Source organism: Martinezella dioscoreae, from assembly GCF_009176305.1.
In the GTDB taxonomy this organism is placed as follows: Bacteria; Pseudomonadota; Alphaproteobacteria; order Rhizobiales; family Rhizobiaceae; genus Rhizobium; species Rhizobium dioscoreae.
On the sequence record NZ_BLAJ01000001.1, the window covers coordinates 338616 to 452273 of the forward strand.

At 60.5% G+C, this 113658-nt stretch carries 106 protein-coding genes and 1 tRNA gene (2 of these 107 running past the window's edge); 50 read left to right on the top strand and 57 right to left on the bottom strand.

Annotated elements, in window-relative coordinates; genetic code table 11:
* On the bottom strand, positions 1-45 hold the 5' end (the start) of the coding sequence (locus GDN47_RS01625; RefSeq protein ID WP_233788676.1) for a glycosyltransferase family 25 protein. It extends 741 nt beyond the left edge of the window; 45 of the gene's 786 nt are visible here — the first part of the coding sequence; it begins with the start codon at positions 43-45; the stop codon falls past the left edge of the window.
* Between the two features lie 267 nt (positions 46-312).
* Between GDN47_RS01625 and GDN47_RS01635 the strand changes: the two genes are divergently transcribed.
* The 8 genes from GDN47_RS01635 (at position 313) to GDN47_RS01670 (ending at position 7804) form a co-directional block, all read left to right on the top strand.
* On the top strand, positions 313-1491 hold the full coding sequence (locus tag GDN47_RS01635; RefSeq protein ID WP_145632026.1) for a phosphoserine transaminase: 1179 nt from the start codon (positions 313-315) through the stop codon (positions 1489-1491).
* 139 nt (positions 1492-1630) lie between these two features.
* The gene (serA, locus tag GDN47_RS01640) at positions 1631-3226 is read left to right on the top strand and encodes a phosphoglycerate dehydrogenase (protein ID WP_145632028.1); all 1596 of its coding nucleotides are present in this window, start codon (positions 1631-1633) and stop codon (positions 3224-3226) included.
* 207 nt (positions 3227-3433) lie between these two features.
* Positions 3434-4081 (top strand): lysophospholipid acyltransferase family protein, encoded by a 648-nt coding sequence (locus tag GDN47_RS01645; RefSeq protein ID WP_145317519.1) that lies wholly within the window; start codon positions 3434-3436, stop codon positions 4079-4081.
* Positions 4082-4083: 2 nt separating this feature from the next.
* Positions 4084-5034 (top strand): phosphatidate cytidylyltransferase, encoded by a 951-nt coding sequence (locus tag GDN47_RS01650; RefSeq protein WP_145632030.1) that lies wholly within the window; start codon positions 4084-4086, stop codon positions 5032-5034.
* Positions 5031-5423: a hypothetical protein gene (locus GDN47_RS01655; RefSeq protein ID WP_145632032.1), complete on the top strand. Its 393-nt coding sequence runs from the start codon at positions 5031-5033 to the stop codon at positions 5421-5423. Before GDN47_RS01650 ends, GDN47_RS01655 begins: the two co-directional genes overlap by 4 nt.
* A 13-nt stretch (positions 5424-5436) precedes the next feature.
* The gene (locus GDN47_RS01660; protein ID WP_152092568.1) at positions 5437-6090 is read left to right on the top strand and encodes a CDP-alcohol phosphatidyltransferase family protein; all 654 of its coding nucleotides are present in this window, start codon (positions 5437-5439) and stop codon (positions 6088-6090) included.
* A 273-nt stretch (positions 6091-6363) separates the two neighbouring features.
* A complete protein-coding gene (gene mnmA / locus GDN47_RS01665; RefSeq protein ID WP_145632785.1) occupies positions 6364-7563 on the top strand; it encodes a tRNA 2-thiouridine(34) synthase MnmA in 1200 nt (399 codons plus the stop codon).
* Positions 7564-7727: 164 nt separating this feature from the next.
* Positions 7728-7804: transfer RNA gene (locus GDN47_RS01670), tRNA-Met, on the top strand.
* Between the two features lie 94 nt (positions 7805-7898).
* On the opposite strand, the gene GDN47_RS01675 is transcribed toward GDN47_RS01670, so the two are convergent.
* The 7 genes from GDN47_RS01675 to GDN47_RS01705 all read right to left on the bottom strand — a co-directional run bounded on the left by GDN47_RS01675 (position 7899) and on the right by GDN47_RS01705 (position 11034).
* Positions 7899-8108 (bottom strand): hypothetical protein, encoded by a 210-nt coding sequence (locus GDN47_RS01675; protein ID WP_145632037.1) that lies wholly within the window; start codon positions 8106-8108, stop codon positions 7899-7901.
* Positions 8109-8320: 212 nt separating this feature from the next.
* Positions 8321-8575 carry a PilZ domain-containing protein gene (locus GDN47_RS01680; protein ID WP_113355115.1) on the bottom strand — a complete coding sequence of 85 codons (255 nt, stop codon included), beginning with the start codon at positions 8573-8575 and terminating at the stop codon, positions 8321-8323.
* 288 nt (positions 8576-8863) lie between these two features.
* A complete protein-coding gene (locus tag GDN47_RS31890; RefSeq protein ID WP_156090738.1) occupies positions 8864-9283 on the bottom strand; it encodes a hypothetical protein in 420 nt (139 codons plus the stop codon).
* A 100-nt stretch (positions 9284-9383) separates the two neighbouring features.
* Positions 9384-9635: a DUF6074 family protein gene (locus GDN47_RS01690; RefSeq protein WP_069611806.1), complete on the bottom strand. Its 252-nt coding sequence runs from the start codon at positions 9633-9635 to the stop codon at positions 9384-9386.
* Between the two features lie 121 nt (positions 9636-9756).
* On the bottom strand, positions 9757-9966 hold the full coding sequence (locus GDN47_RS01695) for a DUF982 domain-containing protein (RefSeq protein ID WP_173002450.1): 210 nt from the start codon (positions 9964-9966) through the stop codon (positions 9757-9759).
* Between the two features lie 359 nt (positions 9967-10325).
* Positions 10326-10583 (bottom strand): DUF982 domain-containing protein, encoded by a 258-nt coding sequence (locus tag GDN47_RS01700; protein ID WP_113355111.1) that lies wholly within the window; start codon positions 10581-10583, stop codon positions 10326-10328.
* A gap of 190 nt (positions 10584-10773) precedes the next feature.
* On the bottom strand, positions 10774-11034 hold the full coding sequence (locus tag GDN47_RS01705) for a DUF982 domain-containing protein (RefSeq protein ID WP_092712227.1): 261 nt from the start codon (positions 11032-11034) through the stop codon (positions 10774-10776).
* A 259-nt stretch (positions 11035-11293) separates the two neighbouring features.
* Here GDN47_RS01705 and GDN47_RS01710 point away from each other — a divergent pair, with 259 nt between their 5' ends.
* The gene (locus tag GDN47_RS01710; RefSeq protein WP_145632042.1) at positions 11294-11989 is read left to right on the top strand and encodes a DNA-3-methyladenine glycosylase I; all 696 of its coding nucleotides are present in this window, start codon (positions 11294-11296) and stop codon (positions 11987-11989) included.
* A gap of 54 nt (positions 11990-12043) precedes the next feature.
* Positions 12044-13075 carry a hydroxyacid dehydrogenase gene (locus tag GDN47_RS01715; protein ID WP_152092569.1) on the top strand — a complete coding sequence of 344 codons (1032 nt, stop codon included), beginning with the start codon at positions 12044-12046 and terminating at the stop codon, positions 13073-13075.
* A 63-nt stretch (positions 13076-13138) separates the two neighbouring features.
* Here GDN47_RS01715 and GDN47_RS01720 read toward each other — a convergent pair whose 3' ends face one another.
* The 4 genes from GDN47_RS01720 to GDN47_RS01735 form a co-directional block, all read right to left on the bottom strand.
* On the bottom strand, positions 13139-13795 hold the full coding sequence (locus tag GDN47_RS01720; protein WP_069611800.1) for a methionine ABC transporter permease: 657 nt from the start codon (positions 13793-13795) through the stop codon (positions 13139-13141).
* Positions 13785-14867: a methionine ABC transporter ATP-binding protein gene (locus tag GDN47_RS01725; protein WP_113395215.1), complete on the bottom strand. Its 1083-nt coding sequence runs from the start codon at positions 14865-14867 to the stop codon at positions 13785-13787. The genes GDN47_RS01720 and GDN47_RS01725 overlap by 11 nt, the downstream gene beginning before the upstream one ends.
* 370 nt (positions 14868-15237) lie before the next feature.
* Complete coding sequence (locus tag GDN47_RS01730; RefSeq protein ID WP_113330324.1) at positions 15238-16086, bottom strand: MetQ/NlpA family lipoprotein; 849 nt, start codon at positions 16084-16086, stop codon at positions 15238-15240.
* A gap of 212 nt (positions 16087-16298) precedes the next feature.
* Positions 16299-16802: a cupin domain-containing protein gene (locus GDN47_RS01735; RefSeq protein WP_113330436.1), complete on the bottom strand. Its 504-nt coding sequence runs from the start codon at positions 16800-16802 to the stop codon at positions 16299-16301.
* 332 nt (positions 16803-17134) lie between these two features.
* Between GDN47_RS01735 and GDN47_RS01740 the strand changes: the two genes are divergently transcribed.
* The gene (locus tag GDN47_RS01740; protein WP_069611796.1) at positions 17135-17524 is read left to right on the top strand and encodes a BRA0787 family protein; all 390 of its coding nucleotides are present in this window, start codon (positions 17135-17137) and stop codon (positions 17522-17524) included.
* A 56-nt stretch (positions 17525-17580) separates the two neighbouring features.
* Here GDN47_RS01740 and GDN47_RS01745 read toward each other — a convergent pair whose 3' ends face one another.
* Positions 17581-17994: a carboxymuconolactone decarboxylase family protein gene (locus GDN47_RS01745; protein WP_113330323.1), complete on the bottom strand. Its 414-nt coding sequence runs from the start codon at positions 17992-17994 to the stop codon at positions 17581-17583.
* 236 nt (positions 17995-18230) lie between these two features.
* On the opposite strand from GDN47_RS01745, the gene GDN47_RS01750 reads away from it, so the two are divergent.
* Positions 18231-19391, top strand: a complete 1161-nt coding sequence (locus GDN47_RS01750; RefSeq protein WP_145632047.1) for a CaiB/BaiF CoA transferase family protein — start codon at positions 18231-18233, stop codon at positions 19389-19391.
* Between the two features lie 41 nt (positions 19392-19432).
* Positions 19433-20710 (top strand): L-fuconate dehydratase, encoded by a 1278-nt coding sequence (locus GDN47_RS01755; RefSeq protein ID WP_152092570.1) that lies wholly within the window; start codon positions 19433-19435, stop codon positions 20708-20710.
* A gap of 72 nt (positions 20711-20782) precedes the next feature.
* Here GDN47_RS01755 and GDN47_RS01760 read toward each other — a convergent pair whose 3' ends face one another.
* From GDN47_RS01760 to ggt, 3 genes are all read right to left on the bottom strand, one after another.
* On the bottom strand, positions 20783-22336 hold the full coding sequence (locus GDN47_RS01760; protein ID WP_113330320.1) for a VOC family protein: 1554 nt from the start codon (positions 22334-22336) through the stop codon (positions 20783-20785).
* Positions 22337-22463: 127 nt separating this feature from the next.
* The gene (locus GDN47_RS01765; RefSeq protein WP_152092571.1) at positions 22464-23918 is read right to left on the bottom strand and encodes an MFS transporter; all 1455 of its coding nucleotides are present in this window, start codon (positions 23916-23918) and stop codon (positions 22464-22466) included.
* A gap of 354 nt (positions 23919-24272) precedes the next feature.
* Positions 24273-26015: a gamma-glutamyltransferase gene (gene ggt / locus GDN47_RS01770; protein WP_152092572.1), complete on the bottom strand. Its 1743-nt coding sequence runs from the start codon at positions 26013-26015 to the stop codon at positions 24273-24275.
* A gap of 276 nt (positions 26016-26291) precedes the next feature.
* Between ggt and GDN47_RS01775 the strand changes: the two genes are divergently transcribed.
* Entirely contained in the window at positions 26292-26474 is a 183-nt protein-coding gene (locus GDN47_RS01775) for a hypothetical protein (RefSeq protein ID WP_113395526.1), read from the top strand.
* A 17-nt stretch (positions 26475-26491) separates the two neighbouring features.
* Here GDN47_RS01775 and GDN47_RS01780 read toward each other — a convergent pair whose 3' ends face one another.
* On the bottom strand, positions 26492-27757 hold the full coding sequence (locus GDN47_RS01780) for a glycerate kinase type-2 family protein (protein WP_145632051.1): 1266 nt from the start codon (positions 27755-27757) through the stop codon (positions 26492-26494).
* Between the two features lie 152 nt (positions 27758-27909).
* Here GDN47_RS01780 and GDN47_RS01785 point away from each other — a divergent pair, with 152 nt between their 5' ends.
* Complete coding sequence (locus tag GDN47_RS01785; RefSeq protein ID WP_145316198.1) at positions 27910-28338, top strand: OsmC family protein; 429 nt, start codon at positions 27910-27912, stop codon at positions 28336-28338.
* A 280-nt stretch (positions 28339-28618) separates the two neighbouring features.
* Here the strand turns inward: GDN47_RS01785 and GDN47_RS01790 are convergent, their stop codons facing one another.
* The 3 genes from GDN47_RS01790 to GDN47_RS01800 form a co-directional block, all read right to left on the bottom strand.
* Complete coding sequence (locus tag GDN47_RS01790; protein ID WP_152092573.1) at positions 28619-29161, bottom strand: carboxymuconolactone decarboxylase family protein; 543 nt, start codon at positions 29159-29161, stop codon at positions 28619-28621.
* A gap of 24 nt (positions 29162-29185) precedes the next feature.
* On the bottom strand, positions 29186-30532 hold the full coding sequence (locus GDN47_RS01795; RefSeq protein WP_113355854.1) for an LLM class flavin-dependent oxidoreductase: 1347 nt from the start codon (positions 30530-30532) through the stop codon (positions 29186-29188).
* Positions 30533-30669: 137 nt separating this feature from the next.
* The gene (locus GDN47_RS01800; protein WP_152092574.1) at positions 30670-31581 is read right to left on the bottom strand and encodes a LysR family transcriptional regulator; all 912 of its coding nucleotides are present in this window, start codon (positions 31579-31581) and stop codon (positions 30670-30672) included.
* A 122-nt stretch (positions 31582-31703) separates the two neighbouring features.
* Between GDN47_RS01800 and GDN47_RS01805 the strand changes: the two genes are divergently transcribed.
* From GDN47_RS01805 to GDN47_RS01815, 3 genes are all read left to right on the top strand, one after another.
* Entirely contained in the window at positions 31704-32444 is a 741-nt protein-coding gene (locus GDN47_RS01805; RefSeq protein WP_145632057.1) for an SDR family oxidoreductase, read from the top strand.
* 88 nt (positions 32445-32532) lie between these two features.
* Complete coding sequence (locus GDN47_RS01810) at positions 32533-33435, top strand: SDR family oxidoreductase (RefSeq protein WP_145632062.1); 903 nt, start codon at positions 32533-32535, stop codon at positions 33433-33435.
* 155 nt (positions 33436-33590) lie between these two features.
* Positions 33591-34802 carry an adenylate/guanylate cyclase domain-containing protein gene (locus GDN47_RS01815; protein WP_113330311.1) on the top strand — a complete coding sequence of 404 codons (1212 nt, stop codon included), beginning with the start codon at positions 33591-33593 and terminating at the stop codon, positions 34800-34802.
* 20 nt (positions 34803-34822) lie between these two features.
* Here the strand turns inward: GDN47_RS01815 and GDN47_RS01820 are convergent, their stop codons facing one another.
* From GDN47_RS01820 to GDN47_RS01855, 8 genes are read right to left on the bottom strand one after another with little or no spacing between them, the layout of a single operon-like run.
* On the bottom strand, positions 34823-36790 hold the full coding sequence (locus tag GDN47_RS01820) for a 3-hydroxyacyl-CoA dehydrogenase NAD-binding domain-containing protein (protein WP_145632064.1): 1968 nt from the start codon (positions 36788-36790) through the stop codon (positions 34823-34825).
* Between the two features lie 17 nt (positions 36791-36807).
* Positions 36808-37203, bottom strand: coding sequence for a RidA family protein (locus GDN47_RS01825; protein ID WP_069611780.1), 396 nt, complete (start codon positions 37201-37203; stop codon positions 36808-36810).
* Positions 37181-37612, bottom strand: coding sequence for an acyl-CoA thioesterase (locus GDN47_RS01830; RefSeq protein WP_145632066.1), 432 nt, complete (start codon positions 37610-37612; stop codon positions 37181-37183). The genes GDN47_RS01825 and GDN47_RS01830 overlap by 23 nt, the downstream gene beginning before the upstream one ends.
* Before the next feature lie 8 nt (positions 37613-37620).
* Entirely contained in the window at positions 37621-38802 is a 1182-nt protein-coding gene (locus GDN47_RS01835; RefSeq protein ID WP_113351660.1) for an acyl-CoA dehydrogenase, read from the bottom strand.
* Positions 38803-38816: 14 nt separating this feature from the next.
* A complete protein-coding gene (locus tag GDN47_RS01840; protein ID WP_145632068.1) occupies positions 38817-39998 on the bottom strand; it encodes an acyl-CoA dehydrogenase family protein in 1182 nt (393 codons plus the stop codon).
* A 4-nt stretch (positions 39999-40002) separates the two neighbouring features.
* Complete coding sequence (locus tag GDN47_RS01845) at positions 40003-40854, bottom strand: enoyl-CoA hydratase family protein (RefSeq protein ID WP_152092575.1); 852 nt, start codon at positions 40852-40854, stop codon at positions 40003-40005.
* A gap of 3 nt (positions 40855-40857) precedes the next feature.
* Positions 40858-41637, bottom strand: coding sequence for an SDR family NAD(P)-dependent oxidoreductase (locus tag GDN47_RS01850; RefSeq protein ID WP_145632073.1), 780 nt, complete (start codon positions 41635-41637; stop codon positions 40858-40860).
* A gap of 7 nt (positions 41638-41644) precedes the next feature.
* Entirely contained in the window at positions 41645-43963 is a 2319-nt protein-coding gene (locus GDN47_RS01855) for a bifunctional salicylyl-CoA 5-hydroxylase/oxidoreductase (protein WP_145632075.1), read from the bottom strand.
* A 297-nt stretch (positions 43964-44260) separates the two neighbouring features.
* Here GDN47_RS01855 and GDN47_RS01860 point away from each other — a divergent pair, with 297 nt between their 5' ends.
* On the top strand, positions 44261-45874 hold the full coding sequence (locus tag GDN47_RS01860) for an AMP-binding protein (protein ID WP_152092576.1): 1614 nt from the start codon (positions 44261-44263) through the stop codon (positions 45872-45874).
* A gap of 15 nt (positions 45875-45889) precedes the next feature.
* Here GDN47_RS01860 and GDN47_RS01865 read toward each other — a convergent pair whose 3' ends face one another.
* The 5 genes from GDN47_RS01865 to GDN47_RS01885 form a co-directional block, all read right to left on the bottom strand.
* Complete coding sequence (locus GDN47_RS01865) at positions 45890-46738, bottom strand: ATP-binding cassette domain-containing protein (RefSeq protein WP_145316222.1); 849 nt, start codon at positions 46736-46738, stop codon at positions 45890-45892.
* Positions 46735-47607, bottom strand: a complete 873-nt coding sequence (locus tag GDN47_RS01870) for an ABC transporter ATP-binding protein (protein WP_145316224.1) — start codon at positions 47605-47607, stop codon at positions 46735-46737. The genes GDN47_RS01865 and GDN47_RS01870 overlap by 4 nt, the downstream gene beginning before the upstream one ends.
* Positions 47604-48497, bottom strand: coding sequence for an ABC transporter permease (locus GDN47_RS01875; protein WP_145632079.1), 894 nt, complete (start codon positions 48495-48497; stop codon positions 47604-47606). The genes GDN47_RS01870 and GDN47_RS01875 overlap by 4 nt, the downstream gene beginning before the upstream one ends.
* On the bottom strand, positions 48490-49497 hold the full coding sequence (locus tag GDN47_RS01880) for an ABC transporter permease (RefSeq protein ID WP_145632081.1): 1008 nt from the start codon (positions 49495-49497) through the stop codon (positions 48490-48492). The genes GDN47_RS01875 and GDN47_RS01880 overlap by 8 nt, the downstream gene beginning before the upstream one ends.
* Positions 49498-49755: 258 nt before the next feature.
* Positions 49756-51291: an ABC transporter substrate-binding protein gene (locus tag GDN47_RS01885; RefSeq protein ID WP_152092577.1), complete on the bottom strand. Its 1536-nt coding sequence runs from the start codon at positions 51289-51291 to the stop codon at positions 49756-49758.
* Positions 51292-51669: 378 nt separating this feature from the next.
* Here GDN47_RS01885 and GDN47_RS01890 point away from each other — a divergent pair, with 378 nt between their 5' ends.
* The 3 genes from GDN47_RS01890 to GDN47_RS01900 all read left to right on the top strand — a co-directional run bounded on the left by GDN47_RS01890 (position 51670) and on the right by GDN47_RS01900 (position 56766).
* On the top strand, positions 51670-53823 hold the full coding sequence (locus tag GDN47_RS01890) for a thiamine pyrophosphate-dependent enzyme (RefSeq protein ID WP_152092578.1): 2154 nt from the start codon (positions 51670-51672) through the stop codon (positions 53821-53823).
* Between the two features lie 9 nt (positions 53824-53832).
* Positions 53833-55392 (top strand): indolepyruvate oxidoreductase subunit beta family protein, encoded by a 1560-nt coding sequence (locus GDN47_RS01895; RefSeq protein WP_145632087.1) that lies wholly within the window; start codon positions 53833-53835, stop codon positions 55390-55392.
* Between the two features lie 63 nt (positions 55393-55455).
* Entirely contained in the window at positions 55456-56766 is a 1311-nt protein-coding gene (locus GDN47_RS01900) for an MFS transporter (RefSeq protein WP_152092579.1), read from the top strand.
* Between the two features lie 30 nt (positions 56767-56796).
* On the opposite strand, the gene GDN47_RS01905 is transcribed toward GDN47_RS01900, so the two are convergent.
* From GDN47_RS01905 to GDN47_RS01915, 3 genes are all read right to left on the bottom strand, one after another.
* The gene (locus GDN47_RS01905) at positions 56797-57303 is read right to left on the bottom strand and encodes a MarR family winged helix-turn-helix transcriptional regulator (protein ID WP_113231756.1); all 507 of its coding nucleotides are present in this window, start codon (positions 57301-57303) and stop codon (positions 56797-56799) included.
* 27 nt (positions 57304-57330) lie between these two features.
* Positions 57331-58920, bottom strand: a complete 1590-nt coding sequence (locus GDN47_RS01910) for a phytoene desaturase family protein (RefSeq protein ID WP_145632091.1) — start codon at positions 58918-58920, stop codon at positions 57331-57333.
* 71 nt (positions 58921-58991) lie between these two features.
* Positions 58992-59774, bottom strand: coding sequence for a cyclase family protein (locus GDN47_RS01915; RefSeq protein WP_113330294.1), 783 nt, complete (start codon positions 59772-59774; stop codon positions 58992-58994).
* Between the two features lie 393 nt (positions 59775-60167).
* Between GDN47_RS01915 and GDN47_RS01920 the strand changes: the two genes are divergently transcribed.
* Positions 60168-61739, top strand: coding sequence for a phytoene desaturase family protein (locus GDN47_RS01920; protein ID WP_113330293.1), 1572 nt, complete (start codon positions 60168-60170; stop codon positions 61737-61739).
* Between the two features lie 97 nt (positions 61740-61836).
* Complete coding sequence (locus tag GDN47_RS01925) at positions 61837-62352, top strand: MarR family winged helix-turn-helix transcriptional regulator (protein ID WP_145632093.1); 516 nt, start codon at positions 61837-61839, stop codon at positions 62350-62352.
* 9 nt (positions 62353-62361) lie between these two features.
* Here GDN47_RS01925 and GDN47_RS01930 read toward each other — a convergent pair whose 3' ends face one another.
* The 7 genes from GDN47_RS01930 to GDN47_RS01960 all read right to left on the bottom strand — a co-directional run bounded on the left by GDN47_RS01930 (position 62362) and on the right by GDN47_RS01960 (position 69481).
* Positions 62362-63036, bottom strand: coding sequence for an amino acid ABC transporter permease (locus GDN47_RS01930; RefSeq protein WP_113330292.1), 675 nt, complete (start codon positions 63034-63036; stop codon positions 62362-62364).
* Between the two features lie 93 nt (positions 63037-63129).
* On the bottom strand, positions 63130-63927 hold the full coding sequence (locus GDN47_RS01935; RefSeq protein WP_145632095.1) for an ABC transporter substrate-binding protein: 798 nt from the start codon (positions 63925-63927) through the stop codon (positions 63130-63132).
* Between the two features lie 81 nt (positions 63928-64008).
* Positions 64009-65214 (bottom strand): pyridoxal phosphate-dependent aminotransferase, encoded by a 1206-nt coding sequence (locus GDN47_RS01940; protein ID WP_233788677.1) that lies wholly within the window; start codon positions 65212-65214, stop codon positions 64009-64011.
* A 188-nt stretch (positions 65215-65402) separates the two neighbouring features.
* On the bottom strand, positions 65403-66185 hold the full coding sequence (locus GDN47_RS01945; protein ID WP_152092842.1) for an HpcH/HpaI aldolase family protein: 783 nt from the start codon (positions 66183-66185) through the stop codon (positions 65403-65405).
* A 168-nt stretch (positions 66186-66353) separates the two neighbouring features.
* Complete coding sequence (locus GDN47_RS01950; RefSeq protein ID WP_145632097.1) at positions 66354-67634, bottom strand: cysteine desulfurase-like protein; 1281 nt, start codon at positions 67632-67634, stop codon at positions 66354-66356.
* Positions 67635-67735: 101 nt separating this feature from the next.
* The gene (locus tag GDN47_RS01955) at positions 67736-68452 is read right to left on the bottom strand and encodes a GntR family transcriptional regulator (protein WP_145632100.1); all 717 of its coding nucleotides are present in this window, start codon (positions 68450-68452) and stop codon (positions 67736-67738) included.
* An 81-nt stretch (positions 68453-68533) separates the two neighbouring features.
* Complete coding sequence (locus tag GDN47_RS01960) at positions 68534-69481, bottom strand: DMT family transporter (protein WP_145632102.1); 948 nt, start codon at positions 69479-69481, stop codon at positions 68534-68536.
* Positions 69482-69618: 137 nt separating this feature from the next.
* Between GDN47_RS01960 and GDN47_RS01965 the strand changes: the two genes are divergently transcribed.
* Positions 69619-70380, top strand: a complete 762-nt coding sequence (locus tag GDN47_RS01965; protein WP_152092580.1) for an AraC family transcriptional regulator — start codon at positions 69619-69621, stop codon at positions 70378-70380.
* Between the two features lie 2 nt (positions 70381-70382).
* Here GDN47_RS01965 and GDN47_RS01970 read toward each other — a convergent pair whose 3' ends face one another.
* Positions 70383-71267: a sigma-70 family RNA polymerase sigma factor gene (locus GDN47_RS01970; protein ID WP_152092581.1), complete on the bottom strand. Its 885-nt coding sequence runs from the start codon at positions 71265-71267 to the stop codon at positions 70383-70385.
* Positions 71268-71401: 134 nt separating this feature from the next.
* Between GDN47_RS01970 and GDN47_RS01975 the strand changes: the two genes are divergently transcribed.
* Positions 71402-71860, top strand: a complete 459-nt coding sequence (locus tag GDN47_RS01975) for a carboxymuconolactone decarboxylase family protein (RefSeq protein WP_113330284.1) — start codon at positions 71402-71404, stop codon at positions 71858-71860.
* A gap of 55 nt (positions 71861-71915) precedes the next feature.
* Here GDN47_RS01975 and GDN47_RS01980 read toward each other — a convergent pair whose 3' ends face one another.
* Positions 71916-72827: a LysR family transcriptional regulator gene (locus GDN47_RS01980; RefSeq protein WP_095435644.1), complete on the bottom strand. Its 912-nt coding sequence runs from the start codon at positions 72825-72827 to the stop codon at positions 71916-71918.
* Positions 72828-73061: 234 nt separating this feature from the next.
* Here GDN47_RS01980 and GDN47_RS01985 point away from each other — a divergent pair, with 234 nt between their 5' ends.
* The 6 genes from GDN47_RS01985 (at position 73062) to GDN47_RS02010 (ending at position 83483) form a co-directional block, all read left to right on the top strand.
* On the top strand, positions 73062-73874 hold the full coding sequence (locus GDN47_RS01985; RefSeq protein WP_069611753.1) for an alpha/beta hydrolase fold domain-containing protein: 813 nt from the start codon (positions 73062-73064) through the stop codon (positions 73872-73874).
* Between the two features lie 170 nt (positions 73875-74044).
* Entirely contained in the window at positions 74045-75235 is a 1191-nt protein-coding gene (locus GDN47_RS01990) for an efflux RND transporter periplasmic adaptor subunit (RefSeq protein ID WP_113330283.1), read from the top strand.
* A 120-nt stretch (positions 75236-75355) separates the two neighbouring features.
* The gene (locus tag GDN47_RS01995) at positions 75356-78553 is read left to right on the top strand and encodes an efflux RND transporter permease subunit (RefSeq protein WP_113330282.1); all 3198 of its coding nucleotides are present in this window, start codon (positions 75356-75358) and stop codon (positions 78551-78553) included.
* 275 nt (positions 78554-78828) lie between these two features.
* Positions 78829-79713: an NAD(P)-dependent oxidoreductase gene (locus tag GDN47_RS02000; protein WP_145632108.1), complete on the top strand. Its 885-nt coding sequence runs from the start codon at positions 78829-78831 to the stop codon at positions 79711-79713.
* A gap of 7 nt (positions 79714-79720) precedes the next feature.
* Positions 79721-81505 carry an IlvD/Edd family dehydratase gene (locus GDN47_RS02005; protein WP_152092843.1) on the top strand — a complete coding sequence of 595 codons (1785 nt, stop codon included), beginning with the start codon at positions 79721-79723 and terminating at the stop codon, positions 81503-81505.
* 145 nt (positions 81506-81650) lie between these two features.
* The gene (locus GDN47_RS02010; protein WP_145632110.1) at positions 81651-83483 is read left to right on the top strand and encodes a bifunctional diguanylate cyclase/phosphodiesterase; all 1833 of its coding nucleotides are present in this window, start codon (positions 81651-81653) and stop codon (positions 83481-83483) included.
* On the opposite strand, the gene GDN47_RS02015 is transcribed toward GDN47_RS02010, so the two are convergent.
* Positions 83446-84468 (bottom strand): YeiH family protein, encoded by a 1023-nt coding sequence (locus GDN47_RS02015; protein ID WP_145632112.1) that lies wholly within the window; start codon positions 84466-84468, stop codon positions 83446-83448. The two genes, GDN47_RS02010 and GDN47_RS02015, sit on opposite strands and share 38 nt — an antisense overlap.
* A 115-nt stretch (positions 84469-84583) precedes the next feature.
* Between GDN47_RS02015 and GDN47_RS02020 the strand changes: the two genes are divergently transcribed.
* Positions 84584-85465, top strand: a complete 882-nt coding sequence (locus tag GDN47_RS02020; RefSeq protein ID WP_145632115.1) for a LysR substrate-binding domain-containing protein — start codon at positions 84584-84586, stop codon at positions 85463-85465.
* Positions 85466-85575: 110 nt separating this feature from the next.
* Positions 85576-87201, top strand: a complete 1626-nt coding sequence (locus GDN47_RS02025) for a Hint domain-containing protein (protein ID WP_145632117.1) — start codon at positions 85576-85578, stop codon at positions 87199-87201.
* Positions 87202-87304: 103 nt separating this feature from the next.
* Here GDN47_RS02025 and GDN47_RS02030 read toward each other — a convergent pair whose 3' ends face one another.
* On the bottom strand, positions 87305-88114 hold the full coding sequence (locus GDN47_RS02030) for a DeoR/GlpR family DNA-binding transcription regulator (protein WP_152092582.1): 810 nt from the start codon (positions 88112-88114) through the stop codon (positions 87305-87307).
* 311 nt (positions 88115-88425) lie between these two features.
* On the opposite strand from GDN47_RS02030, the gene GDN47_RS02035 reads away from it, so the two are divergent.
* Both GDN47_RS02035 and GDN47_RS02040 read left to right on the top strand, forming a co-directional pair.
* Positions 88426-89304: a phosphotransferase gene (locus GDN47_RS02035; RefSeq protein ID WP_145632119.1), complete on the top strand. Its 879-nt coding sequence runs from the start codon at positions 88426-88428 to the stop codon at positions 89302-89304.
* A 9-nt stretch (positions 89305-89313) separates the two neighbouring features.
* A complete protein-coding gene (locus GDN47_RS02040; protein WP_145632121.1) occupies positions 89314-91761 on the top strand; it encodes a GcvT family protein in 2448 nt (815 codons plus the stop codon).
* Between the two features lie 12 nt (positions 91762-91773).
* Here the strand turns inward: GDN47_RS02040 and GDN47_RS02045 are convergent, their stop codons facing one another.
* A complete protein-coding gene (locus GDN47_RS02045; protein ID WP_113351625.1) occupies positions 91774-92313 on the bottom strand; it encodes a P-loop NTPase family protein in 540 nt (179 codons plus the stop codon).
* Positions 92314-92541: 228 nt separating this feature from the next.
* Here GDN47_RS02045 and ung point away from each other — a divergent pair, with 228 nt between their 5' ends.
* Complete coding sequence (gene ung, locus GDN47_RS02050; RefSeq protein WP_113351624.1) at positions 92542-93243, top strand: uracil-DNA glycosylase; 702 nt, start codon at positions 92542-92544, stop codon at positions 93241-93243.
* Here the strand turns inward: ung and GDN47_RS02055 are convergent.
* Complete coding sequence (locus GDN47_RS02055; protein WP_113351623.1) at positions 93237-93647, bottom strand: type II toxin-antitoxin system VapC family toxin; 411 nt, start codon at positions 93645-93647, stop codon at positions 93237-93239. The two genes, ung and GDN47_RS02055, sit on opposite strands and share 7 nt — an antisense overlap.
* Positions 93647-93901, bottom strand: coding sequence for a type II toxin-antitoxin system Phd/YefM family antitoxin (locus GDN47_RS02060; protein WP_113351622.1), 255 nt, complete (start codon positions 93899-93901; stop codon positions 93647-93649). Before GDN47_RS02060 ends, GDN47_RS02055 begins: the two co-directional genes overlap by 1 nt.
* 223 nt (positions 93902-94124) lie before the next feature.
* On the opposite strand from GDN47_RS02060, the gene GDN47_RS02065 reads away from it, so the two are divergent.
* Positions 94125-95057 (top strand): VOC family protein, encoded by a 933-nt coding sequence (locus GDN47_RS02065; RefSeq protein WP_145632123.1) that lies wholly within the window; start codon positions 94125-94127, stop codon positions 95055-95057.
* Between the two features lie 15 nt (positions 95058-95072).
* Positions 95073-95684: an alpha/beta hydrolase gene (locus tag GDN47_RS02070; protein ID WP_145632126.1), complete on the top strand. Its 612-nt coding sequence runs from the start codon at positions 95073-95075 to the stop codon at positions 95682-95684.
* A 50-nt stretch (positions 95685-95734) separates the two neighbouring features.
* Here the strand turns inward: GDN47_RS02070 and GDN47_RS02075 are convergent, their stop codons facing one another.
* Positions 95735-96298 carry a hypothetical protein gene (locus tag GDN47_RS02075; protein ID WP_233788678.1) on the bottom strand — a complete coding sequence of 188 codons (564 nt, stop codon included), beginning with the start codon at positions 96296-96298 and terminating at the stop codon, positions 95735-95737.
* A 106-nt stretch (positions 96299-96404) separates the two neighbouring features.
* Between GDN47_RS02075 and GDN47_RS02080 the strand changes: the two genes are divergently transcribed.
* The 5 genes from GDN47_RS02080 to rutF all read left to right on the top strand — a co-directional run bounded on the left by GDN47_RS02080 (position 96405) and on the right by rutF (position 99828).
* A complete protein-coding gene (locus GDN47_RS02080) occupies positions 96405-97301 on the top strand; it encodes a DMT family transporter (RefSeq protein WP_113330429.1) in 897 nt (298 codons plus the stop codon).
* Positions 97302-97362: 61 nt separating this feature from the next.
* A complete protein-coding gene (locus GDN47_RS02085; protein ID WP_113330270.1) occupies positions 97363-97752 on the top strand; it encodes a RidA family protein in 390 nt (129 codons plus the stop codon).
* Complete coding sequence (locus GDN47_RS02090) at positions 97752-98258, top strand: VOC family protein (RefSeq protein ID WP_113330269.1); 507 nt, start codon at positions 97752-97754, stop codon at positions 98256-98258. The genes GDN47_RS02085 and GDN47_RS02090 overlap by 1 nt, the downstream gene beginning before the upstream one ends.
* Before the next feature lie 120 nt (positions 98259-98378).
* Positions 98379-99107: a class I SAM-dependent methyltransferase gene (locus GDN47_RS02095; protein WP_152092583.1), complete on the top strand. Its 729-nt coding sequence runs from the start codon at positions 98379-98381 to the stop codon at positions 99105-99107.
* A gap of 181 nt (positions 99108-99288) precedes the next feature.
* A complete protein-coding gene (gene rutF / locus GDN47_RS02100; protein WP_113395480.1) occupies positions 99289-99828 on the top strand; it encodes an NADH-dependent FMN reductase RutF in 540 nt (179 codons plus the stop codon).
* 74 nt (positions 99829-99902) lie between these two features.
* Here the strand turns inward: rutF and GDN47_RS02105 are convergent, their stop codons facing one another.
* The 3 genes from GDN47_RS02105 to GDN47_RS02115 are packed head-to-tail and all read right to left on the bottom strand — an operon-like array spanning position 99903 to position 103022.
* Positions 99903-100676 carry an alpha/beta fold hydrolase gene (locus tag GDN47_RS02105; protein WP_145632128.1) on the bottom strand — a complete coding sequence of 258 codons (774 nt, stop codon included), beginning with the start codon at positions 100674-100676 and terminating at the stop codon, positions 99903-99905.
* 4 nt (positions 100677-100680) lie between these two features.
* The gene (locus tag GDN47_RS02110) at positions 100681-101685 is read right to left on the bottom strand and encodes an NAD-dependent epimerase (protein ID WP_113395478.1); all 1005 of its coding nucleotides are present in this window, start codon (positions 101683-101685) and stop codon (positions 100681-100683) included.
* A gap of 14 nt (positions 101686-101699) precedes the next feature.
* On the bottom strand, positions 101700-103022 hold the full coding sequence (locus GDN47_RS02115; protein WP_113395477.1) for a UDP-glucose dehydrogenase family protein: 1323 nt from the start codon (positions 103020-103022) through the stop codon (positions 101700-101702).
* 327 nt (positions 103023-103349) lie between these two features.
* On the opposite strand from GDN47_RS02115, the gene GDN47_RS02120 reads away from it, so the two are divergent.
* The 4 genes from GDN47_RS02120 to GDN47_RS02135 all read left to right on the top strand — a co-directional run bounded on the left by GDN47_RS02120 (position 103350) and on the right by GDN47_RS02135 (position 109120).
* Positions 103350-104207 carry a GNAT family N-acetyltransferase gene (locus GDN47_RS02120; protein WP_145632130.1) on the top strand — a complete coding sequence of 286 codons (858 nt, stop codon included), beginning with the start codon at positions 103350-103352 and terminating at the stop codon, positions 104205-104207.
* 190 nt (positions 104208-104397) lie between these two features.
* Positions 104398-105195, top strand: coding sequence for a class I SAM-dependent methyltransferase (locus tag GDN47_RS02125; RefSeq protein ID WP_233789745.1), 798 nt, complete (start codon positions 104398-104400; stop codon positions 105193-105195).
* Between the two features lie 204 nt (positions 105196-105399).
* A complete protein-coding gene (locus tag GDN47_RS02130; protein ID WP_069611728.1) occupies positions 105400-106695 on the top strand; it encodes an adenylosuccinate synthase in 1296 nt (431 codons plus the stop codon).
* 61 nt (positions 106696-106756) lie between these two features.
* Positions 106757-109120 carry a hypothetical protein gene (locus GDN47_RS02135; RefSeq protein ID WP_152092585.1) on the top strand — a complete coding sequence of 788 codons (2364 nt, stop codon included), beginning with the start codon at positions 106757-106759 and terminating at the stop codon, positions 109118-109120.
* Positions 109121-109201: 81 nt separating this feature from the next.
* Here the strand turns inward: GDN47_RS02135 and rpoH are convergent, their stop codons facing one another.
* Positions 109202-110110, bottom strand: a complete 909-nt coding sequence (gene rpoH / locus GDN47_RS02140) for an RNA polymerase sigma factor RpoH (RefSeq protein ID WP_069611726.1) — start codon at positions 110108-110110, stop codon at positions 109202-109204.
* Between the two features lie 366 nt (positions 110111-110476).
* Positions 110477-111502, bottom strand: a complete 1026-nt coding sequence (locus tag GDN47_RS02145; protein ID WP_145316287.1) for an RluA family pseudouridine synthase — start codon at positions 111500-111502, stop codon at positions 110477-110479.
* Positions 111503-111551: 49 nt separating this feature from the next.
* Here GDN47_RS02145 and GDN47_RS02150 point away from each other — a divergent pair, with 49 nt between their 5' ends.
* Together GDN47_RS02150 and GDN47_RS02155 are read left to right on the top strand one after the other, a co-directional pair.
* The gene (locus GDN47_RS02150; protein ID WP_069611724.1) at positions 111552-111929 is read left to right on the top strand and encodes a hypothetical protein; all 378 of its coding nucleotides are present in this window, start codon (positions 111552-111554) and stop codon (positions 111927-111929) included.
* A 10-nt stretch (positions 111930-111939) separates the two neighbouring features.
* Positions 111940-112770, top strand: a complete 831-nt coding sequence (locus GDN47_RS02155; protein ID WP_145632800.1) for a TrmH family RNA methyltransferase — start codon at positions 111940-111942, stop codon at positions 112768-112770.
* Positions 112771-112789: 19 nt separating this feature from the next.
* Here the strand turns inward: GDN47_RS02155 and GDN47_RS02160 are convergent, their stop codons facing one another.
* Positions 112790-113658, bottom strand: the 3' portion of a protein-coding gene (locus tag GDN47_RS02160) for a coiled-coil domain-containing protein (RefSeq protein ID WP_145632134.1). 343 nt of this gene lie beyond the right edge of the window; the window shows 869 of its 1212 coding nt (coding positions 344-1212); its start codon lies beyond the right edge, outside the window — the gene reads right to left on this strand; its stop codon occupies positions 112790-112792.

Sequence of the window (113658 nt, forward strand, 5' to 3'; positions counted from 1 at the left end):
CTGTACGGGCATCAAAGGGTTTTCGGCGAGTGCAGTTAGGGACATCGGGCACACTTGTTATTTCTATCGGCGCAAAATTGGCGCGCTCACCGTCTTATATGATTGCGCGTCTGCACGGAATCCAGCTTTTATGGAGCCAAATTTGGCTTATTTCCATTGCGCGTAACTTGCATGTCATCACACTTTCTGCACGACTTCGTGAGGGAGTGCCATCCGTAATTTTTACTATTGCGCTTGCGGGCGGCTTCCAATATATCCGGCGGCGGGACACCCTTCCCCAACGAAGGGCTTTCTATCTGAGAGGATAGCATCATGACTAAGCTCGCCAAGCCGGACATCCGTCCGAATAATACCCATTTCTCTTCTGGTCCATGCTCGAAGCGCCCCGGTTGGACGCTTAACGCTCTTTCCGACGCGGCTCTTGGCCGTTCGCACCGCGCGAAAGTCGGCAAGGCAAAGCTGAAGCAGGCCATTGATCTCACTCGCGAAATTCTGGAAGTGCCTGCGGATTACCGCATCGGCATCGTTCCGGCGTCCGACACCGGTGCCGTCGAGATGGCGCTCTGGTCGCTGCTCGGCGAACGCGGCGTCGACATGCTCGCCTGGGAAAGCTTCGGTGCCGGCTGGGTTACCGACGTCGTCAAGCAGCTGAAGCTCAAGGACGTCCGCAAGCTCGAAGCCGGCTATGGCGAGCTGCCCGATCTTTCCGCTGTCGATTTCGACCGCGACGTGGTCTTCACCTGGAACGGCACCACCTCGGGTGTTCGTGTTCCGAATGGCGATTTCATCCCCGCCGATCGCAAGGGCCTGACGATCTGCGACGCCACCTCGGCAGCCTTCGCTCAGAACCTCGATTTTGCCAAGCTCGATGTCGTCACCTTCTCCTGGCAGAAGGTACTTGGCGGCGAGGGCGCTCATGGCGTCATCATCCTGTCGCCGCGCGCTGTCGAGCGCCTGACGACCTATCAGCCGGCCTGGCCGCTGCCGAAGATCTTCCGCATGACCAGCGGCGGCAAGCTGATCGAAGGCATCTTCACCGGTGAGACGATCAACACGCCCTCGATGCTCTGCGTCGAAGATTATATCGACGCTCTCCTCTGGGCGAAGGATCTCGGCGGCCTCAAGGCGCTGATCGCCCGCGCCGATGCCAACGCCAAGGTCATCCACGATTTCGTTGCCGCCAACGACTGGATCGCCAATCTCGCCGTCAAGGCCGAGACGGAATCCAACACCTCCGTCTGCCTGAAGATCGTCGACAAGGATGTCGTCGCTCTCGATGCCGATGGCCAGGCGAATTTCGCCAAGGGCCTGGTTGCGCTTCTCGAAAAGGAAGGCGTCGCCTATGACGTCGGCCATTACCGCGACGCGCCGTCAGGCCTGCGCATCTGGGCGGGTGCCACGATCGAAGCTTCCGACATGCAGAAGCTGATGCCCTGGCTCGCCTGGGCTTTCGAAACGCAGAAGGCGACGCTCTCCCAGGCTGCTGCCTGAGGTTTGACGCGTTTATGGCTCCGCCGGTGAGGCGGAGCCCAGCATTCCGAATTCTCATTATTTTCATGCAATTCCGACCGGAAAGCCGTTTCGCATTTTGTGGGATTGCTCGTCTTAGCTGACTTTTCAGGAGGCCTCCATGGCACCTCGCGTTCTCGTATCCGACGAACTGTCGGAAACCGCCGTCCAGATCTTCCGCGATCGCGGCGTCGAAGTCGATTTCCAGCCGCAGCTTGGCAAGGACAAGGACAAGCTGTTCGAAATCATCGGCAATTACGATGGTCTTGCCATCCGTTCCGCCACCAAGGTGACGGAGAAGATCATCGAAGCGGCCAAGAACCTGAAGGTCGTCGGCCGCGCCGGTATCGGCGTCGACAATGTCGATATTCCTGCTGCCTCGCGCCGCGGTATCATCGTCATGAACACGCCGTTCGGCAATTCGATCACGACCGCCGAACACGCCATCGCACTGATGTTTGCCGTTGCCCGCCAGCTTCCGGCTGCCGATGCCTCGACACAGGCCGGCAAGTGGGAAAAGTCGAAGTTCATGGGTGTCGAAATCACCGGCAAGACCCTCGGCATCATCGGCGCCGGCAATATTGGCTCCATCGTGATTGCCCGCGCCCTCGGCCTGAAGATGCATGTCCTGGCCTACGACCCCTTCCTGTCGAAGGAACGCGCCGAGGAAATGGGCGTTACCAAGGTCGAGCTCGATGAGCTCTTCGCCGGCGCCGACTTCATCACGCTGCATGTGCCGCTGACCGACAAGACCCGCAACATTATCGACGCCTCGGCCATCGCCAAGATGAAGCAGGGCGTGCGCATCATCAACTGCGCCCGCGGCGGTCTCGTCGATGAGGCAGCCCTTGCTGCCGCCATCAAGTCCGGCCACGTCGCCGGTGCCGCTTTCGACGTCTTCGAAGTCGAGCCGGCCAAGGAAAGCCCGCTCTTCGGCCTTCCGAATGTCGTCTGCACGCCGCATCTCGGTGCTTCCACGACCGAAGCCCAGGAAAACGTCGCGCTTCAGGTCGCCGAGCAGATGTCGGACTACCTGATGAAGGGTGCCGTCTCCAATGCCATCAACATGCCCTCGATCACGGCGGAAGAAGCACCGATCCTGAAGCCGTTTATCAAGCTTGCCGATGTTCTCGGCGCTTTCGTCGGCCAGGTCACGGACGATCCGATCAAGGAAATCGAGATCCTCTACGACGGCGTCACCGCCAACATGAACACCAAGGCTCTGACGAGCGCGCTGCTCGCCGGCCTGATCCGCAATCAGGTTGCCGATGTGAACATGGTTTCGGCGCCGATCATGATCAAGGAAAAGGGAATCGTGCTTGCCGAAGTCAAGCGTGACAAGACCGGTGTCTATGACGGCTATATCAAGCTCACGGTGACCACCGACAGCATGACGCGTTCCGTCGCCGGTACCGTCTTCTCGGACGGCAAGCCGCGCTTCATCCAGATCAAGGGTATCAACCTCGATGCCGATGTCGGCAATCACATGGTCTATATCGCCAATACCGACGTTCCCGGCATGATCGGCTTCATCGGCACGACGCTCGGCTCCGCGGGCGTCAACATCGCCAACTTCCAGCTCGGCCGCGACAAGCAGGGTGGCGATGCCATCGCGCTTCTCTATGTCGACGGCCCGATCAGCGATGAGGTGCTCGGTAAGCTGACGGCGCATCAGGCGATCCGCCAGGCAAAGCCGCTGGTCTTCAACGTCGACTGAGCCTGCCCGCCCTGAAGAAGGGTGCAGCTACAGAGTTCGCTCCTCCCAAGAGCCAGTCTGAAAGCCCGGTGCGACGCGAGTTGCGCCGGGCTTTCTTTATTGTTGTGAGGGTTGTGGATAAGCCCGGTGCGCAGACTATCGGGGGCAAGGAAACGCGCCTATCTCTATATTATGGAGGCTTTGCGGAAGAACATCCTCGGGGAAGGAATGGGCACGCCGATCGAATGGCTGGCAAAGCCGGTCTCGGTGGCGATCGTGCTGTTTGCGCGCGCCATCACCGCCGTTCGGGCGATCTGGCCCGAGAGCGGCATGCAAACCCGCCGCTGCATCTATTTCGCCAATCATTCCAGCCATGGCGATTTCATTCTGATCTGGACTGTCCTGCCGCCACGATTGCGCCGACGCGTTCGCCCGGTAGCTGGCGCGGATTATTGGCTGAAATCCCCGCTGAACAGCTTCATCGGCCGCGACGTTTTCAACGCCGTGCTGATCGAGCGCGATCGCGAAGCGCGCAAGGAGGATCCGGTCACGCAGATGACGCAGGCGCTCGACGCCGGTTCCTCGCTGATCCTGTTTCCGGAAGGCACCCGCAATCTGACCGATCAGCCGCTGCAGCCTTTCAAGAGCGGGCTTTTCCATCTTGCCCAGGCTCGCCCCGATATCGATCTCGTGCCCGTCTGGATCGACAATCTTAATCGCGTCATGCCTAAGGGCGAGTTCGTGCCTATTCCGCTGATCTGCACCGTCACCTTCGGAGAGGCGCTGCATATCGGCGAGACCGAGGAAAAGGCGGAGTTCCTGGCAAGAGCCGAAGCGGCCTTATTGGCGCTGGCGCCCAAGCGGGCAGGAGACTGAGCATGAGTGCGGCAAGCGCCGATCTGATCCATCTCGTTCTCGGCATTTTCGGCGTTCTGATCGTCGCCTCGATCATCGGCTATGTGCTGGAACAGCGCCTGTCGCCCGACGGATCGAATGCTGCAATCGAAAACCTGAACGCGCGCATCAAGGCCTGGTGGGTGATGGTGGTGCTGATCGGCATCGCCTTCATTGCCGGGCGTGCCGGCGTCATCCTGCTGTTTGCCTTCTGCTCCTTTGCGGCACTGCGCGAATTCGTGACGCTGATCAACACGAAACGGGCGGATCATTGGGCGCTTGCCGCCGCCTTCTTCGTCGCCCTGCCGGTGCAATATTACCTGCTCTGGGCCGAGCAATACGGTATCTATTCGATCTTCATTCCCGTCTACGCCTTTCTCTTCATGCCGATTATCGCGGTGCTGCGCGGAGATACCGAGCGGTTTCTCGTGCGCATCGCCGAAGTGCAATGGGCGCTGATGATCTGCGTCTTCTGCGCTTCGCATGTGCCAGCGCTGCTGACGCTGCATATTCCGGGATATGAAGGCCGCAACGTGCTGCTGATCGCCTTCCTGGTGATCGTCGTGCAGCTCAGCGACGTCCTGCAATATGTCTGGGGCAAGCTCTTCGGGAAGACGAAGATCGCGCCGCGTCTGTCGCCATCGAAGACGGTCGAGGGTTTTGTCGGCGGCGTCATCAGCTCCTCGTTGATCGGGGCGACGCTCTGGTGGGTGACGCCGTTCACGCCGCTGCAGGCCGGGCTTCTCGCCTTCATCATCACCATCATGGGCTTCTTCGGCGGGCTTGTTATGTCGGCGATTAAACGGGATCGCGGCGTCAAGGATTGGGGCCATCTCATCGAAGGGCATGGTGGGCTGATCGACCGGCTGGACTCGGTCGTCTTTTCCGCGCCGATCTTCTTCCATCTCGTGCGCTTCTGGTGGTCATTGTCATGAGCGGAAAGGTGAAAGCGCTTGCCGGCAGCAGCATCGTGCACGTGCTTTTCGCCTTCCTTGCCATGGGCGGCTGGGCCGTCTTCGCCAATCGTATGCATCCGATGCCGCGGCCGCTGGTATCAGGCCTCGTGCAGGGCGTGCTTTCTGGCTGCCTGACGCTGTTCCTGAAATCCGTGGTCGAGGCTTTGTCGCGGCGATTCAGCGGCCTTGTGCGCCTTTGGGCGCCGCCACTGATCGCCTGCCTGGGCTCGGCGACCATCTTGGTTGTCATCCACGCGCTGAGCGGCACGCCGGAGATCCTGAAGACCATCGCCGTGCCACTGCTGGTCTCCTCCAGCTATGCGGCGATCTATAATTATTCAATTTCAGGCAATGCCGCGAAGTCATGAAAGGTGAGGGGCGATGACAGGCGAGGGGATGGGCGACAGACGACCGCTGGCGAGCCGCAACACGCGATGGGCTCAGACGCTGGCGCGGCGCATAACCGCGCTTTCGGTAACGCCGAACCAGATCTCACAAGCGAGCATGCTCATGGCAGCGCTGGCAGGGGCTTCGTTCTGGCTCTCTGGCGTCGCGGAAAGCGTCGGGATGCGGGTGGTCCTGCTGATCCTTGCCGCCTTGTTCTGCCAGCTGCGTCTGCTCTGCAATCTGCTCGATGGCATGGTGGCAGTCGAAGGCGGAAAGGCTGAAGCCGATGGGCCGTTCTGGAACGAATTTCCGGATCGGATCGCCGATATCCTCATCTTTGCCGGTATTGGCTATGGCATCACAATGCCAGGCCTCGGCTGGGCGGCGGCTGCCTTTGCTGTGCTGACGGCCTATGTGCGCGAGCTTGGCCGCGCCACCGGCAATCCCAGCGATTTCGTCGGCCCGATGGCCAAGCAGCACCGCATGGCGGTTGCGACGACGGCGGCTTTGCTCTCGCTCGTCGAAGCGCTATTGAGCGGCGGCAGCTGGGTTTTGACCGTTGCGCTCTGGATCGTCGCCATCGGCTCGGCGGTCACGGTGTTGAGGCGCAGCCGCAATCTGATCCGGCATTTGAAGGCAAAGGGATGATCCGCGATTTCGCTCACCCCTTGCATGGGTTGGCAATCCTTTCTATATCCGTCCACAATTGAGGCAGGCTGCAAAGAGCGGCTAAAGGCCCTTGTGATGAAAATTCGCCGCTTTTGCATGGCATCCGGCGGCAAGAAGCATGATCCCGAAAAGTGTGCAGCGGTTTTTGGATCAGATCGTGCGAAATGAAATCGTGAGAGCGTGACGACGTTTCGAAGAAAGGTCATCCCGCTCGGCAGCATCGAAGATCGTTCAAGACTGGCGGCAACGACCGTGAATACACTGGATTTTGACAAGAGGCCGGAAGATACCCGCGTCGTCGTCGCCATGTCGGGCGGTGTCGACAGCTCCGTCGTTGCCGGTATTTTGAAGCGGCAGGGCTATGACGTGCTCGGCATCACGCTGCAGCTCTATGACCATGGGGCCGCCGTGCATCGCGCCGGCTCCTGTTGCGCCGGCCAGGATATCGACGATGCGCGCCGCGTCTGCGAAACGCTCGGCATCCCGCATTACGTACTCGACTATGAAAAGCGCTTCCGCGAGACGGTGATCAATCCCTTTGCCGAGAGTTATGTGGCCGGCGAAACGCCGATCCCTTGCGTTGCCTGCAACCAGACCGTCAAGTTCGCCGATCTACTGGCGACCGCCAAGGAACTCGGCGCCGATGCGCTGGCAACAGGGCATTATATCCGCTCGCGCCCGAATCCCTCCGCTGAACATCCGCATCGCCGCGCGCTTTATCGCCCGGCCGATGCCGATCGCGATCAGAGCTATTTCCTCTTTGCGACAACGCAGGAGCAGATCGATTATCTGCGCTTTCCACTCGGCGGCATGCCAAAGGCCGAGACCCGCGCGCTTGCCGAGGAGATGGGTCTGGTCGTTGCCAAGAAGGCTGACAGCCAGGATATCTGTTTCGTGCCGCAGGGCAAATATTCCGATGTCATCGCCAAGCTGAAGCCGAATGCGGCGCTTGCCGGCGAGATCGTCCATCTCGACGGCCGCGTGCTCGGCCAGCACGAGGGCATCCTGCATTATACGATCGGCCAGCGCCGCGGCATCGGTGTGGCTACAGGCGAGCCGCTCTACGTCGTCTATCTCGACGCCCGCTCGCGCCGCGTCATCGTCGGCCCGAAGGAAGCGCTGGAAACGCATCGCGTCTACCTGCGAGATGTGAACTGGCTGGGCGACAAGCCGCTGATCGAGGCCGCTTCCGGCGAAGGCTTTGCCTGCTTCGCCAAGGTCCGCTCCACCCGTGCACCGTCGCCGGCCGTGCTGCACGCCGATGCCAGCGGCGTCTATGTCGATCTTACGGTTGGCGAGGCCGGCGTCGCTCCTGGCCAGGCCTGCGCGCTCTATTCGGCACCCGGCGACGACGCCCGCGTCTATGGCGGCGGCTTCATCGAACGCTCGGAACGCGAGCCGATGGCGGAAGCTTCCTTGAAGGCGCTCCTGGCAAGCCCGGTCGCAGCTTAAACGATAGACAAGATCGGTTTGGAGAAACCACTGATTTTTCCAAATCATCCGCTTGACACCGAGCCGAACCGCACCTTATAAGCCGCTCAACCGACGAGCCAGCGCTTTTCGAGCGGGCGGTTCGTTTGACCTTTGTGTTTGGTGTTCGACATCAAGCGCAGCGTGGCGGAGTAGCTCAGTAGGTCAGAGCAGAGGAATCATAATCCTTGTGTCGGGGGTTCAAATCCCTCCTCCGCTACCATACGTCCCCAACAACTCTGCACGGCTACCTAAGAAAGCGCTCGTTTGTTATGGGCGCGAAAGCTAAACCCTTTCGACATTTGAAAGGGCTGAATTCAAGAACCGGCCGCGCCAATCCCCTTGGGGCCGTCGAGACGAGCGACGTCGTCATCCAAAGTTCGCACCGCTACTGCCAAGGTTGCTAGTGCCGACATCATGAGGGCGTGGTCTTGGCCTTCCTGGGATTGCGATTGGGACAGAGCAAGAGCTCGATCATGAAGCTGCTGGCTGATGGTATCGAGCCGATCGATAGTGTCTTGGTTCATAGCCGTCTCCTTCACAAACCAATTCGGCAGAGCGCCATATGTTTGGGAATGCAGGCTGCGGCTTATTTGTTCCGGGCGAACCTGATCGGCAGGGCGGCAACTGCGATTTGGGATATCGCCGGCAACTCCATATCGATCAGATTTGGCTGATAGCTCTTCCGGTATCTATGTTTTGCAAGGCGGCCAGAGGCATTAGCCGCCGAGGGACGGCCTCATACAAATTCGACGCCCATGCTGTTGATTTTTCGCCAGCGCACTGCGCAGGCCAATAATCTCTCGTCCGAAAGTTGCAGTTTGAAGGCGTTGGGTGCGGCGAGTGGGTTTTCGATTTGGATCATGGCGCCGGTATCGGACAGATTTCGGACGAGGCAATCGAAGACCGAGTGGCCGTCGTTAAATATGATTTTCGCGCCGAGAAGCGTTCGCTTTCGGGTGGCTACCCGGCCTTCGGGTGAGAATGCCGTCATCGCGCTGGCTCCTTCAGTCCTGTTTTTCACTAATATGGCATGTTCTAATATCGAAGATATTAACGGGAAGTCGCAAATTGAGCGCTTCCCGCAGTCAGATGTAGCGAAGGGGAGTGGCGGGCATTGGCAAGATGCCGGCGGGACGGGGGCGGGCCCAGCCTGTGGCGCATCGGCACCGCCATATCTTCGAGAGCCTGTCTCTCCGGTTTGATCGCAAGCGGAATATCTCAGCGATGTCGGATGAAGGCAGCCACCGGCGAACAAGTTGCCGTCAATTGCGTTGTATTTTCAAACGGCCAATGGAAATCCATGCAACATCTCTTGCAAGACGAAACATGCTCTGGCACCGTGCCGCCATAGGGGATCGGGATTTTCAATGAGATTGTTTTTGGCAGCGGCCACCATGCTGGTGATCGCCAATTCCGCGATGGCTGCAGACGATGCCGTGAGCAATGCGTTCCGGGTCTGCAAGATGATCGACAATACCGGCTTGTTTACAGCACCTTGCCAGGTTTCCAGCCGGAGGTACGCCGTCATGGCGACCATAGATCTGCCGAACGCCGATGCCAGGAAGGCCTGCGCGCAGATCACCGGCGTGGTTTCGTCAAAGGGGCTCCATTTTCCCGGGGGAGAATGGACCGTGCAGATCAAGTCACCGACCAGCGGCGACAAATCCATCGCATTTTGCAGATTGCCGAAATAGAGCAACTCCAGGAAAACTGCGTAGCGGTTTTCCGTCCGGAACTGCGAAAAAACAAAGAGATAGAGCGTTCTCGCAATTCAAGGAAGCGGAGAAGCTCTAACGCCGTCAGGCCGAGGCGTTCAGTTCCTCTTCGGCATAGGCAAGCTGCAGTTCCATCTGGACCGCATGCATGAAGAGGCCGGCTTGCCGCGAGATTTCGCCGTCTTCCACTCCCTGTTCGCGCAAGGCGTTGGCAAAGAGTGCCATTTCCGAGCGCCAGAAGCGGTTTGCCGCCTCACCATGTAGCTGCTGAAGGGCTGTGGCACACCGCCTGACATCACTGGTACGCCTGTCGGCCGGGAATGGTAGAAGCGACATATTCTCTCCGTCATCGGCAGGGGCGAATCGCCTGCCTCTGTTGGCAAAGATCGCCGGCACTCGTTCACAAAAAGTGAATAATGTCAGAGAGATCCCGCGTGGCGCGGGAAGGATGGGTGATTCACTGCATTACGGATATGCCTGCTTCCCGAGCAGCCTTGATCAAGGCCTCTCTTACGGCTTCGGCAGGGACGGCGCCAAGCATAGCTTCGAGGCAGACCCGTACCGCTGCGACATAGTCTTCGCCATTTGCCACCGGCCAATGTTCCAGCAGCAGCTCTGCGACCTGATGCACCGAATTGACGCGGCGGGTTCCGCCATTCTCACCCATGACAAGCGTGACAGCTGGAAATGGTCGTAAAGTGTTTCGTTTCAAAACGCATTACCTCCGAAACGTTCATGCTTCGGTAACACAGCAAGAAGCGTTCCGATTCGGACGCTTTCCGGCCGAGGTCAGTGAAACAGGTTCCGCTCCTTGGTACGTGGCGAGCAAATTCACCTCGTAAATTCTCGCAATGATTGTAGAAGTGCGGCGAATTATCGTATCTCTCCCGCAGAATTGGATAGATCTTGGGAGAGCTTATGGTCACGCACGCGCGGTGGCCGACGGCCCTATGCCGAGATACCGCATGCAGAGCACGGAAGCTTGCGTACTCAAACACGGATCGGCAATAGGTTCAGTATCGCTATCTAGTCGAGCACGCCGGCTTCGATGCAGGCCTCGATGAACACCTTCCTGGCGTACTCGCAAAGAAAGGGGTCGGTCACAGCTTCAAGGCAGAGGCTTCTGGCCGAATCGTATTTTTCGCCTCTGACGGTCGGCCAGCGGAAAAGGAGGTGATTGTGGGCTTCCTTCGGGCTTCGAATTGCTTCCGGCATGCCGTGGCCGATACGCAGATATACGGGCTCTGGCCAGCGGCTTGCGCCGGCCCTAAAGGTCATTTTCATTTCGATGATGCTCCGACATTGCGAGTGAAACTCCCGCCACGGCAAAAAGTTTCGCAATTTCCGGAAAATCGGTCCGCACCATTTCTGTAGGAGCGGTGCGGCGCTCAACAGTGTGGCAGCCTACCGGACATACCCCAATCAAGCCTTGTGAAAACGGTGCGCAGCAGGTCTCGAAACAGGGCAGCAATTCCTACTGAATCACCGGCATCTCAAGGGGGACGCCAGCCTCCGATGCTGCAGCGACAAAGCTATTGCGGGCTTCCAGCGGTTGTCCCTGGCCTCTTTCGACGTCGGCACAGACCTGCAGAGCCATCATGAAAGCCTTGCCCTCTGCGACAGGCCATGCGTTCAGCAGCATGTCCAGCGCTTCCTTGGTGTTCGCGACCGTATAGACTTTTCCGGTGCGCTTGCAGATGACCATGATGGGATAATTCCAGTCTTTATTGTTCATGGCAGGAGGCTCCGATCCGACGCCGCCGAAATTAACGCTACGGTGTGCGGAATCTCAAGTTAATTTCAAGACGATATCTGGAGCACTCCGGAACTGTTTCAATCGTCGGGAAATCAATTCGAATGCCGGTGTGATCAACTTTCGAGTCATAACTTTCGACGTCGTGTTTTTCACAGGAAATCATTGCGCGGAGATTACTTGCACTGGGCGATGAGATCATAAAAGACTTGGCCCACAGCGTGGCCGACAGGAGAGGGTGATGGGAAGCTTTGCCGAGATCAGGGAGCGGGCCGAGAAGCGCAAGGGAGGCGCCGACGCGTTAAAGGCGCTGATGCCCAAGGCGCCGAACCATGAAGTGCTGCGTGCTCTGCCCGATGATCGGATCTTGTCGGAGATGACGCGCTACATCTTCTATGCGGGTTTTGTGCGCAACGTCATCGATTCGAAATGGGCTGGTTTCGAAACGGCATTCTCCGGCTTCGACCCCGCTTTTCTCAATCTGGCGCCGGATGATTACTGGCATGATCTGACCTCGGACGCACGGGTCATCCGCAACGGCGCCAAGATCATGTCGGTGCGGGCCAATGCACAGTTCATCCGCGCGATTGCAGATGAGCACGGCAGCGTCGGCCGTTTCTTCGCCGATTGGCCGCTGGAGGATCAGATCGGCCTGCTTGCTCTCCTGGACAAGCAGGCGAACCGGCTCGGCGGCATGACCGGGCAGTATCTCCTGCGGGCAATCGGCCGCGACAGCTTCGTCATGAGCCATGACGTTCTCGTCTGCCTGCGGCTTTCCGGCCTTCCTATCTCGGAGAATAAGCCCACCAAGAAGGATCTTCGACTGATCCAGGATCAGTTCAGCGCCTGGCACGTCGAGACGGGCCTACCGATGACTTATCTCTCGCGCATCTGCGCCTTCTCCGTCGGAATGCCGGGAGAAGAGGACGAGGCCTGATTGATCTCATCCATCGAATGATGTTGGATCGCGCCGCGAGATTGGAGGAGCAGAATGACGAATGATAGCAGACCCTTGGCCATCAGCGCGCCGGAGCCGCGCTCGCTCGAGCTTATCTTCACCAAGGATGCATTGTCGCTCCTTCATTCGAAATATCGCATCGTCGAGGCGGATCCGGACAATATCGCCGGACTGGGCGACGAGGTGCTCGCTGAGGCGCGCTACATCATCGGCCAGCCGCCACTATTGAGGGAAACGCTGGACCGCATGCCGCAACTGCGCTGTATCCTGAATGTCGAGAGCAATCTCATCAACAACATGCCCTATGAAGTGCTTTTCGAGCGCGGCATCCACGTCGTGACCACTGGCCTCGTTTTTGCCGAGCCGGTCGCCGAGATCGGCCTGGGGTTTGCTCTGAGCCTGGCGCGCGGGATCGTCGATGCCGATGTCGATTTCCGCGAGGGCAGGGAACTCTGGGGTAGCGATGGCAATGCGAAGGCGCGGCTCGTTGCCGGCAGCGATGTCGGTATTGTCGGCTTCGGTGATCTCGGCAAGGCGCTGAACCGCGTGCTTTCCGGCTTCCGCGCCAATATCAGGGTGTTCGATCCCTGGATGCCGCCGTCGATCCTCAAGGAGCATGGCGTGCAGCCCGCTGGGCTCGATGAGGTGTTGTCCAACAGCGATTTCGTCTTCGTTGTTGCCGCAGTCACCAGCGAGAACAAGGGATTTCTGGGTGCCGAGGCTTTTGCCAGGATGCGCAAGGGCGCGGCCTTCATTCTGCTCAGCCGGGCCGATGTCGTCGATTTCGATGCACTGATGGCGGCTGTCGCCTCGGGCCATATCGTGGCGGCAAGCGATGTCTACCCCGAGGAGCCGCTCGGCTCCGATCACCCGGTACGCAAGCTCAAGGGCTTCCTCCGCTCCGCCCATCGTGCCGGTGCGCTCGACAGCGCCTTCAAGAAGATGGGCGACATGGTCCTGGAGGATATGGATCTGATGGATCGCGGCCTGCCGCCGATGCGCTGCAAGCGCGCCGAGCGGGAAACGGTATCGCGCATGCGCTCGAGGCCAGTGACGCGCAACTGATCTTTCGTCTTCACTCCCGGAGCAATGTCTTTCTGTACCGGGAGTGGATTCGTATCGACGAAGCTAGCGGCGATCAAGCCTATTGGCGAGGCGATCGCCCAGCCATTGCATGCCCCAGACCAGAATGATCAGGATGATGACAACGGCGATCATGACGCTCGTCTCGTAGCGTTGATAGCCATAGCGGATGGCAAGGTCACCGAGGCCGCCGCCGCCGATCGTGCCGGCCATGGCCGAAGCGCCGATCAGTGTGACCATAGTCACGGTGAAGCCGGCGACGATGCCGGGCATCGCTTCCGGTATCAGCACTTCGCGGACGATCGTCCAGCGATTGCCGCCCATGGCGCGCACGGCGTCGATCAGGCCGCGATCGACGTCGCGGAGCGAGACCTCTGCGACGCGCGCGTAATAGGGGATCGCGGCGATGGTCAGCGGCACGATCGCGGCTGTCGTGCCGAGCGCGGTTCCGACGATCAGGCGCGTCAGCGGAATTAAGGCGATGAGCAGGATGATGAAGGGCACGGCGCGGAAGCCGTCGACCAGGATGCCCAGGACGCGGTTGATCGCACCCTGTTCGGCGATGCCGCCGCGGCTGGTAGCGACAAGAGCAAGGCCGAGCGGCAGGCCGATGATGAGGGAAAGAAAGCCGGAGGCGCCCGTCATCCAAACGGTTTGCCAGAAGGAGCGCCAAAGCAGGCCGAGGATTACATCAGTTGTCATAGCCTAGAACCTCCACCCGTGCGGAGCGGGCTTTCAAGAAGTCACCGACTTGGGTCGGCAAGGTCGCGTCGCGCGTCGGCACCGCGACGAAGAAGCGGGCAACGGGCTGGTTCTGGATATGGTCGATGCCGCCATGGACCAGCCGGAAGGAGCGGGGAAGAGCGGCCGAGAGTTCGGCAAAGAGCGCACCCTGCGCGGCAGGGCCGGCAAGATCGATGCTGAGGATGGCTTCGGCACCCGATGTCGGGGAAAGGCGGGCGGCAATATGGTCTGGAAGCTGCGGGCGCGCGCCGCTGAGCAGGCTCGCGGTGATGTCCTGCTGGGGATTGGCGAAAACCGTCCATACCGAGCCCTCCTCGACGATCCGGCCGGCATCGATGACCGCGACGCGATCGGCGATCGAGCGGATCACTTCCATCTCGTGGGTGATGAGCAGGATCGTCAGGCCGAGCTTGCGGTTGATGTCCTTCAACAATGCCAGAATGGATCGGGTTGTTTCCGGGTCGAGCGCCGATGTGGCTTCGTCCGACAGGAGAATTGCGGGCCGGGCGGCAAGGGCGCGGGCAATGCCGACGCGCTGCTTCTGGCCGCCGGACAGGGCGGACGGGTAGGCCTTGGCCTTGTCGGCAAGGCCGACGAGTTCGAGCAGTTCGCGGGCGCGCTGTAATCGTTCCGCCTTGGCGACGCCCTCGATTTTCAGCGGCAGTGCGATGTTTTCCTCGACCGTCCTGGAGGACAGCAGATTGAAGTGCTGGAAGACCATGCCGATGCGGCGCCGCAGCGGTTGCAGCTCCTTCTCCGAAAGGCGGGCGATATCGCGGCCCTCGATGTGGATCTCGCCGCTATCGACACGCTCCAGCCCGTTCAGGCAGCGGATTAGCGTCGATTTGCCGGCGCCGCTGCGGCCGATGATGCCGACGATTTCGCCGCGGCGTGCGGTCAGCGATATGCCATCCAGCGCCGGCGTCGCGCCGAACCGGCGGCGGACATCGACCAGGCGGACGATCTCGTCGCCTGTCGCTTCAGGCGGTGCCTGTCCGTCGATCGATGTGGCTGGGGTGAAAGAATTCATAGTGCTTCTCTTTGTATAAAAGCGGCCTCCGAGTTCGTTGAGGCCATTGTACCCCCCTCTGTCACTTCGTGACATCTCCCCCACAAGGGGGGAGATCGTTGGGAGTTTGTTGCGCGCTTAGCAGAACAATCCGCAATGTGTCAGCAGATGCGATGCGTGTTTCTGGCAATGGCTTGCCAAATATTACCAATCTCCCCCCTTGTGGGGGAGATGTCCCGAAAGGGACAGAGGGGGTGCACACTCTCCACGAATTTCTCGGCCAATTTCAGTTACACTTCATCGCATCCTGCCGGGGAAAACATCAAAGGCGGCCCGGGCAAGATGCCCTGGCCGCCCGCCGTTCAGCGCTGTCCCCCGCGCCGTTCTGAGATCAATAGGCGCTCTGACCGGTGCCCTTGTAGACCTTGTCGAACTCGGCCTTGACGGTGTCGTTCTGATAGGAGGCGACCAGCGTTTTGACCCAAGCTTCATTCTCGCTGCCCTGCTTGACGGCGATGAAGTTGCGGTACGGATTGTTTTCGGTCTGCTCCTGCGCGATGCGGTCTTTCGCCGAGAGCCCTGCTTTCAGTGCCCAGTCGGTGTTGACGACGGCTGCATCGAGATCATCGATCGAACGGCCGACGATGCCGGCATCCAGTTCCTTGATGTCGACGTTCTTCGGGTTTTCAGCGATATCGGCAACCGTGGCGAGGATGCCGGTGCCTTCCTTGAGCTTGATGATGCCCTCATGCTGCAGAACGAGCAATGCGCGGCCTTCGTTGGACGGATCGTTTGGCACCCCGATGGCAGCACCCTTCGGAAGGTCGGCTACCGTCTTGTACTTCTTCGTGTAGAGGCCGATCGGCCAGATGCCCGTGTAGCCGGCAATCGCGATGTGATAGCCGTGCTGCTTGATCTGGTTGTCGAGGTAGGGCTTGTGCTGGAAGGCGTTGGCGTCGATTTCGCCGCGCTCGAGTGCTTCGTTGGGCTGGGTATAATCGTTGAAGACGACCGGCTCGACCTTCAGGCCCTTCTTGGCGGCCTCGGCGACCACGACGCGCCAGACATCCTCGTCCTCGCCGCTCATGATGCCGACCTTGATCGTCTTGTCTGCAGCGAAAGACGGCATGGCGGTTGCTGTCAGGCCGAAGACGGCGACAGCGGAAGCGAGGATGGCGGCAAGGCCGGCGCGGCGGGAAAGGCGCAGCGCAGCGAAACCTCTAGAAAGCTTTTCAGTCATGGGAAATCCTGTTCCAGATGATCGAGATCGTTCTCTCGTTGACAGCAGGATCATTTCAGACGCGTGCTCAATCCGCGAAGCAGGATCATGCGTTGTGCACTGCGGTTCTGAAAAACTCTTTTCAGTGCAACGCAAAAGAGCAAACTTATTTTCTATAATTACTATAGATTACTTATGCGGCAAAATAGGCATTTGCTCAAAAATTGATCGCCTCAGCGATGGATTGGGTCCTTCCAGAGGACCTCTTCCGGCTTTTCGACCGGTTCGATATCCAGATTGACGACGACCGGCTCCTGCCCGGAGCGGACAAGCACGCATTCCAGCGTTTCGTCGCGGCTTGCATTGATCTCCTGGTGCGGCACATAAGGCGGCACGAAGATGAAATCGCCAGGCCCGGCTTCGGCGACGAATTCCAGGTTCTCGCCCCAGCGCATCCGCGCCCGGCCTTTGACCACATAAATGATGCTTTCGAGATCGCCGTGATGATGGGCGCCGGTCTTGGCGTTGGCGTGGATCGTCACGGTTCCCGCCCAGATCTTTTCAGCGCCTGCGCGGGCATGATTGATTGCTGTTGCGCGGTTCATGCCCGGCGTCTGCGCCGTATTCGGGTCGAGGGCATTGCCCGGAATGATCTTGACGCCATATTCACGCCAATCGACCTGTTGGTGGCTATGATCGTGCCCGTGTTGATGCTCGTGTTCATGATCGCCGCACATGGTCGCGTCCTTTCGGCCCTGAATGGAGATTCGCATGCCTTCCACAGATGCGCTGTCATTTCACTCTACGTGAAGCCATTCAAAAATAAAGAGAATTGCAGAAAGTTATCATTGAGGCTTTTCAAGTCGAGATTAATCTATAGACTTGATCAAGTTACATGACCGGTGGGAACATTTCGTGTGCGTCCCGCGTTGCGCCGGTCACAAGATGGTTTGCCGCGCCGCTCCCCCCATTTAAGGCGCGCCAAACTGAAGAAGCAGCGCTTGGGTCTCGGAGGAGAGACCATCAACTTTCATATATGCGCCGGACTTCCAATTGAAAGGAGACAGACATGTCGAATGCCTTGCCGCCCCTTCATGAGGGTCATGCCCCCATTACCCTGCAGCAGCTCTTCCGCGAAGCGCTCTATGCCTTCGAGGAATGGGACAGCGAAGTAACCGAACCGATCGTGACGTTCGAGGGACGTATCCATCCCATTAGCGTCGTGTTCGAAGCTATGCGCGAATGCACTGATATCGTGCCCAACAATATCGTCTCGGCCGTGACAGAGCGGCTGACCAAGCCTTGGGAGGGCGAGGGTCCGCTCGACACGATGACCTTTTCGACCGCCGCCCGCGTGATGGGCGTTCTGGTTCGCAAAAGATTGCTGGTCGTGAACAACGGCGTCAACGTCGCTGCCATTGCGGCAGATACCCAGGCGGCGGAAACGTCGGATCGCTAACAGCGAAGATTGTTTATGGAAGGCCCGCCGGCATGTGCCCGCGGGCCTTTTGCGTGTCATCGGCCGCCGACATCGAATTCCGGATCGACGGGGATCTGCATCGCCGTCACGAGATGATTGGTCTGTCCGGCAAGTCCGATAACCGCCAGCAGTTCCCCATGCTGGGCGTCAGTCATGCCCTTTGCTCTGGCGGCTGCGGTATGCGAATGGACGCAATAGGTGCAACCGTTGGCCGTGGAGACTGCTATGTAGATCATCTCGCGCACGAGCGGATCAAGTGCGCCGTCCGCCACCATGACCGCTTTCAGGCCCTCCCAGGTGCGCTTAAGCAATGCAGGATCATTGGCGAGGCCGCGCCAGAAATTATTGACGAAATCGGATTTTCTCACCGCGCGAATGTCGTCGAACACAGCCTTGACCGCCGGGATTGCCTCGGCTTCCGCATCATCGAGTAACTTGACCGTCGCCATTCCTTATCTCCCTTCATTTCATCAGCTCTCATTATGTGGAACCATAATCTATTTCCTGACGACCTGGGCGCGGGAGCTTCCATTATCCTTCCTCTTTTCGTTTGCAAAAGTCATCCATATGTGAAAATACTATTCACATAAGAAGATTGAGGCTGACGCAGGAACCGGTGACGAGGATAATCCTCAAGGCGGAGAGGCGCTTTGGGCCGGGGTGATGTCGGGGAGCGGGAATATCAATGACACTGAAGAGGGACTTGCCGCTGGCCGGACTTGTCGTCGTCGACATGAGCCAGTTTCTGTCGGGTCCCTATTGCTCGCTGCGGCTGATGGATCTCGGCGCCAGGGTGATCAAGATCGAGCGTCCCGGTGGCGGCGATCTTTCGCGCAGGCTTTATCTCAGCGACGATGAAAGCGGTGATTCGACGATCTTCCACGCGATTAACCGCTCCAAGGAAAGCCTCGCGGTCGATCTGAAAAACGAGCGCGATATGAGCGCGCTGCGCAAGCTGGTCTCCAAGGCCGATGTGCTTATTCAGAACTTTCGCCCCGGTGTGATCGAGCGGTTGGGGCTGGATTACGAGGCCGCAAGCAAGCTCAATCCGCGTCTCGTCTATTGCTCGATCAGCGGCTACGGCGAAGAGGGACCATGGGTCGGGCGGCCGGGGCAGGATCTTCTGGCGCAATCGCGTTCCGGCGTCATGTGGCTGAACGGCGACGAGGGACAGGGGCCCGTGCCTTTTGGTCTCGCGATCGGCGATATGCTGGCGGGTGCGGCTGCCGCCCAGGGTATTTTGGCGGCGCTGGTGCGGCGCGGCGTGACGGGCGAGGGTGGACTGGTGGAGACCAGCCTGCTGGAAGCCCTGGTCGATCTGCAGGTTGAGGTGCTGAGCGTTCACATGAATAATGGCTATAAGCTGCCCGAGCGCTCCCATGTTCGTAGCGCTCATGCCTATCTTTCCGCCCCCTATGGCGTCTATCCCGCCGCCGACGGCTATCTCGCCATCGCTATGACGCCGATTTCCAAACTTGCCGATCTGCTCGGGATAGACGAGCTTGCGGCCTATCGCGATCATGAGAAAAGCTGGTTCACGGCGCGCGATGAAATCAAAGCGCTGATCGCTGCGCGCATCGCCAGCCGCAACGTTGACGACTGGCTAGCGATCCTCGAACCTGCCGACATCTGGTGCGCAAAAGTGCTGAACTGGCCGGAGCTTCTGGGCAGTGAAGGTTTTCGCGTTCTTGACATGCTGCAGACGGTCGGGCGCGATGATGGCGTCAGCCTGCGTACCACCCGCTTGCCTATCCGTATCGATGGGCAGCGACCGAAATTCGAGCGTGCGGCCCCGCACGTTGGCGAGCATAATGCGGCACTCTGGGAGGAGTTCGACCTTGGCTAAAGGGGTCGAGAGGCCGCGATGGATTTAGAAGGAGTTTTCCAATGACGCGCATCACCAATCTTCGCGTTTTCGATTTGCGCTTCCCGACATCGCAGAGCCTCGACGGTTCGGACGCGATGAATCCAGATCCGGATTATTCGGCAGCCTATGTCATTCTCGAGACCGACAGACCAGGTCTTGCCGGTCACGGCCTGACCTTCACCATTGGCCGTGGCAACGACATCTGCTGCATGGCGATCGAGGCGATGCGGCATCTTGTCGTCGGCACGGAGCTTGCGACGGTTCTGGAAAACCCCGGCAAATACTGGCGGCATCTGACCAGCGACAGCCAGCTGCGCTGGATCGGCCCGGAGAAGGGCGCGATGCATCTGGCGACGGGCGCGGTCGTCAATGCTGTCTGGGATCTGCTTGCCAAGGAGGCCGGCAAGCCGGTCTGGCGGCTAGTTTCGGAGATGGATGCCGAGCAGATCGCCGATATCGTCGATTATCGTTACCTGACCGATGTGCTGACCCGCGACGAGGCCGTCGCTATCCTGAAGAAGGCGGAAGCCGGCAAGGCGGACCGCATCGCCACGCTCGAGCGCGAGGGCTATGCCTGCTACACGACATCTGCCGGCTGGCTCGGCTATGACGATGCCAAGCTGCGCCGCCTGTGCCAAGAGGCGATCGACGCCGGTTTCAACCATGTGAAGATGAAGGTCGGCCGCGATCTCGAAGACGATATCCGCCGCCTGACCATTGCCCGCGAAGTGATCGGCCCCGACCGTTATCTCATGATTGACGCCAACCAGGTCTGGGAAGTCAATCAGGCGATCGACTGGGTGAAGAAGCTCGCCTTCGCCAAACCCTTCTTCATCGAAGAACCCACAAGCCCGGATGATGTTGCGGGACACCGCAAGATCCGCCAGGCCATCGGGCCGGTGAAGGTCGCGACCGGCGAGATGTGCCAGAACCGCATCATGTTCAAGCAGTTCATCGCCGAGGGCGCGATCGATATCGTGCAGATCGATTCCTGCCGCATGGGCGGTCTCAACGAAGTGCTGGCGGTGCTGCTGATCGCCGCCAAGTATGGATTGCCGGTCTGGCCGCATGCCGGCGGCGTTGGCCTGTGTGAATATGTGCAGCACCTGTCGATGATCGATTATATCGCCGTCTCGGGCACCAAGGACGGCCGCGTGATCGAGTATGTCGATCATCTGCACGAGCATTTCATCGACCCCTGCATCATCCGCGACGCAGCCTATATGCCGCCGAGCCTGCCGGGTTTCTCGATCGAGATGAAGCCGGAATCGATCGCGGAATATACGTTCAAGGGTTGAAACTGCTGGCTTGCTCGAAGCAGAAGCCCGCCATCTGGCGGGCTTTTGTCGTTTACATTCGGAAGATCCGCCTCAGGCGGATTTGTTCAACCAAGCCTGAATAACGGGCACGTCCGCATCGTCAAACTCGTGACCGCCTGGAACTGTTGCAAGCTCAACCACGGCGCCGCCATTCCGCAGACGTTTGGCTAGCGGTTGAGTATAGGGACCATACAGATCCTTCTCTCCGGCAACCAACAGCACCTGGGCATCCGACATGTCCGCTGCAGGCGGATTTTCGAGGGCCGCCATGGAGCGCAGCAGCACCGTGCGGCGGATAAGGTGCGGGTGCAGCGACAGCATGGCGTTCAGCAGGTTGGCGCCGTTCGAATAGCCGATATAAACGATGCGGTCCGGATCAAGCCCGTAGGCATGGACCGCGCCATCAATGAAGGCGGCAAAGGCTTCGGCCTCGCTGGCGATATCGGCCTGATCGAAGGACATCGGCCCATTGCGGCGGAACCAGCGCGGGGCGCCTTCCTCGAGTGCACGGCCACGTACGCTGAGCAAGGTCGCGTCGGCATCGATCTTGTGACCGAGCGGCAGCATGGTTGTTTCGTTGGCACCCGAGCCGTGCAGCAGGACGAAGATGTTGCCGTTGGGCTCATCGGGCGTGAAGAAGCGATGGATGAAGGGCAGATCGCGATAGATGACGCGGGGCTCGCCGGGCATGGAGAACTGCGGCAGAATCACGTTCAGCTCGGCCAAAAGCTTCGGACTGTCGCCGGGAGCGAAGAGGCGCGTGCCAAGCGTTGCCTCGTCCTCGTCAATCAACATGCCCGGCGCGTCCGTCGCGAGTTCGAACAGGATACGGCCGGGCTCGCGAACGTAAAGCGAGCGAAAATATTTGCGGTCATGCATCGTCGTCGGCCCGGAATCGATCGCCTGGAGTGCGGTGTGGACCGACTGCAATTCGGCATTGTCCGCGGCGCGAAAGGCGACGTGATCTACCGTGCCCGTGCCCGGGGCGCTTGCCCAGAAACCGCGGGCATCGCGGATATCGAGGATATCGCCGGGCTCCGAGACGAGCCGGCTGATCGCTCCGCTGGTGGCAAGCGGACGGTAGTCGAAGTAATCGACCAGCATGGCTCGCGTCTCCTCTGGCGTTTCGGTGAACAGCGTTGCGCCGCGGATGCGGGCAATCGCGTGCTCCTGCGGAATGGTGTCGCTCGTCCAAGGAGCTGCGGCCTGCAGCGTGTTCGTTCCCACCAGTTTGACGATGACGCCGTCCGGATCCTTCAGCCGAAGCACAGGCTCGCCGAATTCCTCTGAGGGACCCTCCGGCTTCAGACCGGCGCTCAGGGCGCGTGTCAGCCAGAAGCCGATGCTGGCCGGATCGATGGCGAGCGAGATTTCGCCGACCTGACCGACGCCGGCCCGGCCGGGAGAACCATCTTCCCAAACCAGAAAGGTGATCAGCGAGCCCGGGGAGCCCACGGCATCGCCATAGAGGAGATGAAGCTGCGTGGCATCCTCAAAACCGCCGGTGCGCTTGACGAGGCGCAGGCCGAGGAAGCCGACGTAGAAATCGACATTCGCCTGGACCTTACGTGTGATCAGCGTGATGTGGTGGATGCCGGCGACCATGGGATGCTCCAGACCGTTATTTCGTTCTGGTGGTATTTAGGCTGGCGTCATTGTTCAATGCAATGCGCCGTCCGTGGAGGCACTGTTCACAAAACAGGTTATTGCCTGGCTTGGCAGGCGGCGAGCATCAGTGCTCGCCGAGGCTGTCTTCGGGCGATCTGCGGCGGTGGCCGCTGATTTCCGAACCGGCTGTGCGCGAAAAGCTGGCGTTCCAGATGACTGCGAGAAGCGCAATGGCCGTGACGACAATGAAGGCGACGGAGAAGTCGATCATCTCGGGCTTGGCGTGGCCAAGGAACTGCGTCGAGCCATGCAGGGCAAGGGCGGCGACGCAAATGCCGAGGGACAGCATCAATTGCTGGAAGGTGGAGTAGAAACTCGTGGCAATGCTCATGCGGTCGCGCTCGATCTCGTCATAAGCGATCGTGTTGTAGGCCGTGAACTGGAACGACATGAAGAAGCCGCAGAAGAACAGGATCACGAAAATGACCGGTAGCGGCCAATCCGGCTTGAAGATGGCGCACATGCCGTAACCGAGCGTGCCGATCAGGCCGAAGATGATAAGGGTGGTGCGGAAGCCGAGCGTGCGAAGGATGCGGACCTGCAGCGGCTTCATCGCCATCGAGCCGAGCGCGGTCGCAATGGCGATCTGACCGGCTGCGGCTGCCGAAAGGCCGAAGCCGAGCTGCAGCATCAGCGGAATGAGGAAGGGATGAGCCCCCTGGCTGATACGCGTCAGCGAACCGGCGATGACGGAGGTGCGGAATGTCGGCACCTTCATCAAGGAGAAATCCATGATCGGTGAGGGGTGCTTGCGGGCATGGCGCAAATAGGCGATGCCGAAGAGCAGGCCGATGGAGATCAGGAAGACCGCGAGATAGCCTTCGCCCTCGCGGCTCGACATCTCGAAGCCGAAGAGCAGAGAGCCGAGCGAGATGCCCGAGAGGATGAAGCCCGAGAGATCGAAGCGGCCGGTGCGCGGGCCTTTCACCTCCTCGATGAACATCGTCACCAGGATGAAGCCGATAATGCCGATCGGCACGTTGATGTAGAAGATCCAGCGCCAGTCGAGATAGGTGACGAACATGCCGCCGATCGGCGGGCCGAGAATGGGGCCGACCAGCGCCGGAATCAGCAGCCAGGACATGGCGTTGACCATATCCTTGCGGGCGACGCTGCGCATCAGCACGAGGCGACCCACGGGCAGCATCATCGCGCCGCCGAGACCCTGAAGGAGGCGCGCAATCACGAGGAAGAACAGGTTCGGCGCCTGCGCGCAGAGAAGCGAGCCGACGACGAAGACGGCGATGGCGGATCGGAAGACGGTGCGCGACCCGAAGCGGTCTGCAATCGCGCCGCTGGCGGGAATGAAGATCGCGAGGCTGAGAAGGTATGAAGTCAGCGAGATGCTCATGGCCGGCGCGCTGACGCCGAAGTCTCTCGCCATGGTCGGAAGGGCTGTTGCGAGCACGGTCGCGTCAAGCTGTTCCATGAACATTGCGCTTGCTACGATAAGTGCTACTACACGAAAATTCGGTGCGGCCCGCCTGACGGGGGCGGCCTGGAATATCTGATCCGACATTGTCGGGGATCGCTCTCGATGGTGCGGTGGGGTCCTAAGACAGAACCGCAAGTCTGGTCATGGCGCGAAGGCCTATTTGAACGGCGGTTTGTATACTCCTGCTTGCACGCGATTGCTATATCAGAAATCGCAAATCCCATTCATGGGATGAAAAAATGACGCACATGCAGGGGCAAACGGCATCAAATGAACGTGAGGTGAATGAATAGGCGCGATATCGCGCCGAAATGCTCACGCTTGGTTTGTTCGCGTAAGATAATGTGCTCGTTTGGCCGGATGCCATAGGCAAAAAGACCGGTGCCAGTTGGTGATGGCACCGATCCGAATCATCGTTTTCAGCAGGCACCGAGGCGATCAGTAGCCTTCGGCCAGCCCCGAGCCGGCGCGGCTGTCCATGGCGCCGTTGTAGCGGGCGCCACCGCCCTTGGCGATGTCGCTGAGGCTCTTGCCGCCCACGAGAATGCCCGCGGCCTGGCCCCAGATCGGCCAGCTATTGTCGACCTGAACCGTATAGCCCATGCCGGTCAAAAGCTTGATTGTATCGGGCGAAAGTGCGCGCGGCTCCATGTAGACTTTATCCGGCAGCCATTGGTGATGGATGCGCGGGGCGTCAATGGCTTCCTGAATGTTCATGCCGAAATCGATGACGTTGATGATCGCTTCCAGCGTGATGGTGATGATGCGCGAGCCGCCGGGGCTGCCGATCACCATGAAGGGCTTGCCGTCCTTGGTGACGATCGTCGGGCTCATGGACGATAGCGGCGTCTTCTTCGGCTGGATGGCATTGGCCTCACCCTGCACCAGGCCGTAAAGGTTGGGCACGCCGGGCTTGGAGGTGAAGTCGTCCATCTCGTTGTTCAAGAGGATGCCCGTGCCGGGCGCAACGACACCGGCGCCGAAGGAGCCGTTCAGCGTGTAGGTGACGGCGACGGCATTGCCGTCATTGTCGATGATCGAATAATGCGTCGTCTCGTGGCTTTCGCCGAGGCCCTTCGGCATCAGATCCTTGGAGACGCCGGCCTTATAGGGGGAGATGCCATCGCGGATCTTCTGGGCATAGGCCTTGTCCAGCAGCTTGCTGACGGGGTTGTCGACGAAATCGGGATCGCCGAGCGCCGAGTTGCGGTCGACATAGGCGTAACGCATGGCTTCGACCATGTAATGGACCGTGTCGGCTGAGGCATAACCGGTATAGGAGAGCGGGTAGCCTTCCAGCACGTTGAGGATTTCGCAGATGATGACGCCGCCGGAGGAGGGCGGCGGCGAGGAGATGATCTCGTAGCCGCGATAATTGCACTTCACGGGCTCGAGTTCGCGGACCTTGTATTGTTCGAAATCCTGGTTTGCGAGAATGCCGCCCTTGTCCCGGCTTGCCTTGACGATGGCGTTGGCGACCGGCCCTTTATAGAAGCCATCCGGCCCCTGATCGGAAATGCCTGATAGGGCATTGGCGAGATCCGGCTGCACCAGCTTGTCGCCCGTGACAAAGGGTTTGCCGTCCGACTTGGTAAAGATCGCGGCGGTGGCCGGGTCGCGCGACAGCCACTTCTTGCCCTCATTCAGTTCGGCGGCGTCGGCCTGGTTCAGCGTGAAGCCTTCCTTGGCATAGCGAATGGCCGGCGCGATCAGATCCTGGCGGGACTTTGTGCCGTATTTCTCGCGGGCGGTCTCGAAGCCCATGACCGAGCCGGGGACACCCACGGCGAGATAGCCATCCGTGCTGGCGCCTTTGACGATATTGCCCTTGTCGTCGAGATACATGCCTTTGGTCGCCGCCAGGGGTGCGCGTTCGCGAAAATCGAGAAAGGTCGTCTTGCCGTCGCGCATGCGGATGGTCATGAAGCCACCGCCGCCGATATTGCCGGCGGTCGGGTAGACCACCGCCAGCGCATAGCCGACTGCAACGGCGGCATCGACGGCATTGCCGCCATTTTTCAGCACCTCGACGCCAACATCGGTGGCGAGATGTTGAGCGGTGACCACCATGCCATGCTCCGCCTCGACCGGTGGCGGCGCGGGAGCTCTGGCGGTGACGGAAAAGAGAGCAAATGTGACCAGGGTTACCGACGAAATCGCCCGCTGGCGGAAGTGGCGCATGATGAGTATGCCTCCCATTATTATCTTGATGGAAAATCGCCAACGAATGACATGGCGTCGCGCATGAAAATGGCGATATCCGCTGTCATAATTTTTTAATGGAGCGGATCCCGCCATGGGCCGGAATCCGATCAGCTATGTCTTCCATGCAATACTACGGATAATTTTGGTCCTCCTGCCACGCAGAAAAACGCTTCGCACTTGCAATATTCTTTTATTAGTTGAATCTATTTTAGATTGTTGCTTGTCGAGGCGAGTGTTGCGTGGAGGGTAATCATGGCCGTGACGAAGCTCGAGCAATGGAAGAGCGAGCGCAGGATCAAGAGCAGGCCATTCATCGTTGGCGAAAGGACGCATGTCGTGGAAATCGAATGCGACCATTGCAGCCGACATTTCCTTCGATGGGCATCGACGGCAGCCGCCTATTGGCGCTGTGACGATTGCACTGCGATTGTCTAAGCCATCGGTTCCGATGGTTACGCGATCAGGATAGCACGGAAGTCGTTGACGTTCGTTCCCGTGGGGCCGGGGACGAAGAGATCGCCGATGGCATTGAAAGCAGTCCAGGCATCATTGTTTGCCAGCATCTCGGCCGGTACCATTCCGGCTTTGCGCAAACGCGCCACCGTACCAGCATCGACAAAGGCGCCGGCATTGTCCTCGCTGCCGTCTATGCCGTCTGTATCGGCCGCCATCGCGTGAATGCCGGCGTGGCCGTCGATGTCGATCGCCAGCGACAGCAGGAACTCCGAATTTCGTCCGCCCTTGCCGTTGCCCTTCAAGGTCACCGTCGTTTCGCCGCCTGACAATAGTACGACCGGCTTGGTGAAGGGGCGGTTGCGGTGAAGTACTTCGCGGGCGATGGCAGCGTGGACGTGGGCCGCTTCGCGGGCCTCGCCCTCTATGGCGTCCGAGAGAATGGCGGCTTCAATGCCAGCGGCACGCGCTACCTCGGCGGCGGCTTCCAGCGAGACGCCGGCAGATGCGATAAGATGCACTTCATTGCCGGCAAAGCGCGGATCGTCCGGGCGCGGCGCATCCGCTTCAACTTTCTCGATATGGGCGAGAACGGCCGGCGGCAGGTCGATGCGGTAGAGACGGATGAGGTCGAGTGCGTCCGCGCGCGTGCCCGCGCCCGGTACGGTCGGGCCGGAGGCCACCAGGGCAGGGTCGTCGCCGGGAATGTCCGAGACGACGAGCGAGACGACTTTGGCGGGATGGGCCGCGGCAGCCAGCCGGCCGCCCTTGATGGTCGACAGATGCTTGCGAATGACATTCATCGCAGAGATTGGTGCGCCCGAGGCAAGCAGCGCCTTGTTGACTGCGACTTCATCGGCAAGGCTCAAGCCGCCAGCGGGCGAGGGCAGCAACGCCGAGCCGCCGCCTGATATCAGAGCGATTACCAGATCGTCCTCCGTGAGGCCCTCGACAAGTTTAAGAAGCCGACGAGAAGCGATGAGGCCCGCTTCATCCGGCACAGGATGGGCTGCTTCGACGATCTCGATCTGCCGGCACGGGGCGGAAAATCCGTATCGCGTCACGACAAGACCTTCCAGTGGGCCTTGCCAGCATTGCTCCAGCGCGGCCGCCATCTGGGCAGATCCCTTGCCGGCGCCGATGACGATCATCCGGCCCTTTGGCTTAGCAGGCAGATGCGTACGGATGCCCGTCAGCGGATCGGCGGCGCGCACGGCTGCATCGAACAACGAGGTCAGGAAGGCGCGGGGATCGGAAACGGTCATGTCGAACTGCCTGTCAGCGATGTGCTTGTAACCATTTGGTGGCTTAACTGGAGGAAAGACGCAAGAGGAGGGAACCGCAATTGTGTCTTGCGCGACGAATCCCTATTTAGAAAGAAAGAGTTTCACGCTTTTTATTTCAAGGATTTTTCGATATGGCCGAATTGAAAGTGAAGACGAGGCAGACGGGCGCAACCGCTACGGTCGGCCGCACCGGTTTTCCGCATGTGACCTCGGTGACCGGCGGCGAAATCGACATCGTCACCTCGCCGTCGCAGCCCGGTTTCAATCCGCTCGATCTGCTCTACTCGTCGCTCTCGGCCTGCCTGGTCTTGAGCGCCCGCATGGCGGCAAGCAGCCTTGGCGTGCTCGACAAGCTCACCGAAGTCACCGCCGTCGTCACGGGTGAGAAGGCGACCGAAGGCCTCTCTCGCGTGGAGAAGTTCAATATCGCCTTCACCATCAAGGGTGATTTCAGCGATGAAATCCGCAACGCGATCGCGCATGCCGCCGAAGATGAGATTTGCACGGTGAGCAACACGATCCGCGGCAATCCGCAGTTTTCGACAACGATTTCGGGGTGAGTTTTAGCTCTATCCCGCCCCTGGCGGGCGGGAAAGCAAAATCAGCATTTAGCCGCAAGGCTAAGTGCTAGATTTTGCAAGGGAGGGGGTAGGCAGGTGCGTACCGGCTTTCCTAGTGCAATAGCAACAAGTAACGGACCCCCGCTCTTGCGATTTCAATGGCTTAGAAATTGCGCTATCATTCGGAATATGTGTGACCTTCCGTGTCGCAATTCCTAAACCAATGAAATTGCTTTCTCGCCCGCCAAGGGCGAGATGGTTCGGTGTCCGCCGTTGCCCCTCATTCCGCCGGAAACTCAAACCCTTCAAGATAAGGCCCAAGCTCCGGATCGATATCTACCTTTACCGCATTATTGTAGATCGCCGTCGCAATCATGATCCCGGCAAAGGCTACGAGATTGGCAAGCGTTGGCTCATCGTAGCAGGCCTTCAATCGATCCCAAATCTCCTCCGGAATGGCGTTGGAATCCCTGACGATCGCCTTGCCGAATTCGATCAATAGCGCTTCCTCTTCCGTCGGCACGATCGCTTCCGGCGTCAGGCCGGCATTGATCAGCGCGCGCCGGAAGAAGCCGACGGGGATGATCGAGCGGCATTCGAGCGCTATGGCATGGCAGAGCAGCCAGACGGCACGATCGTCCAGCGCCGGGCGCAATTCCTCGCGCAAAGGAAACCATTCCGCATAGATGCGATGCGCCACCGGCGAGTGCAGCAATATCCGCTTCATATTTGTCATGCGGCCGCGCAGCTGCATTTCGCGATCATGCTCGGCGCGCACGGCCTCGGAAGCGGTCTCGTAATCGATCGGCGTGATATGACTCATGTTATTCTCTTGTGATGGGCTCTCTTACTGCGCGGCTTCGGCAGCAACTTTGAAGAAGCGGTTTTCCGGGCGCGGCAGGCCGAGGTGTTCGCGCAATGTCGTGCCTTCGTAGTCGCGGCGGAAGATGCCGCGGCGCTGCAGCTCTGGAACGACGCGCGTGGTCACGTCAAGCAGGCCTTGCGGCAGGAAGGGGAAGACGACGTTGAAACCGTCCGAGCCTTCCTCGTACAGCCATTGCTCCATCTCATCGGCGATGCTCTCAGGCGTGCCGACGAAGGCAAGGCCGGCATAGCCGCCGAGGCGCTGAGCAAGCTGGCGCACGGTGAGCTTTTCGGCTTCGGCAAGGGCGATGACGCGCTCGCGGCCGCTCTTGCTGGCATTGGTTTCCGGAATCTCCGGCAGCGGGCCATCGGGGTCGAATTTGGAAGCGTCGTGTCCCAACGCGATCGACAGGGATGCGATGGCGCTATCGTAATGGACGAGGCTGTCGAGCTTTGCCCGCTTGGCCTTTGCTTCCTCGACCGTGTCGCCGACGACGATGAAGGCGGCGGGCAGGATCTTCAGATGATCCGGATTGCGGCCGATCGCCTTCATCCGGCCCTTGATATCGGCGAAGATCGACTTGCCGTCGACAAGGTTTCGGGGTGCTGCGAAGACGGCCTCAGCCGTTTCGGCGGCAAGCTGGCGGCCGGCATCCGATTGCCCGGCCTGAACGATGACGGGCCAGCCCTGCGGCGGGCGGGCGATGTTGAGCGGACCACGAACGCTCAGTTCCTCGCCCTTGTGCCCGAGGACATGCATCCGCTCGGGATCGAAGAAGATGCCGCTTTCGGGATCGCGGATGAAAGCATCGTCGGCAAAACTGTCCCAGAGGCCGGTGACGACGTCGTAGAATTCGCGGGCGCGATGGTAGCGCTCGCCATGTTCCATATGCTCTTCGAGGCCGAAATTAAGGGCGGCATCGGGATTGGACGTCGTGACGATATTCCAGCCGGCGCGGCCGCCGCTGATGTGATCGAGCGAGGCGAAGCGGCGGGCGATGTGATAGGGCAGGTCGAAGGTGGTTGACGCCGTGGCGACGAGGCCGATCCTATCGGTGACGGCGGCCAGCGCCGAAAGCAGGGTGAAGGGCTCGAACGAGGTAACCGTCTGGCTGCGCTTCAAAGCCTCGATCGGCATGTTGAGGACCGCGAGGTGATCAGCCATGAAGAAGGCGTCGAATTTCGCTTTCTCCAGTTCCTGCGCGAAGCTCTTGATGTGCTGGAAGTTGAAGTTGGCGTCCGGATAGGCGCCGGGATAACGCCAGGCACCGGTATGCAGGCTGACGGGGCGCATGAATGCCCCGAGCTTCAATTGCTTCTGTTCGGTCATGGGCTCTCTCTCGAAAATCGTCAGGCCGTCATGAAGTAGTGACGGCATTGCCCGTAGGGTAATGCACTACGACGTAGGCGTGCTGGCCGCGCATTCAAAGAGCCGATTTCATTTATTTGATCGCTTTCGCGGAATATTCATCCGGCCTCGACTTCAGTGCTGTTCTGTCCGGCAAAAACCTTGACCAGCCAGTCTATGAAGACGCGAACTCGCGGCGAAAGCTGGCGGCTGCGTGGATAGAGCATCGAGACGGGCGTCCGTGTTGGTGGATAATCCTTCAGCACATGCAGCAGTTGACCTGATTGTAGGGCTTCCTCGGCGTGATAGCGCGGAACCTGGATCAGGCCGAGGCCGAGCTTTGCCGCGGCGAAATAGCTCTCGGCAGCGTTGACGGAGATGGTGGCCGGCAGGGTGATTTCGCGCACGGCGCCGTCGATCTGGAATTCCAGCGGCAGCAATCCGCCGGTTGCGGAGGAGCGGAAGCCGACCATGCGGTGGCCGGCGAGCGTCTCCGGATGGGCGGGCATGCCGAAGCGCTCAACATAGGCAGGTGCCGCAAGCGTCACTTCTTCCAGCACGGCGACGCGGCGGCCGACCATGTCGCTATCCTGCAGCGTGCCGACGCGCAGCACGCAATCGATCCCCTCGCGGATGAGATCGACGAACCGGTCGCCCTCGGTGATCTGCAATTCGATATCGGGATAGGTTTCGAGAAAGGAGGGCAGGTTCGGCAGGACGAAGTGCCGCGCGAGCGTTCCATGTACGTCGACGCGCAGGACGCCCTTCGGCTTCGCCCCGGCAAAGGCGCCTTCCGCATCCTCGATATCGGAGAGGATGCGCAGGCAGCGCTGGTAATAGGCCTCGCCATCGAGTGTCGGGCTGACATGCCTTGTCGTGCGCTGCAGCAGGCGTACGCCGAGACGCGCCTCGACCTGTTTGATCGCATCCGTCACCGTCGAGCGGGGCAGACCTGTGTCTTCGGCGGCCAGCGTGAAGCTGCGCCGTTCCACGACCCGGCAAAACACCCGCATGGCATCGAATTTGTCCATATTATTTGTTCGCTAAATTCGGATAGTGATGCCGATTATTGGCTGATTATCCGCACCATGAAAAGGGGCATCTTCTCCTCATCGAAACGCGCTGCGGCGCAAAGCAACGAAGGATGAGGAAAATGAGCAGCAATTCTAATAAGGTAGCGATCGTGACAGGCGCATCGCGCGGTATCGGCGCCGCGATCGCCGAGCGTCTGGCCGAGGATGGCTTCACCGTCGTCATCAACTATTCCGGCAGCGAGGTGGCAGCCGAGGAACTGGCCCGCAAGATCGAGGAAAAGGGTGGTAAGGCGCTGACCGCGAAAGCCGATGTCTCCGATGTCGAAGCCGTGCGCCGCATGTTCGACGCAGCCGAAGCCGCCTTCGGCGGTGTCGATGTCCTCGTCAACAATGCCGGCATCATGCAGCTTGCGAAGATCGCCGACGCGGACGACGCCCATTTCGACCGTCATATCGCTATCAACCTCAAGGGCACGTTCAATACGTTGCGCGAAGCCGGCAAGCGCCTGCGTGACGGCGGCCGCATCGTCAATTTCTCGACCAGCATCGTCGGCCTCAAGCTCGAAACCTACGGCGTCTACGCCGCAACCAAGGCCGGCGTCGAGCTTTTGACCGGCATCATGGCGAAGGAACTGCGTGGGCGCTCGATCACGGTCAATACGGTCGCGCCCGGCCCGACGGCGACGGATCTCTTTTTGAACGGCAAGAGCGACGAGCTGATCGACCGCATGGCCAAGATGAACCCGCTGGAGCGCCTCGGCACGCCGCAGGATATCGCCGCCGCTGTTTCCTTCCTCGTCGGCCCGGATGGCGGCTGGATCAACGGTCAGACGCTGCGCGCCAATGGCGGCATGATCTGAGCCAATCAGGCGGCAGGCAATGCCTGCCGCCTGCCTCCCTCTCTCAATCAATCGTCAGCTAAAGCCAATTCAGCAAAGGAACAGGACCATGAGCAAGCAAGTCATCGTAATCACTGGCGCATCGAGCGGCTTCGGGGCTCTGACAGCACGCGCGCTCGCTAAGGCAGGCCACACTGTCTATGCCGGCATCCGCGAAACCAAGGGGCGCAATGCGCCGCAGGTCGAAGCAGCTGCGGCATTCGCTGCGGAGAACGGCGTCGATCTCAGGACTGTCGAACTGGATGTCGCCTCCGATGCTTCAGTGGAAGTCGGCATCGCCGCTGTTATCGCCGAGCAGGGCCACATCGACACCATCATACACAATGCCGGCCATATGTCCTTCGGCCCGGCGGAAGCCTTCACGCCCGAGCAGTTTGCCGAGCTCTATGACATCAATGTGCTCAGCACCCAGCGCGTCAATCGTGCCGTGCTGCCTCATATGCGCAGGCAAGGAAAGGGGCTGGTCGTTTGGGTCTCCTCGTCCAGCACGCGCGGCGGCACGCCGCCCTATCTCTCACCCTACTTCGCAGCCAAGGCGGCGATGGATTCGCTTGCGGTTTCCTACGCGTCGGAGCTGACACGCTGGGGCATCGAGACCGCCATCATCGTGCCAGGCGCTTTTACGAAGGGCACCAACCATTTTGCCCATTCCGGTTCGCCGGCAGACAAGGCTCGCGCTGCGGAATATGACAATGGTCCTTATGCCGGCGTTCCCGATCAGGCGCTGAAGGGTCTAGCCTCGCTGGAACCGGCGGATGCCGATGCGGCTTCGGTGGCGACGGCAATCGTTGATATTGTCGACATGCCGTTTGGAACGCGGCCGTTCCGTACCCATATAGATCCTTCGGAGGATGGTGCTGAGATCGTCAATGGTGTTGCCGATCGGGTTCGCGCGGAGCTTTTCCGGCGCATCGGTCTGGAAGACCTGCTGAAGCCGCATGCAAAGGCCTAAGGCCCGCAATCATCCTTGGAACGTGTCAAATCGCCGCTTCTGTGCCACAGAAGCGGCGATCTGTTGCGTGCATCGGGGCTATTTTGCGTTGTACAGCATTCCAAGCCTTAGAGTTTCGTACTAAAGCGAATCCTTCAGAGGGTCGGGAGATATCCATGGACGCGAAGGACATTGGCGAAATTGCCAGCTGGCTCATGCAAGCCGGTCTCAAGGGAATGACGGAAGTCGATATCCTCTCGGGTTTCTGCGAGCAGTGCCGTCAGCATGGTCTCAACATCGATCGGGCCATGGCGCTGATGGATACGCTGCATCCGGTCTATGAGGGTCGCGCGTTCCGCTGGGACGGCAATCAGATCATCGAGCGCGAGTTCGAATATGGCCCGACGCAACAGGGGATCGCCTCCGAGAATTGGCAGCGTTCCGCCTTCTATCATATGCTGACGACAGGCGGAGACGAGGTGCGCCGACGTATCGGCTTCGGTGATCCGACCGATTTCTACGGGCTCGACACGCTGCTGGCCGATGGTCACACCGATTACATCGCCATGATCCACCGCTTCGAAGAGGGCGGCACGATCGGCGAGATGGATTGCTTCTATTCCAACTTCGCCACCGCCGCCGAAATGGGATTCCCGGAAGAGGATTTGCGCGTGCTGCGCAAGCTGACGCCGGCGCTCGCCCTCGCCATCAAATGCACCGGCATGAGCCGTATCGCCCGTACCATTGCCGAAGTCTATCTCGGCGAAGACGCCGCCCGGCATGTGCTTGAAGGCAAGATCACCCGAGGCAAGACGGAGCGGATTTCGGCGGCACTGTGGTTTTCCGATCTCGCCAACTACACGCGCATCTCCGATACGGCCGAGCCGGATGAAATCATCCCGATGCTGAATGCCTATGCCGATGCGGTCATCTCCTCGATCCATGAGGCGGGCGGCAACGTGCTGAAGCTGATCGGCGACGGCACGCTGGCGATCTTCAAGGCTCGCAATTCCGCTGACGCCTGCACCGCCGCGCTGATGGCGGAATCGCTGCTGCGCCAGCGGCTGCGTGACCTCAATTCGCAGCGGCAGATCGAGGGCCGGCCGGTCACGGACGTCTATCTCGGCTTGCATATCGGGGACGTGTTCTATGGCAATATCGGCAGCATGGACCGGCTGGACTTCACGGTCATCGGGCCGGCCGTCAACGAAGTCAGCCGTATCGCTTCGATGTGCCGATCGGCTGACCGTAACATCCTGATGTCGTCGAATTTCGTCGAGGCGCTGGCAGGCCAGCAAAGCAACGATCTCGTTTCCGTCGGCCGTTATGCACTGCGCGGCGTCAAGCGGCCGCAGGAATTGTTCACGCTGCTCTCTTCGGCGGCCTGATCCCTCTGCCGTGACTGCTTTCAGCGGCGGTCGGCCGCAAACATCGGGCCGCCCTTGCTTGCAGGGAAGCCATAGCCGTTGATCATCACGAGATCGATATCGCTGGCGCGGGCGGCGATGCCTTCCGCAAGCAACACCTCGCCTTCGGTGGCCATGGCTTTCAGCAGGCGCCCGACGATCTCTTCAGCGGTGAAGCTCCTCGGTACAATGCCTTTTTCGGCGCGAGCGGCTTCGATCATGGCCGCTACCTCGGGATCAACAGTCCGTTTGCCGTTGGGATAGGCATACCAGCCGCGGCCGGTCTTCTGGCCGAAACGGCCGGCTTCGCAGAGCCGGTCGGCGATGACGACGTAGCGCTCCGAGGGATCGCGTGTTGCGGCCTGCCGCTTGCGGCGCGCCCAGGCGATTTCCAAACCTGCCATATCGAACACAGCAAAAGGCCCCATCGGAAAGCCGTAGGCCTCCAGTGCTGCGTCGATCTCCTGCGGCGACGCGCCATCCTCGATCATATATTCCGCTTCGCGGCGATAGGAGGAAAAGATGCGGTTGCCGATGAAGCCTTCGGTGACGCCCGATACGACAGGCAGTTTGCCGAGCCCCTTTGCCAGGGCAAGGGCTGTCGCCAGCACGTCAGGCGCCGTCTGCTTGCAGTGCACGACTTCGAGGAGCCGCATGATATTGGCGGGCGAGAAGAAGTGCAGGCCGACGACACGCTCTGGTCGTTGCGTTGCGGCGGCGATTACGTCTGGATTCAGATAGCTTGTATTGGTCGCAAGGATCGCATCGGCACGAACGATCGCATCGAGGCGCTGGAAGAGCTCGGTCTTGACGGTGAGATCATCGAAAACGGCTTCGATGACGATATCGGCTTTTGCGAGCTCTTGAATCTCCGCCGTCACGGTCAGCCGGCTGAGGCGATCTTCGCGGCCAGCTGTATCGAGGCGACCGGATTGCACGGCCTTGTCGAGTAGGCCGGCGATGCGCTCGCGCCCTTTGTCAGCCGCTTCGGCATTTTGCTCGACGCCGATGACGCGGTAGCCGCCGTTGAGAGCGGAGACCGCGATGCCCGAACCCATCAGGCCGGTGCCGACGATGCCGATGGTTTCGATCTTGCGAGCAGCGACGCCCTCCAGTCCCTCGACCTTGCCAGCGGCACGCTCCGCGAAGAAGACATGCCGCAACGCCGCGGCCTCTTCGCTGTCGCGGAGGGTAATAAAGGTGCGGCGTTCCTCGGCAAGCCCTTCCGATAAAGGCATCGTCGCCGCCAAACGCACGAGACGGACGGCTTCGGCCGGTGCACACTGGCCGCGCGCCTTGCGCAATGCGTCCGATGCCGCCTTGTCGATCGCATCTGCAGCTTCCGGGGGAACGGTCAGCGATCCCGAGCGGCGTAACGATGCGACGTTGGCCGCCTTGGCGTCGGCGACAGCTTCGGCGATTAATTCATCTTTGGCCACGCCGTCGACGATACCGAGCTTGAGTGCTTCGGCAGCCGATATAATGCGTGCATTGGCGATCATGTCGATGGCGGCAGCGATGCCGGTGAGGCGCGGCAGGCGCTGCGTGCCGCCGGCGCCGGGTATGATGCCGAGCTTGACTTCCGGCAGGCCGAGCTTCGCGGTCGGCGCGGCAAGGCGGTGATGGCAGGCGAGCGCCACTTCCAGCCCGCCGCCGAGGGCCACGCCATTGATCGCGGCGACAACGGGTTTGGCAAAGGCTTCGATGCGGGCGATGACATCAGGTAGATGCGGCTCGACCGGCGGCTTGCCGAATTCCTTGATATCGGCGCCGCCGATGAAGCTGTTGCCTGCACCGGTGAGCACGATGCCGGCAATATTGCCATCCTTCTCCGCATGGTCGAATGCAGCCATCAGGCCGACCCGGACATCGGCAGAGAGCGCGTTGACGGGCGCATTGTTGATGGTGACGACGAGAATCCCGTCGGTCAGCGCCGCTGAGATGGTGTCCGAAAAGCGCAATGCCGACATGATCTTAACCGCCTATATTATTCCGGAATGACTGCCGTTGCCTGGATCTCGATCTTGGCACGATCTTCGACGAGGGCGACGACCTGCACAGCGGCCATGGCCGGGAAATGCCGGCCGATGATCTCGCGATAGGCCTGTCCGATCCCCTTCAGATTGCCGAGATATTCCTGCTTGTCGGTGAAATACCAGGTCATCGAGGTGATGTGCTTCGGCTCGGCGCCGCCTTCTGCAAGAATTGCAACGACATTCTTCAGCGTTTGGCGCACCTGCTCGACGAAATCGTCGCTTTCGAATTCGCAGGCGGCATTCCAGCCGACTTGGCCGCCGACGAACACCATGCGGCCCGTGGCCGCCATGCCATTGGCATAGCCGATCGGCTTGGCCCAGCCCTCAGGTTGCAGGATGGTGTGCATCGGTCGTCTCCAGATGAGAGGTCAGTACGGCGCGGATATCCTCCGGCCATTCAAGGGATTTATGCGTATCGAGCGAAGTGGCGACGACGCGGTGCTTGGCCGTCCACAGCACATGGCCGTTTGCCGAAACCTGGTGTTCGAGATCGAGCGAGGAACGGCCGACACCACGGACTGCAAGGACGAATTCGAGATCGTCACCCTGCAGGCCCGGCTTGATGAAGGTCAGATCGAGCCGCACGGTGGGGACACCAATGCGGCGGTCGTCGATCAACTTTCGCCAGGAGAAGCCGATCGAGGCGAAATAGTCTTCCAGCACCCCGACAAGGATGTTCAGATAGGATGGGAAATAGGCGATCCCCGAGGGATCGCAATCTCCGAAGCGCAGAGGTCTGGTGGTCTTGAATGCCACGGCGGGCCTCAGTTCGAAAAGGCGGCGATGCCGGTGATGGCGCGGCCGAGAATGAGGGCGTGAATGTCGTGGGTGCCCTCATAGGTGTTGACCACTTCGAGGTTAACGAGGTGGCGCGCGATGCCGAATTCGTCCGAGATGCCGTTACCTCCCAGCATGTCGCGGGCGGCGCGGGCGATATCCAGCGCCTTTCCGCAGCTGTTGCGCTTGAGGATGGAGGTCAGCTCGACAGGCGGATGGCCTTCCTCCTTCATGCGGCCGAGGCGCAGGCAACCCTGTAGGCCGAGCGTGATTTCCGTCACCATGTCGGCAAGCTTCTTTTGGATCAGCTGGTTGGCGGCGAGGGGACGGCCGAACTGTTTGCGGTCGAGCACATATTGGCGTGCCCTGGCATAGCAATCCTCGGCGGCGCCGAGCGCACCCCAGGCGATGCCGAAGCGTGCGGAGTTGAGGCAGGTGAAGGGACCCTTGAGGCCGGATACATTCGGCATCAGGTTTTCCTCGGGCACGAAGACATTATCCATGACGACTTCACCCGTTATGGAGGCGCGCAGGCCCACCTTGCCGTGGATGGCAGGTGCGGAGAGGCCCTTCCAGCCCTTTTCAAGGATGAAGCCGCGGATAAGACCATCCTCGGTCTTCGCCCAGACGACGAAGACATCGGCGATCGGCGCGTTCGAAATCCAGGTCTTGGCGCCGGTCAGGCTATAGCCGCCATCGACCTTCTTTGCGCGTGTGACCATCGAGCCGGGATCGGAGCCATGGTTCGGTTCGGTGAGGCCGAAGCAGCCGATCCATTCGCCGGTCGCCAGCTTCGGCAGGTACTTCTGCTTCTGCGCTTCCGAACCAAAGGTCTCGATCGGCACCATGACGAGCGAGGACTGCACGCTCATCATCGAGCGGTAGCCGCTGTCGACGCGCTCGACCTCGCGAGCAATAAGGCCGTAGGCGACATAGCTGAGGCCGGCGCCGCCATATTCGGGAGAAATGGTCGGACCAAGCAGGCCGAGCTCGCCCATTTCGCGGAAGATCGCCGGATCGGTCTTTTCATGGCGGAAGGCTTCGAGGACGCGGGGCGCGAGCTTTTCCTGCGCGTAGGAATGCGCGGTATCCAGCACCATCCTTTCGTCGTCGCTCAGCTGCTCCGTCAGCCGGAACGGATCGGCCCAGTCGAAAATCTCGCGGCTCATGCTGGTATCTCCCATTAATTGGTCTTCAAAAGTTCGCGCGCGATGATGAGTTTCTGAACTTCTGTTGCACCTTCATAGATGCGAAGCGCGCGGATCTCCCGATAGAGTTTTTCCGTTATCTCGCCCGATTTCACGCCGCGCCCGCCAAAAAGCTGGACGGCGCGGTCGATGACATTTTGCGCGGTTTCCGTCGCAGTCATCTTGGCCATGGCGGCTTCGCGCGTCGTCGGTAAGCGCTGCACGTCGCGGCGCCAGGCCGCCCGGTAGGTGAGCAGTGCCGCCGCGTCGATGCCGGTCGCCATATCGCCGAGGGCGGCCTGCGTCAACTGAAGGTCGGCCAACGCCGCGCCGAACATCGGACGTGACCGCGCATGGGCAAGCGATTCATCGAGCGCGCGACGGGCAAAGCCGAGGCCGGCAGCGGCGACAGAGGCGCGGAAGATATCGAGCGTGCGCATGGCGATCTTGAAGCCTTCGCCTGACGCGCCGAGGCGGCGCGATGCGGGAATGCGGCAATTATGAAAACGGATCGTCGCCAGTGGATGCGGCGCGATCACTTCGATGCGCTCGGCAATCGAGAAGCCGGGATCGTCGGCAAAGACGACGAAGGCCGAGATGCCTCGGGTTCCCGGCGCTTCGCCGGTGCGCGCGAAGACGGTGTAAACGTCGGCAATGCCTCCATTGGAAATCCAGGTCTTCTCGCCGTCGAGGACATAGTGATCGCCATCGGGGCGGGCAGCGCAGCTCATCGCGGCCACATCGGAGCCGGCATCCTTTTCCGACAGCGCAAAGGCGGCGAGCCATTCGCCGGAGCGCACCTTGGGCAGGACGGTCGAGCGCAATTCGGGCGAGCCGGAAAGGCCGATGGCGCCGGTGCCGAGCCCCTGCATGGCAAAGGCGAAATCGGCAAGGCCGTCATGCCAGGCCAGCGTTTCGCGGGCGAGGCAGACCATGCGGGAATCGATCAGCGGTTCGCTATCGGACGCGCCTGTCGCGGCCGCTAGAAGCCCGGCTTCGCCCAGCACCTTGACCAGCGTGCGGCATGCGCCATCGACATCGGCGTGATCGATGGAAGCCATGATGCCCGACCTCGCGAAGGCGTCGACCTCGGCGGCAAAACGGTGATGGCGCTCCTCGAAGAAGGGCCAATCCAGATGATCGCGGGTCGGGCCGGGGAGGCTGCTTGCCGTGGACATCAGCTCAATCCCCCTGGAATTCAGGCCGGCGCTTGGCCGCGAAGGCTTCGAAAGCGCGGCGGAAATCTTGCGTCGCCATACAGATCGCCTGCGCCTGCGCTTCGGATTCGATCATTTCGTCAATGCCCATCGCCCATTCCTGGTTCAGCATGGTCTTGGTCATGCCGTGCGCGAACCATGGGCCGTCGGCCAGCGAGCGGGCGAGTTTGAGCGCTTCGTTTTCGAGCTCGGCGCTGGCGTGCAGGCTGTTATAGAAGCCCCAGGCCTGTCCTTCCGCAGATGTCATCGAGCGGCCGGTAAAGAGAAGCTCGGCGGCGCGGCCCTGGCCGATGATGCGGGGCAGGATGCCGCAGGCGCCCATGTCCGCGCCGGCAAGGCCGACGCGGGTGAAGAGGAAGGCAGTCTTGGCTTCGGGCGTTGCCAGCCTCAGGTCAGAGGCCATGGCAAGGATGGCGCCGGCGCCGGCGCAAATGCCGTCCACCGCCGAGATGATCGGTTGCGGGCATTTGCGCATCGCCTTGACGAGATCGCCGGTCATGCGTGTGAAGGCCAGAAGCTCGGGCATCGCCATGCGCGTCAGCGGCTCGATGATCTCGAAGACGTCGCCGCCGGAGGAGAAATTGCCACCCGCGCCCGTCAGCACGATGGCGCGGATATCCGAAGCGTAAACGAGGTCGCGGAACAGATCGCGCAGTTCGGCATAGCTATCGAAGGTCAGCGGGTTCTTACGTTCCGGACGGTTCAGGCGGATGGTGGCGACACGGCCATCTTCGCTGACATCCCAGAGGAAATGATCAGGCTTATAATCCTTGAAGGGCTTCAAATGTCCCTTCATCGTCATGTCCCGATCGCTCATCCCTCAAACCTCCCCACCGGCAACCGCGATTGCCTGTCCATTGATCGATGCCGCAGCCGGCGAGGCCAGCCACAGCACGGTATCGGCAACTTCTTCCGACGTGACGAGCCGTCCCTGCGGATTGGATTTCGTGAATTCGGCAAGCGCCTGTTCCGCTGTTCGACCGGTCTTGGCGACAATCGTCTCAATCGAGCGCTGGATGATCGGCGTGTCGGTAAAGCCGGGGCAGACGGCATTGACCGTGATGCCGGTCTTCGCCAGTTCCAGTGCGAGCGAGCGCGTCAGGCCGACGACGCCATGCTTGGCGGCGACGTAAGCCGAAACGTAACCGTATCCCTTCAAGCCGGCCGTCGAGGCTATGTTGATGATGCGCGCGCCGGGACCGTAAGCCTTTAGGTCGGTAAGGGCTGCCTGCGTCACCACGAAGACGCCTGTCAGGTCAACCGAGAGGACGTGGTTCCAGGCCTCGAGGCTCGTCTTCTCGAAGGCTGCGCTCGGTGCCTCACCGGCATTGTTGACGAGGATATCGACGGAGCCGAACTTCTGACGTGCCTTGGCAAGGCCCTGGGAGACGGCTTCAGGGCTGGTGACATCGAAGCCATCGACCACGAATGCCTGGGCGCCGATTTCGGCGGCAACTGCTTGCAGCGGCTCGCGGCGGCGACCCGCGAGGCTGACGTGCGCGCCCTCGGCGGCAAGCGCCTTGGCGATCGCGGCACCGATGCCGCTGCCGGCCCCGGTGACGAGGGCGTGATGGCCGGCGAGCTTGCCCGAAATCGTCATTTCATCCTCATTTCGCCGGGGCTGCCGTGGCCGCACGGGCAAGGTTGGTTTCATACTGCGTCTTGCCGGAAAGATATTGCTTCGGCCAGGGAATGGAAGTCAGCCCGATCTTGGCAGCTTCATGCAGTGCCCAGGCCGGATCGGCCAGATGCGGGCGGGCGATGGCGCAGAGATCGGCGCGGCCGGCGGCGATGATCGAATTGGCGTGGTCAGCTTCCGAGATCGCGCCGACGGCGATCGTCGGGATGCCGATCTCGTTACGGATCTTGTCGGAGAAGGGCGTCTGGAACAGGCGGCCATAGACGGGCTTTTCCTGCTTCGACACCTGGCCCGAAGAGCAGTCGATCAGGTCGGCACCGGCCTCCTTGAACATGCGGGCGAAGATCGCCGCATCTTCCGGCGTGTTGCCTCCGTCAGTCCAGTCGTGGCAGGAGAGACGAACGGAGATCGGCTTGTCCGCCGGCCAGATGGCGCGCATTGCCCTAAAGACCTCCAGGGGATAGCGAGCGCGATTCTCATGGCTGCCGCCATATTCGTCGTCGCGCAGATTGGTGAGCGGCGACAGGAAGCTCGAAAGCAGATAGCCGTGGGCGCAATGCAGTTCCAGCCAGTCCGCGCCGGTCTCAATGGCGAGCTCGGTCGAGCGGATGAAGTCGGCCTTGACGCGATCCATGTCGGCGCGGTCCATGGCCTTCGGCACTTGGCTGTTCTTGAGGTAGGGGATTGCTGATGCCGAGATTAGCGGCCAGTCGCCTTCGGAGAGCGGCTGGTCGATGCCCTCCCACGCGAGCTTCGTCGCGCCCTTGCGGCCGGCATGGCCGAGCTGGATGCCGACTTTGGCGGCGCTGTTCGTGTGCACGAAATCGGCGAGGCGCTTCCACTGCGCCACCTGCTCGTTATTCCAGAGACCGAGGCAGCCGGGGGTGATGCGGGCGTCTGGGGTAACGCAGGTCATTTCCGCGAAGATCAGCCCTGCACCTCCAAGCGCGCGAGAGCCGAGATGGACGATGTGGAAATCGTTCATCACGCCATTGTCAGCTGAGTACATCGCCATAGGCGACATGACGATACGGTTGATAAGTTGGACATCGCGCAGTCGGTAGGGCGTGAACATCGGCGGCAGGCAGCGATCATTGCCGACGTCGAGGCCGGATTTTTCGGCGAACCAGCGCTCATAGCCTTCGAGCCAGGTCTTGTCGCGCAGCCGGAGATTTTCGTGGCTGATGCGCTGCGAGCGAGTCAGCATCGAATACATGAACTGCGGCGGCTCGAGCGTATCGGCATAGCGGCGGCCGACGACTTCGAACCATTCCATCGCATTGCGCGCGGCGTTCTGAATGCGGGCGACATCGACGCGGCGGATTTCCTCGTAGGTTTCGAGGACGGCCGGTATCTTGTCTTTGCCGTGCCCATGAATCTGGAACTGCCGGGTTAGCTCGATGGCATCGTCGATGGCGAGCTTCGTGCCGGAGCCGATGGCGAAATGCGCGGTGTGGGCGGCATCCCCCATCAGAACGACGTGGGAATTGCCGTTGAAATGGCTCCACTTGCCGCAGATCAGGCGGTTGAAATTCAGCCAGGCCGAGCCGCGGATATGGCGGGCATTGGTCATCAGCGAAGCGCCTTCGAGCACTTCGGCGAACAGGTTTTCGCAGAAGGCGATGGAGCCGTCCTGATCCATCCTGTCGAGGCCATGGGCAAGATAGGCCTCTTCCGTCGTCTCAACGATGAAGGTCGAGGTCTTGTCGTCAAACTTGTAGATATGCGCCTGGAACCAGCCGTGATCGGTGCGGCGGAAATCGAAGGTGAAGGCGTCGAAAAGCTTGTTGGTGCCGAGCCAGATATAGCGGTTCGGCCGGGTGATCATGTCAGGCTGGAAGACTTCCGGATAATGATTGCGGATCTTGGAATTGAGGCCGTCCGAGCCGATGATCAGATCGGCATCGGGATAGTCGAGATCGGAGTTGACCTCCGTCTCGAAGATGAGCTCGACTCCGAGCACTTCGCAGCGGCGCTGCAGAATATTGAGCAGCTTCTTTCGCCCGATGCCGACAAAGCCGTGGCCGGACGTGCGCTGGCGGGTGCCCTTAAACAGGACCTCGATATCGTCCCAATGGTTGAAGGCATCCTCGATCTCGGCAGCACTTTCCGGATCCCATTCCCGCATCGAAACCATAGTCGCGTCGGAGAAGACGACGCCCCAGCCGAAGGTGTCATAGGGACGGTTGCGCTCGACGACGCGGATGGAGTGTTCAGGATGGAGCTTCTTCATTAGAAGCGCGAAGTAGAGCCCTGCGGGGCCGCCGCCGATACAGACGATGCGCATCGCTTTCCCTCCTTATTCGGCTGGAGCCGACCTCAAAATAATTTAAGTTTAAAATATCTTGTTGGAGCCATTCGTCAAGGCTTTTCCTGCTCCAATATGCAGCCTGTGGGCACTCATAATAGCAGGAAAATCGAAAATAGCCTTTTTGAATCAATCAGAAGCCAAAAATATTTTAGGCTTAAAATTTCTTGCTTGAACATTGCAGCCTTCGGTGCGATCTTTTTTTAGCAATGCCACATGCGCCGAGGGGAAACGGCTGTCGTGGCGATCGATCGATAAGAATGTGGGAGCAAGGCAATGCTGGGACCGACCGGTCATACCGATACATTCACGCGAGACAATCTGCCCCCTTTCGACCAATGGCCGGAACTGCGGATGGAGGGTTTCGATTATCCGGAATGGCTGAATGCCGGCTTCGAACTCAGTGACCGGATGGTCGAAAAGGGTTTCGCCGATCACGTGGCCCTGATCGGTAATGGCCGTCGTCGCACCTACAAGGAACTGGCGGACTGGACCAATCGCATCGCCCACGCGCTTGTCGAGGATTTCGGCGTCAAGCCGGGCAATCGCGTTCTCATCCGCTCCGGCAACAACCCAGCCATGATTGCTTGCTGGCTGGCGGTGACGAAGGTCGGTGCCGTCGCCGTCAATACCATGCCGATGCTGCGGGCCGGAGAGCTTTCGAAGATCATCGACAAGGCGGAGATCTCCTTTGCGCTTTGCGATACGAGGCTACTGGAGGAACTCGTCACAGCCGCCAAAGACAGTCGGTTCCTGAAGCAGGTCGTCGGTTTCGACGGCACCGCCAACCATGATGCCGAACTCGACCGGATCGCGCTCAACAAGCCCGTTCGCTTCGAGCCGGTCAAAACCGGGCGTGACGATGTGGCGCTGCTCGGCTTCACCTCGGGCTCGACGGGTGTGCCGAAGGCCACCATGCACTTTCATCGAGATATCCTGATCATTGCCGACGCCTATGCCAAGGAAGTCCTGCAGGTGACGCCGGATGACGTCTTCATCGGCTCGCCGCCGATCGCCTTTACCTTCGGTCTCGGCGGTCTGGTCGTCTTCCCCTTGCGCTTCGGCGCATCGACGGCGCTGCTCGAAAACGCCTCGCCGAAGAATATGGTCGAGATCATCCAGGAGTACGGCGCGACCATCAGCTTCACGGCGCCGACGGCCTATCGCGCCATGCTGGCGGCGATGGAAGAGGGGGCGGATCTGTCTTCACTTCGTATCGCCGTTTCGGCCGGCGAGACGCTGCCAGGCCCGATTTTCGAGGAATGGACGCGCAAGACCGGCAAGCCCATCCTCGATGGCATCGGCTCGACCGAGATGCTGCATATCTTCATTTCCAACCGCCTGTCCGACGCCAAGCCGAACTGCACGGGCAAGCCGCTGACGGGCTATGAGGCCCGCGTTGTCGATGACGATATGAACGAGGTTCCGCGTGGGGTTATCGGCAAACTCGTCGTTCGCGGGCCGATCGGCTGCCGTTATCTCGCCGACCACAGACAGGCCGACTACGTGCGAGATGGCTGGAATCTGACGGGCGACAGCTTCATTCAGGATGAGGACGGCTATTTCCATTTTGCCGCCCGTTCCGACGACATCATTCTTTCGGCCGGTTACAATATTGCCGGACCGGAAGTAGAAGCAGCCCTTCTTTCGCATGCCGATGTGCTGGAATGTGCCGTCGTCGGTAAGCCCGACGAAGAAAGGGGCCATATCGTGCAGGCGCATGTGGTGCTGGCACCCGGCATCGTTGCCTCGGATCTGCAGGTTCGCAAGCTGCAGGATCATGTGAAGGCGGTCATCGCGCCCTACAAATATCCGCGTTCCATTATCTTCGTCGAAGCTCTGCCGAAGACGGAATCGGGCAAGATACAGCGTTTCCGCCTGCGCAACTGAACGTCCGAGTGCTTATCAGGCAGCGTTTTCCTGGCCCGTCTCGCGACCGAGCCAATGCGGATCGATTTCCGGCAGGGGAATGGCGTCGAGCAGCATTCGCGTATAGGCGGAAGCCGGCGCCGTGAAGACGCGCTCGCAATCGCCTTCCTCCTCGACACGGCCATGGCGCAGGACATAGACGCGGTCGCAGACGGCGCGGATGACGGAGAGATCGTGGCTGATGAACGCCATTGAGAGGCCGAGATCGCGCGAAAGCTCCTTCAGTAGATTCAGAACCTGGGCCTGGGTCGACACGTCGAGGCCGGAGACGATCTCGTCGGCGAGTACGAAATCCGGCTTCAGCAGAGCGGCACGCGCGATGCCGATGCGCTGGCGCTGGCCACCAGAGAGTTCATGCGGATTGCGGTCGAGGCATGCCTGAGGCAGCGTCACGCGTTCGAGAATTGCGGCAACCTGCCGCTCAGCTTCTTTCCGGTCCGAAGCCAGCCGATGTAGCAGTAACGGCTCGACGAGGATGCGGCGGATCGTGTGGCGCGGATTGAGCGAGGCCATCGGATCTTGAAAGATCATCTGCATGCGGCGGCGTAGCGGCCGCATCTCTGAATCGGGCAGATGCGCGATGTCTCGGCCATCGAAATGAATGCTGCCTGCCGTCACATCGACCAGCCGCAGCAGAGCGCGGCCGAGCGTTGTTTTGCCCGAACCGCTTTCGCCGACGATGCCGACGGTTTCGCCACGGCGGATATCGACATCGACGCCGTGCAGCACCTTGATGCCAAGGCCTGGCGGTCCGAAAAGATGTTTCTTGGCACCATAGGTGACCTCGATACCTTTGGCCGACAGCAGATGCTCGGAAACACTCATCGACTTCCCTCCGGAATGCCGATCTCGCGGCGCAATTGTTCGAAAACGGCTTGCGGCACCGGCGTCAGCCCGGCATCCGGCCGGTCGTAGCGCGGCCCGGCCGATAGCAATGATTTCGTGTAGATATGCTTGGGATGCGTCAGCACGTCGCTCGTGCGTCCGTCTTCGATCACCTTGCCTGCGTAGAGCAGCGTCACGCTGTCGCAGATCTGGGCGACGACGCCGAGATCGTGGGTGACGAAGATGACGGCAGTGCCATGCGCTTCCTGCAGGCCGCGGATCAGCCGCAGGATCTGCTTCTGCACGGTGACGTCGAGCGCGGTGGTCGGCTCGTCGGCGACCACCAGTTTCGGCTCCAGCGCGAAGGCGGCGGCGATCAGGATGCGCTGCCGCATCCCTCCGGACAATTCGTGGGGATAGGCGCGCAGTACACGCTCGGGATCGCGGATATGCACTTCCTCCAACAGCTTTAGTGCCCGCAGTCGGGCGTCGCCCGATGATAGGCCCCGCTTCAACCGCAGGCCGTCGGTCAGTTGCGCCTCGATGCGCCGGCCGGGATTGAGGGCGGTTTGCGGGTCCTGCGGGATCAGCGAGATTTCGCTGCCCATGATATCTCGCAATTCCCTGGCGGAGAGCGTGAGCAGGTCGCGGTTCTCGAACAATATCGAGCCGTTTGTGATGCGGACGCTGCGCGGCAGTATGCCGAGCAGGGCCTTGGCGATGGTGGATTTTCCGGCGCCGCTTTCGCCCACAAGACCGCGCACTTCGCCGCGCGTGAGCGTCAGGGAAACATCACGCAGGATCAGTGCGCTGCCGTCGCGGTCGGATATGGCGCTGAGGCCCGTCATGGAGAGAAGCGGAGATGTCATCGGCGCATCACCGGATCGAGGGCGCGGCGCAGACCGTCACCGAGTTGATTGAAGGCAAGCACCGTCGCGAAGAGCGCGATCAGCGGTACGACCAGTACCCACCAGCCCTGATAGATCATCTGCCGCCCCTCGGCGATCATGCCGCCCCAGGTCGGCGTATCGGAAGCGACCGACAGGCCGACGAAGGACAGGATAGCTTCGACGATGACGGCAATGCCCATTTCCAGGCTGACGAGGGCGATCAGCACCGGCGTCACATTGGGCAGGATTTCGCTGAAGAGGATTCTGGCCCGCGAAAAGCCGATCGTGTGGGCGGCGGTCACATAATCCATCCGCGCCTGCGCCTGCGTTTCCGAGCGCACGACACGGCAGAAGCGCGTCCAGTCGATGATGACGATGGCCGCGATGACCGAGTGCACGCCGGAACCGAAGACCGCAACCAGCAGAATCGACAGCAGCACCGGCGGGAAGGCCATCCAGATATCGACGAGGCGGGAGATCGCCTTGTCGATCCAGCCGCCATACCAGCCGGCGAGAAGGCCGAGCAGCGTGCCGATCAGGGCCGCAAGCCCGGCCGCGACGAAGGCGACCGTGAGAGCGATGCGTGTGCCGAAGATGGCGCGCGACAGCACGTCGCGGCCGAGATCGTCGGTGCCGAATAGGAAGCCCGGATCGGAACCCTCGATCCATGCCGGCGGTAAGGTGCCGGACATCAGATCCTGCTCCAGCGGGTCCTTCGGTGCGATGTAAGGAGCAAAGATCGCAAGGATGATTAGGATGAGGATGAAGCCGCCGCCGAAGATTACTTTCGGCTCGGCGAGCAGCGCGCGAATGCGTTTCGTCATTCTGGAAGGCGAGCGCGATATGGCGGGCGAGGTGACGTCAGCCATGGGCGAGCCTCGGATTGAAGGCCGCGACCAGCAGATCGACCGCCAGATTGACGAGAATGAAAAGAGCGCCGAAGACCAGCACCAGCCCCTGGATCAGCGGCAGGTCGCGGTTGATGACGGCATCGATCGCCATGTTGCCGATGCCGGGATAGGCGAAGATGCGTTCGACGATAACGGTGCCGCCGATCAGGAAGGTAAATTGCACGCCGGTCAGCGCGATGGTCGGGCCGACGGCATTGCGCAGCGCCTCCTGCAGCACCAGCCGCAGCTCGGACATGCCCTTAAGTTTGGCAAGCAGAATATAGTCCTGCACCATGGCCTCGGAGAGAGCGGCCTTCAACACGCGGGCGATGATGGCCGCCAGCGGCAGGCCGAGCGCCAGGACCGGCATGACCATATGGGCGCAGATGTCCGTGAAGATACCGAAGCGAAACGTTACAAGGCTTTCAATGAGGTAGAAGGGGGTCGTGAACTGCGCGTCGATACTCGGATCGATGCGGCCGGAGAGTGGGAAAAGCGGAAAAAGAACGCCGAGGACAAGGACCAGCGCCAGCGCCCAGACAAAATCCGGAACAGCCAGCAAAAGGCCGTTCAGGCTGTCGATCACAGGTTCGAAAATCGTGCGGCGGGCGAGCGTGCCAACGACGGCAACCGTGCCACCGAGAAGAACCGCCAGGACCAGCGCAGCAAAGGCAAGCTCCAGCGTTGCGGGAAGGCGCTCGCCGAGCAGGGAGAGCACATCGCGCTTCAGGGAGATCGATGTCCCGAAATCGCCTATCAGGACCGATTTCAGCCAGAGCCAGAATTGCGTAGTCAGGCTCGCATCGAGCCCATAGTGGACGCGCAGCGCGGCGATGTCGGCAGGGCTTGCGCCCGGCGAGATCATCATCGCGATCGGATCGCCCGGTACGACGCGCAGCAGGACGAAGACGATCACCGCCACTCCGAAGAGGGTGATCGCGGCCATGATCAGCCGGTTGAGAATGGAGACTGCTATCATGCGTTATGAGTTCCGATGGCACGGCTGTGGCGCTGAAGAGTCCTAAGCCCCTCATCCGCCCTCCTGAGCCTGTCGAAGGGCGGGCACCTTCTCCCCGTTTTGACGGGGAGAAGGGGAAAGAGGCACCTGCAGCCTACCCCTAACAACGTGCTCCGGCGAGGATACAAAGGTCGTCCCCTCTCCCCGCCTCTTCGACAAGCTCAGGACGGGGAGAGGGCTAGGGTGTGGGGCAAGGCTGCACGATCAAAGCTCGACGCATCAAGCCTTCGACACCAGCGTCGGCTGCAGGGCGCCGGAAACGTTCGGCGTAACCTTCAGGCTCGATTTATAAACGATCGGCTGGGCATATTGCAGCAACGGGATCACGTAGCCCTGCTCGGCGATATATTTGATCGCCGCTTTCCAGCCGGCGATGCGCTTGGACTCGTCCTTTTCCACCCAGAGCGGCCCCAGCATGTCGTCGACATCCTTGGTTTTCCAGGCTGAGTGCGGCGAGGGGCCGAACATGGCGAAGCCGGTCGAGGTCGTCGGATCGCCGATGGCGTTGCCCCAGTTGTAGAAGGCGGCTGGGCCGAGTTGATGGGCGGTGCGCAGCTCATAATGCTTGGCGATTTCGTAAACTTCGATCTCAGCCTCGATACCGACCTTGCGCCACATGCCGACGATCGCCTGGATCATCTCGTAATCCTTCGGCTTGAAGCCGCGGGTCGTCTTGATGGTGAATTTCACCGGCTTGTCCGGCGAATAGCCGCTGGCGGCCAGGAGCTTTTTGGCCTGTTCCGGATCGTAAGGGATTTTGACTGACGCGTCGTAGGCTTCGTACTCCGGCGCCTCCAGTGTCGATAGCGGCTTGCCGTAGCCGCGCAGCAGCCGCTTGATGATCGCTTCCTTGTCGATCGCCATATTCGCGGCGAGGCGGACATTCTTGTCGAGCATCGGATCGACATTGCTGATGAAGATCATGCCGATATCGGAGATTGGGGTGGCGACGCCCGCAAGACCGGATTTCTTCTTCAGCCGGTCGAAATCCTCATAGGGGATTTCCAGCGTCACGTCGGACGAACCGGACTCGATTTCGGCGACACGGCTCGTCGTGTCCGGCACGAACTTGAAGATGACGGTATCGAAGGCGGGCTTGCCGCCGAAATAGTTCGGGTTTGCCTTCAGGCGCAGATAGGAATTGCCCTCATAGGCATCGACCATATAGGGGCCCGTGCCGATCGGCTTCTTTTCGAAGCCCTGCGCGCCCGCCTTGGTGTAATAGTCCTTGGGCAGGACATAGCCGGTGAGAAAGGCCATCCATTTGAAATAGGTCGGCTCGAAACGGACGACATCGCCGGTGATGCGGTTGCCTTCCACCTTGTAATTGTTGGCGGTCGACCAGATGAACTGGATCGGGTTGCCGGTGTCCTGCTTGGCGGCGCGCTCCAGCGACCAGACGACGTCATCCGGTGTAAACTTGGAGCCGTCGTGCCAGGTCACACCTTCGCGAACGTCCATCCAGACTTTTGTCTTGTCATCGTTCCAGCCCCAGGCCGTCAAAAGGCCCGGCTGGAACTTCAGGTCCGGTCCCTGGCCGATATACTGGTCGAAGATCGAGCGATAGATCGCCTGGATCGTCGGATTAACGGCCGACGGGCCTGTCGTCGGATCGAAAGAGGGCAAATTGACGTTGAAAGCGATGGTCAGTGTGCCGGCTTCCGCTGCTTCCACAGGCGTTCTGCCGGCTAAAATCCCAGTCATGAATGCGGCTGCGCCGAGGCTCAGGGCCTCGCGCCGAGTAAGCGTTGTCATGGTCACTCCGTTCCCCTGTTAAGCGACAGAAAAGCATGACGCCCAACTGCCGCTGGCGATTTATTGTCGGAATGTTTTAATCTTAAAATACATATTTTGGAGCGGCAAGCGCTTTCTCTGGTGCTTCCGTAAAATCCCGGTCCGCAATTCTTACTCGGCTTCACATGTTCGCATAAATTTTATGCATACGCATACATTTGAGTGCAACGGAGATATCCGAGTCAACAATAACGGCTGGCGTCAGCATATTGCTGCCCAGCCGATATCGCAAAATGATGCGGCGATATCGCATAATTGTTCGTTGACAGTTCAAGGAAGTTCAAAATATGATTTTGCAAATGATTTAAAACAAGCCCGCAAGGGTAAAGGGGTAACGTCATGGCCGAGCGATCGTTTGCGCGCGAGGTCGAGGATCTGAAGCTCGGGGAAGGCGATATCTTCCGCGGCGAGGGTATTCTCGCGATCACCAAGGCACTTCTGCAATCCGGTGTCTCCTATGTCGGCGGCTATCAGGGCTCGCCGATCTCCCATCTCATGGACGTGCTGGCTGACGCCAAGGATGTGATGCAGGATCTGGGCGTCCATTTCGAGACCTCGGCCTCGGAGGCCGCCGCCGCCGCCATGCTCTCCGCCTCCGTCATGTATCCGGTGCGCGGCGCCGTCACCTGGAAATCAACGGCGGGCACCAATGTCGCCTCCGATGCGCTTTCCAATCTGTCTTCGAGCGGGGTGACTGGCGGCGCGCTCATCATTATCGGCGAGGATTACGGCGAGGGTTCCTCGATCATGCAGGAGCGCAGCCATGCCTATGCAATGAAATCGCAGATGTGGCTGCTCAATCCGCGCCCTAACCTGCCGTCGATCGTGCAGGCGGTGGAAGAGGGCTTCGAGCTTTCGGAAGTGTCGAACACGCCCGTCATGCTGCAGGTCGGGATCCGTAGCTGTCATGTCCATGGCCAGTTCGTCGCCAAGGACAACAAGCGGCCGGCCTATACGCTGAAGCAGGCGCTGGAAAATCCGGTTCGCGACGTCAACCGTATCGTCCTGCCGCCGGCCTCCTTCCTGCATGAGAAGGAAAAGCTGGAGAAGCGCTGGCCGGCTGCCGTTGACTTCATCAAGAAACGCCAGCTCAACGAGTATTTCGGCCCCTCGGAGGGCGATGTCGGCATCATCCTGCTTGGCGGCATGTATAATGGCGTGCTGCGCGCGCTGCAGCAGCTCGGCCTTGCCGATGTCTACGGCAACTCCGCCGTGCCGCTTTATGTCTTGAATGTCGCCTATCCGCTTGTGGATGACCAGATCGCTGAGTTCTGCGCCAGCAAGAAGGCGGTGCTGATGGTGGAGGAGGGGGCGCCCGAATATATCGAGCAATCCCTAAATACCATCCTGCGCCGCCGCGATATCCAGACCAAGGTCGCTGGCAAGGACGTGCTGCCGATGGGCGGCGAATATACCGCGCCGGTGCTGATGAAGGGCATCAAGAACTTTCTGGAAGTTCACCAGCGTGTGCTGCTCGGCAACCAGCCACCGCTGCCGGATCCGACGCTTGTTCTCAACGACCCGAAGATCAAGGCGCTAGCCGAAGTCGTGCCGCCGCGGCCGCCCGGTTTCTGCATCGGCTGTCCGGAGCGGCCGATCTTCGCTGCCATGAAGATGGTCGAGGGCGAACTCGGCCAGCATCATATCTCCGGCGACATCGGCTGCCACCTCTTCTCGATCCTGCCGCCCTTCAATATCGGCAGCACGACCATGGGTTACGGGCTGGGACCGGCCGCGGCCTCAGCCTTCAATGTCGAAGCCGACAAGCGCGTGATCTCCGTCATGGGCGACGGAGGCTTCTGGCACAACGGGCTTGCGACCTCGGTCGGCAATGCCGTCTTCAACAAGCAGGATGGCGTCATCCTCGTCGTCGACAACTATTACTCGGCGGCGACCGGCGGGCAGGACATACCCTCTTCGCGCGCTCTCAATCCGCGCCGCAAAACCAACAATTCCATCGTCAATGCCGTCAAGGGCATCGGCGCGACCTGGGTGCGTCAGATCGATCGGACCTATGATGTCGCGAAGATGCGCGATACGCTGCGCGAGGCTCTGACCTCGAAGGAGCCGGGGCCGAAGATCATCGTTGCCTCCTCGGAATGCATGCTCAACAAGCAGCGCCGCGTGAAGCCGCAATTCGCGAAGGCTGTCAAGGACGGCAAGCGCATGGTCAAGGAACGCTTCGGCGTGGACGAGGATGTCTGCACCGGCGATCACGCCTGCATCCGCCTTTCCGGCTGTCCTTCGCTGTCGGTCAAGCATACCGATGATCCGCTGAAGGACGATCCGGTGGCGGCGATCGACAATAATTGCGTGGGATGCGGCAATTGCGGCGAGGTCTCGGAGGCGGCGGTGCTCTGTCCCTCCTTCTACCGGGCCGACATCATTCACAACCCGACGGGTTGGGATCGGTTCGTCGCCCGCATGCGTTCCAGCATCATCGGCTGGCTGCAGGCGCGTCGCCGCGCTGGCCGCATCGTCTTTTCAGATTGAGAGGGCGAGATGAACGAACATGTGAGCATGAATGATCTCGGCGCTGCCAGGCTTTCTACGGATAAGCCGCTGTCGCTCGCCATTCTCGCCATGGGCGGGCAGGGTGGCGGTGTCCTGGCCGACTGGATCGTCGGCCTTGCCGAAGCCGAAGGCTGGATGGCGCAGACGACCTCTGTGCCCGGCGTTGCCCAGCGGACGGGCGCGACGATCTATTATATTGAAATGCTGCCGGCGAAGGATGGCCACGCGCCGATCTTCTCTCTGATGCCGACGCCGGGCGATGTCGATGTCGTCATGGCGGCCGAGTTGATGGAAGCCGGCCGCTCCGTGCTGCGCGGCTTAGTCACGCCGGACAAGACGCTACTGATCGCCTCGACGCATCGCTCCTTTGCGGTTGCCGAAAAGGAAAAGCCGGGCGATGGCATCGGCAATGCCGAGGTGGTGGTCGATGCCACGGATTTCGCCGCCAAGCGCACCATCGCCTTCGATATGGAAACGATGGCCGTCAGGAACGGCAGCGTGATTTCCGCTTCCATGTTCGGCGCTTTGGCTGCCTCCGGTGCGCTGCCCTTCGGCAAGCAGGCTTTCGAGGCGATGATCCGCGCCGGCGGCAAGGGTATCGAGCCCAGCCTCAAAGCGTTCAATGCCGCCTTCGACCGGGTCAAGGAGAAGCCGCGCGATGCGGTTTCCGCAACGCCGCCGAAGCATTTCGATGCGCTGCCTGAGACGGCGGGTCATCCGGCCCTGGATCGCCTCGTCAACCGCATCCGCTCCGAATTTCCGGAGGTTGCCTGGCCGCTATTGTTTGCAGGCGTCAAGAAGCTGACCGATTATCAGGATCCGGCCTATGCCGATGAGTATCTGAGCCGCGTCGCGGCACTTCATGCGCTGGATCGCAAGGGCGGCGGTGCGAACAAGGATTTCGCCTTCACCGTGCAGGCGGCGAAATATGTCGCAGTCGCCATGGCTTATGACGACGTCATACGCGTTGCCGATCTGAAGGTGCGTGGCTCGCGCTTCGAGCGCGTGCGCAAGGAAGTCGGCGCCAAGGACGACCAGATCGTCTACATGACCGAATACATGCATCCGCGCATGGATGAGGTCTGCGGCACGATGCCGAAGGGTATGGGACTCTGGATTGAAAGCCGGCCGCGCCTGTTTGCCCGGTTCGACCGCTTCATCAACAAGGGACGCCGGGTTCAGACCGCTACGCTGTTTTGGTTCCTCGGCCTCTACTTGGTCTCGGCGCTGCGGCGCTTCCGTCGCGGCACGCTGCGGCATGCGCGCGAGGTGGAGCATCGCGAGGCCTGGCTGGCAGCCGCATCCAATCTGCTGGCTGCGAATTACGATCTTGCCGTCGAGGTGCTCGGCAATCGCCGCCTCGTCAAAGGCTATTCCGATACGCATGCACGCGGTCTTTCCAAGTTCGATCGCGTCATGTCGGCGCTGCCGCTCCTGCGCGAGCGCGAGGATGGAGCCGCGTGGATGCGACGGCTGCGGCAGGCTGCACTTCTGGACGAAAAGGGTACGGCGCTCGACGGAGCGCTCAAAACGGTCGGGACGCTCTGACACGACCACGCCGGACGCAAATAATATCGGCCAAGACCGACAATTCCAAAAGGGAACAGTCGCATGGACACTCTTCGAAATGGCGCTGCGAAGGACCTTTCAAGTCCTCGCGGCGGTGAGATCTCGCATGCCAGAAGCCTCGTCGTCGTGCTCATCTGCTGGCTGGCGATCTTTGCGGAGGGCTACGATGTCGGCGTTCTCGGCGCCATTCTGCCGGCGCTGTCCACCGACAATGTCTGGCACCTCACGCCGCTTCAGCTCGGGGCCATGGGCAGCTACACCGTCTTCGGCATGCTTGTCGGTGGCATTGTCGTCGGTACGCTCAGCGATCTCTACGGCCGCAAGCCGATGTTTCTCGCCTGCCTTTCGCTTTTTGCCGTCTGCACGGCTGTCACCGCATGGTCACCGACGCCAACATGGTTCGGTGTCAGCCGTTTTGCCGCCGGTCTTGGCCTCGGCGGCATCATTCCGTTGGCGGCGGCGCTAACCATCGAATATTCGCCGACCGCGAAGAAGAATCTCAATTACGGCATCATGTATTCCGGCTATTCGCTGGGCCTGTTTGCCGCTGCGCTCGTCGGTAGATGGTTATTGCCGGATTATGGATGGCGGCCGGTCGTTCTTATCGGCGCGCTCCCGGTATTGTTCGTGCCTATTATGGCATGGTTGCTGCCCGAGTCGCTTGATTTCCTCGTTGCGAAGGGGCGAGGCGAGAATGCGAGGCGGCTTGCTGCCCGGCTTGGCGTTCCCGTCCCTGCGGGAAGCGCGCCCAGGGAAACTGGCCTCGGCTGGCGCGTAGTGTTGGGCGAGATCTTTTCGCCGAGAAACGCCTTCGCCACCGCCTGCTTCTGGATCGCACTGTTCATGGGGTTGCTCCTCGTCTACGGGCTGGCCCAGTGGCTGCCGCAGATCATGCGCAAGAGTGGTTATGATCTCGGCGACAGCCTGCTCTTCCTCGCCGTCTTCAGCTTCACCTCGGCGATCGGCGGCATCGTGCTTGGCCAATGGGCGGATCGTTTTGGCGTGCGGTTGACCGTGACGCTATCCTATCTGCTTGGCGCCGTCGGTATAGCGCTTCTCGCTTTCAAGGGATCCATCTGGCTGAACTACACGGTCGTCGCCATTGCCGGTTTCGGCACGGTTTCGGCATCGCTGATCCTCACCGGCTATCTTGCCGCTTATCTGCAGCCTTTCGTGCGGGCAGCCGGCACCGGCTGGGCGCTGAGCTTTTCGCGCATCGGCGCGCTTTCCGGCCCCTTGATGGGTGGATACATCGCCAGCCTGAATGTCGGCCCGGAATGGAATTTCTATATTTTCGCCATTGTTGCCGCCATCGCGGCATTGGCAACGGCGTTGATACCGAACAGGCGGTGATCCGAACCGGAGCGGAATCTATCAGGCCGCTCAGATCTCGTGCTTCCTGATATTGTGCAGCACCTTATGCAGGGTCGAGATGAAGGTGCGGTATTCTGCTTCATCGACGCCGTCGAACATCTGCAGGAAGAGGTCGTACATGGTCGGCCACACCTTTTCGAAGGCGGCGCGGCCCTCCTCGGTGATGGAGACATCGCGGATGCGCATGTCTTCGGCCCGCGGCTGGCGGCGGATGTAACCCTGCTGCTCCAGCGAATCCAGGGTGCGGCTCATCGTCGATTGCTCGGTCACGGCGAAGACGGAAAGCTCGTTGATGGTGACGCTGGACGAGACGCTGAGGACGGCGAGCGCCCGCATCTTGGCGGTCGTCATATCGTATTCGCGCAGCTCTTCCGAAAGATTGGCGTTCCAGCGCGCCATCAGCCTGTTCATGAGATAGGGCGCGAAGTGATTGAGGCCGATTTCGCCCATGGTCGGGCGCTTCGCGTTCTCATCCCGCTTGCGCCTCAAAATGGTGCCTGAAAACCGTTCCTCCATCGACGAAATTCCTCCTCCGGAAACGTGTTACTTCAGCGATGATGCGAGCAGGAAGCCGGAGCCCCCACCAAGGCCTGCACCGGGATGCGCCGAAGCGCCGATGTGGTAGAGGCCCGATATGTGGGTGCGGTGGTTAACAGATGACTTGAAAGGACGCCAGATGAAAAGCTGGTCGATGCCGCAATAGCCGCCGTAGGGATCGCCGCCGACAAGGTTCATGTTCATCGCCTCCAGATCGCCAGGAGAATAGGCGCGGCGCGCGAGTTTTATGCCGGAGAAGTTCTCGATATGGCTGGATAGAAGCGCCTCAATACGGTCGGCATAGCGCTCGCGCACCTCTTCCGTCCAGCGGCCGTCCCTTGGCGTTTCGATCTCGCCGGCGGCATCTCCTTTGATATGGCGCGGCGCTTCGGGAAGCTGCAGCCAGAGGATCGATTTTCCTTCTGGTGCGCGGCTGGGATCAAGCGCGACAGGCTGCCCGACGCAGACCGTCGGTTCGGCCGGCAGAAGCCCGCGCTCACATTCGTTGGCGGCGCGCGAGACGCCGTCGAGGCCGGGGGTGAGGTGCAGCAGTGCCACCTTGCCGAGTTCGGCATTGGCCTTCCAGCGCGGCGGCTCGGAAAGCGCATAGTGGATCTGCATATCGCCCTTGCCGTAGCGGTAACTGGCAACGCCTGATTTGACCTCCGGCGGCAGCGGATCCGGCCAATCCTTCATCAGCCGCTCGTAAAGCTGATTGGGTGTGACCGAGCAGATTACGCCGGCCTTTGCTCTCAAGGTTTCGCCGTTCGCAAGACGTATGCCATCGGCACTGCGATTGGCGTCCGGAATGATGGCCTCGACATCGGCACTCACGCGAATCTCGCCGCCATTGTCGGTGATCAACCGTTCGAAGGCCGTCAGCAGTTTTTCGGCGCCACCCTTGACGATCGGCGCGCCGCCCAATTCCAATGCGAAGCCGATCACCTTCAGCATTTCGGCGGAATAGGAGCTTTCGGGCCCAAGGCCGCAATGAAGCACCCACGGCGCCCAGAGCGCATGGATATCCTCGGACCTGTAGCTGGTTTCGAGATAGCCGCGTGCCGGCGTCAAAGCATCGCCAAACCAGGCAGCGAGCTTGCGCAGGCCACGGTTCCAGCCCTGCTTGCCGATGGTCTTGAGCATCGATCCCGACCACAATGCACCGCCGAGCAGCGAAAACAGGAATGGCGCATCTGCGGCCAGCGCATCCATTTCGCGCGCGAAGGTTTGCCCATCGCCGAGCGACAGTTCATCGAAGGTGGCGATATTGCGCCGCCGGTCCTTGGAAAAGATCACATGCGAACCGCCAGGTCTCAGCACGCCCGTGGGGAGGTCGGCATGGACGAATTCCAGGCCTCGTGCCTCGAGATCCTTGCCGATGGCGCCATAGGCCGGCGAAGTGAGGAAAAGCACCATGGTCGTTGCCATGACGTCGTGGATGAAGCCGGGCTCGGTGATCTCCTCGGTGCGCAGGCAGCCGCCGATGCGGTCGTTGCGCTCAAGGACAAGAACCTTGTGCCCCTTTTTGCCGAGCATGGCGGCTGCGACGAGCGCATTTATGCCGCTGCCGACGATGATGTAGTCATGATCGCCCATTGCTGCCGCCCCTCACTGGCAAGATGAACAGAAAGGAGGAGCCTGCCCCAGGCTCCTGCCTCTCCAGCCTATCATGCAATCAATGCCAGTGCGCGAACCGGCGAGCCGGTGCCCTTGACGAACTTCAACGGCGCAGCGATGAGAACAGCGCCCTTGGCCGGAAGCTGGTCGAGGTTCGAGAGGCTGGCGAGGCCATAGCGATTGGCCTTGTGCATGAGGTTGTGCGCCGGGAAAGGCGGGTTCATGCCGCCGGCGGAACCGGCATCGGTGCCGATGGTCTCCTGGCCCCAACCGATAATGCCCTTGGTGAGCAGATATTCGATCGCTTCGGCCGTCGGGCCGGGGGAATGCGGGCCGTTTTCATCGGCATTCAGGAAGGTCTCGGTCGAGCCGTTACGCTTGTACCAGTCGGTACGCAGCAGTACCCAGCTGCCGGCTTCGATCGCGCCGTTCTGGGCTTCCCATTCCTTGATGCTGTCGACCGTCAGCAAATAATCGGGGTTGGCGGCGGCTTCCTTGGAGCGGTCGATGACGTTGACCGGCGCCACAAAATTCTGCGGCGGAATGGTGTCCGTCGTGTTGTTCGGATGGTCCTTGCCGGTGATCCAGTGACAGGGCGCGTCGAAATGCGTGCCGGTATGCTCGCCGAGCTCCAGCCAGTTCCAGGCCCAGAAGGGGCCGTCCTGATTGTATTCCGAGATCGTATGGACCTTGACGTTCGGCGTGTTCTTGCCGAACTGTGGCGGCAGGTAGAGCACCGGAGTATCCGGACCGAGCGGCGCGGTGAGATCGACGACCTTGACGGAGCCCGAAAGAAGGGCCGAGGCGAGGCTGGCGAGTGTGGTGGCTGTCATATTTTGCGTTCCCCTTGTTGTTGCATGATCCATGCAAAGAGCCTTTTTGTGGGTCTTTTGTTCAGGATCAGGCATGAAGTTGGTATCGCCAGGCGTGGGGTGCCTTTCCTCCTGGCACCGGCTCCGCGCGGCGGCGGAATAAGGGGAGCCTATGTCACAATATATGATATTGCAAGCATTCCGCTGGGGTTCGCGGAGCCAATTTTGGCCTGAGATCAGCGGCCGTCATGAGTTTGTAAACTGCTGAAGTAAAACGGAATTCTTCTAGGTAATTCGGCAAAACACCATCATTGGTTGCTTTTGCCTCTTGTGACTCGCGCCAACAGATACTTGAAGCTTAAAACTCAAAATGTATGCATGTGATAATAATAATCACAAACCAAAAAGGGGCAGATGATGAGCTACGATGCGATCATAGTCGGGGCCGGCCACAATGGCCTGGCGGCGGCGGTGCATTTGGCCGCCAAGGGCTGGAAGGTTGCCGTCATCGAGGGAAATGCAGAGCCTGGCGGTGCCGTCAAGACTCGTGAGGTGACGCTGCCCGGCTTCCGGCATGATCTTTGTGCCATGAATCTCTCCATGTTTGCCGGCTCGGCCTTCTTTGCGCAATATAAGAACGAGCTTTCGGCCGAAGGGCTGGACTTCATACCTGCAGCGGATTGTTTCGCTAGCGTGTTTCGCGACAACACCTATCTCGGCGTCAGCACCGATCTGGAAAAGACCGCTGGCGCCATCGCCGATATCTCACCGCAGGATGCTGCAGCCTGGCGCAATATGCTCTCTACGTTCGGTGCGGATGCCCCGCATATTTTCGGCCTGCTCGGCTCGCCCATGCCATCCCTGGCCGCCGCCAGGGTTGTCTGGAAGGCTTGGCGCGAAAAGGGAATGGGCTGGATTTATGACACCGCGCGTATGCTCTTTGCCTCGCCGCGCGATTTTCTCGATGCCCGTTTCCAGAATACCAAGCTCAAGACGATGATGGCCGCCTGGGGGCTGCATCTCGACTTTGCGCCCGATGTCGCCGGCGGTGCGCTGTTTCCCTATCTCGAATCCATGGCCAATCAGGCCTTCGGCATGGTGATCGGCAAGGGCGGAGCCGATACGATCATCAAGGCAATGGCGGCCGTGCTGACGAGCAAGGGCGGTGAGCTGATGCTGGGTACGCGCGTCGACAAGATCGTCACGTCGGGCGGCAGGGCAACCGGTGTTGTTCTCGCCGACGGGCGCCGGTACGAGGCGAAGCGGGCCGTTATCGCCAATGTCCATCCGCAGATCCTGTTCGGTAAGCTTCTGGACCAGGACCCGTCACGCCGGGAGTTCGACGGCAAGGTGTCCCGCTTCCGGGCCGGACCCGGCACGATGATGATCCATCTGGCGCTGTCTGGCCTTCCGCATTGGACGGCAGGCCAGGCGCTGCAGAATTTCGCCTATGTGCATATCGCGCCGGATCTCGAAATGATGTCGCGCGTCTATGCCGAGGCGATGGGCGGGCTTCTGCCGGCGGAGCCTGCGCTCGTGATCGGGCAGCCGACGGCCATCGACCCGTCGCGCGCGCCGGCCGGACAGCATGTGCTCTGGATACAGGTGCGTGTCCTGCCGGCGGAATTCCGCGGCGATGCCGCCGGCGAGATCACCGGCACAAGCTGGGACGAGATCAAGGATGCCTATGCCGAGCGTGTCCTCGATATCATCGAGCGCTATGCCCCAGGCTTGCATGGCAAGATACTTGGCCGTTCAGTCTTTTCGCCCGTCGATCTCGAACGCGAGAACCCGAACCTCGTCGGCGGCGACAATCTCTCGGGCAGTCATCATCTCGACCAGAATTTCCTGTTCCGCCCCGTTGCCGGCTATTCGCGATACAGGACGCCCGTGGCATCGCTTTACATGTGCGGGGCTTCGACATGGCCGGGCGCCGGAACCGGCGCCGGCTCCGGCTTCATGCTGGGGAAAATGCTGGCAAAGTGACAGTTATGCGACTTGACGGCCAAACCTTTGACATTTCAAATATCGTCCCCTAGATCGCTTAGATTGATGATGCGGAATGATAGGCCGAGGCGACGTCATGACAGAGTCCGAGAGTGCAACCGTTGACCTGGAGATCATTGTTCAGGGAGCGCAGGAAGGCAAAAAACTGGAGCTGCGGCTCTGGCTGCGCATGCTTTCGACGACGAAGCTGATCTCGCAGGAAATTCGTCGCCGGCTGCGCAACGAGTTCGGCGCGACCTTGCCGCAATTCGACCTGATGGCGCAGCTTTATCGCGAGCGGGAGGGTCTGCGGCTCGGGGAGCTTTCGAAGCGCACCATGGTCACCAACGGCAATGTCACCGGACTGGTCGAACGGCTGGAAGCGGATGGCCTCGTGCAGCGCGTGACGCCCGATGGCGACCGGCGCGTGACGGTCGCCAAGCTCACGGCGAAGGGCGAGACCCAATTCAGCGCCATGGCTGCCGCTCATGAAGGCTGGCTGCGCGACATGATGGCAGATGTGGAGCCCGCAATCGTTAGCGAGCTGTGGCAGGATATCGGTGCGGTGAAATCATCCGTCAGCAATCATCTTTCAGGTGTCGATTTCGATTGATGCTGGCCCTTATCTGGCACGTTCGCTCTTGAACTTCTTTTCAAGCACGCTGACGAGGCGGACCATCGGCCAGAGCAGGATGATGTAGATCAGCGCGGCCATGATCAGCGGCGATGGGTTGGCGTAGAAGCCTTGGGCGTTCTGCCCTTCTTTCAGCAGTTCCGGCAAAGCCACGGTCGAAGCAAGCGACGTATCCTTGAACATCGATACGCAATTGCTCGTCGTCGGTGGGATGACGATGCGGACCGCTTGCGGCAGCACGACCTTGTAGAGCGTGATCAGGAAGGGAATGCCGAGAGCGGCGGCCGCCTCGAACTGGCCGCGCGGCACGCTTTCGATTCCTGAGCGGAAGACTTCGGCCGAGTAGGCGGCCAGCACGATCGAGAAGCCGAGGATCGCCGACCACCATGCGGAAAAGCTGATGCCGACGAAGGGTAGCGCGTAATAGATCAGGATCAGCACGACCAGCATCGGCATGGCGCGCATGATGTCGATATAGGCGATCATCAGGAGCTGCAGCGGCTTGGGGGCATAGAGGCGCACCAGGCTGACGACGAGGCCGCCGGTGACGCCGATCAGGATGCTGACCACGCCGAGGGCGATGGTCATCCAAAGCCCGCGTAGCAGCTGCGGGAAGGCCGAGATCATGACGTCGGAATTGAAGAAGGTATCGACGAAAGACATTGGCACTCCCGCGTGCGAAACGAAGACGAGGTTTCCTGCATCCACGCCGGTCGTCGCGACCGGCGCAGTCTCATTTCAATAATGATCTTTTGATCACGCTTTGGGGATCGGCAGTTCGGTCACGGTGGAGGAGCCCGCAGGCGCTTTGCTGCCGAACCACTTCTCGTGGATCTTATCCAGCGTGCCGTCCTTCTTCATCGCGGTGATCGCATCGTTGATCTTGGCGACGAGTGGCGAATCCTTGGTCATCATCAGGCCGTATTGTTCGCCGGTCTTGATGCGATCCTTGATGGCGAAGCCCTTGGTCTTGACGAAGAGATACTGCATGCCCGGGATGTCGCTGACGACGGCGTCGATGCGGCCTGCGCCGAGATCAAGGAACATGTCCTGCTGCGAGTTGTAGCCCTTGACGTCGGCAAAACCCTGCGCGGCCTTGTTGTCGTTGGCCCATTTTTCACCCGTGGAACCCGAAAGTACGCCGATAGTTTTGCCCTTGAGATCGGCAAGCGCCTTGATCGCGCTGCCATCCTTGGCGGCGACGCCCATATCGGAGTCGTAATAGGGCTGGGTGAAGGACTGCGACTTCAGGCGTTCCGGCGTAATCGTGATGGACGAGATCGCCACGTCGATGCGCTTGGAACTGGTTGCCGCAAACAGGGCCTGAAAGCCGTAGTCGGCGATATTAGTGGTCATGCCGGCGCGCTTGGCCGCTTCGTTGACGATGTCGACCTCGAAGCCTTCGAAGCTGCCATTCGCGGTCTTGTATTCGAAGGGCGGGTTGTTGGGATAGGAGCCGACGTTCAGCACATCGGCGGCATAGGCGAAGTGGCTTCCGCCGGCCAGGCCGACGGCGGTCGCGAGGACCAGCAGACTGCGACGAGTAATGGGCATTTTCTTGGTCTCCCTCTGGTTATGGCTGCGGGCTTTTCCTCTCACCCGCGGGGTATTCCGTCCGCCCGACCGGCGGCCGTATCATGTCATGGCGTTGACCATGCGATCGAGCGCGATGCGCATCTGTTCGGTGTCGCGGAATGTGCACATGCGCAGGAACGCGCGTGATGCCTCGCCAAAGTGATATCCAGGCGCCAGGCCGACGCGGGCCGTTTCAAGAATGCGCTCGCACAGCGCCGTTGCGTCGGGCTCGCCCTGCAGTGCGAAGAAGGCATACATGCCGCCGCGCGGCTTTTCCGGCAGGATAATGCCGGGTATTTTCGGCAGCTTCTCATAGGCTAGATCGAGGCCCGTCTTGATGCGCCCGCGGATTTCTGAAACCAGCGGCTCGCCTTCACGAAGGGCGGCGGCGGCACCGGCCTGAACCATGGCCGAGGTGCCGCTGTTGATATACTGCGTCATGGCGCCAAGCTGGTCGGCAACGGCAGATGGGTGTGTCAGCCAGCCGACGCGCCAGCCGGTCATCGCCCAGGCTTTCGAGAAGCTGTTGATCGCGATGACGCGATCGCCATCCTCGGCCACTTGCAGGATCGAAGGGGCAATGTCGCCATCGAAATAGAGGCGGGCATAGACCTCATCGGAAATGATCCAGATGCCGGTGCGGCGGCTGAAATCCAGCAGTGCCTGCATTTCCTCGCGCGACGCTGTCCAGCCCGTGGGGTTGGAGGGCGTCGACAGGAAGATGGCGCGGGTGCGGGCATCGCAACGGGCAAAAAGCTTGTCGAGATCGAGGCGCCAATCGGTATCGAAATCGAGTGACACAGCGCGGGGCTCGCCGCCGATCAGATGGATGGCGTTATGGATGTTCGGCCATTGCGGCGCGACATAGACGACATTGGTGCCGACATCGACGAGCAGTTCAAGCGCCATGTAGAGCGCCTGCATGCCGCCGGGGGCGACCGTCGTGCGTTCGATCGGGATGGGGCGGCCGTGCCAATGCGTCTGATAGTCGGATAAGGCTTCGTTCAGCGTCGCCAACCCGCGCATATTCGGAACGTAGAAAGTTGCGCCGTCGTCGAGCGCTTTCTTCGCAGCATCGCGGATGAACTCCGGCGTCACGATATCGCCTTCGCCGAACCAGAGCGGAATGACGCCGCCGAGTTCGCGGGCGCGCTTGGCGAGCACGGCGATATTGTCGGTGCGCATGTCGCGGATCTGGGCGCGAATGCCTTCAAGAGCATCGCGGCCCGTCATCGCGTTCGGCAGGTTATGCTGCGGTAGAGACAAGAAATTTCCCCTGGGAATTCTGTATTGGAGGGTTCAAACGGCTGCGGCAGCTTTCACTTGAGCAACCCCTCAATTTCGAATGGTTATCCAAAAGCCGTCGTATTTCAAGGACAAATTTTAAGCTTAAAAAGTCTGGCATCTTGCTCGATTTTCTATTGCCCCTCGAAGTGGTAACACTCTGAAAGAGATCATCTTTCTTTCGTCTCCTTCATATGCTTGACCTGTTTCGCGGCATCGACAGCGGCGGCCAGACTGGCGCCGAGAAACATCGTGTCGCTCGCGAGAATGAAGAAGCTGATACCGGCTTCGAACCATGCGCCGATATCATCGGGCGAGGGGCGGAAGATGCCGACTGCGCGGCCGGCGGCCAAAGTGGTTTCGGTGATGGTTCTGATCGCCGCATCGAGCCTGTCCTTGCCGGTTGGTCCCATGGCGTCGATCGAAACGGAGAGATCGCCGGGGCCGATGAAGATGAGGTCGACGCCGTCAACGGCGACGATCTCGGCTATATTGGCAAGCCCCTCGGCCGTCTCGACCTGGATCGCAAGCAGCAGTTCTTCATTGGCTTTCGCGAGATAGTCCGGAATGCGGTAGCCATAGGCGGCTGCACGACCCGGGCCGACGCCACGGGCACCGAGCGGGGGATAGCGGGTGGCCTTGACGGCGGCGCGCGCCTGTTCCGCCGTTGAAACGCGCGGCACGAGAACGCCTGCAGCGCCGGCATCCAGGACGGTTGCGATATCCTCAGCCGTATGGCCGGGCACGCGGACCATGGCGGGAACGCGATGGACATCGGCGGCGCGGATCAGATCCTCGATGCGTTCGCGGCTGATCTGCGAATGCTCCCAGTCGATGCAGAGGAAATCGATGCCGGAGGCTGCCGTGACTTCGATGGCGACCGGATGCGGAATAGCCGCAAACGTACCAATCAGCAGCTTCTGCTCGATACAGTTCCGGCGGAAATCGCTCATCGTCATCCTCATTTTAGCGGTCTCCCGACGAGGGATAGACCGAAAGATACAACTGCGAAACGGCAATCTGTTCTGCGTTCAGAACAGCTTTTCGTGCCATCAAGCAGCGGCACGGAAGCATTGCGGTGGCGGAGTTGTTCGGGCGCCGCCACCGCTCTGAGGCACGGCTTACTTGCGACGCGCCATGATCTCGGTCAGGACCGCGTCGAACCGCGCGATCTCTTCGACCTTGTTATAATGCACCAGCGACACGCGGATGGCACCCGTTTCCATGGACAAGCCAAGGCGCTTCATCAGGCGTGGTGCGAACATGTGGCCGTCACGCAGGCCGATGCGCTGCTTGCCCATCTCGTCTGCGAATTCCTGCGGCGTGATGCCCGGCATGTTGAAGCAGATCGTGGGAACGCGTTGCTCCAGGCGGTTCTCGTCGGAGATGCCGTAGATGGTGGCACCGTGGCGCTTCAACACGGCAATCATCTCGCGCGACAGCATCTGTTCGTATTGGCGGATTGCGCCCATGGCGGCGGCGAGCGCCTCGCGACGGCTGTGGTTGCCATCAGGCAGGAACCGACGGCCGAGCGCTTCGAGATATTTGACCGCCGCGTTCATGCCAGCGACGTTCTCATAGGTGAAGGTGCCGACCTCGATCTTATAGGGCGGGACGTCCGGAATGAAGTCTTCCTTGAATGTGGGAAGCTTGACCAGCGCGTCGTAGCGGCCCCAGAGGAAGCCCATATGCGGCGAGAAATTCTTGTAGCCGGAGCAGACGAGATAGTCGCAACCCCAGGCCTGCACGTCGATCAGGCCATGCGGGCCGTAATGGACGCAATCGAGGAAGGTTTCGGCGCCGGCTGCCTGTGCCAGTTTGCAGACGGCTGCGACATCGACGATCGTGCCGATGGAATGCGCGGTGACGGTACAGGCGACGAGGCGGGTCTTGTCGTTCAGCAGCGGCTTCAGATCTTCCACATGCAGTGTGCCGTCCTCGCGCATGCGCCACCAGACGATCTTGGCGCCATCGGCCTCCAGCGCCATCCAGGTTGCGATGTTGGCATCGTGATCCATGTCGGTGACGACGATCTCGTTGCGTTCGCCGAGCAGCTTGGCAATGCCGAGGCTGACAAGACGGATGAAGGAGGTGGCGTTCTGGCCGAAGGAGATTTCTTCCGGGCGATAGGCATTGACCAGCATGGCGACGCTTTCGCGGGCTTCTTCCAGATTGCGGTCGACACCCTGGCTGTGCTGGTATTTCGCCATGCGCTGGACGTTGAAATCGATGAGGTGATTGGCAACAGCATCGACGACAGACTGCGGCACCTGCGCGCCGCCCGCATTATCGAGAAAGACGAAATCGCCCGCCTTCCGGATGGCGGGGAACATGGCACGAACCTCGTCGACCGGGAAGCTGTTGTGAGCGGCGAATTGCGATGCGGAAGCGGCGGAGCTCATGGGATCTCGCTCTGGATGTTGGGATTGGAACCTCAATTTTGATCATTTGATCACAAAATACTTTAAGGTTCAACCAAATTTCTGATTCTCTTCTAGCAAGCTTAGCGGCGGCCGGAGCCTTTGCGCGGCTCGTCCTGCGTGGTCGGGCAATAATCCTGCAGGATTTCGTGGGTGCGTCTAATATCGGCGACGACGCCGTCGCGAGCTGCGGCGAAGTCTCCCGCCTTCAACGCCTTGACGATGGCAACATGCTCGCCGGCAGGGTCAAGCTCGCCGCTGCGCATCAAAGGTTCGACGGAGGCTGAGAGCATGCGCATATAGGGGCCGAAACGCAGCCATAAGGTCTCGATCAGCTGCAGCAGTACCTCGGAGCCAGAGGCGCGGTAGATGGTGAAGTGGAACTGCTGGTTCTTGGCCATCAGGTCGTAGATGTTGGCGCCGAGGCCGATCACATGCTGCTCGCCGGCGATGCGTTCCAGTGCGGCGATATCTGTAGGGGTCAGGTTCGGGATGCCGAGCTCGGCGGCGAGCCCTTCCACGGCGATGCGGGCGCGGCAGAGATCGTCCAGGCGGGCAAGCGTGACGATAGGGATGCGGGCCGAGCCATTGGCGGCAATCTCAAGCGCATTTTCGGCCGCCAGCCGGCGCAGGGCTTCGCGCACCGGCATATTGCTGGTGCCGAAGGTTTCGGCGAGCGAGGCGATGGTCAGCGTCTGGCCGGGATCGAAATTGCCTGCCATCAGCGCGTTTCGCAGCTGCTGATAGACGCTCTCCTGGATCGTCGTTCTGGAGGACACCGGTTCCAGGGCTATGCGCACGCTTGTTTCCTCTCCGTCTTTCGGGACTCGTTCATGGTAGAACGAAGGGTGGGCGGAAGGAAAGGGTTCTCTGAGCGGCGGTCAGGCTTCCTCGGTCTCCCAGCCTTCGTCATCGGCCGGGCCATTCTTCGTCCGAGGCTTGTGTAAGCCGAGCCCAACGCCGATGAGGGCGAGTGCCCCGCCGATAGCGTGATAGGAATACAGTTGTTCTCCAAGCAGCGCCCAGGCCAGCACTGCAACGACGATTGGCAGGAGATTGATCAGCAGCGACGTCCGGCCTGCTCCGAGCCTCTGAATGCCGATCATCCAGCAGAGGGGCGCGAGGAGAGAGGTCGGGATCGCGGCATAGAGGATCAGCGGCAGGTTGGCCGTGGTGATCGGCGAGATATCGCCCATCAGGAAGATCGGGATCAGCAACAGGGTTGAAAAGCCGATCTGCCAGAAAAGCTGCTGCCACATCGGAAACGGCATCGCCCACCGTCTCAGCATCACGCCATAAAGCGCATTCGAAAGGACGGCAACGATCATCAGGCCATCGCCGATATGGAATCCGCCATTCGCAAGACGCATCGGATCGCCCTGCGATGTCAAATAGACGAGTCCGATCAATGAAATGCTGCCGCCCATAAGGCTTGTCGCAGTCAGTTTTTCAGCGGCCAGCAGGCTTGCGAAAAACGTCGACAGCAACGGCATCAGAGCAACAATGACGCCCATGTTGACGGCGGAAGTCGTCTTAGCTGCCTCATAGGCAAGGCTCTGGTAGATCACCATGCCGAGTGCGCCGAGAACGGCAAGCTTTAGCCAGTACTCGCGTATCAGCGCGCGGTTGCGCCATGCCGCCCGGCCGACGAAGGGCAGGAGGACGATGAATGCGAGCAGCCAGCGGTAGAAAGAGATGGAACCTGGAGATATCACGCCGGCGGATGCCTTGGTGACAACGGTATTGCCGGACCAGATGAGCACCGTCAGCAGGGGCGCGAGCCCGGCGGTGCTTATTATGGATGCGGAAGCATTCTGCTCGGTGCTCATATGAATAGTCTCTGCGTCTTCTGGCTTCTGGCGAAACAAAGGAAGGCGGATAGGGCTCGCCGTCCCGAAGGTCTTGTACCGCTTGTCCGAATTCCGGTATATAACGAGATTAAGACAAGTGGTAGTGAAATGAGGACATGTCCAGCAGGCCTCCACGCATCGAGGGCGATCCGCCGAACCCGGTTTCCTTCCGAACCGAGAACTATCGGGCGGGTACGGTCTTTCCAAAAAAGAGCCAGCCCTGGGGCGAGCTCAATTATGCGCTTATCGGCGTCTGCGACTTCGATATTCAAGGCAGACGCTATTTGTCGCCGCCACATTATGCCATCTGGCTGCCGCCGGATACGATGCACGGTGCTTATAACCAGCACGATCTGCGCTATGTGACCGTCTATATCGAACGCGCCCTTTGCGCCGACCTGCCGGACAAACCTTCCACGCTCAGCATCAGCTCGCTGTTGAAGGCGACTCTGGCGGATTTCGCGGCCCGCGAGGTCACCATACCGGAAACGGCCGAAGATCTCAGGCTTGCACAGGTTCTGGTCGATCAGATTCGCCTGGCGCCGCGCTGCGAGAGCTATCTGCCGCTTTCCGACGATCCGCTGCTCGGTCCAGTCCTGAGCGCATTGCAGGCCGATCCCGGCGACCGGCATTCCCTGACGGAATGGGCGCGCCGGATGGGGACGACCGAGCGTACGCTGTCGCGCCGGTGCCAGGTGGATCTAGGCCTTTCCTTCAACGAGTGGCGGCAGCGATTGAAGCTCGTTGCCGCGCTGTCGATGATCGAGGCCGGTGAGCCCGTGTATCGGATTGCAGCGCAGTTGGGTTACGGCAATGCGTCGGCCTTCATCGCCATGTTTCGCAGACTGACTGGCACAAGCCCGACACAGATGCGCTAATTTCAGGTTTCAATCAAAACGATCTCCAGCTTGCGCAGTTCTTCCGGATCGGCCATCGCGTCGATGACGGTAATCATGCCATCTGCATTGAAGGTGCAACGAAGAGCGATGCGCAGCTGTCCGTCGATGACAACGATGGCACCCACCGCGCCGTTGATGACCGCCAGCCGCGCTCCCCGCGCACGGCCCTGGAAGGTCTTGGCGACATCCACGCGCCCGCGGATTTCGCCGGCCGCCCCCGTGCGGGCGGCAACCACATCCGGCCTGAAGATGGCTTGGGGATCGAGGACGGCGAGCAGCACCTGCAGGTCGCCGTCACGCGAGGCTGTGAAGAAGGCATCGACGACGTGGCGCTGGCGGGTAAGGTCAGCCTCCGTTGTTGATGGCGTATTCTGCACACGGCGGCGGGCGCGGCTCGCAAGCTGGCGTGTCGCGACCGTCGTGCGCCCCAGAATCGGGGCAATGTCATCGAAAGGGACGTCGAACATATCGTGCAGGACGAAGGCGAGCCGCTCGGCCGGGTTCAGTTTTTCCAAGACGACCAGAAGAGCGAGGCCGACGGAGTCTGCCAGCAAGGCATCCTGTTCCGGGTCGATGCCGTTTCCTGCCTCAGGCGCCACCATCGGCTCGGGAGCATGGATCGTCAGCTGCTCCTCGCGGCGGGATTTGCGAGCTCGCAGCAGATCGAGGCAGATACGCGCCGTGACTGTTGTCAGCCAGCCGCTCAGATTTTCGACGTCAGACCTATCGCTCCTCATCAGGCGCAGCCATGCTTCCTGCACTGCATCTTCGGCCTCCGTGCGCGAGCCGAGCATGCGGTAAGCGACGGCGCGCAGATGCGGCCGGTTCGCTTCGAATTTTTCGGCCTGCCACTTTTTTTCGTCCATCGGTCACATCTCCTCATTCTGCTCCGTCAAACCCATGACGAACGAAATCCCGCCGGTGTGACATCGGATCGGCGGGAAAATGCATCGTCGGAAGATGAGCCGCAACAGGGCTCTCACAATCAGAGGAAAGAATTATGCAAGCTCGTATGAAGAACCCAGTCCTCGTTCTGCCCGAAACCTTGCAGGCGCTCTTGGCCGTCAGCAATTCGATTAAAGATCGCGGCTTGTCGGAAAACATCATGGATCTCGTGCATCTGCGGGTCAGCCAGATCAATGGCTGCAGCGTCTGCACCGACATGGGCTTTCGCAAGCTGCAGAAAGATGGCGAGACCATGGAGCGCATCGTCGGTGTCTCCGCGTGGCGCGAAATGCCTTATTTTTCCGATGCCGAACGCGCGGCTCTGGCGCTCGGAGAAGCGGTCACCCGACTTGCCGACCGGCCGGATGCCGTCACCGATGAAATCTGGAACGAGGCCGCAAGACACTACGACGAAAAGGCGCTCTCTGCCCTCATCGTCGCGATTGCGATCGACAACGTCTGGAATCGCTTGAACTCAACGGTCCGCCAGCAGGCTGGTGCTTCCTGGAACTGATTGTTCGCAATCGGCGCCACCTTCTTCCGAAAGAGTGAAGAAGGTGGTCTGCCTCTCAAGCTTCGCCGACCCGCGAGGTTGCCAGCAATTTCGCCAGCCAGTCGACGAAAACGCGCACCTTGTTGCTCAGATGCCGGTTGGGCGGATAAACGATGTGCATGGGCAATGTCGGCCGAGTCCAGCCGGAGAGGACCGGCACGAGGTCGCCCTTGGCAAGGGCGTCCCGCGCCATGAAGCTTGGAACCTGCGCGATGCCGAGACCGGTCATGGCTGCTTGCAAATAGCTGCGGCTGTCATTGACCGAGAGGATGTAGCGCGGAGTGATTTCCAACGACTCGTTGCCGCGCTCGAAGAGGAAAGGAATCGTGCGGCCGGTTTGCGCACGGAAATAGCTGACCGCGTAGTGACTGGTTTCCAACTCCTCCGGCCGTTCCGGGATGCCGTGCTTCTCGATGTAAAGCGGAGCGGCGCAGGTGACGAGATGGATCTCGCCGACACGACGGGCGATCAGCGACTGGTCGCTCGGCATGCCGGCTCGCAATGCGCAATCGACATTCTCGGCCAGATAGTCGACCAATCGGTCGCCGACGCCGAGGTCTATATGAATATCCGGATATCGCTGGTGGAAATCGCAAAGCGCCGGCATGACGATCTTTTCGGCGAAGGCGCCGGCCATTTCCACGCGCAGGCGGCCGCTTGGCAGGCTCTGCGAATTGCTGATGCTGCCGTCCAGTTCCTCAATCTCGGAGAGGATCTGAATCGCCCGCTCGTAATAGAGTGCGCCATCCGTCGTCACCATGACGCGTCGGGTCGTACGGTTGAGGAGTTTCGCGTGCAAATGCGCCTCCAGCGACTGGATGAGCGTCGTCACCGTCGCTTTCGGCATGGAGAGGGCGGCTGCGGCGCGGGTAAAATTGCCCGTCTCCACCACACGCGCGAATGCCCGCATTGCTGATAACTGGTCCATTCCATGATGTCCCTCGACCCGATGAAAAAGAGGTCGATTGTTTGTAATGGTGAATAGTCTGATCGAATATAGGCTACTTATTCTCGAAGCGGAATAACAATATGTTGTTTCGTAAGTTGTTGCAATGCGGCATGGGGGCGCCAAAGACCGCATTTCGAGAATATGGTCGCAAAGCGTGGTAAACCGCTTTTTGGATTGGAACATATTCGCTCGAGCAGACAGGGATTTGGGTCGATGAGTGCGCCGTGGAAAGATGTTGTGCTGGAAAACGTGCCAACGGGGCCGGTGGAAGCGCGGATCTACAACGGTGAAGGTTTGAAGAAGGCGGCACCCCTTGTGCTCTATCTGCACGGCGGCGCTTTTCTTGATACCTGTCACGCGACCAACAGGCCGGTGGCGGCAAGCCTCGCTGAGGCTGGGGCCATCGTGGTTGCGGCGGATTATACCAGCTGCAATCAGAATGCTTTTCCGAAGGTGCTGGAATGCGCCTACGGGCTTCTCGCCTACCTCAGCAACAAGCGGAACATGCTTGCGCTGGGCGGAGCGAAAAAATCGCTGCTGTTTGTCGCCGGAGAGGAATCGGGTGGCAATGTTGCAGCGGGCGTCGCTTTAAAGGCGCGCGATCAAATACCGGGTTCGTTGGACGGACAGGTTTTGATATCGCCTTTGCTTGATCCCTTCATGGGGTCGAAATCTTTCCTCCAGGCGGAGGAAAGCGGCATGCGCGAGCGCTGGACGGAGGGTTGGAACCGTTACCTGGGTTTCCTGGGCGGTGTCTGTCACCCCTATGCAGCGCCTCGATACTGTTCGCGGCTTTCGGGCCTCGCGCCGGCATTGGTGCTCACGGCCGAGGACGACCCGCTCCGCGACGAGAGCATGGAATACGGCAGTCGGCTGAAAGCGGCTGGCGTCCGTGTTCGCCAGCAAGTCCTTCCCGCCGGGACAGGCTGGCCCACTCTCTATGGCGGGCAGTCGAAGGACAAGCCTTCATGGCAGCAGGATATCTGCTGTTGTTTCAAGGGTTTTGTCGAAGACGTGCAGGCTTGATCGACTAGGGTATGCGGTCCGCGAGGGATGAGCGCGGATTGGACTGATGTCGAAGGCATGAGACCGGAGCGATGGTCACGCGGATGCGCGGTGCTTCGGCCCCTGATTTTATTGAGACGATAGGAATTTGTGGTCCCGTGTCCCAAGCCGGGGCCAAAGGAGAGACTAACATGAAGTCCAACGGTAAGAGCTGGGCCCTGTGGGGCGCCGGCATGGGTGTTGCTGCGGCTGTTGCAGGCGCAGCCTTCTATCTGGAGCTGCCGCGCGGCGCTCAGGCAACCGAGGCGGCGAGCCAGGCGGCACCGCCGGCTATCCCCGTTACGGTTGCTGCCGTCGAGCCGCGCGACGTCACATCCTGGCAGGAATTCTCCGGCCGGCTCGAAGCCATTGACCGCGTCGAGATCCGGCCGCGCGTGGCTGGGGCGATCCAGTCCGTGCATTTCCGCGAGGGCGCCTTGGTCAAGCAGGGTGACCTGCTTGTCACGATCGATCCCGCACCTTATGAGGCGGCCGTCGCCCAGGCTCAGGCGCAGGTCGGCGCGGCGAAAGCCACTCTCAACCTGACGAAAGTCGAGGTCGACCGTGGCCAGAAGCTCTTCGACAACAAGACGATCTCGCAGAGCGATATGGACACGCGCGCCAGCAACTATGCTGCGGCGGAAGCCAATCTGAAGGCCGCGCAAGCAACCTTGCAGACAGCGCAGCTCAATCTCGACTACACGCAGGTCCGCGCCCCGATCGCTGGCCGCGTCGGCAAGATCGCCGTCACCGTCGGCAACCTCGTTGCAGCCGGCGCGTCCTCTTCAGTACTGACGACGCTCGTTTCGGTCGACCCGATCTATGCGAGCTTCAGTGCCAACGAACAGACCGTGACCCAGGCGCTGTCCGAACTGCCGGCTACCGGCGGCATCGTTCCGCCAGTCGAGCAGATCCCGGTTCAGATCGGTACGGCAAGCGACAACGGCACGCCGATCAAGGGCAAGTTGCAGTTGATCGACAACGAGGTCGATGCGGCGAGCGGCACCGTCAGCGTTCGAGCCGTCTTCGACAATCCGGGCGGCCGTCTCATCCCCGGCCAGTTCGTGCGGGTTCGCATGGGCCAACCGAAGGCCGAGAACAAGATCGTCATCGACGACCGTGCAGTTGGCACCGACCAGGATAAGAAGTTCGTCTTCGTCGTGGATGGCGAGAACAAGGTCAATTACCGGCAGGTCCAGCTCGGATCGGTGGTCGACGGTCAGCGAGTGATCGAGAACGGCCTGAAAGCCGGCGAAAAGATCGTCGTCAACGGGCTGCAGCGCATCCGTCCCGGTGCGGTCGTCGCGCCGCAGTTGGCAGAGAAGGTCGCGACCGCTCAGTAAGACTTCGCCTTCTGCCCGTGGGCAGAAGGCCGACATTCCAAAATCACATGATCCGCCGGCGGCTCTCAAATCGTCGGACGGGAATTTTGCATCCGTTCTTACCCCAGAGGGGGCTTTGATATGAACATCTCCAGATTCTTTGTCGACCGTCCGGTCTTTGCCGGTGTTCTTTCGGTCCTCATCGTGGTCGCCGGCCTGATCGGCCTCAGAGCGCTGCCGATCTCCGAATATCCAGAGGTCGTGCCCCCGTCGATTGTCGTGCGTGCCACCTATCCCGGTGCTAACCCGACCGTCATCGCCGAAACGGTGGCGACGCCGCTTGAAGAGCAGATCAACGGCGTCGAGGGCATGCTCTACATGTCCAGCCAAGCGACATCGGACGGCGTTCTTAATGTGACCGTCACCTTCAAGCTCGGCACCGATCCGGACAAGGCGCAGCAGCTCGTGCAGAATCGCGTTTCGCAGGCCGAGCCGCGCCTACCCACGGAAGTCCGTGCTCTCGGCATCACGACCGTCAAGAGCTCGCCCGACTTCATCATGGTCGTCAACCTCGTCTCGGACGGGGCCGACCACGACATCACCTATCTGCGAAATTATGCGACCCTGAACATCAAGGATCGGCTCGCCCGGATCGAGGGCGTCGGGCAGGTGCAGGTCTTCGGCGCCGGCGATTATTCCATGCGCGTGTGGATCGATCCGCAGAAGGCGGCCGAGCATAATCTTGCCGCCGGCGACATCAGCAATGCGATCAGCTCCCAGAACGTCCAGGCTGCGGCCGGCATCATCGGTGCCTCACCCAGCCGGCCGGGCGTGGATCTGCAGCTCAACGTCAATGCCCAGGGCCGCCTGCGCACGCCCGAGGAGTTCGGCAACATCATCGTCAAGACGGGCGCCAATGGCGAGATCACCCGCCTTCGCGACGTCGCTCGCGTCGAGCTGGGTGCGGAAGACTATACGCTGCGTTCGCTGCTCGACGGCAAGCCGGCGGTCGCCGTCGCGGTTCTCCAGGCGCCCGGTTCGAACGCGATCGAGATCGCGAACAACGTGCGCTCGACCATGGACGTGCTGCAGCAGGCCATGCCGGCGGGCGTCAAGTATGAGATCGTCTACGACACGACGAAATTCGTCCGCGCCTCGATCGAGAAGGTTATCGACACGCTGCTCGAAGCCATCGCGCTCGTTGTCCTGGTGGTCATTCTGTTCCTGCAGACATGGCGCGCCTCGATCATCCCGCTGATCGCCGTTCCGGTGTCGATCATCGGCACCTTTGCCGTGATGTATGTCTTCGGCTTCTCGATCAACGCGCTCAGCCTCTTCGGCCTGGTGCTGGCGATCGGTATCGTCGTGGACGACGCGATCGTGGTGGTGGAGAACGTCGAACGCAATATCGAGGCCGGGCTCAATCCGCGAGACGCCACCTACAAGGCCATGAAGGAAGTCTCCGGTCCGATCATCGCGATCGCGCTGGTCCTCGTCGCGGTTTTCGTGCCGCTCGCCTTCATCTCCGGCCTCTCCGGCCAGTTCTACCGCCAGTTCGCGCTGACGATCGCCATCTCGACCGTCATCTCGGCCTTCAACTCGCTCACCCTGTCTCCTGCGCTGGCATCCCTGCTCCTGAAGGGCCACCATGCGCCGAAGGATCGGTTGACGCGGATCATGGACGCGGTCTTCGGCTGGTTCTTCCGCGGCTTCAACCGGGCGTTCGGAGCCGGTTCGAAATATTACGGCAAGGGCGTCGGCCGCCTGGTGTCGCGCAAGAGCATCGTCATGGTGGTCTATCTCGCGCTGGTGGGCGCGACCTATAGCCTGTTTACAACGGTTCCAGGCGGTTTCGTGCCGTCGCAGGATAAGCAGTATCTGATCGGCTTTGCACAGTTGCCGGATGCCGCAAGCCTTGACCGTACGGAAAGCGTGATTAAGCGCATGACGGATATCGCGTTGAAGCAGCCTGGCGTTGCCAATGCGATCGCCTTCCCGGGTCTGTCGATCAACGGCTTCACCAATTCCTCGAATGCGGGCATCGTTTTCGTAACGCTGAAGGACTTCGACGAGCGCAAGACGCCGGACCTTTCGGGCGGGGCGATCGCCATGGCACTGAATCACAAGTTCGGCGCCATCCAGGATGCCTTCATCGCCATGTTCCCGCCGCCGCCGGTGAACGGCCTCGGTACGACAGGCGGCTTCAAGCTGCAGATCGAAGATCGCGCCGGCCTCGGCAACCAGGTGCTCGATCAGGCGGCCAAGGCAGTGATCGCCAAAGCCTACCAGACACCGGAACTCACCGGCATTTTCTCGAGCTTCCAGATCAACGTGCCGCAGCTCTTTGCTGATCTCGACCGCGCCAAGGCCGAGCAGCTCGGGGTCTCCGTCACCGACGTCTTCCAGGCACTGCAGATTTATCTCGGTTCGCTCTATGTGAACGACTTCAACGCCTTCGGCCGCACCTACAGCGTCCGTGTGCAGGCCGATGCCAAGTTCCGCGCACAGCCGGAAGATATCGGCCAGTTGAAGGTTCGTTCGGCATCGGGTCAGATGATTCCGCTTTCAGCCCTGCTGAAGGTGGATGCCACGACCGGTCCGGAACGCACGAACCGCTATAACGGCTTCCTGGCAGCCGACATCAATGGTGGTCCGGCGCCCGGTTTCTCGTCGGGCCAGGCACAGGCGGCGATCGAGAAGATCCTGCACGAGACGCTGCCGCCCGGCATCGACTTCGAATGGACTGATTTGACCTACCAGCAGATCCTGGCGGGCAATTCCAGCGTCGTCGTCTTCCCGCTGGCGCTGCTCCTGGTCTTCCTCGTATTGGCTGCCCAATATGAGAGCCTGACCTTGCCGCTCGCCATCATCATGATCGTGCCGATGGGCGTCTTGGCGGCGCTGACCGGCGTCTGGCTCACGGGTGGAGACAACAATATCTTCACCCAGATCGGCCTGGTGGTGCTGGTCGGCCTGTCGGCAAAGAACGCCATCCTGATCGTGGAATTCGCCCGCGAGCTGGAATTCGAGGGCCGCACGCCGGTCCAGGCCGCGATCGAAGCCAGTCGCCTGCGCCTGCGCCCGATCCTGATGACCTCCATGGCCTTCATCATGGGTGTCGTGCCGCTGGTCACCTCGACCGGTGCCGGTGCCGAAATGCGCGCTGCCATGGGTGTCGCGGTGTTTGCCGGCATGATCGGCGTGACCTTCTTCGGCATCTTCATGACGCCCGTGTTCTACGTGCTGACCCGTCGACTGACGGGCAACCGTCCGCTGAAGCAGCATCCGCACAATGACAACGAGCATTCGGCGGAGGTACTCCCGATCGCCGCCGAATAGGGGCCGTGCCGAACCGACCTCCAGTCCTCGACAGGCCAGGGGCGGGACCTTAAGGTCCCGCCTTTTCTTATCTACCGGCCTATTGCGAATTCAGTGCCGAAGAATTTTCGGTCGGGCCACCGATTTTCTTTGCATGCTGGCACCATAGGTTTATCAAGCTCTTGGATGATTTGATTGACGTACATCGGGCATGAGGAGCGGCCCGTCGGCGCAAAAACCCAAAGGGCGATAGCATATAGCCTCGGGGCTCGTGCGCCGCATTCGGAGGATAGTCTATGAGCGGCAGGAAGATCGCTTTTCTCGGCACGGGATTGATGGGGGCGCCGATGGCGCGGCGTCTGCTGGCGGCCGGGTTTGCCGTGACCGTCTGGAATCGCGATCGCAGCAAGGCGGAACCTCTGGCTGCCGACGGTGCAACCGTCGCAGATACGGCGGTGGAGGCGGCGCGAGGCGCCGCGGTGCTTTTCACAATGCTGACGAATGGCGGAGCTGTCGGCGAAGTCCTGTTCGGCAGCGGCGTGGCCGATGTGCTGGAGGCTGGCGCGATCGTTATCGACAACAGCTCGATATCGCCGGCCGTTGCCCGCGAACATGCCTTCAAACTCGCCGAGCGCGGTATCCGACACATCGATGCGCCGGTCTCCGGTGGCGTGGTCGGGGCGGCCGCCGGAACGCTCGCGATCATGGCTGGTGGCGATGCCGGCGTCATCGACAGCGTGCGCGATATCATGGCGCCTCTCGGGCGCGTAACCCGTGTCGGTCCGAGCGGGACAGGCCAGCTCGCAAAACTCGGCAATCAGCAGATCGTTGCCGTGACCATCGGGGCCGTCGCGGAAGCGATGCTACTGGTCGAGGCCGGCGGCGGTTCGCGCGAGGCGTTTCGTGACGCTATTCGCGGTGGGTTCGCCGAAAGCCGGATTCTGGAGCTGCATGGCCAGCGCATGATCGAGCGCAACTTCGAGCCTGGCGGCACCGCCCGCAACCAGCTGAAGGACCTCGATACGGTGCTGGCGGCGGCGCAGAACCTGTCGCTTCATCTGCCGCTGACCGAAGCCGTTCGAGCGGAGTTTGCCGAATTCGTCGAAAACGGCGGTGGCGAGCAGGATCACAGCGGCCTGCTGCAGCATCTGGAAGACAAGAATGCCCGAGGAAAGGCTTGAGGAAGAGATGAGCGATAAGGGTGCATCCAAGCGTCGTCTGCGTTCGCAGGACTGGTTCGACAATCCGGATCGTATCGATATGACGGCGCTCTATCTCGAGCGCTTCATGAATTACGGCATCACGCCGGAGGAATTGCGGTCCGGCAAGCCGATCATCGGCATTGCCCAGAGCGGCAGCGATCTGACGCCCTGCAACCGCCATCACCTCGATCTTGCCAAGCGCGTGCGCGACGGGATTCGCGATGCCGGCGGTATTCCGATCGAATTTCCGACCCATCCGATCTTCGAGAACTGCAAGCGGCCGACGGCTGCGCTCGACCGCAATCTCGCCTATCTCGGCCTTGTCGAAGTGCTCTATGGCTATCCGCTCGATGGCGTCGTGCTGACGACCGGCTGCGACAAGACCACGCCATCGGCATTGATGGCGGCCTCGACAGTCAATATTCCGGCGATCGTTCTCTCCGGCGGTCCGATGCTCGATGGCTGGCATGAGGGTGAACTTGCCGGCTCCGGCACGGTGATCTGGCGTTCGCGCCGCAAACTGGCGGCAGGCGAGATCAACGAGGAGGAATTCATGGAAGCCTCGCTCGCCTCGGCGCCCTCGATCGGCCATTGCAACACCATGGGGACTGCCTCGACCATGAACGCCATGGCGGAAGCGCTTGGCATGTCGCTGACCGGCTGTGCCGCCATTCCCGGCGCCTATCGCGAGCGCGGCCAGATGGCCTATCGCACAGGCCGGCGGGCGGTCGAGCTGGTGCTGGAGGATATCAAGCCTTCGGACGTGCTGACGCGTGAGGCTTTCCTCAATGCCATAAGGGTCAATTCCGCCATCGGCGGCTCGACCAATGCGCAGCCGCATCTCGCCGCTATGGCCAAGCATGCCGGCGTCGAGCTTTACCCCGACGACTGGCAAGTACACGGCTTCGACATTCCGCTGCTCGCCAATGTCCAGCCGGCGGGCGCCTATCTCGGCGAGCGCTTCCATCGCGCCGGCGGTGTTCCGGCCATCATGTGGGAGCTGCTGCAGGCCGGCAAGCTGGATGGTAGCTGTCCGACGGTGACAGGCAGGACGATGGCGGAGAATTTGAAGGGCCGGGAGGCGACGGATCGCGAGGTCATCCGTCCCTTCGGCGAGCCGCTGAAGGAGCGCGCCGGCTTCCTGGTGCTCAAAGGCAATCTGTTCGATTTCGCCATCATGAAGATGAGCGTCGTCTCAGAGGAGTTCCGCAGCCGCTATTTGCAGGAGCCGGGCCACGAAGGCGTGTTCGAGGGCAGGGCAGTCGTTTTCGACGGCTCCGAGGATTATCACAAGCGCATCAACGATCCCGCTCTCGGCATCGACGAAAAGACCATTCTCGTCATTCGCGGCGCCGGGCCGATCGGCTGGCCGGGATCGGCCGAAGTTGTCAACATGCAGCCGCCAGATCATCTTCTAAAAAGGGGCATCAAGAGCTTGCCGACGATCGGCGACGGGCGTCAATCTGGCACGGCCGACAGCCCCTCCATTTTGAATGCCTCGCCGGAAAGTGCGGCCGGTGGCGGGCTTGCCTGGCTCAGGACCGGCGATATCATCCGCATCGATTTCAATCAGGGGCGCTGCGACATGCTGGTGGACGAGGCGGAGATTGCGCGTCGTAAAGGCGATGGCATTCCGGTGGTACCGCCGGATGCGACGCCGTGGCAGCGCATCTATCGTCGTTCGGTCACGCAGCTTTCCGACGGAGCCGTGCTGGATGGCGCCGCCGATTTTCGCGACATCGCTGCCAATCCGCCGCGGCATAACCATTGACAGGCGCCGGCCGCTGGCAAGGATTGCAGTGCTGCTGTTAATTTGGGTAGCTTGCGCAGCCATTAAAGTTCGCGAAAGGGAGTAGTGCAACTATAATTGGCTGCGGTTAGTTAGTCTCTTCAGTTTCCGAACGGGGTGGTGCTCTTTGGCAGAGACGACATCAGGACGAAGCGAAGAAGAGTTCCAGGACCTTTTAAGGAGGCTGGAGCTGGCGCTCGAGGCGTCTCAAATCGGTGTCTGGCAGCATAATGTCAACGAGCAGGAACTGCTCTGGGACTCGCAGATGCACAAGCTCTACGGGACCGGACTTCACGAGCATAGGGTTTCCTCCGACGTCTGGATGAACGCGCTGCATCCGGAGGATATCGAAGGGGCCGTCCACGACTTCGATGTCGCGCTGGCCAGGAAGGGTTTCTATAATTCTCAGTTCCGCATCATCCTGCCCGGAGGCGAGGTGCGTCATCTGCGCTCGCGCGCGCATTATTATGAGGATGCCGAAGGGGCGCCTTCTTTCATCGGCGCGGAATGGGACGTCACCGCCGACGTCCTGCTCAATCGCGAGCTGAGCGGTCAAAAAGCTATCGCCGAAGCGCGTGCCGTTGCATTGGAGCACAGCCGGGCGCGAATAGAACATGCCGCCGATCACGATTATCTCACGGGCCTTCCGAACCGCCGGTATTTCGACCGGCGTCTGGCCGAATTGCGCAACGATGCGTCTATCGGCACTCTTGCAATCCTCCATATCGATCTCGATGGATTCAAGGAGATCAACGACAAATGGGGCCATGCGGCCGGTGATGCCACATTGCAAAGCGCCGCCGCCCGCATTTCCGGAGCGATAACTGCCAACGACATTGTTGCCCGCATCGGCGGTGACGAGTTCGTGGCCGTGCTGGTCAATATCGCCAGTGTCGAAAGGCTTCAGGCGATCGCCGGCGATATTCTATCGCGATTGCGCCGCGAAGTGCGTTTCGGCAACGAGATGCTGAAGATCGGCGCGTCCATCGGCGTGGCGATGGGTCAGACGAGTGGCGCAGGCAATCTTCTGGCAGAATCCGATGTCGCCCTTTTTCAAGCCAAGAAACTCGGCCGCAACCGGGTGGAGTTCTTCACGCCACAGCTCCAGTCCGATCTGCATGCAGAACGCCGCCTGGCCGATGAGTTGCGATTGGCGCCGGTGCTGCGGCAGATCGAGCCCTTCTATCAGATTCAAGTGGATGCGCAGAGCCGCCGCATCGTCGGATTGGAGGCGCTGGCACGCTGGCGGCATCCGGGAAGGGGATTGCTAAGCCCCGTAGCCTTCCTCAAGGTCGCCGATGAATATGGATTTACCGCGGAGATCGATGCGGCCGTGCTGAAGCGCGCACTGGCGGATCGGGCAGCCTGGGTTTCGCAGGGTCTTTCACCGCCGCGCATCGCTGTCAATATCTCCGGTCGCCGGCTTGCCGATCCCGACCTGATCGACGGATTGAGGGCGCTCAGAATACCGCGCCACGCCATCGCCTTCGAGCTGGTGGAGACCATTTTCCTGGATGAACCCGACGAGGCGGTGCTTGCCAATATCGCCGGCATCAAGGAGATGGGAATCGATATCGAGATCGACGATTTCGGTTCCGGTCATGCCTCGCTGATTGGCCTCGTCAAACTCAAACCGAAGCGGCTGAAGATAGATCGGCAATTGGTGACTGCGGTTACGGTGTCCGAGGAGCAGCGTCGTCTTGTCGGCTCTATCATCGAAATCGCACGCACATTGAATGTCGAGGTGGTCGCCGAAGGGGTCGAGACCGAGGATCACGCGCTCGTTCTGGCCGAGGTCGGCTGCGATGAACTTCAGGGCTATGCTATCGGCTATCCTTCTTCCGAAAGCGAGACTGCAGCATTGCTGAAATCGGCCGAGGCGTCGAGCTCGGGGCGGTCTTCAGTCAGCGTTGCCGCACATGCTACTGAAGCTGCAGGGCGAGGATCAGACCATAGCTGATGGCGCCCAGCGTCAACAGCGATAGTGTCGCTGCCGCGATCACCCGGCCGCCGGCATGGGCGACGGAGCGGATGCTAACCGACAGGCCGAGCGCTGCCATGGCGATGACGGTCAGAATACCCGAAACAGTTTCCATCGGTGTCACCAGCATATCCGGGATCAGCCCGAAGGAGCGTAGCGTCATCAATCCCAGGAAGCCGCAGATGAACCAGGGGACCAGAGAATGGTGATGGCCGCTGCTTTCATCGCTGCCTGAGGCTTCAGCCTTGGTGAGGATGCCGAGCAGGAAGATAACCGGGCCGAGCATCAGGACACGGACGAGCTTGACGAGCGTGCCGGTCTGTACAGCGAGCAGGCCGACGGGCGCGGTCGCCGCCAAGACCTGCGGCACGGCATAAACCGTCAGTCCAGCAAGTGTCCCGTATTGCGGTACGCTCATGCCGAAGTGGAAATAGAAAAGCGGCAGCAGGAACACGGCGACAATGCCGAGGACGGCGGTGAAGGCAAGCGCTGCGGCAATCTCCTGCGAGTCGGCCTCGATCACGGGCGCTACGGCCACGATCGCCGAATTGCCGCAGATCGAGTTGCCGCAGGCGATCAAGGTTGCGAGCTTCGGCGGCAGGCCGAGCGCCCGACCGATGAGATAGGTGGCGGCGATCGACAGCACGACGACAATGGCGATCCCGGCGATCAGCCAGACGCCGGCGCCGCGGATCGCCGAAAGGCTGATGGACGCGCCGAGAAGGACGATGGCGATTTCCAGAAGGAACTTGGCGCTGAAATCGACGCCCGGCTTCATGGCCGGCTTCAGCGGCTTGATCGTGCAGACGGCGATGCCGAAGGCGATAGCAAGCACCAGGCTTTCGATCCACCGTCCGCCGAGGAGGCCTACTTCAACATGATCCGCAGCATAGGCCACAAGGGCTACAGCCGAGGTGAGGGCCAAGCCGGGAAGGATCTCGTTTGCGCGTTGAGCGATGGACATGGGTGCCGTCATTCGTGTCTTGTGATTTGGTGACGGCTGGAAAGTCTCATCTGTCGATGTCGACATCCATCGAATATTATCCTATGTTTTATTCGATAAATTAGAATGATTTCCCATGACCTTCGAACAGCTCGCCATTTTCGTCGCCGTCGCGGAGCGAGAGCATCTGACCAATGCCGCCGAAGCGATCCATCTGACGCCATCCGCCGTCAGCTCCGCGATCAAGAACCTTGAGGCCTATTACGGAGTGGAGCTGTTTCATCGCGTCGGCCGTCGGATCGAGCTGACGGAGACGGGACGATCCTTCCTCGGAGAAGCCAAGGCGACGCTCGCACGCGTACGTTCGGCGGAACTGATGCTGTCCGAACTCGGCGGATTGCAGCGCGGTAGGCTCAGTCTCTGCGCAAGCCAGACCATCGCCAGCTATTGGCTACCGCCCTTGCTGATGCGGTTTCGCCGCGATTATCCCGGTATCGAGCTGGATCTGACGATAGGCAATACCCGTACCGTCACCGAAGCGGTTATCGATGGTGCGGCCGAGCTCGGTTTCATCGAGGGGGAAGTGGATGCGCCGGCGCTGTCGATGAAGATCGTCGCACAGGATGCGCTTGTGATCGTCGTGCCGCCACACCATCCCTGGGCGGATGGACGGCAACGGACCACCGCCGACCTTATCAGCGGCACGTCCTGGGTGATGCGCGAGGAGGGCTCGGGCACGCGTTCGGAATTCGAGAACGCGATTGCCAGGCTTGGTGCAAACCCGCGAGATCTCGATGTGGCGCTCGTCCTTCCTTCGAATGAGGCCGTACTGTCGGCGGTTTGTGCCGGGGAAAGCGCCGCGGCTGTTTCCAGTGCTGCGGCTAAGGCCTACCTCGGGCAGGGTTTGCTGGTTCAAGCAACCTTCGATCTGCCCGTCCGCAGCTTCCGGCTGCTGCGCCATAAGGAGCGTCATGCCAGCAAGGCAGCCCAGGCGCTGGAGGCGATGTGCCGGGGTTGACGGTGACGAATCTGTATATTCGACTCGACTAATAAGAGAGTTGAATGCTAGCGTGATGCTCGGTAACCGATAGGCGCACTCGGCCGGCGTCAGGATCCGAGGATGTATCGATGGCAACCTATACCTGGACAGGCAATATCTCCAAAGATGTGTGGATTGATCCTGGGAACTGGTCTCCCAATGGGGTTCCCGGCGATGGAGATTCCGTTATCATCGCCAATGGTGATACAATCGGCCCCCATTGGGGAAATCACCCTGATCTCGCCGGTGTTTTTGTTTCGCCCACTAGTACGCTCTCCGCGTATGGCGGTGTTCATCCGTCCTGGTTCAAGATAGATGGGCCGATTGCCGGCGGCGGGACCCTCTACATTGGCCCCTCGTCTGAAATAGAAGCAGGTAGTGGCGTTACTTCTGCCGTCGGTACGGTGATTGTTGACGGCTTCTATCAATGGGGAGGGTCTGGCTCTTCTCAATTGGTCCAATTGAATCCTGGCGCGCACTTTAATTTTTCCACGCAATTTGACGGGACTGTCGATACGCTCAACAATTACGCGGCAACCATTACATATAACGGTCCAGGAGCGGTCTCGAATATCTCGGTCGATGGTCAGACAGCGACCTTCGTCACGACCGCTGGCAACTATACGCTCAACTTCGCTGGTGACCTTGACCCCTCCAGGTTCATACTGGACGCGGCTACAGGAACGATCGTCGTTTGCTTTGTCACGGGGACTCTCATCCGCACGACACGGGGAGATATTCCGGTCGAGGATTTGCGGATTGGCGATGTTGCTATTACGGCATCATCGCAACTTCGCCCCATCCGCTGGATCGGAAGCACGGAGCTCGATTGCGCCAGTGCCAATGATCCTCGGGCATGCTGGCCGGTTCGTATTGCCGCGGGGGCTCTAGGGCCCAATAAGCCTTCGCATGACCTCATCGTCTCTCCGGCTCATGGAATTTGCGTCACTGTCGTAACCGATGTTCTGATGCCTGCTTCAGTGCTCGTGAATGGAGCAACGATCGACCATGTCGAATGCGCAAAAGTCACATACTGGCATGTCGAACTGGATGAGCATGACATTCTCGTGACGAACGGATTGCCGACTGAAAGCTACGTCGATCATGGCAATCGAAGCTTCTTTTCTCAAACGATGGGCGCTTCGATCCAGCTGGTGAACGATCACGAACAAAGATGCCTGACCTATGTCTCAGATGGACCGCTGATCGAGGCTGTGCGAATGCAAATCCATGCACGCGCTCTGGATATGGGCTGGACCTTGAGTGACGATCCTTTCGCCGACATACATCTCATTGCCGACGGGCAACGCATTGATCCCATGATCGACGAGGGCAGGGCAGAGTTCCGCGTCCGGTCGTCAGTATCGGAACTATGGCTTGCCTCGGAATGGGGGGCGCCAAATCTCGTCAGTTCTTCAGGCGATGGCCGCCGGCTCGGCGTCTGCTTTTCGAGATTGGTCATTGAGGATGGCGTAGCGGAGCCCAGGCATATTTTCGCTGACGACAATAGGCTGAATGATGGTTTCCATTATGTCGAGGATGGCCGTCGGCGCTGGACTGCCGGCCGCGCGCACCTGCCTTCTTCGTTATGGGAAGGTTACGGTGGGATTCTTCGGCTAACTTTCGAATTTGCAGGTCCGGCGGTGCCGCATTGGATCCCACCACAGTCTTCCGAAGAACCTGCAATCGAGCGAGACCAAGAGCAAGCTGCCTGATCGTTCATGCTAGGATCGATTAGGAGGCTCCTCCTCTTGCCTGACTGAAGCCTTATCGATGCAGTCGCGTCAGGATTACCTCAGAAAACTGATGCATCTCAGTTCAACGTCGCTCATCCCGTTGCCGGTTGGCGATGACGAGTTCGATCTCGTTGCGCTCCAGCATGGCGCGAATGTCTGCCGTTGGCTGTTCGTCCGTAACCAGAACGTTGAAGTTTTCCGGTTCACTCAGAACGATCGGCGCGCTGCGCCCGAACTTGGCGCTGTCGGCAACGACGATGCGGTTTTCGGCGCGGCTAGCTGCCTCCCGCGAATATTCCGCTTCTTCCAGATCGTGCAGCATGAAGCCCGAGGCGGCGTTGATGGCGCCGACCGAAAGGATCGCGTGGCGTACATTGAAGCGGCGCAGGAAATTGGCGGCCTCCATGCCGAAGGCGCCGCCATCATGGCCGCGCAGCTCGCCGCCGGCGAAGAAGACGCGATTGCCGTTGCGGGTCGCGAGCGCATGGGCGACAGCGACCGCATTGGTGACGACGAAGAGGTTCTGATGCTTCTGCAGCGCGACGGCGATGAAGGCGGTGGTCGAGCCGACATCGAGGAAGAGCGCATCGCCATCCTCGATCATCGCGGCGACCGAGGCGGCTATCATCCGCTTGGCTTCGGCATTCTCGTTCATGCGCAGATGCAGCGGCGGCTCGATCATCGAGTCCTTGATATGGACCCCGCCATGCACCTTGGTCACAAGGCCGTTGGCCTCCAGGCTGCGGATGTTGCGGCGGATGGTTTCCTCTGAAACGCCGAGCCGTTCGGCCAGAAACTGGATGCGGCTTGCGCCGCCTGCCAGACGCAGCTCTTCCAGTATTTCGCGCTCGCGATGATTGGAGTGAAGCGGTGGCTGGGATATGCCCGACATGGTTCCTGATCCTGTTATGGGTATTGATCCCAAACTTGCGTGGCTTTCGACTGGCCGGTTCCGTTGCCGCCGGAGGCGTTAATGCACGCAACCTCAATCTGGTTGCTTCGCGCCTGAGTTTTTAAGACAAATCTCACCTACGGTGAAGCGCAGTCTTTGGGATATCCATAGCTCATCCGATTGGAGATGGCGCCTCAATTCCACAAAAAGCCAAATATTCGTTTCATTTTGTGGGGAAGTTCTTGACAGCTTTACGTTTGTGAGGAACTTTTCAGATCGGAAAGATGCTCAGCAGCAGGACCGGAGGGGGAATGACTGCGACGGCGGAAGACAGGATACATTCTCTCAGCATCTGGCGCGGGCCGATCGACATCGAACCGCTGGTGGGCGGCATTACCAATCGCAACTATCTGGTTGGCGATAATGGTCGCCGCTTCGTCGTGCGGCTTGGATCGGACATTCCGGTTCATCACATCAGCCGCACCAACGAGGTGGCCGCAAGCAGGGCGGCCCATGCAGCCGGTCTTTCACCTGCTGTGATCCATCATGAGCCCGGCATACTGGTGCTGGACTATATCGACGCAAGCCCGCTATCGGCCGATGATATAAGAAAGCCGGCCATGATGAGCCGGGTCGTGCCGCTCGTCCGGTCCTGCCATCGGGACGTCGCCAGGCATTTTCGCGGACCGGCGGCCATCTTCTGGGTCTTTCACGTGGTCAGGGACTATGCGGCTCTCCTGGAGGCTGGCGGCAGTCGCCACAAGCCGAGGCTGCGTTCCTTTCTTGAGATCGCGGAGCGGCTCGAGCGTGAAGCCGGTCCTTTCGAAATCGCCTTCGGACACAACGATCTGCTGGCGGCGAATTTCCTCGATGATGGCAAGCGGCTCTGGCTGATCGATTGGGATTATGCCGGCTTCAACACGCCGCTTTTCGATCTGGGTGGCCTTGCCTCCAACAATGAATTCTCCGAGACGCAGGAAGAGGCGATGCTGGAGGCCTATTTCGATGCTTCTGTCAGCGATGATCTGCGCCGGCGCTATCAGGCGATGAAATGCGCCTCACTCCTGCGCGAGACGATGTGGAGCATGGTTTCGGAAATCCATTCCGACATCGAATTCGATTATTCTTCCTATACAGCTGAAAACCTGCGGCGGTTCGAGAGCGCCTGGCAGGATTTTTGCAATTCTTGAGGTGACGTCATGAAGGAACTGCCGACTACAGCAAAGATCGTCGTCATCGGCGGCGGCATCATCGGCTGCTCGACCGCCTACCATCTCGGCAAGCTCGGCTTCACCGATACCGTACTGCTGGAGCGCAAGAAGCTGACCTCGGGCACGACCTTCCACGCCGCCGGCCTCGTCGGCCAGCTGCGCACCAGCGCCAATATCACGCAGATGCTCGGCTATTCCGTCGATCTCTACAAGAAGCTCGAGGCGGAGACGGGGCTTGCCACCGGCTGGAAGATGAATGGCGGGTTGCGGCTTGCCTGCAATGAGGAGCGCTGGACGGAGGTGAAGCGGCAGGCGACGACGGCGCAATCCTTCGGCCTGCAGATGCACCTGCTGACGCCGCAGGAAGCGCGCGATCTATGGCCGCTGATGGATGTCGACGATCTCGTCGGCGCCGCCTTCCTGCCGACGGACGGACAGGCCAATCCTTCCGATATCACCCAGGCGCTGGCAAAGGGCGCCCGCATGAGCGGCGTGTCGATCTTCGAGGATACCGAAGTTCTCGATCTGGAGATCGACAAGGGCCGGATCCGTGCCGTCATCACCGAGAAAGGCCGTATCGAATGCGAGCGCGTCGTCGTCTGCGCCGGGCAATGGACTCGGACCTTTGCCGGCCGCTTCGGCGTCAACGTGCCGCTCGTCTCCGTCGAGCATCAATATCTCATCACCGAATCCTTCGGCGTGCCTTCCAACCTGCCGACGCTGCGCGATCCGGACCGGCTGACCTACTATAAGGAGGAGGTCGGCGGGCTTGTCATGGGCGGCTATGAGCCCAATCCCATCCCCTGGGCGCTCGACGGTATTCCGAAAGATTTCCACTACACGCTGCTCGACAGCAATTTCGACCATTTCGAGCAGATCATGGAGCAGGCGCTGGTGCGCGTGCCGGCGCTGCAGACGGCCGGCGTCAAGCAGCTGCTTTGTGGGCCGGAGAGCTTTACGCCCGATGGCAATTTCATTCTCGGCGAGGCGCCGGAACTGAAGAATTTCTTCGTCGGTGCCGGCTTCAACGCCTTCGGCATCGCCTCTGCCGGCGGGGCGGGCATGGCGCTCGCCGAATGGATCGCCAAGGGCGAGCCGCCTTACGACCTCTGGCCGGTCGATATCAGACGCTTCGGTCGCCCGCATTTCGATACGGACTGGGTGCGAACCCGCACGCTGGAAGCCTATGGCAAGCACTACACCATGGCATGGCCTTTCGAGGAGCATTCGAGCGGCCGCCCCTGCCGCAAGTCGCCGCTCTACGATCGGCTGAAGGCGCAGGGTGCCTGCTTCGGCGAAAAGCTCGGCTGGGAGCGGCCGAACTGGTTTGCCGATCTCTTTGCCGGCGAGGAGCCGAAGGACGAGTACACGTATGGACGGCAGAACTGGTTCGATGCGGTCGGCCGCGAACATAGGGCTGCGCGCGAAGCGGCCGTGATCTTCGACCAGACCTCCTTCGCCAAATTCGTGCTGAAGGGCAGGGATGCCGAGGCGGCGATCTCATGGATCGCTTCCAATGATGTCGCCAAGCCTGTCGGCGCCCTGACCTACACCCAGATGCTCAATGATCGCGGCGGCATCGAATGCGATGTCACCGTTGCCCGCATTGCCGAGAACGAATTCTACATCACCACCGGCACCGGCTTCGCCACGCACGACTTCGATTGGATCGCCCGCAATATTCCATCCGAGATGCATGCGGAGCTGGTGGATGTCACCTCCGCCTATTCAGTGCTGTCGCTGATGGGGCCGAAGTCGCGCGAGATATTGCAGGCCGTGACCTCGGCCGACGTTTCGAACGCCGCGTTCCCCTTCGGCAAGGTGAAGACCGTCGGCATCGCCGGCTGCCCCGTCCGGGCGCTGCGCATCACCTATGTCGGCGAACTCGGCTATGAGCTGCATGTGCCGGTGGAATATGCCACGACCGTTTATGACGTGCTGATGGCCGCCGGCCGCGAGCACGGCCTCGTCAATGCCGGCTATCGCGCCATCGAGAGCTGCAGGCTGGAGAAGGGCTATCGCGCCTGGGGCTCGGATATTGGGCCGGATCACACGCCCGTTGAAGCCGGGCTTGCCTGGGCGGTGAAGACGAAGAAGGACATCGCATTCCGTGGGCGCGAGGCGATCGAGCGGCAGTTAGCCTCTGGCGTCAAGAAGATGCTTGCCTGCTTCGTACCCGACGATCCCGAAATCGTGCTTCTCGGCCGCGAGACGATCTATCGCGACGGCCAGCGCGTCGGCTGGCTATCGAGTGGCGGCTATGGCTACACGATCGGCAAGGCGATCGGCTACGGCTATGTCCGCGATCCCATAGGGGTGACCGAGGATTTCGTGCTTTCGGGGCGCTATGAGCTCGATGTCGCGCAGAGCCGCGTGCCGTGCCGGGTGTCGCTGAAGCCGCTTTATGATCCGCAGATGGTACGGATCAAGGGGTGATTGATATGAGGTCTATCGCCTGCTCGGCAGATCCCACGCCTGATAAAGGTTATTCAGAGCCTCCGCCGTATGGCATTCTACCGTTGGCAACCCGGATTCCTGTAGGATTTTTGCGTATTTGGCGCCGCTGTTGCGGGTCTTCACGAGTATCCAGTGAATCATCTCCCATTTGATGCTGTCCTTGGCGCCTTCGAGATGCCCTGCTCGATCTGAGCGGTTGATCAGGGTCCGCTTGAGATAGCGGGAAAAGCGCAGCCAATGATTGGAGGTGATGAGGATGGCGCCGGTAGCGCGGGCCAAACGTTGCGGCATCAGGCGCGTATAATTGCCTTCCATAATCCATTGTTCGCCCAAAATCGCCGCGTCGTGAAGCGCAGCGAATTCCGCTTCAGGGCGCTGTTGCCAATCGGTATGAGGCAGATGATGGAGCTGATCCAGATGTACCGCCGGAAAACCCAACTTTTTGGAAAGGGAGACCGCCAGGGTTGATTTGCCGGCATTGGAAGGGCCGAGCACAACGATGCGCTCGCCAAGGGAATGCAAGGGAAGCATGAGACACCGGTCGGAAAATTGGGATGGCTTCCATTGGCGGAAGTGAGCGGCCTTGTCAACGCTTGCGTGTCCTGCTGCTATCATACGTCATTTACGAGATAAGCCCGGAGGCAGGCTGCGCTATCTCCAAAACCTGTGATCTCTCCACCGCGGCGTCCGCCATTTTCTTGACACGCCGGCTCTTTCATCCTCAATCGATATGCTGACAACAGACGGAGGCCGGAAACGATGGCTGAGGCGAACATCAAGCTTGAGGAGAGCTGGAAAGAGGCGCTGTCGCAGGAGTTCGAAAGCCCCTACATGCAGCAGCTCAAATCTTTTCTTGTCGAGGAAAAGCAGCGCGGCAAGGTGATCTTTCCGCGCGGCAGCGAGTATTTCCGCGCGCTGGATCTGACCCCGCTTGATGAGGTGCAGGTGGTCATTCTCGGACAGGATCCGTATCACGGCTTCGGTCAGGCGCATGGGCTCTGCTTCAGCGTGCGCCCCGGCGTGCGCATTCCGCCGTCGCTGGTCAATATCTATAAGGAACTGGAAACCGATCTCGGCATTCCGCCGGCCCGCCACGGCTTTCTGGAAAGCTGGGCGAAGCAGGGCGTCTTGCTGCTGAACAGCGTACTGACGGTGGAGGAATCCCAGGCCGCATCACATCAAGGCAAGGGGTGGGAGCGCTTCACCGATGCGGTCATCCGCAGAGTCAACGACGAATGCGACGGCGTCGTCTTCATGCTCTGGGGCTCCTACGCGCAGAAGAAGGCTGCTTTTGTCGATACCGAGCGCCATCTGGTGCTGAAGGCGGCCCATCCGTCGCCGCTCTCGGCCCATAACGGCTTCCTCGGCTGCCGGCATTTCTCCAAGGCCAATGCCTATCTGGTCGCGCATGGCCGGGATCCGATCGATTGGGCGCTGCCGAGCAATCCGGATGCTCAGTAAGGCGTTTGATCCCAGGGATTGACGATTGAAGCGCCGGTGTCGTCGAAATCGCCGATGTTGCGAGTAACGACGATAAGGTCATGAACGATCGCCGTTGCTGCGATGAGCCCATCGGCGTCACCACGCGGTCGTTGTGCTGCGATACGTCCCCATTCGACCGCAATCTGATCGGTAATGGGAAGAATGCGATTGCGGTGGTCGTGCCGGAGCTTGCGCAACCATTCCTCCAGATGAGTTGCGGTACGCGGGTCTGATCTTCGCTTGAGCGCAATCCCGCGCATGATCTCTCCAAGTGTGATGACACTCAGATAAATGGTGGAGGGATCGACTGAGCGCAGCCACGCAATCGCTTGGGAATTACCGCGCCGGATTTCCGAGACGACATTGGTATCCACGAGATACATCAGAAAAGAACATCCCGGCTTGGCGTTTTATCTCGCTTAGATACGGCTTCGGCCATTTCGTCGTCCCAAACCGGCCCTGACAGCAAGTCATCGGCAAGGCTCGGTTTGCCAGCCAGAAGTGCATCGTAGTCTTCGGCAGACAGAACGACCGCCGCGGGCTCGCCGCGCAAGGTGACGATTTGCGGCCCTTCGCTGCGTGCTTTCTGTACGACTTTGGAAAACTGGTTCTTTGCATCCTGCAATGGCCAATTCATCGAAATCCCCGCTAGCTAGACTGTCTAGCTTAAAAGGTAATGCTGCTCGTATTTAGAATCAAGAGATGAGGCGAGACGGGTCTTGGTGTGAACGATTCAAAATTATCGTTCACTCATTGAAGACAATCCGTTTGGCTATTGAGGGCTATCGAAACGCCGCCGACAAGACCATCTTCTGCCCATGAGAAACGCCTGCGGGTGCAGGCGAGACAAGGGGTTTAAGATGCTTAACCAGATCAAAGGTCTTCACCACGTTACCTCGATGGCGGAAGACGCCCGCACCAACAACAAGTTCTTCACCGACACGCTCGGCCTTCGCCGGGTCAAGAAGACGGTGAATTTCGACGCTCCCGATGTCTATCATCTCTACTATGGTGACGAGATCGGCACGCCCGGTACGATCATGACCTACTTCCCGTTCCCGAAGATGGCGCGCGGTCGCCCCGGTACCGGCGAAGTCGGGAATACGGTCTATTCCGTTCCCGAAGGTTCCATCGGCTACTGGACCGAACGGCTTAGCCAGCGCGGTGTCGAGGGCCTGAAGACCGACGAATCCTTCGGCCAGAAGCGCCTGCATTTTGCCGGTCCAGATGGCGATGGCTTCGCGCTTGTCGAGGTCAAGGACGATAAGCGTCAGCCCTGGACGCATGGTGGCGTCGATGCCGAGCATGCCATCAGAGGCTTCCACTCCGTGGCCATGCGGCTCAGGGACGAAGGCGCGACGGCCGAGTTGTTGAAGTACATGGGTTACGAGGTGGTCGATACGCATGACGGCATCAAGCGGCTTGCCATTCCCGGCGGCAACGGTGCCGATTATGTCGACCTCGAAACTATGCCGAACATCAACCGGGCGCTGCCGGGCGCCGGCTCCGTCCACCATGTCGCCTTCGCGGTCGAAAACCGCGCAAAGCAGCTCGAAGTACGCAAGGCGCTGATGGATACGGGTTATCAGGTGACGCCGGTCATCGACCGTGACTACTTCTGGGCGATCTATTTCCGCACACCGGGCGGCGTGCTGTTCGAAGTCGCCACCAATGAACCTGGCTTCGATCGTGACGAGGATACGGCCCATCTCGGCGAAGCGCTGAGGCTGCCGGAACAGCATGCGCATCTGCGTGGGCTGATCGAACAGCATCTCGAACCGCTGGAAGGCTAAGCCAGGAGAGATATCATGACCGATACGACTTATGTGCACCGGCTGAAGGCCGGTGCACCCGGAAAGCCTATCTTCTTTACCTTCCATGGTACCGGCGGCGACGAGAACCAGTTCTTCGATTTCGCCACCCGCCTATTGCCGGACGCTACCATCGTCTCGCCACGCGGCGATGTCTCGGAATATGGCGCAGCGCGCTTCTTTCGCCGAACGGGCGAGGGCGTCTATGACATGGCCGATCTTGCCCGCGCCACGGAAAAAATGGTCGCCTATGTCTCGGAGCTGGCGGCGGAATACGGAGCATCGCAGGTACTTGGTCTGGGCTTTTCCAACGGTGCGAACATCCTTGCCAATGTGCTGATCGAGCATGGCGATCTCTTCGATGCGGCCGTGCTGATGCATCCGCTGATCCCGTTCCAGCCGCAGGACAATGCAAGGCTGGAGGGCAAGCGCGTGCTGATTACGGCAGGCGAGCGCGATCCGATCGCACCCGCTCCAGTCACCAAGGCACTCGCCGATTACTTTACGCGGCAGAATGCCGAGGTCACTCTGGATTGGCATCCAGGCGGCCACGATATCAGGCCCAACGAAATCGAGGCAATCCGCAGTTTCCTAGCGCCCTACGCTTAGGGCCTGCGCAAAACACCGGTTGCGCGGCAGAGATTTTGCTGCGCAGCCTGCTATTTGCCGATCAGGCGCATCATCGCCTTCGCTTGAGAGGCTGCCGCGAGTTTTCCCTTCTGGTCAATATAGTCCGTTCCGCAGAAGCGGTTGAGATTGGCAAAATCCATACTGTCCGGTAGCGCATGCCTTGTCTCGACAATGACCATGCGCCAGGCGCAGCCGAGCATCCTGTCGGGTTGGATTGCCTGATCGCAGCCTGTGCTCAGGCATAAAGCGACATGTTTCTGCGCTCGATACCCGCCCGCTATGGCTTCCTCGTAATCGGCCTTCCAGCTATCGCGTGTATGTTCGCAGCGGGAGGGATTGCTGCTCTGGCTGCATTGCACCGTCTTGTCGACATAGGTTTGCGCCGGCGGCCATAGCGGACCGTCGACCAGGCTGACGCAGCCGCACGCAAACAAGGTGGCCGACAGCAGGCGCAATTGATTCTCCTTCGACGCGGACCGCCAGAACCGTAGAGCGATCACAAATATGTTCAAGATCAATATGATCCAGCCAATACCAATGGGTAGGTAGGCGTCTCCTGGTTGCCAGCGGGAAGGGGCGTGGCCTTCCTGCAACCCTTGCCATCTTCCGGCGTCCGCGACACGCAGCGACGCAAGCTTTGCTTGTGGGGATCCTTGCCGCCCGCTAATGCTCTGCCGCTATAGGGCGGAGGATTTCATCGTGACGCTGGCGGAACAGCAGCAATACAGGCTGGGCGTGGCCTATGTGGCGCTTTCGGCGCTCGCCTGGTCGACCTCCGGCCTGTTCGTGCGGGCGATCCATGCCGATCTGATGACCATTCTGTTCTGCCGTGGCATCGTCTCTGGCCTCGGCGTCTTCGCGCTGTTTTTCTATATCGAGCGCCGCAACGCTTTTCGCATCCTGCGTTCCATGGGTGGTCCTTCGCTGGCGGCGACGATCTTTTCCACCGCATCCATGATCAGCGGCATCGGCTCGATCTATTACACGTCGGTCGCCGATGCCATGGTCATCTATGCAACCGTGCCCTTTGTAACCGCGGGCGTCGCCTTCCTCTTCATCCGCGAGCGTCCAAATTTGCGGACGCTGATTGCGAGTGGCATTGCTTTTATCGGCGTGCTCGTCATGCTTTCCGGCCATGCGAGCGATGGCGGCAGCTGGCTCGGCAAGGGGCTTGCTGCCATCATGACGCTGACCGTCGCCTGCCTTGCCGTCGTCATGCGCCAGCATCGCGATGTGCCGATGCTACCGGCCATGGCGCTTTCCGCCTGGCTGTGTTCCTCCATTACCTTCTGGTTCGCCTCGCCGCTTTCGATCTCCGGCCAGGATCTTGGCCTGATCATCGCCTTCGGCATCATCCAGAACGCCATGGGTCTCAGCCTCTACACCTTCGGCTCGCGGCTGGTGCCGGCCTCGGATGCGGCGCTGCTGACGGCGCTCGAAGTGCCGCTGACGCCACTTTGGGTCTGGATGGTGTTCGCCGAGCGTCCTTCGACGGCGACACTCATCGGCGGGCCGATCGTGCTTGCCGCATTGTTCGGACATATCCTGTTGGAAATACGGCGAAATCGGGTGGTGACATCAACACGGACGCACTGACCGTCTTGCCCCTTTCGTCTCAAAATGCTGAAATCGGTTCAGTCATCAGGAGTCGGAATCGATGAAAAAGGTCTTCAACCCCGCATCCGTCCGCCGCCCTTTCGGCAATTACAATCACGGCCTGCTGGTGCCGCCAGGCGCCAGCCTGCTGGTCACATCCGGCCAGCTCGGCATCGGTGCCGACGATCGCATTCCGCCTGACGTCACCGGTCAGGCCGAGCTGTGTTTCAAGGCGATTGGCGCTATCCTCGAGGAGGCGGGCATGGGGTTTGCCGACGTCATCCGCGTCGGTGGTTTCGTGACCACGCGCGAGGATTTTCCCGCCTACATGGCCGTGCGTGATCGCTATGTCCAAAATCCCGCGCCGGTCTCTACGCTGCTGATCGTCGGCGGATTTACGCGGTCCGAGTTCCTGGTCGAGGTCGAGGTCACGGCAGCCAAGGTGATGTGATGACGATCGGTCATCTCGAGCATTCGGCCGATCCATCAATCCCCCGCATTCTGGGACTTTACGAGACGCATCTAACGGTTGCCGATCTCCAGCGCTCCATCGCCTTCTATCGCGACGTTCTGAAGCTGGAGGTCGGGACCGTCATCGAGAGCAGGAATGTCGCCTTCCTTTGGATCGACGATAAACGCATGGGCATGTTGGGCCTTTGGGAAACGGGCTGCTCCCCGCTCAAGATGCGCCTTCATATTGCCTTCAGAACCTCTCTCGCCGATGTACTCGGCTCCGCAGCCGCATTGAAGGCTCGTGGCATTCAGCCGAAGGGGTTCAATGGCGAGCCGCTCGATGAACCCGTTGTTCTAGGTTGGATGCCGGCCGTCTCGCAATATTTTTCGGATCCCGACGGGCATTCGATCGAATTCATCCATGTGCTTGAGGAGGCCGCCGAACCAGATTTCGGTGTAAAGCCCTATTCGGAATGGTTGTCGCGACCGAAACCGTTAGCATGACAGGCGCTGAACGAGGCTTCCTCATCATCGGCTTCTGCCGGCTCCCTTGTTGTCTATGTGAAGAAATGCCATCGATATTGCCGATCCAATGCATGTTGCGGAGAGGCATGGAAGACAAATATGACACAAAATATCTACGACGATCCGGGCTTCTTCGAGGGCTATAGCCGCCTTCAGCGTTCCATCAACGGGTTGGCGGGTGCGGCCGAATGGCCGGCGATCCGTGCCTTGATGCCGGACATGAAGGGCCTCGACGTCGTGGATCTCGGCTGTGGTTTCGGATGGTTCTGCCGTTGGACGGCCGAGCAGGGAGCGGCCAGCGTATTGGGGCTCGACGTCTCGGAAAAAATGCTGGAACGCGCGCGAACGGAAACGGCGGATGCGCGGGTTCGCTACGATCGGGCCGATCTTGAAAGGCTAGAGCTTCCCAAGGCGAGCTTCGATCTGGTCTACAGCTCGCTCGCCTTCCACTATATCGAGGATTTCGCCGGCCTTTTGGCGACCATCCGCCAAGCACTCAAACCGGACGGGCGTCTGATCTTTTCGATCGAGCATCCAATCTATATGGCGCCGCGACGGCCGGAATGGCTCGATGATGCCGAGGGTGGCAAGATCTGGCCGCTCAATGCCTATCAGATCGAGGGACCGCGGGTGACGAACTGGCTCGCCGAGGGCGTCATCAAGCAGCATCGCACGATGGGCACGACGCTTAACCACCTGATCAAGTCCGGTTTCATCATCGCCCATGTCGAAGAGTGGTCGCCGAGTGATGACGACCTCGCCGCGCATCCCGATTGGGCAATCGAGCGCGAGCGGCCGATGTTTCTCCTGATCTCCACCCGGACCTGAGGCATGCTTCAGCATGCCGTGACGGCCTAGAAGGCTGAGCCGATCTATTTTTCTTTTTGTTGATAGATTTTATAGAAAATTAATTGCTCGCAGAGGACTGCTTCCGCAAAATGTCGTTTCTTGAGGCGCATCCTCCCCATCGATAATGTGAGGCTGTCGGCGCGATTTAGGGAAGAGTGCGATGAACATGAAAACGTCCGTGGCAATCGAGAAGGCGGTGCCTGTCGCCGATCCCGACATTGCGCGCACCGAGTTTCGCAATGCCATGGCGCGGATGGCGGCGGCGGTGAACATCGTCACGACCAATGGTCCGGCCGGGCTTGCCGGCTTCGCGGCGACCGCCGTCTGCAGCGTCACGGACAGCCCGCCGACCCTGCTCGTCTGCCTCAATCGCGGCGCTTCCGTTCATCCTGCCGTCACGCAAAACGGCGTGCTCTGTGTCAATGTCCTGTCGGAAGCACATCAGGATCTGTCGCGGCTTTTCGGCGGCAAGACCCCGGTTGCCGAACGCTTTGCTGCGGCCGCATGGTCGGAACTCTCGACCGGCGCTCCGGTGCTGGAAGATGCTCTTGTCTCGTTCGATTGTCGCATCGTCCGTCAGGCCGATGGCGGCACGCATGACATCCTGCTCTGCGAAGTCGATGCTATTCGTCAACGTGACGAGGGACAGGGGCTTATCTATTTCGACCGGGCCTATCATCCTGCGGGTTCGGCTGAATAGGCTAGTTGTCCAAGCCTTTTCCGAAATTATCCACGCCGCCAAGGTCTTCGTCGTCTTGCGGCGAACAGGACCGTTCATGCCAGAAAGTCTTCGATCGCCTTTAAGACCAGAGCAGGATGCTCTCGGTGCGGCACATGCCCGGTATCCGGCATGATATAGACCGGACCACGCCCGGCCGCGATGCGACGCGGATGGGCTTCGGAGCCATATTCGTCGCGGTCTCCATGAATGGCGAGCACCGGACAATGAAGCTTTTCAAGGGCCGGATCGAGGACCCAACCGGCGCGTTCGGGAGCAAGCCAGGTGTCGATCCAGGCGTGCAGCACCCACTCGGCCTTGCTGCCGTGATATTTGGCAAGCCGGGCGAAGGTTTCCGCCGATTTGAATTCCTGCTGCGCGATCCGGATACCCTGAAGGGTCTTTTCCTCCACGAAAGCCTGGGCGGCAATGGTGATCACGGCGTGGCAGCTTTCGCCAAATCTTGCCCCCGTCTCCACCGCCATGCCGCCCCCGACGCTGTGCCCGCAGGCGACGAAGTCTCGAATGGACAACTGCTCGCAAAGAAGCGGTACGAAACGCTCGGCCTCCGATGCAATAAAATCCTGCGTCAGAAGATCGTCGCGAGCATCGGACCGGCCAAAGCCCAGCCGATCATAGGCGATGACCCGGCGACTAAGGGAATGGGCGAGTTGTTCCGGGAAATCCCGCCAGAGCGTGATGCATCCGAGGGAATCGTGAAACAGGATGATCGGTTGCTGCGATCTCAGGACGGTTGGCGTCCATGATTTGGCATAGAGGCGCTCGCCGGAGCTCTCGATCCAATGGTCCGTTTCAGCGATCTCTGCCATTTGGTCAGTAATTTTCCTGATACCACTCAACGAAGCGCTTTACGCCTTCATCGACTTCGATCTGCGGCTTGAATCCCGTCAGCGCCACCAGGAGATCCGGCACGGCATAGGTGTTGTGGACGTCTCCGGGCTGCATGGGCAGCATCTTGCGGATCGCCTTCTTGCTGAGCATCGTCTCGATCGTCTCGACGAATGTCATCAGCCCGACGGGCTGGCCGCCGCCGATATTGACGATCCGGAAAGGGGCATTCTTCGACAGGGTGTCGATGACCGTTTCCGACACGATCCGGTTTTCCTCTGACGGCACGACACCGATGAGACGCACGATGCCTTCGACGAGATCGTCGATATAGGTGAAATCACGGCTCATCTTGCCTTCGCCGTAGATCTCGATCGGCCTGTCGTTCCTGATGGCATCGACGAACTTGAACAGCGCCATGTCCGGGCGACCCCAGGGGCCGTAGACGGTGAAGAAGCGGAAAGCGGTCGTGGGCACGTTGAAGAGATGGGCGTAGCTGTGCGCCATCAGCTCCATGCTCTTCTTGGTCGCCGCATAGATCGTCATCTGCTCGTCGGCCTTGTCGCTTTCGGCAAAGGGGATCTTCTCGTTGGCGCCGTAGACGGAAGAGGTCGATGCCAACAGCAGGTGCTTCGGCTGCAGGTTTCTTGCCAGTTCCAGAATGTTGAACGAACCGACAAGATTGGAATCGACGTAGGAACGCGGATTTTCGAGGCTGTAGCGGACACCCGCCTGGGCGGCGAGGTGGACGATCACGTCGGGCTCGGCGAGTTCGGCGGCATGATCCAGCGCTGCCTTGTCCTCCAACATGCCTGTTACGGCCTTGAAACCGTTGGAACGCGCGAGGATGGCGGTGCGCTTCTCCTTGAGCCGAACATCGTAATAGGGTGTCATCCCGTCGAAGCCGACGACAAAATGGCCCTCGTCGAGCAGGCGCTTGGCAAGGTGGAATCCGATGAAGCCGGCAGTGCCGGTGATGAGATAACGCATAATCCCGCCCTTACTTACAATGTTGCGTCACTGGAAGGTCTGCCGACGCTCGTATAGGCAAAGCCGTGCTTTGTGACCTCGTCATGGCGGTAGATGTTTCTGAGGTCGACGAGAACAGGCGCCTTCATGACGGATTTGAGCCGGGCAAAATCCAGCGCGCGGAACTGGTTCCATTCCGTCACGATGACGAGCGCGTCGGCATCGCGCGCGGCGCTGTAGGCATCCTCGGCATAGGCAATGTTGTCGATGACCAGGCGTGCGTTGTCCATGCCTTCGGGGTCGTAACCGGTGACCGTGGCGCCGGCATCCTGCAGCGTCTGGATGATCGAGATCGCCGGGCTGTCGCGCATATCGTCGGTGTTCGGCTTGAAGGTCAGGCCGAGGACCGCGATCGCTTTGCCCCTGATATCGCCGCCCATGGCCGCGATTACCTTGCGGCCCATAGCGCGCTTGCGGTTGTCGTTGATCGACACGGTGGTTTCGATCAGGCGCACGGGGCTATCGTAATCCTGCGCCGTCTTGGCAAGCGCCAGCGTATCCTTCGGGAAACACGAGCCGCCATAGCCGGGGCCGGCGTGCAGGAACTTCGAGCCGATGCGGCCATCGAGGCCGATGCCGCGCGAGACCTCTTGCACATTGGCGCCGACCTTTTCGCAGAGGTCGGCCATCTCGTTGATGAAGGTGATCTTCATGGCGAGAAAGGCGTTGGCCGCGTATTTGATCAGCTCGGACGTGCGGCGGGAGGTGAAGAGCAGCGGCGCCTGGTTGAGGTAGAGCGGCCGGTAGACTTCGGTCATGACGCCGCGGGCGCGCTCGTCATTGAGGCCGATGACAATGCGGTCGGGACGCTTGAAGTCCTCGATGGCGGCACCTTCGCGCAGAAATTCCGGATTGGAGACAATGGCGACATCTGCTTGCGGATTGGTTTCGCGCACGATGCGCTCCACTTCGTCGCCGGTGCCGACCGGTACGGTCGATTTGGTGACGATGACCGTGAAGCCCTTCACGTGCTCGGCGATCTCGCGGGCGGCGGCATAGACGTAGGAGAGGTCGGCATGGCCGTCGCCGCGCCGCGAAGGGGTGCCGACTGCGATGAAGACGACGTCGCTTGCAGCAACGCTCGCCTCCACTTCCGTCGTGAAGGAGAGACGTCCGGCGCGGACATTGTCTGCCACGAGCTGCTCCAGGCCCGGCTCGAAAATCGGTATTTCGCCGCGCCGCAATGCCTCGATCTTGCTCGTGTCCTTGTCGACGCAAATGACATCATGGCCGAAATCGGCAAAGCAAACACCTGACACAAGCCCCACATAACCCGAGCCGATCATCGTGATGCGCATGAAATTTCAATCCTTTTGCTGGCGCCGGGCTTCGCATGAAAACGCAAAGGCGGCATGGGCGATTGTCTGCGCTTATACACAGGATCGCAGGTGACGCCTATATGCGATGCTGGGTTTAGGAGGATTGCGACAGAAGTGTCACAAAAGCTTGGTTGATTTCCTGCCGCCCTATTCGCGTGATCGCCTTGTTTTCCAAGTGAAACGAAGCCTTTGCACTTTAAGCTTATCCTCCCATTGCTTGTGATTGGCAGCATGTTGTCACATGATGAATTTGGGCGCGGTCGTTCCATAGGGGCGGCGGTGTAGTGGGCGGTTCGGGACTATTGCATGAAATCGACTTTTGCCGTGCGGACAATGCGGGCTGGCGAGCTGGAGCTTGCTCTGGAATGGGCACGGCAAGAAGGCTGGAATCCCGGTATTGACGATGCGCCCGCTTTCTGGGAGGCAGACCCTGCCGGTTTTCTGATCGGCGCCATCGGCGAGGTGCCTGTCGGTTGTATATCGGTCGTTCGTTATGGTGAGGCCTTCGCTTTTCTTGGTCTTTACATACTGCATCCGGAGTTGCGTGGGCGGGGATACGGCAAGCAGCTCTGGAACAAGGGCATGATGCTTGCCGGCAATCGCATTGTCGGGCTGGATGGGGTCGTCGCGCAGCAGGAAAACTACCGGCGGCACGGTTTCGAGACGGCCTATCGGACACTGAGGTATGGCGGCATTCCCAAAGTGCCTGAGGTGGACGAACAGCAGGCAAGGCAGGTGATGCCGGTCGTGGACGGCAAGCTCGAAGCGCTGGTGCATTATGATGCGGAAATCTTCCCCGGGCTGCGTCATTCCTTCATCCGGGCCTGGTGCGGTGCTCCCGAAAGGCGTGCATCCTTCATCGTCGGTGGTGGCAGCCGGGTTCGCGGCTACGGCACGATCCGCCGCTGTTTCGAGGGTTACAAGATCGGTCCGCTTTTCGCCAACAAGCCGGAGGTTGCGCTTGCGTTGATGAGCAAGCTGCTTGCCAAGACCAATGGGCAGCCCGTGTATCTTGATGTGCCGGTCGATAATGCCCAGGCGATCATGCTTGCGGAAGATTGCGGTCTTTCTCCGGTGTTCGAGACGGCGCGCATGTATCGCGGCAAGGCACCGGAAATCCCGCTCGATCGCGTGTTCGGTGTCACCACGCTCGAGCTCGGCTAGATCTGGCTCGTCCGACTGCTGGGAGCAGGCGGCAACATTAACGTTAACAAACGAATAACGGTCCCGCCGGAGGTTTAATCAACCTTAACGGCTGCTTCTTCGACCCAGCCGCTATATAAGTCCTGCGGGGGCGCCAAGGGGAAGTTGAACAATGATTGTTCATTTTCTGTTGGAGTCGGCTATGCATGTCATGGAAAGTATTAACCGGCAGACCTGGCGTAATCCCTGGGCCTTGCGCGACTATCGCCGCAGCAGCGGCTATCTCAACGAAGGCGAGCGTGCCGCCTTTGCTATCGCTGCCCCGCAGACGGGCAGGGGACGCATTCTTGATATCGGTGTCGGCGGGGGCCGCACCGCGCAGCTCTTGCGGGATGTCGCCAGCGACTACATAGGCATCGATTACACGCCGGAGATGGTCGCGCTCTGCCGAAAGAACCATCCAGACCTTCGGTTCGAGCATAGGGATGCACGCGATCTCTCGGCATTCCGAGATGCCAGTTTCGATATGGTCGTCTTCAGCTATAACGGCATCGATTCCGTCGATGCGGCAGGGAGGCTAGCCATCCTGAAGGAGGTGGCGCGCGTTCTTGTTTCCGGCGGTGCTTTCGTCTTTTCGACGTTCCATCGCGGCTGGGGCGGCTTTGATCATCGCATCGACTATCGCCGGCTGGAATGGACATCCAATCCGGTGCGGCTCGGTCTGCGAACCCTGCGCTATGTCGAAGGCCGCATTTCCGGCACGCTGCGCCAGCGTCGGCTCAGGCCGCTCGAAGAGCGAGATGGCGAACATGCGATCCTGCTGCATGGCGCCCATGATTTCGGTGTCATGGTCTATGCGACGACGCCGGCGCAGGTCCAGTCGCAACTGGCCGATGCCGGTTTTGCCATGCCGGGGCTGCTCCTCGATCTCGATGGCAAACCGATAGGTGCGGTGGCGTCGTCAGAGCATGAATATTTCCATGTCGTCGCTCACAAGCCGGGCCTTTGACAGGCAAGGCAATCGGCCAGATAAGGGTAATCTGGAGGCCCTGTCTGGCCGATGGCCGGGAAAATTCCTGTTGGAGGCGCTGATTCGTCATGCAAAAAGCCGAATCTCCTGAGACAACAGGGTCGCTTTCCCAAAAACAAAGCTTTATAGATGCGCGGGTTTGAGCAAGGCGCGCCGCCGCGCGCAGGAAGCGGGAATGGATAAATGACGAATGTTGTAGTGATCGGCTCGCAATGGGGTGACGAAGGCAAGGGCAAGATTGTCGACTGGCTTTCGGAACGCGCCGATGTGATTGTACGCTTTCAGGGCGGCCATAATGCCGGTCATACGCTTGTCGTCGATGGCGTCAGCTACAAGCTCGCGCTTTTGCCTTCCGGCCTCGTGCGCGGCAAGCTCAGCGTCATCGGCAACGGCGTCGTGGTCGATCCCCATCACTTCGTCGCCGAAGTGGAAAAGCTGCGCGCCCAGGGCGTTGCCGTTACGCCTGACGTGCTTCGCATCGCCGAGAATGCGCCCTTGATCCTGTCGCTGCATCGCGATCTGGATGCCATGCGCGAAGATGCCGCTTCCAATAGCGGTACGAAGATCGGCACCACGCGCCGCGGCATCGGCCCGGCCTATGAGGACAAGGTCGGTCGCCGCGCCATTCGCGTCATCGACCTTGCCGAGCCGGAAACGCTGCCGGCCAAGATCGACCGGCTGCTGACGCATCACAATGCGCTGCGCCGCGGCATGGGCGTCGATGAAATCTCCTTCGATGCCTTGCACAACGAGCTGAGCTCTGTTGCTGAGCATATACTTCCCTATATCGACCAGGTTTGGCGCCTGCTCGACGAGCAGCGCAAGGCCGGCGCCCGCATCCTCTTCGAAGGTGCGCAGGGTGCATTGCTGGACAATGACCACGGCACTTATCCGTTCGTGACCTCGTCCAACACGGTTGCCGGCCAGGCGGCCGCCGGTTCGGGCCTCGGTCCGACGGCGCTCGGCTATGTGCTTGGCATCACCAAGGCCTATACGACCCGCGTCGGCGAGGGGCCGTTCCCCTGCGAACTGCATGACGAGATCGGCAAGCACCTGTCGACCGTCGGCCGCGAAGTGGGCGTCAATACCGGCCGTCCGCGCCGTTGCGGTTGGTTCGACGCCGTGCTGGTGCGCCAGACGGTGAAGACCTCGGGGATCACGGGGATTGCGCTCACCAAGCTCGACGTTCTCGATGGCTTGGACGAGCTGAAGATCTGCGTCGGCTACAAGCTCGACGGCAAGGAAATCGATTACCTGCCGGCAAGCCAGGCAGCGCAGGCCCGCGTTGAGCCGATCTACATCACGCTCGAAGGCTGGAAAGAATCGACTGTCGGCGCTCGTAAGTGGGCCGATCTGCCGGCGCAGGCGATCAAATATGTGCGTCAGGTGGAAGAGCTGATCGGTGCGCCCGTGGCGCTGCTTTCGACCAGCCCGGAGCGCGAGGACACCATACTTGTGACTGACCCCTTTGAGGGCTAAAGTTGCGTATCTATGACGAATCCCGGCCCGGCTGCACACCGGGCATCATGAGAAAGTACTGATGGCGGATTTTGTAGCAGTTATTCGACGGGCCGTTGACGGCCTGACGGACAATACTCCCGAGATGCGGGTCAAGGTTTACGATCGAGCTCGTGGTGCCGTGCAACGGCAGCTCGAGAGCATGAAGCCGCGCCCGCCCGAGGAAATGCTGCGCCGCCAGCTCGACAAGCTTGAGGCAGCGATTGTCGAGGTCGAGGCCGAACATGCAGAGGCCCTGCCGGGCGGCGAGGAGCCGCCGGTTGCCGAAGCGCCCGTGCCGCACGAAGAGACCGCTGCGGAGTCCGCTCAGGACCACCATGCGACCGAGGAAGTACATGCGGAAGAGCCTGCGCCGGCTCCCGCCGAGGCGCACGCCCCTGAAGAACCCAGCGTCGCGCAAGCCGAGCACGGGCAGCATGCCTATGAGGAGCCGGCCGCACCTGCCGAGCCGGATCATGCGCATGAGCACCAGCCGGCAGAGGAATGGCGGGAACCGCATCACGAAGAGGAGCCCTATGCTCCGGCCGCTGAACATGCCGGCGTCGAACACCATGCCGAAGTTCACGAGGAGCCGGCTCCTAAGCCGGTTTATCATGAAGAGCCGAAGGGGCATGGCAACGAGCCCCAGCCAGAAGAGGCACCGGCAGTCACTGCCGAGCCTGCCCCTGCGCCGCGCGTGCCGCTGCCGGCTGACGATGTCATAAGCCAGGTTGAGCAGATCTGGGCGGAGGTGGATGCTCCGGCTTCCCATGCTGCGTCCCAGCCGTCCGCCTCCCGCTACAACGAGCCGGTCATGCCGGCCGCAGCCTTTGCGGAAGCACCCTTCGGTCAGCCCGTCGAGGGACCTGTCAATGCGAAGGCGGCAGCCACCAATACCGGCTTTGCCTGGGACGCGGATGTTTTCGAGGAAATGCAGCCCGCACCGGCTGCTCCCAAGCCGGCGCAGCAGTCGGCTCGGCAGATGCCGGAAAATGCCTTCGACGATGTCGATCTCTTTGCGGATGTGCATCCGTCCAGGAAGCCGGCGTCCGAGGCCGATGCCGCCAATGACGGCTGGCGCGAGCTCAAGGAGCTTGCGGGTTTCGACAAGCGTGCTGAAGACGAACGAGGCGGCGGTGCTGCTGTTTCGCCCGATCTCGATCAGGCGATGGCAGCGAAGCTACAGGGCCGCAGCTTCCGCATGGAGCCGAAGCGCCGTCGTATCAATGTCACCGGCATCATCGTCACGCTCGTCGGCCTCGCAGTCGTCGGAGGTGGCGGTTATGCAGCCTGGCTGAATCGCGATGCGCTCAACAACATGGTGACGAAGCTCGTCAGTTCCGCTCCGAAGAATGCGACACCTGCGACTTCGGATACGGCAAGCAGCAATGCACCGAGCAACGGCAAAGCTGCAGCTCCCGCCCAGCAGGCGGCTGCGCCGCAGCAGACCAACACGGCCGCTCAGCAGCCGGCAGGCGCCGGCAATACGGATGTTGCGGCTTTGGGCAGCGACCCGAATACGGTCAATACGAAGTTCACGCAGCGTCTTCTGGCCAATGGCACGGAAGAGGACGAAGGGCCGGCTCCGAACGGGCAGCCCGGCGTCGTGGAAGGCAAGTCCGTAGCCGAGCAGAATGTTGCCTCTGCAGCACCTGCCACCGCGGCAACGCAGCCGGCCGCCAACAATGCCGGCACCGCTGCTCCGCAGACCCAGGCGCCCGCAACTGCGGCGCCGAATACGCCATCCGCCTCGACGGATCAGCAGGCACCTGCTGCCAACCAGCAGCAACAGGCGACTGCCAACCAGCCGCCGCCCGTGACGCAGCAGACCGCTCCGGCAACCGATGGGCAGAAGGTTTTCCTTTATGAGGAGCGCCTCGGCCAGACGTCGCCCACGGCTTTCCAGGGCACGGTCATCTGGTCGCTGCAGGAAGGCAAGGGGTCTGACGGCCGGCCTGAGCCTTCGGTGCAGGGCCTCATCACAGTCCCGGATCGCGGCCTGACCGCGACGATCACGGTATCGCGGAATTCGGACTCCTCGCTTCCGGCGAGCCATCTGATCGAGCTTGCCTTCCAGGTGCCGCCGAATTTCGAAGGCGGGGCGATCGATAACGTCCAGCGCGTCGCATTGAAGGCGACCGAGCAGGATCGCGGCGATGCGTTGATCGCGGTACCGGCCAAAGTGACCGACGATGTCTACATGGTCGCGCTCAATGATTTCCCGGATGCACGCAAGACCAATCTCGATCTTTTGAAGAGCCGCAACTGGATCGATATTCCGGTGGTCTATCGCAATGGCCGTCGCGCGCTTCTGACCATGGAAAAGGGGCCGACCGGTACGGATGCCTTCAACAAGGCGATTGCGGAGTGGCAGGCTCTCGGCGGCGTTGCCTCAAGCGGCCAGTAAACCAACCGGACATCGATGATATGCAAAAGGCGGGCTCCAGGCCCGCCTTTTTTATCCGTCAAATCTTCTGAGCGGCAGCTGTTAAGCGGTCGCCTCGACGACACGCAACGCCTTGGCGCGTTCCAGCGCATCCTTCTGAACGGCTTCCTGCACCTTTTCGAAGGCGCGAACCTCGATCTGTCGCACGCGTTCGCGGCTGATGTCGAATTCGGACGACAGGTCCTCCAGCGTCACCGGCTCGTCGGCGAGGCGGCGTGCCTCGAAGATGCGGCGTTCGCGGTCGTTCAGGACGCCCATGGCGCGCGCCAGCATGCGGCGGCGCGTGTCGAGCTCATCCTGTTCGATCAGCACGTCTTCCTGGCTATCGTGGTCATCGACGAGCCAATCCTGCCACTGGCCGGAATCGCCTTCGGAAGCCTTGATCGGCGCGTTCAGCGAAGCGTCGCCGGAAAGGCGGCGGTTCATCGAAACGACTTCTTCTTCCGAAACGTTCAGCTTGGTGGCGATCTCGGTGACATGCTCGGGCTTCAGGTCGCCGTCGTCGATGGCCTGGATGCGGCCCTTCAGGCGGCGCAGGTTGAAGAACAAGCGCTTCTGGTTGGCGGTCGTGCCCATCTTTACGAGCGACCACGAGCGCAGGATATATTCCTGGATCGAGGCCTTGATCCACCACATGGCATATGTTGCTAAACGGAAACCACGTTCCGGGTCGAACTTCTTTACAGCCTGCATGAGGCCGACATTGCCTTCCGAGACGACTTCGCCGATCGGCAGGCCATAGCCGCGGTAACCCATGGCGATCTTCGCCACGAGGCGCAGATGGCTGGTAACGAGCTTGTGGGCCGCCTGACGGTCGGCATGTTCCGCATAGCGCTTGGCGAGCATGTACTCTTCCTGCGGTTCCAGCATGGGGAACTTGCGGATCTCGTCGAGATAACGATTGAGGCCGGCTTCTCCGGCAGCGATGGACGGTAAGGTATTACGGGCCATGATTGTGCACCCTCCTATTCGAGATTTGGTTCCTTCTGGGGGCGTATTTTGCGCGCCTTCTGCGAAGCGGACCAAGGCGTACGGGTCCTGCGACCCCGCACTTAACCAATGTAAAGATAAGTACGGCGAAACGGTGATTCAAGGATGCGGTCACGCAAGTGTTATATCGGCGTGACCGCAGGTCTCGCCGGAATATTGCCCTTGGGATTACCCTCCCGAATTGTCCGGTGCCATGTGGCGCGGCCATATCGACCTCCCAAACGCGGTCGCGTTTTCGGCCAGCACAGGCGCTCGGACTTCGGTCCTTCATACACGATATTATAGGGCGGGAGGCGGCAGGCGTCCAGTCATTGTGATGTTCGGCGCCTATTCCCTGAGCGCCGCCGCCAATTCTTCCATATCCTCAGGCAAAGGCGCCTCGAAACGCATGATTTCGCCGGTGCGGGGATGCTCGAATTGCAGCATATAGGCATGCAGTGCCTGGCGCGTGAAACGATGGACGGCCTGTTTTGCGGCTTCCGGCAGGAGATTGGCCTTGGTCTTGAAGCCGCCGCCGTAAACGGCGTCGCCCAGCAGCGGGTGGCCGATATGCGCCATGTGCACGCGGATCTGATGCGTTCGGCCGGTTTCCAGATGGCATTCGATCAGAGAGGCGAGGGCGGTTGCGTCCGGTGTCTCGTGAAAACGCTCCAGCACCTCGTAATGCGTGATTGCCTCGTCGGCATCCTGCGAATCCGGACGCTTGACGGCGCGGCGCGTGCGGTCGCTGCTCGATCGGCCGAGAGGGGCATCGATCGTGCCGACAAGCTGGCGGGGACGCCCCCAGACGATCGCCTGATAGGCGCGCTCCAGAGAGGTCGTGCGGCCATGATCGGCAAATTGCAGGGAGAGATGCCGGTGAGCCACATCGTTCTTGGCGACGACCATGACACCGGTCGTATCCTTGTCCAGCCGGTGCACGATGCCTGGGCGGCGAACGCCGCCGATACCGGAAAGGCTGTTGCCGCAATGGTGGATCAGGGCATTGACCAGGGTTCCGGTCCAATTGCCGGCGGCGGGATGAACGACCAGTCCGGCCGGCTTGGAGATGACGATGACATCGTCGTCCTCGTAAAGCACGTCGAGCGGAATATCCTCGCCCTGAGGCGTCGGATCTTCCGGTTCGGGCAACATGATCTCATAGACGTCGCCGGGGCGCACCTTGCGCTTGGCGTCTGTTACCGCTGCGCCCTTCAGCGTAACGGCGCCATCCTTGATGAGTCCTTGCACGCGGCTGCGGGAAAATTCCTCGCCGATCTCGGCCGTCAGCCATGAATCCAGCCGTCCTTCGGCATTTTCATCGGCGGTTAGGACTTTTCTATTGTCCGCGGCTTCTTTAAAGGGGTCGCTCAAACATATTCTCCGGCGCACAAAGCGCTCTACTGGAAGCAAGGACGCATCGATGACGAATCTCGAGCCAGACGATCAAGAGGAAAAGCCCCTCGATCCGGCCCTGGAGAAAGTCCGACGCAAGATGATCCGCCTGCAGATCGTCTCCGCGGCCGTCATGGTGGTGAGCCTTATGGCCGTGTTCGGCGCCGTTGTCTACAAGACGATGAAGCCAGCGGCCAAGCCCGCAGGTCAGACGGCTTCCAGCATTCCGTCCGATGCCCCGGTCGCCGTGACGGCATTGCTGCCCGCGGGATTTACCGTCCAATCCACGGCGCTCTCGGGCAATCAGGTGCTGTTCTATGGCACGCTTGCCGGCGGCCAGCGTCAGGCTATCGTCTTCGATTACGGTATCGGCCGCATCGTGGCGACCATATCGCTGTCCAACTGACGGCATGACGATGACGAGCGCGCGGCTCATCGAGATAACGCATCCCGACGATCCGCGCATCGCCGAATTCCGCAATATCCGCGAACGCGATCTGACAGGTCGGGAGAACCGGTTCATAGCGGAAGGGACCGTCGTGCTGCGGCTTCTCGCCGCTGCGCATGCGGCAGCCGGGGATTTCCTCGCTGAGAAAGTGCTGCTGCTCAAAAACCGCGTGGCCGGGTTGAGCGACATCATCGACACCTTCCCATCGGATGTTCCGATCTACGTCGCCGAAGCCGAGGTGCTCGATGGCATTGTCGGCTTCCATCTCCATCGCGGTGTTCTGGCGCTGGGGCGAAGAACAGCTGAAGACGGGACGAGCGGCCTATTCGACCGCCTCCCAAAGCAGTCGCTGGTGCTCGTCGGCTGCGGCATTTCCAATCATGACAATATGGGTTCGATGTTCCGCAATGCTGCGGCCTTCGGCGCGGCTGCGGTGCTGCTCGACGAAAGCTGTTGCGATCCGCTTTATCGCAAGGCGCTGCGGGTTTCGGTCGGATCGATCCTGACCGTGCCCTATCGCCGGCAATCAAGCGGCGTTCAGCTGCTTGCGGGGCTTGCCGAGCATGGCTTTGCGATCTGGAGTCTGTCGCCGCGAGGTGCGGTCGATATTCGCGATGTCCCGGTTTCGGAGCGCATGGCGCTCGTGGTCGGCACGGAAGGGGACGGCCTGCCCCAAAGCATTCTTTCCGCCTTCGGCAGCGTGCGGATTCCGCAGGCGCCGGGATTGGATAGCCTCAATGTCGCGACGGCGAGCGGCATCGCCCTTTTCGAGATGGCCGCGAAGAACGGGCGCATCTGAGCGGGTTGCTCCCTGGAGCTTACGGATGCTTCGGCAGTATGGCGGCGACGCGGTCGGCGAGGCTGATGCGCGCGCCGGGTTCGGCGGGCTCCTGATCTTTCGGCAGGAGATCGAAGATCGGCGAGCCGTCGCCTTCCTTGAGTGCCGTCAGCGCCACCATGCTGGCGGCGATCTTGGCAATCTCCTCGCGCATGGCATCGTCATGCGCTGGCGTGCGGGCCTTCAGCAGGCGGTCCGATAGGGCCGCTGCCCGATTGCGAACCTCTTCCGTCATCTGGGCGATTTCATCTTCCACTTTTCGTTCCGGTTCCGCCATCTGCGGCGGCTCGCTTATGGTTCCTTGCTCACTGGCGCTGCCCGCAATTATCGATGCGGCAGCGAGTTTCGGCGTTCTTGTGGCCCTCTTCGGCGGTGTGAGGCCAGCGGCGCGCAGCGCCTTGCCGGCTTCCTTCGATTCCTTGATGGCAGCCTCCAGCCGCTCCCTCAGGCGAACGACATCCTGGGCGTGGCGTTCAATCGCGGTTTCCTTGTCGGCGCTGCCGGCAATCTCGCGGTTGAGGCGTTCCTCAAGCCGCTTGTTCTTGTCGCTTTCCTGGCGTAGCGATTGCTCGGCATCCGCGGCGCGCAGGCTTGCCGCATTCAGCTCCTGGCGCAGCGTATCGCGCTCGTCGCGTAATGTGTTGATGCGCAGCTTCAGACTCTCGATCTCGGTTTCGCGGGCTGCCAGATCGATCCTGAGATTGTCGGCATCGGCACCCATTTTCGTCATCCGTTTGCGCAGGCTGTCAATATCCGCCTCTTTCTCGGCGCTGGCCTGCTCGGCGGCGTGGATGCTCGATTTCAGCTGGCTGATATAGCTCTCTTCCTGGCGCAGACGCGAGCGCAGTT

Excerpts from the sequence above, each read along its gene's own strand:
- GDN47_RS01635 (WP_145632026.1), top strand. The coding sequence starts at position 313 with ATGACTAAGCTCGCCAAGCCGGACATCCGTCCGAATAATACCCATTTC.
- serA (WP_145632028.1), top strand. The coding sequence starts at position 1,631 with ATGGCACCTCGCGTTCTCGTATCCGACGAACTGTCGGAAACCGCCGTC.
- GDN47_RS01645 (WP_145317519.1), top strand. The coding sequence starts at position 3,434 with ATGGGCACGCCGATCGAATGGCTGGCAAAGCCGGTCTCGGTGGCGATC.
- GDN47_RS01650 (WP_145632030.1), top strand. The coding sequence starts at position 4,084 with ATGAGTGCGGCAAGCGCCGATCTGATCCATCTCGTTCTCGGCATTTTC.
- GDN47_RS01655 (WP_145632032.1), top strand. The coding sequence starts at position 5,031 with ATGAGCGGAAAGGTGAAAGCGCTTGCCGGCAGCAGCATCGTGCACGTG.
- GDN47_RS01660 (WP_152092568.1), top strand. The coding sequence starts at position 5,437 with ATGACAGGCGAGGGGATGGGCGACAGACGACCGCTGGCGAGCCGCAAC.
- GDN47_RS01675 (WP_145632037.1), bottom strand. The coding sequence starts at position 8,108 with ATGAACCAAGACACTATCGATCGGCTCGATACCATCAGCCAGCAGCTT.
- GDN47_RS01680 (WP_113355115.1), bottom strand. The coding sequence starts at position 8,575 with ATGACGGCATTCTCACCCGAAGGCCGGGTAGCCACCCGAAAGCGAACG.
- GDN47_RS01690 (WP_069611806.1), bottom strand. The coding sequence starts at position 9,635 with ATGTCGCTTCTACCATTCCCGGCCGACAGGCGTACCAGTGATGTCAGG.
- GDN47_RS01695 (WP_173002450.1), bottom strand. The coding sequence starts at position 9,966 with ATGGGTGAGAATGGCGGAACCCGCCGCGTCAATTCGGTGCATCAGGTC.
- GDN47_RS01700 (WP_113355111.1), bottom strand. The coding sequence starts at position 10,583 with ATGAAAATGACCTTTAGGGCCGGCGCAAGCCGCTGGCCAGAGCCCGTA.
- GDN47_RS01705 (WP_092712227.1), bottom strand. The coding sequence starts at position 11,034 with ATGAACAATAAAGACTGGAATTATCCCATCATGGTCATCTGCAAGCGC.
- GDN47_RS01710 (WP_145632042.1), top strand. The coding sequence starts at position 11,294 with ATGGGAAGCTTTGCCGAGATCAGGGAGCGGGCCGAGAAGCGCAAGGGA.
- GDN47_RS01715 (WP_152092569.1), top strand. The coding sequence starts at position 12,044 with ATGACGAATGATAGCAGACCCTTGGCCATCAGCGCGCCGGAGCCGCGC.
- GDN47_RS01720 (WP_069611800.1), bottom strand. The coding sequence starts at position 13,795 with ATGACAACTGATGTAATCCTCGGCCTGCTTTGGCGCTCCTTCTGGCAA.
- GDN47_RS01725 (WP_113395215.1), bottom strand. The coding sequence starts at position 14,867 with ATGAATTCTTTCACCCCAGCCACATCGATCGACGGACAGGCACCGCCT.
- GDN47_RS01730 (WP_113330324.1), bottom strand. The coding sequence starts at position 16,086 with ATGACTGAAAAGCTTTCTAGAGGTTTCGCTGCGCTGCGCCTTTCCCGC.
- GDN47_RS01735 (WP_113330436.1), bottom strand. The coding sequence starts at position 16,802 with ATGTGCGGCGATCATGAACACGAGCATCAACACGGGCACGATCATAGC.
- GDN47_RS01740 (WP_069611796.1), top strand. The coding sequence starts at position 17,135 with ATGTCGAATGCCTTGCCGCCCCTTCATGAGGGTCATGCCCCCATTACC.
- GDN47_RS01745 (WP_113330323.1), bottom strand. The coding sequence starts at position 17,994 with ATGGCGACGGTCAAGTTACTCGATGATGCGGAAGCCGAGGCAATCCCG.
- GDN47_RS01750 (WP_145632047.1), top strand. The coding sequence starts at position 18,231 with ATGACACTGAAGAGGGACTTGCCGCTGGCCGGACTTGTCGTCGTCGAC.
- GDN47_RS01755 (WP_152092570.1), top strand. The coding sequence starts at position 19,433 with ATGACGCGCATCACCAATCTTCGCGTTTTCGATTTGCGCTTCCCGACA.
- GDN47_RS01760 (WP_113330320.1), bottom strand. The coding sequence starts at position 22,336 with ATGGTCGCCGGCATCCACCACATCACGCTGATCACACGTAAGGTCCAG.
- GDN47_RS01765 (WP_152092571.1), bottom strand. The coding sequence starts at position 23,918 with ATGTCGGATCAGATATTCCAGGCCGCCCCCGTCAGGCGGGCCGCACCG.
- ggt (WP_152092572.1), bottom strand. The coding sequence starts at position 26,015 with ATGCGCCACTTCCGCCAGCGGGCGATTTCGTCGGTAACCCTGGTCACA.
- GDN47_RS01775 (WP_113395526.1), top strand. The coding sequence starts at position 26,292 with ATGGCCGTGACGAAGCTCGAGCAATGGAAGAGCGAGCGCAGGATCAAG.
- GDN47_RS01780 (WP_145632051.1), bottom strand. The coding sequence starts at position 27,757 with ATGACCGTTTCCGATCCCCGCGCCTTCCTGACCTCGTTGTTCGATGCA.
- GDN47_RS01785 (WP_145316198.1), top strand. The coding sequence starts at position 27,910 with ATGGCCGAATTGAAAGTGAAGACGAGGCAGACGGGCGCAACCGCTACG.
- GDN47_RS01790 (WP_152092573.1), bottom strand. The coding sequence starts at position 29,161 with ATGAGTCATATCACGCCGATCGATTACGAGACCGCTTCCGAGGCCGTG.
- GDN47_RS01795 (WP_113355854.1), bottom strand. The coding sequence starts at position 30,532 with ATGACCGAACAGAAGCAATTGAAGCTCGGGGCATTCATGCGCCCCGTC.
- GDN47_RS01800 (WP_152092574.1), bottom strand. The coding sequence starts at position 31,581 with ATGGACAAATTCGATGCCATGCGGGTGTTTTGCCGGGTCGTGGAACGG.
- GDN47_RS01805 (WP_145632057.1), top strand. The coding sequence starts at position 31,704 with ATGAGCAGCAATTCTAATAAGGTAGCGATCGTGACAGGCGCATCGCGC.
- GDN47_RS01810 (WP_145632062.1), top strand. The coding sequence starts at position 32,533 with ATGAGCAAGCAAGTCATCGTAATCACTGGCGCATCGAGCGGCTTCGGG.
- GDN47_RS01815 (WP_113330311.1), top strand. The coding sequence starts at position 33,591 with ATGGACGCGAAGGACATTGGCGAAATTGCCAGCTGGCTCATGCAAGCC.
- GDN47_RS01820 (WP_145632064.1), bottom strand. The coding sequence starts at position 36,790 with ATGTCGGCATTGCGCTTTTCGGACACCATCTCAGCGGCGCTGACCGAC.
- GDN47_RS01825 (WP_069611780.1), bottom strand. The coding sequence starts at position 37,203 with ATGCACACCATCCTGCAACCTGAGGGCTGGGCCAAGCCGATCGGCTAT.
- GDN47_RS01835 (WP_113351660.1), bottom strand. The coding sequence starts at position 38,802 with ATGAGCCGCGAGATTTTCGACTGGGCCGATCCGTTCCGGCTGACGGAG.
- GDN47_RS01840 (WP_145632068.1), bottom strand. The coding sequence starts at position 39,998 with ATGTCCACGGCAAGCAGCCTCCCCGGCCCGACCCGCGATCATCTGGAT.
- GDN47_RS01845 (WP_152092575.1), bottom strand. The coding sequence starts at position 40,854 with ATGAGCGATCGGGACATGACGATGAAGGGACATTTGAAGCCCTTCAAG.
- GDN47_RS01850 (WP_145632073.1), bottom strand. The coding sequence starts at position 41,637 with ATGACGATTTCGGGCAAGCTCGCCGGCCATCACGCCCTCGTCACCGGG.
- GDN47_RS01855 (WP_145632075.1), bottom strand. The coding sequence starts at position 43,963 with ATGCGCATCGTCTGTATCGGCGGCGGCCCCGCAGGGCTCTACTTCGCG.
- GDN47_RS01860 (WP_152092576.1), top strand. The coding sequence starts at position 44,261 with ATGCTGGGACCGACCGGTCATACCGATACATTCACGCGAGACAATCTG.
- GDN47_RS01865 (WP_145316222.1), bottom strand. The coding sequence starts at position 46,738 with ATGAGTGTTTCCGAGCATCTGCTGTCGGCCAAAGGTATCGAGGTCACC.
- GDN47_RS01870 (WP_145316224.1), bottom strand. The coding sequence starts at position 47,607 with ATGACATCTCCGCTTCTCTCCATGACGGGCCTCAGCGCCATATCCGAC.
- GDN47_RS01875 (WP_145632079.1), bottom strand. The coding sequence starts at position 48,497 with ATGGCTGACGTCACCTCGCCCGCCATATCGCGCTCGCCTTCCAGAATG.
- GDN47_RS01880 (WP_145632081.1), bottom strand. The coding sequence starts at position 49,497 with ATGATAGCAGTCTCCATTCTCAACCGGCTGATCATGGCCGCGATCACC.
- GDN47_RS01885 (WP_152092577.1), bottom strand. The coding sequence starts at position 51,291 with ATGACAACGCTTACTCGGCGCGAGGCCCTGAGCCTCGGCGCAGCCGCA.
- GDN47_RS01890 (WP_152092578.1), top strand. The coding sequence starts at position 51,670 with ATGGCCGAGCGATCGTTTGCGCGCGAGGTCGAGGATCTGAAGCTCGGG.
- GDN47_RS01895 (WP_145632087.1), top strand. The coding sequence starts at position 53,833 with ATGAACGAACATGTGAGCATGAATGATCTCGGCGCTGCCAGGCTTTCT.
- GDN47_RS01900 (WP_152092579.1), top strand. The coding sequence starts at position 55,456 with ATGGACACTCTTCGAAATGGCGCTGCGAAGGACCTTTCAAGTCCTCGC.
- GDN47_RS01905 (WP_113231756.1), bottom strand. The coding sequence starts at position 57,303 with ATGGAGGAACGGTTTTCAGGCACCATTTTGAGGCGCAAGCGGGATGAG.
- GDN47_RS01910 (WP_145632091.1), bottom strand. The coding sequence starts at position 58,920 with ATGGGCGATCATGACTACATCATCGTCGGCAGCGGCATAAATGCGCTC.
- GDN47_RS01915 (WP_113330294.1), bottom strand. The coding sequence starts at position 59,774 with ATGACAGCCACCACACTCGCCAGCCTCGCCTCGGCCCTTCTTTCGGGC.
- GDN47_RS01920 (WP_113330293.1), top strand. The coding sequence starts at position 60,168 with ATGATGAGCTACGATGCGATCATAGTCGGGGCCGGCCACAATGGCCTG.
- GDN47_RS01925 (WP_145632093.1), top strand. The coding sequence starts at position 61,837 with ATGACAGAGTCCGAGAGTGCAACCGTTGACCTGGAGATCATTGTTCAG.
- GDN47_RS01930 (WP_113330292.1), bottom strand. The coding sequence starts at position 63,036 with ATGTCTTTCGTCGATACCTTCTTCAATTCCGACGTCATGATCTCGGCC.
- GDN47_RS01935 (WP_145632095.1), bottom strand. The coding sequence starts at position 63,927 with ATGCCCATTACTCGTCGCAGTCTGCTGGTCCTCGCGACCGCCGTCGGC.
- GDN47_RS01945 (WP_152092842.1), bottom strand. The coding sequence starts at position 66,185 with ATGAGCGATTTCCGCCGGAACTGTATCGAGCAGAAGCTGCTGATTGGT.
- GDN47_RS01950 (WP_145632097.1), bottom strand. The coding sequence starts at position 67,634 with ATGAGCTCCGCCGCTTCCGCATCGCAATTCGCCGCTCACAACAGCTTC.
- GDN47_RS01960 (WP_145632102.1), bottom strand. The coding sequence starts at position 69,481 with ATGAGCACCGAGCAGAATGCTTCCGCATCCATAATAAGCACCGCCGGG.
- GDN47_RS01965 (WP_152092580.1), top strand. The coding sequence starts at position 69,619 with ATGTCCAGCAGGCCTCCACGCATCGAGGGCGATCCGCCGAACCCGGTT.
- GDN47_RS01970 (WP_152092581.1), bottom strand. The coding sequence starts at position 71,267 with ATGGACGAAAAAAAGTGGCAGGCCGAAAAATTCGAAGCGAACCGGCCG.
- GDN47_RS01975 (WP_113330284.1), top strand. The coding sequence starts at position 71,402 with ATGCAAGCTCGTATGAAGAACCCAGTCCTCGTTCTGCCCGAAACCTTG.
- GDN47_RS01980 (WP_095435644.1), bottom strand. The coding sequence starts at position 72,827 with ATGGACCAGTTATCAGCAATGCGGGCATTCGCGCGTGTGGTGGAGACG.
- GDN47_RS01985 (WP_069611753.1), top strand. The coding sequence starts at position 73,062 with ATGAGTGCGCCGTGGAAAGATGTTGTGCTGGAAAACGTGCCAACGGGG.
- GDN47_RS01990 (WP_113330283.1), top strand. The coding sequence starts at position 74,045 with ATGAAGTCCAACGGTAAGAGCTGGGCCCTGTGGGGCGCCGGCATGGGT.
- GDN47_RS01995 (WP_113330282.1), top strand. The coding sequence starts at position 75,356 with ATGAACATCTCCAGATTCTTTGTCGACCGTCCGGTCTTTGCCGGTGTT.
- GDN47_RS02000 (WP_145632108.1), top strand. The coding sequence starts at position 78,829 with ATGAGCGGCAGGAAGATCGCTTTTCTCGGCACGGGATTGATGGGGGCG.
- GDN47_RS02005 (WP_152092843.1), top strand. The coding sequence starts at position 79,721 with ATGAGCGATAAGGGTGCATCCAAGCGTCGTCTGCGTTCGCAGGACTGG.
- GDN47_RS02015 (WP_145632112.1), bottom strand. The coding sequence starts at position 84,468 with ATGTCCATCGCTCAACGCGCAAACGAGATCCTTCCCGGCTTGGCCCTC.
- GDN47_RS02020 (WP_145632115.1), top strand. The coding sequence starts at position 84,584 with ATGACCTTCGAACAGCTCGCCATTTTCGTCGCCGTCGCGGAGCGAGAG.
- GDN47_RS02025 (WP_145632117.1), top strand. The coding sequence starts at position 85,576 with ATGGCAACCTATACCTGGACAGGCAATATCTCCAAAGATGTGTGGATT.
- GDN47_RS02030 (WP_152092582.1), bottom strand. The coding sequence starts at position 88,114 with ATGTCGGGCATATCCCAGCCACCGCTTCACTCCAATCATCGCGAGCGC.
- GDN47_RS02035 (WP_145632119.1), top strand. The coding sequence starts at position 88,426 with ATGACTGCGACGGCGGAAGACAGGATACATTCTCTCAGCATCTGGCGC.
- GDN47_RS02040 (WP_145632121.1), top strand. The coding sequence starts at position 89,314 with ATGAAGGAACTGCCGACTACAGCAAAGATCGTCGTCATCGGCGGCGGC.
- GDN47_RS02045 (WP_113351625.1), bottom strand. The coding sequence starts at position 92,313 with ATGCTTCCCTTGCATTCCCTTGGCGAGCGCATCGTTGTGCTCGGCCCT.
- ung (WP_113351624.1), top strand. The coding sequence starts at position 92,542 with ATGGCTGAGGCGAACATCAAGCTTGAGGAGAGCTGGAAAGAGGCGCTG.
- GDN47_RS02055 (WP_113351623.1), bottom strand. The coding sequence starts at position 93,647 with ATGTATCTCGTGGATACCAATGTCGTCTCGGAAATCCGGCGCGGTAAT.
- GDN47_RS02060 (WP_113351622.1), bottom strand. The coding sequence starts at position 93,901 with ATGAATTGGCCATTGCAGGATGCAAAGAACCAGTTTTCCAAAGTCGTA.
- GDN47_RS02065 (WP_145632123.1), top strand. The coding sequence starts at position 94,125 with ATGCTTAACCAGATCAAAGGTCTTCACCACGTTACCTCGATGGCGGAA.
- GDN47_RS02070 (WP_145632126.1), top strand. The coding sequence starts at position 95,073 with ATGACCGATACGACTTATGTGCACCGGCTGAAGGCCGGTGCACCCGGA.
- GDN47_RS02085 (WP_113330270.1), top strand. The coding sequence starts at position 97,363 with ATGAAAAAGGTCTTCAACCCCGCATCCGTCCGCCGCCCTTTCGGCAAT.
- GDN47_RS02090 (WP_113330269.1), top strand. The coding sequence starts at position 97,752 with ATGACGATCGGTCATCTCGAGCATTCGGCCGATCCATCAATCCCCCGC.
- GDN47_RS02095 (WP_152092583.1), top strand. The coding sequence starts at position 98,379 with ATGACACAAAATATCTACGACGATCCGGGCTTCTTCGAGGGCTATAGC.
- rutF (WP_113395480.1), top strand. The coding sequence starts at position 99,289 with ATGAACATGAAAACGTCCGTGGCAATCGAGAAGGCGGTGCCTGTCGCC.
- GDN47_RS02105 (WP_145632128.1), bottom strand. The coding sequence starts at position 100,676 with ATGGCAGAGATCGCTGAAACGGACCATTGGATCGAGAGCTCCGGCGAG.
- GDN47_RS02110 (WP_113395478.1), bottom strand. The coding sequence starts at position 101,685 with ATGCGTTATCTCATCACCGGCACTGCCGGCTTCATCGGATTCCACCTT.
- GDN47_RS02115 (WP_113395477.1), bottom strand. The coding sequence starts at position 103,022 with ATGCGCATCACGATGATCGGCTCGGGTTATGTGGGGCTTGTGTCAGGT.
- GDN47_RS02120 (WP_145632130.1), top strand. The coding sequence starts at position 103,350 with ATGAAATCGACTTTTGCCGTGCGGACAATGCGGGCTGGCGAGCTGGAG.
- GDN47_RS02125 (WP_233789745.1), top strand. The coding sequence starts at position 104,398 with ATGGAAAGTATTAACCGGCAGACCTGGCGTAATCCCTGGGCCTTGCGC.
- GDN47_RS02130 (WP_069611728.1), top strand. The coding sequence starts at position 105,400 with ATGACGAATGTTGTAGTGATCGGCTCGCAATGGGGTGACGAAGGCAAG.
- GDN47_RS02135 (WP_152092585.1), top strand. The coding sequence starts at position 106,757 with ATGGCGGATTTTGTAGCAGTTATTCGACGGGCCGTTGACGGCCTGACG.
- rpoH (WP_069611726.1), bottom strand. The coding sequence starts at position 110,110 with ATGGCCCGTAATACCTTACCGTCCATCGCTGCCGGAGAAGCCGGCCTC.
- GDN47_RS02150 (WP_069611724.1), top strand. The coding sequence starts at position 111,552 with ATGACGAATCTCGAGCCAGACGATCAAGAGGAAAAGCCCCTCGATCCG.
- GDN47_RS02155 (WP_145632800.1), top strand. The coding sequence starts at position 111,940 with ATGACGAGCGCGCGGCTCATCGAGATAACGCATCCCGACGATCCGCGC.